The sequence below is a fragment of the Microbacterium sp. genome, assembly GCF_044508325.1.
Lineage (GTDB): Bacteria > Actinomycetota > Actinomycetes > Actinomycetales > Microbacteriaceae > Microbacterium.
Map to the genome: position 1 here is coordinate 1 of NZ_JBIQHX010000008.1, position 114288 is coordinate 114288.

Annotated in this window: 100 protein-coding genes (1 of these 100 only partly in view); 39 read left to right on the forward strand and 61 right to left on the reverse strand. The window is 72.1% G+C overall.

From position 1 onward, the window contains the following. The coding region (locus ACIWQI_RS08225) for a P-loop NTPase (protein WP_396656664.1) at nucleotides 1-812 on the reverse strand (812 nt) is incomplete at its 3' end. Continuing rightward, nucleotides 809-1438 carry an SAF domain-containing protein gene (locus ACIWQI_RS08230; protein ID WP_396656665.1) on the reverse strand — a complete coding sequence of 210 codons (630 nt, stop codon included), beginning with the start codon at nucleotides 1436-1438 and terminating at the stop codon, nucleotides 809-811. The genes ACIWQI_RS08230 and ACIWQI_RS08225, both read right to left, overlap by 4 nt. A gap of 99 nt (nucleotides 1439-1537) precedes the next feature. Between ACIWQI_RS08230 and ACIWQI_RS08235 the strand changes: the two genes are divergently transcribed. Continuing rightward, nucleotides 1538-1819 carry a helix-turn-helix domain-containing protein gene (locus ACIWQI_RS08235; protein WP_396656666.1) on the forward strand — a complete coding sequence of 94 codons (282 nt, stop codon included), beginning with the start codon at nucleotides 1538-1540 and terminating at the stop codon, nucleotides 1817-1819. Here ACIWQI_RS08235 and ACIWQI_RS08240 read toward each other — a convergent pair. Next, on the reverse strand, nucleotides 1816-2457 hold the full coding sequence (locus ACIWQI_RS08240; protein ID WP_396656667.1) for a hypothetical protein: 642 nt from the start codon (nucleotides 2455-2457) through the stop codon (nucleotides 1816-1818). The two genes, ACIWQI_RS08235 and ACIWQI_RS08240, sit on opposite strands and share 4 nt — an antisense overlap. A gap of 154 nt (nucleotides 2458-2611) precedes the next feature. Between ACIWQI_RS08240 and ACIWQI_RS08245 the strand changes: the two genes are divergently transcribed. Beyond that, complete coding sequence (locus ACIWQI_RS08245; RefSeq protein ID WP_396656668.1) at nucleotides 2612-3067, forward strand: Rv3235 family protein; 456 nt, start codon at nucleotides 2612-2614, stop codon at nucleotides 3065-3067. A 42-nt stretch (nucleotides 3068-3109) separates the two neighbouring features. Here ACIWQI_RS08245 and ACIWQI_RS08250 read toward each other — a convergent pair whose 3' ends face one another. The 6 genes from ACIWQI_RS08250 to ACIWQI_RS08275 form a co-directional block, all read right to left on the reverse strand. Beyond that, entirely contained in the window at nucleotides 3110-3460 is a 351-nt protein-coding gene (locus tag ACIWQI_RS08250; RefSeq protein WP_396656669.1) for a hypothetical protein, read from the reverse strand. Between the two features lie 62 nt (nucleotides 3461-3522). Then, nucleotides 3523-4749 carry a pyridoxal phosphate-dependent aminotransferase gene (locus tag ACIWQI_RS08255; protein ID WP_396656670.1) on the reverse strand — a complete coding sequence of 409 codons (1227 nt, stop codon included), beginning with the start codon at nucleotides 4747-4749 and terminating at the stop codon, nucleotides 3523-3525. 21 nt (nucleotides 4750-4770) lie between these two features. Next, on the reverse strand, nucleotides 4771-5625 hold the full coding sequence (locus tag ACIWQI_RS08260) for an ABC transporter permease (RefSeq protein ID WP_396656671.1): 855 nt from the start codon (nucleotides 5623-5625) through the stop codon (nucleotides 4771-4773). Next, a complete protein-coding gene (locus ACIWQI_RS08265) occupies nucleotides 5622-6539 on the reverse strand; it encodes an ABC transporter permease (protein ID WP_396656795.1) in 918 nt (305 codons plus the stop codon). The genes ACIWQI_RS08260 and ACIWQI_RS08265 overlap by 4 nt, the downstream gene beginning before the upstream one ends. Nucleotides 6540-6547: 8 nt before the next feature. Next, a complete protein-coding gene (locus tag ACIWQI_RS08270; protein WP_396656672.1) occupies nucleotides 6548-7738 on the reverse strand; it encodes an ABC transporter ATP-binding protein in 1191 nt (396 codons plus the stop codon). Between the two features lies 1 nt (nucleotide 7739). Next, the gene (locus tag ACIWQI_RS08275; protein ID WP_396656673.1) at nucleotides 7740-8978 is read right to left on the reverse strand and encodes a PotD/PotF family extracellular solute-binding protein; all 1239 of its coding nucleotides are present in this window, start codon (nucleotides 8976-8978) and stop codon (nucleotides 7740-7742) included. Between the two features lie 192 nt (nucleotides 8979-9170). Here ACIWQI_RS08275 and ACIWQI_RS08280 point away from each other — a divergent pair, with 192 nt between their 5' ends. Then, nucleotides 9171-9629, forward strand: a complete 459-nt coding sequence (locus ACIWQI_RS08280) for an Lrp/AsnC family transcriptional regulator (RefSeq protein ID WP_396656674.1) — start codon at nucleotides 9171-9173, stop codon at nucleotides 9627-9629. A gap of 15 nt (nucleotides 9630-9644) precedes the next feature. Here the strand turns inward: ACIWQI_RS08280 and secA are convergent, their stop codons facing one another. Then, nucleotides 9645-12476 carry a preprotein translocase subunit SecA gene (secA, locus tag ACIWQI_RS08285; RefSeq protein ID WP_396656675.1) on the reverse strand — a complete coding sequence of 944 codons (2832 nt, stop codon included), beginning with the start codon at nucleotides 12474-12476 and terminating at the stop codon, nucleotides 9645-9647. Between the two features lie 236 nt (nucleotides 12477-12712). On the opposite strand from secA, the gene ACIWQI_RS08290 reads away from it, so the two are divergent. Both ACIWQI_RS08290 and ACIWQI_RS08295 read left to right on the forward strand, forming a co-directional pair. Further along, nucleotides 12713-13297: a PadR family transcriptional regulator gene (locus ACIWQI_RS08290; RefSeq protein ID WP_396656676.1), complete on the forward strand. Its 585-nt coding sequence runs from the start codon at nucleotides 12713-12715 to the stop codon at nucleotides 13295-13297. Nucleotides 13298-13364: 67 nt separating this feature from the next. Next, complete coding sequence (locus tag ACIWQI_RS08295) at nucleotides 13365-14708, forward strand: hypothetical protein (protein WP_396656677.1); 1344 nt, start codon at nucleotides 13365-13367, stop codon at nucleotides 14706-14708. Here ACIWQI_RS08295 and hpf read toward each other — a convergent pair. The 5 genes from hpf to mtrA all read right to left on the reverse strand — a co-directional run bounded on the left by hpf (nucleotide 14705) and on the right by mtrA (nucleotide 20256). Next, complete coding sequence (gene hpf, locus ACIWQI_RS08300) at nucleotides 14705-15367, reverse strand: ribosome hibernation-promoting factor, HPF/YfiA family (protein WP_396656678.1); 663 nt, start codon at nucleotides 15365-15367, stop codon at nucleotides 14705-14707. The two genes, ACIWQI_RS08295 and hpf, sit on opposite strands and share 4 nt — an antisense overlap. 88 nt (nucleotides 15368-15455) lie before the next feature. After that, nucleotides 15456-16115 (reverse strand): ComF family protein, encoded by a 660-nt coding sequence (locus ACIWQI_RS08305; RefSeq protein ID WP_396656679.1) that lies wholly within the window; start codon nucleotides 16113-16115, stop codon nucleotides 15456-15458. A gap of 92 nt (nucleotides 16116-16207) precedes the next feature. Then, nucleotides 16208-17890, reverse strand: coding sequence for an LpqB family beta-propeller domain-containing protein (locus tag ACIWQI_RS08310; RefSeq protein ID WP_396656680.1), 1683 nt, complete (start codon nucleotides 17888-17890; stop codon nucleotides 16208-16210). Beyond that, the gene (gene mtrB / locus ACIWQI_RS08315) at nucleotides 17887-19572 is read right to left on the reverse strand and encodes an MtrAB system histidine kinase MtrB (RefSeq protein WP_396656681.1); all 1686 of its coding nucleotides are present in this window, start codon (nucleotides 19570-19572) and stop codon (nucleotides 17887-17889) included. Before mtrB ends, ACIWQI_RS08310 begins: the two co-directional genes overlap by 4 nt. A 3-nt stretch (nucleotides 19573-19575) precedes the next feature. After that, nucleotides 19576-20256: an MtrAB system response regulator MtrA gene (gene mtrA / locus ACIWQI_RS08320; RefSeq protein ID WP_396656682.1), complete on the reverse strand. Its 681-nt coding sequence runs from the start codon at nucleotides 20254-20256 to the stop codon at nucleotides 19576-19578. Nucleotides 20257-20373: 117 nt separating this feature from the next. Here mtrA and ACIWQI_RS08325 point away from each other — a divergent pair, with 117 nt between their 5' ends. The 6 genes from ACIWQI_RS08325 (at nucleotide 20374) to aqpZ (ending at nucleotide 26671) form a co-directional block, all read left to right on the forward strand. Then, the gene (locus ACIWQI_RS08325; RefSeq protein ID WP_396656683.1) at nucleotides 20374-21651 is read left to right on the forward strand and encodes a hypothetical protein; all 1278 of its coding nucleotides are present in this window, start codon (nucleotides 20374-20376) and stop codon (nucleotides 21649-21651) included. Further along, nucleotides 21648-22304 carry a DUF4129 domain-containing protein gene (locus ACIWQI_RS08330; RefSeq protein WP_396656684.1) on the forward strand — a complete coding sequence of 219 codons (657 nt, stop codon included), beginning with the start codon at nucleotides 21648-21650 and terminating at the stop codon, nucleotides 22302-22304. Before ACIWQI_RS08325 ends, ACIWQI_RS08330 begins: the two co-directional genes overlap by 4 nt. Continuing rightward, complete coding sequence (locus ACIWQI_RS08335; protein ID WP_396656685.1) at nucleotides 22301-23452, forward strand: DUF4350 domain-containing protein; 1152 nt, start codon at nucleotides 22301-22303, stop codon at nucleotides 23450-23452. Before ACIWQI_RS08330 ends, ACIWQI_RS08335 begins: the two co-directional genes overlap by 4 nt. Further along, nucleotides 23449-24474 carry an AAA family ATPase gene (locus tag ACIWQI_RS08340; protein ID WP_396656686.1) on the forward strand — a complete coding sequence of 342 codons (1026 nt, stop codon included), beginning with the start codon at nucleotides 23449-23451 and terminating at the stop codon, nucleotides 24472-24474. The genes ACIWQI_RS08335 and ACIWQI_RS08340 overlap by 4 nt, the downstream gene beginning before the upstream one ends. A gap of 5 nt (nucleotides 24475-24479) precedes the next feature. After that, a complete protein-coding gene (locus ACIWQI_RS08345; protein ID WP_396656687.1) occupies nucleotides 24480-25793 on the forward strand; it encodes a DUF58 domain-containing protein in 1314 nt (437 codons plus the stop codon). A gap of 71 nt (nucleotides 25794-25864) precedes the next feature. After that, nucleotides 25865-26671: an aquaporin Z gene (gene aqpZ / locus ACIWQI_RS08350; RefSeq protein ID WP_396656688.1), complete on the forward strand. Its 807-nt coding sequence runs from the start codon at nucleotides 25865-25867 to the stop codon at nucleotides 26669-26671. A 76-nt stretch (nucleotides 26672-26747) separates the two neighbouring features. Here aqpZ and katG read toward each other — a convergent pair whose 3' ends face one another. The 3 genes from katG to ACIWQI_RS08365 all read right to left on the reverse strand — a co-directional run bounded on the left by katG (nucleotide 26748) and on the right by ACIWQI_RS08365 (nucleotide 30527). Beyond that, nucleotides 26748-29030, reverse strand: a complete 2283-nt coding sequence (katG, locus tag ACIWQI_RS08355; protein ID WP_396656689.1) for a catalase/peroxidase HPI — start codon at nucleotides 29028-29030, stop codon at nucleotides 26748-26750. Further along, a complete protein-coding gene (locus ACIWQI_RS08360) occupies nucleotides 29027-29470 on the reverse strand; it encodes a Fur family transcriptional regulator (protein ID WP_396656796.1) in 444 nt (147 codons plus the stop codon). Before ACIWQI_RS08360 ends, katG begins: the two co-directional genes overlap by 4 nt. A 61-nt stretch (nucleotides 29471-29531) precedes the next feature. Beyond that, nucleotides 29532-30527 carry a stage II sporulation protein M gene (locus ACIWQI_RS08365; RefSeq protein ID WP_396656690.1) on the reverse strand — a complete coding sequence of 332 codons (996 nt, stop codon included), beginning with the start codon at nucleotides 30525-30527 and terminating at the stop codon, nucleotides 29532-29534. 16 nt (nucleotides 30528-30543) lie between these two features. On the opposite strand from ACIWQI_RS08365, the gene ACIWQI_RS08370 reads away from it, so the two are divergent. Further along, on the forward strand, nucleotides 30544-31377 hold the full coding sequence (locus tag ACIWQI_RS08370) for an RDD family protein (RefSeq protein WP_396656691.1): 834 nt from the start codon (nucleotides 30544-30546) through the stop codon (nucleotides 31375-31377). Nucleotides 31378-31390: 13 nt separating this feature from the next. Here ACIWQI_RS08370 and ahcY read toward each other — a convergent pair whose 3' ends face one another. Further along, entirely contained in the window at nucleotides 31391-32857 is a 1467-nt protein-coding gene (ahcY, locus tag ACIWQI_RS08375; RefSeq protein WP_396656692.1) for an adenosylhomocysteinase, read from the reverse strand. Between the two features lie 48 nt (nucleotides 32858-32905). Continuing rightward, the gene (locus ACIWQI_RS08380; RefSeq protein ID WP_396656693.1) at nucleotides 32906-33112 is read right to left on the reverse strand and encodes a DUF3499 family protein; all 207 of its coding nucleotides are present in this window, start codon (nucleotides 33110-33112) and stop codon (nucleotides 32906-32908) included. A 67-nt stretch (nucleotides 33113-33179) separates the two neighbouring features. Between ACIWQI_RS08380 and ACIWQI_RS08385 the strand changes: the two genes are divergently transcribed. Continuing rightward, nucleotides 33180-33617 (forward strand): metallopeptidase family protein, encoded by a 438-nt coding sequence (locus ACIWQI_RS08385; protein ID WP_396656694.1) that lies wholly within the window; start codon nucleotides 33180-33182, stop codon nucleotides 33615-33617. Between the two features lie 21 nt (nucleotides 33618-33638). Here ACIWQI_RS08385 and ACIWQI_RS08390 read toward each other — a convergent pair whose 3' ends face one another. From ACIWQI_RS08390 to manA, 4 genes are all read right to left on the reverse strand, one after another. Next, nucleotides 33639-35054 carry a DUF5719 family protein gene (locus ACIWQI_RS08390; RefSeq protein ID WP_396656695.1) on the reverse strand — a complete coding sequence of 472 codons (1416 nt, stop codon included), beginning with the start codon at nucleotides 35052-35054 and terminating at the stop codon, nucleotides 33639-33641. Continuing rightward, nucleotides 35051-37942 carry a glycosyltransferase gene (locus tag ACIWQI_RS08395; RefSeq protein ID WP_396656696.1) on the reverse strand — a complete coding sequence of 964 codons (2892 nt, stop codon included), beginning with the start codon at nucleotides 37940-37942 and terminating at the stop codon, nucleotides 35051-35053. Before ACIWQI_RS08395 ends, ACIWQI_RS08390 begins: the two co-directional genes overlap by 4 nt. A 68-nt stretch (nucleotides 37943-38010) precedes the next feature. After that, nucleotides 38011-38334: a WhiB family transcriptional regulator gene (locus ACIWQI_RS08400; RefSeq protein WP_396656697.1), complete on the reverse strand. Its 324-nt coding sequence runs from the start codon at nucleotides 38332-38334 to the stop codon at nucleotides 38011-38013. Nucleotides 38335-38508: 174 nt separating this feature from the next. After that, a complete protein-coding gene (gene manA, locus ACIWQI_RS08405; protein WP_396656698.1) occupies nucleotides 38509-39684 on the reverse strand; it encodes a mannose-6-phosphate isomerase, class I in 1176 nt (391 codons plus the stop codon). Between the two features lie 43 nt (nucleotides 39685-39727). Here manA and ACIWQI_RS08410 point away from each other — a divergent pair, with 43 nt between their 5' ends. Genes ACIWQI_RS08410 through ACIWQI_RS08420 form a run of 3 tightly spaced genes read left to right on the forward strand, consistent with a single transcriptional unit; the run spans nucleotide 39728 to nucleotide 44885 of the window. Further along, entirely contained in the window at nucleotides 39728-41158 is a 1431-nt protein-coding gene (locus ACIWQI_RS08410) for an O-antigen ligase family protein (protein ID WP_396656699.1), read from the forward strand. Next, nucleotides 41155-42459: an O-antigen ligase family protein gene (locus ACIWQI_RS08415; RefSeq protein WP_396656700.1), complete on the forward strand. Its 1305-nt coding sequence runs from the start codon at nucleotides 41155-41157 to the stop codon at nucleotides 42457-42459. The genes ACIWQI_RS08410 and ACIWQI_RS08415 overlap by 4 nt, the downstream gene beginning before the upstream one ends. A 32-nt stretch (nucleotides 42460-42491) precedes the next feature. Next, complete coding sequence (locus ACIWQI_RS08420) at nucleotides 42492-44885, forward strand: CDP-glycerol glycerophosphotransferase family protein (protein ID WP_396656701.1); 2394 nt, start codon at nucleotides 42492-42494, stop codon at nucleotides 44883-44885. A 1-nt stretch (nucleotide 44886) separates the two neighbouring features. Here ACIWQI_RS08420 and galE read toward each other — a convergent pair whose 3' ends face one another. Continuing rightward, on the reverse strand, nucleotides 44887-45903 hold the full coding sequence (gene galE, locus ACIWQI_RS08425) for a UDP-glucose 4-epimerase GalE (protein WP_396656702.1): 1017 nt from the start codon (nucleotides 45901-45903) through the stop codon (nucleotides 44887-44889). A 68-nt stretch (nucleotides 45904-45971) separates the two neighbouring features. On the opposite strand from galE, the gene ACIWQI_RS08430 reads away from it, so the two are divergent. Then, a complete protein-coding gene (locus ACIWQI_RS08430; protein WP_396656703.1) occupies nucleotides 45972-47369 on the forward strand; it encodes an SDR family NAD(P)-dependent oxidoreductase in 1398 nt (465 codons plus the stop codon). 10 nt (nucleotides 47370-47379) lie between these two features. Here the strand turns inward: ACIWQI_RS08430 and ACIWQI_RS08435 are convergent, their stop codons facing one another. The 3 genes from ACIWQI_RS08435 to ACIWQI_RS08445 form a co-directional block, all read right to left on the reverse strand. After that, the gene (locus ACIWQI_RS08435) at nucleotides 47380-47634 is read right to left on the reverse strand and encodes a hypothetical protein (protein WP_396656704.1); all 255 of its coding nucleotides are present in this window, start codon (nucleotides 47632-47634) and stop codon (nucleotides 47380-47382) included. Further along, nucleotides 47631-49205 (reverse strand): class I SAM-dependent methyltransferase, encoded by a 1575-nt coding sequence (locus ACIWQI_RS08440; protein WP_396656705.1) that lies wholly within the window; start codon nucleotides 49203-49205, stop codon nucleotides 47631-47633. The genes ACIWQI_RS08435 and ACIWQI_RS08440 overlap by 4 nt, the downstream gene beginning before the upstream one ends. A gap of 61 nt (nucleotides 49206-49266) precedes the next feature. Next, a complete protein-coding gene (locus ACIWQI_RS08445) occupies nucleotides 49267-51231 on the reverse strand; it encodes a glycosyltransferase family 2 protein (protein WP_396656706.1) in 1965 nt (654 codons plus the stop codon). Nucleotides 51232-51282: 51 nt separating this feature from the next. Here ACIWQI_RS08445 and rfbA point away from each other — a divergent pair, with 51 nt between their 5' ends. The 3 genes from rfbA to rfbD all read left to right on the forward strand — a co-directional run bounded on the left by rfbA (nucleotide 51283) and on the right by rfbD (nucleotide 54669). Then, nucleotides 51283-52155, forward strand: a complete 873-nt coding sequence (gene rfbA / locus ACIWQI_RS08450; protein WP_396656707.1) for a glucose-1-phosphate thymidylyltransferase RfbA — start codon at nucleotides 51283-51285, stop codon at nucleotides 52153-52155. Continuing rightward, the gene (rfbB, locus tag ACIWQI_RS08455) at nucleotides 52152-53150 is read left to right on the forward strand and encodes a dTDP-glucose 4,6-dehydratase (RefSeq protein WP_396656708.1); all 999 of its coding nucleotides are present in this window, start codon (nucleotides 52152-52154) and stop codon (nucleotides 53148-53150) included. The genes rfbA and rfbB overlap by 4 nt, the downstream gene beginning before the upstream one ends. Nucleotides 53151-53259: 109 nt before the next feature. Beyond that, complete coding sequence (rfbD, locus tag ACIWQI_RS08460; RefSeq protein WP_396656709.1) at nucleotides 53260-54669, forward strand: dTDP-4-dehydrorhamnose reductase; 1410 nt, start codon at nucleotides 53260-53262, stop codon at nucleotides 54667-54669. A 4-nt stretch (nucleotides 54670-54673) separates the two neighbouring features. Here the strand turns inward: rfbD and ACIWQI_RS08465 are convergent, their stop codons facing one another. Genes ACIWQI_RS08465 through wecB form a run of 3 tightly spaced genes read right to left on the reverse strand, consistent with a single transcriptional unit; the run spans nucleotide 54674 to nucleotide 58140 of the window. Next, nucleotides 54674-55966: a nucleotide sugar dehydrogenase gene (locus ACIWQI_RS08465; protein ID WP_396656710.1), complete on the reverse strand. Its 1293-nt coding sequence runs from the start codon at nucleotides 55964-55966 to the stop codon at nucleotides 54674-54676. A gap of 45 nt (nucleotides 55967-56011) precedes the next feature. Next, complete coding sequence (locus ACIWQI_RS08470; protein ID WP_396656711.1) at nucleotides 56012-57076, reverse strand: acyltransferase family protein; 1065 nt, start codon at nucleotides 57074-57076, stop codon at nucleotides 56012-56014. Beyond that, complete coding sequence (gene wecB / locus ACIWQI_RS08475; RefSeq protein WP_396656712.1) at nucleotides 57073-58140, reverse strand: non-hydrolyzing UDP-N-acetylglucosamine 2-epimerase; 1068 nt, start codon at nucleotides 58138-58140, stop codon at nucleotides 57073-57075. The genes ACIWQI_RS08470 and wecB overlap by 4 nt, the downstream gene beginning before the upstream one ends. Before the next feature lie 61 nt (nucleotides 58141-58201). On the opposite strand from wecB, the gene ACIWQI_RS08480 reads away from it, so the two are divergent. Then, nucleotides 58202-59431, forward strand: a complete 1230-nt coding sequence (locus ACIWQI_RS08480; RefSeq protein WP_396656713.1) for a hypothetical protein — start codon at nucleotides 58202-58204, stop codon at nucleotides 59429-59431. Next, a complete protein-coding gene (locus tag ACIWQI_RS08485; RefSeq protein ID WP_396656714.1) occupies nucleotides 59428-60615 on the forward strand; it encodes a glycosyltransferase in 1188 nt (395 codons plus the stop codon). The genes ACIWQI_RS08480 and ACIWQI_RS08485 overlap by 4 nt, the downstream gene beginning before the upstream one ends. On the opposite strand, the gene ACIWQI_RS08490 is transcribed toward ACIWQI_RS08485, so the two are convergent. After that, entirely contained in the window at nucleotides 60601-61710 is a 1110-nt protein-coding gene (locus ACIWQI_RS08490; RefSeq protein WP_396656715.1) for a glycosyltransferase family 2 protein, read from the reverse strand. The two genes, ACIWQI_RS08485 and ACIWQI_RS08490, sit on opposite strands and share 15 nt — an antisense overlap. Then, nucleotides 61707-62846 carry a glycosyltransferase gene (locus tag ACIWQI_RS08495; RefSeq protein ID WP_396656716.1) on the reverse strand — a complete coding sequence of 380 codons (1140 nt, stop codon included), beginning with the start codon at nucleotides 62844-62846 and terminating at the stop codon, nucleotides 61707-61709. Before ACIWQI_RS08495 ends, ACIWQI_RS08490 begins: the two co-directional genes overlap by 4 nt. A gap of 118 nt (nucleotides 62847-62964) precedes the next feature. On the opposite strand from ACIWQI_RS08495, the gene ACIWQI_RS08500 reads away from it, so the two are divergent. Beyond that, on the forward strand, nucleotides 62965-65004 hold the full coding sequence (locus ACIWQI_RS08500; protein WP_396656717.1) for an acyltransferase family protein: 2040 nt from the start codon (nucleotides 62965-62967) through the stop codon (nucleotides 65002-65004). Here the strand turns inward: ACIWQI_RS08500 and ACIWQI_RS08505 are convergent. The 7 genes from ACIWQI_RS08505 to ACIWQI_RS08535 form a co-directional block, all read right to left on the reverse strand. Next, nucleotides 64990-66807, reverse strand: coding sequence for an ABC transporter ATP-binding protein (locus tag ACIWQI_RS08505; protein WP_396656718.1), 1818 nt, complete (start codon nucleotides 66805-66807; stop codon nucleotides 64990-64992). The genes ACIWQI_RS08500 and ACIWQI_RS08505 overlap by 15 nt on opposite strands. Further along, nucleotides 66804-67925: a hypothetical protein gene (locus ACIWQI_RS08510; RefSeq protein WP_396656719.1), complete on the reverse strand. Its 1122-nt coding sequence runs from the start codon at nucleotides 67923-67925 to the stop codon at nucleotides 66804-66806. The genes ACIWQI_RS08505 and ACIWQI_RS08510 overlap by 4 nt, the downstream gene beginning before the upstream one ends. A gap of 102 nt (nucleotides 67926-68027) precedes the next feature. Beyond that, complete coding sequence (locus ACIWQI_RS08515; RefSeq protein WP_396656720.1) at nucleotides 68028-69194, reverse strand: glycosyltransferase; 1167 nt, start codon at nucleotides 69192-69194, stop codon at nucleotides 68028-68030. Between the two features lie 9 nt (nucleotides 69195-69203). Further along, a complete protein-coding gene (locus tag ACIWQI_RS08520; protein WP_396656721.1) occupies nucleotides 69204-70421 on the reverse strand; it encodes a glycosyltransferase in 1218 nt (405 codons plus the stop codon). Then, complete coding sequence (locus ACIWQI_RS08525) at nucleotides 70418-71425, reverse strand: Gfo/Idh/MocA family oxidoreductase (RefSeq protein WP_396656722.1); 1008 nt, start codon at nucleotides 71423-71425, stop codon at nucleotides 70418-70420. The genes ACIWQI_RS08520 and ACIWQI_RS08525 overlap by 4 nt, the downstream gene beginning before the upstream one ends. Then, nucleotides 71425-72522, reverse strand: coding sequence for a DegT/DnrJ/EryC1/StrS family aminotransferase (locus ACIWQI_RS08530; protein WP_396656723.1), 1098 nt, complete (start codon nucleotides 72520-72522; stop codon nucleotides 71425-71427). The genes ACIWQI_RS08525 and ACIWQI_RS08530 overlap by 1 nt, the downstream gene beginning before the upstream one ends. After that, entirely contained in the window at nucleotides 72519-73130 is a 612-nt protein-coding gene (locus ACIWQI_RS08535) for a DapH/DapD/GlmU-related protein (protein ID WP_396656724.1), read from the reverse strand. The genes ACIWQI_RS08530 and ACIWQI_RS08535 overlap by 4 nt, the downstream gene beginning before the upstream one ends. 215 nt (nucleotides 73131-73345) lie before the next feature. Between ACIWQI_RS08535 and ACIWQI_RS08540 the strand changes: the two genes are divergently transcribed. Continuing rightward, nucleotides 73346-75670: an FG-GAP repeat domain-containing protein gene (locus tag ACIWQI_RS08540; RefSeq protein ID WP_396656725.1), complete on the forward strand. Its 2325-nt coding sequence runs from the start codon at nucleotides 73346-73348 to the stop codon at nucleotides 75668-75670. A gap of 18 nt (nucleotides 75671-75688) precedes the next feature. Here ACIWQI_RS08540 and ACIWQI_RS08545 read toward each other — a convergent pair whose 3' ends face one another. From ACIWQI_RS08545 to ACIWQI_RS08560, 4 genes are read right to left on the reverse strand one after another with little or no spacing between them, the layout of a single operon-like run. Next, nucleotides 75689-76852, reverse strand: coding sequence for a glycosyltransferase family 4 protein (locus ACIWQI_RS08545; protein ID WP_396656726.1), 1164 nt, complete (start codon nucleotides 76850-76852; stop codon nucleotides 75689-75691). After that, complete coding sequence (locus ACIWQI_RS08550) at nucleotides 76849-77229, reverse strand: DUF2304 domain-containing protein (protein WP_396656727.1); 381 nt, start codon at nucleotides 77227-77229, stop codon at nucleotides 76849-76851. The genes ACIWQI_RS08545 and ACIWQI_RS08550 overlap by 4 nt, the downstream gene beginning before the upstream one ends. Further along, a complete protein-coding gene (locus ACIWQI_RS08555) occupies nucleotides 77226-77960 on the reverse strand; it encodes a glycosyltransferase family 2 protein (RefSeq protein WP_396656728.1) in 735 nt (244 codons plus the stop codon). The genes ACIWQI_RS08550 and ACIWQI_RS08555 overlap by 4 nt, the downstream gene beginning before the upstream one ends. A gap of 23 nt (nucleotides 77961-77983) precedes the next feature. Next, a complete protein-coding gene (locus tag ACIWQI_RS08560) occupies nucleotides 77984-79954 on the reverse strand; it encodes a DUF6541 family protein (protein ID WP_396656729.1) in 1971 nt (656 codons plus the stop codon). Nucleotides 79955-80107: 153 nt separating this feature from the next. On the opposite strand from ACIWQI_RS08560, the gene ACIWQI_RS08565 reads away from it, so the two are divergent. Next, complete coding sequence (locus tag ACIWQI_RS08565; RefSeq protein ID WP_396656730.1) at nucleotides 80108-80887, forward strand: NAD-dependent epimerase/dehydratase family protein; 780 nt, start codon at nucleotides 80108-80110, stop codon at nucleotides 80885-80887. A gap of 10 nt (nucleotides 80888-80897) precedes the next feature. Then, nucleotides 80898-81596 carry a 2-C-methyl-D-erythritol 4-phosphate cytidylyltransferase gene (locus tag ACIWQI_RS08570; RefSeq protein WP_396656731.1) on the forward strand — a complete coding sequence of 233 codons (699 nt, stop codon included), beginning with the start codon at nucleotides 80898-80900 and terminating at the stop codon, nucleotides 81594-81596. Between the two features lie 4 nt (nucleotides 81597-81600). On the opposite strand, the gene ACIWQI_RS08575 is transcribed toward ACIWQI_RS08570, so the two are convergent. The 3 genes from ACIWQI_RS08575 to ACIWQI_RS08585 all read right to left on the reverse strand — a co-directional run bounded on the left by ACIWQI_RS08575 (nucleotide 81601) and on the right by ACIWQI_RS08585 (nucleotide 84443). Further along, complete coding sequence (locus ACIWQI_RS08575) at nucleotides 81601-82338, reverse strand: ABC transporter ATP-binding protein (protein WP_396656732.1); 738 nt, start codon at nucleotides 82336-82338, stop codon at nucleotides 81601-81603. Next, nucleotides 82338-83210 (reverse strand): ABC transporter permease, encoded by an 873-nt coding sequence (locus ACIWQI_RS08580; RefSeq protein ID WP_396656733.1) that lies wholly within the window; start codon nucleotides 83208-83210, stop codon nucleotides 82338-82340. The genes ACIWQI_RS08575 and ACIWQI_RS08580 overlap by 1 nt, the downstream gene beginning before the upstream one ends. 99 nt (nucleotides 83211-83309) lie before the next feature. Then, nucleotides 83310-84443 carry a glycosyltransferase gene (locus ACIWQI_RS08585; RefSeq protein WP_396656734.1) on the reverse strand — a complete coding sequence of 378 codons (1134 nt, stop codon included), beginning with the start codon at nucleotides 84441-84443 and terminating at the stop codon, nucleotides 83310-83312. Between the two features lie 63 nt (nucleotides 84444-84506). Here ACIWQI_RS08585 and ACIWQI_RS08590 point away from each other — a divergent pair, with 63 nt between their 5' ends. Then, on the forward strand, nucleotides 84507-85580 hold the full coding sequence (locus ACIWQI_RS08590; protein ID WP_396656735.1) for a hypothetical protein: 1074 nt from the start codon (nucleotides 84507-84509) through the stop codon (nucleotides 85578-85580). Between the two features lies 1 nt (nucleotide 85581). Here the strand turns inward: ACIWQI_RS08590 and ACIWQI_RS08595 are convergent, their stop codons facing one another. The 5 genes from ACIWQI_RS08595 to ACIWQI_RS08615 all read right to left on the reverse strand — a co-directional run bounded on the left by ACIWQI_RS08595 (nucleotide 85582) and on the right by ACIWQI_RS08615 (nucleotide 90219). Further along, nucleotides 85582-87018, reverse strand: coding sequence for an LCP family protein (locus ACIWQI_RS08595; RefSeq protein ID WP_396656736.1), 1437 nt, complete (start codon nucleotides 87016-87018; stop codon nucleotides 85582-85584). Continuing rightward, a complete protein-coding gene (purE, locus tag ACIWQI_RS08600) occupies nucleotides 87015-87482 on the reverse strand; it encodes a 5-(carboxyamino)imidazole ribonucleotide mutase (protein WP_396656797.1) in 468 nt (155 codons plus the stop codon). The genes ACIWQI_RS08595 and purE overlap by 4 nt, the downstream gene beginning before the upstream one ends. Before the next feature lie 119 nt (nucleotides 87483-87601). Next, entirely contained in the window at nucleotides 87602-88738 is a 1137-nt protein-coding gene (locus ACIWQI_RS08605) for a 5-(carboxyamino)imidazole ribonucleotide synthase (protein ID WP_396656737.1), read from the reverse strand. 59 nt (nucleotides 88739-88797) lie between these two features. Beyond that, the gene (locus ACIWQI_RS08610) at nucleotides 88798-89370 is read right to left on the reverse strand and encodes a PH domain-containing protein (protein WP_396656738.1); all 573 of its coding nucleotides are present in this window, start codon (nucleotides 89368-89370) and stop codon (nucleotides 88798-88800) included. Nucleotides 89371-89430: 60 nt separating this feature from the next. Beyond that, complete coding sequence (locus ACIWQI_RS08615; RefSeq protein WP_396656739.1) at nucleotides 89431-90219, reverse strand: biotin--[acetyl-CoA-carboxylase] ligase; 789 nt, start codon at nucleotides 90217-90219, stop codon at nucleotides 89431-89433. A gap of 91 nt (nucleotides 90220-90310) precedes the next feature. On the opposite strand from ACIWQI_RS08615, the gene ACIWQI_RS08620 reads away from it, so the two are divergent. Both ACIWQI_RS08620 and ACIWQI_RS08625 read left to right on the forward strand, forming a co-directional pair. After that, a complete protein-coding gene (locus ACIWQI_RS08620) occupies nucleotides 90311-91900 on the forward strand; it encodes an acyl-CoA carboxylase subunit beta (RefSeq protein ID WP_396656740.1) in 1590 nt (529 codons plus the stop codon). After that, on the forward strand, nucleotides 91897-92139 hold the full coding sequence (locus tag ACIWQI_RS08625; RefSeq protein ID WP_396656741.1) for an acyl-CoA carboxylase subunit epsilon: 243 nt from the start codon (nucleotides 91897-91899) through the stop codon (nucleotides 92137-92139). The genes ACIWQI_RS08620 and ACIWQI_RS08625 overlap by 4 nt, the downstream gene beginning before the upstream one ends. 236 nt (nucleotides 92140-92375) lie before the next feature. Here the strand turns inward: ACIWQI_RS08625 and ACIWQI_RS08630 are convergent, their stop codons facing one another. Genes ACIWQI_RS08630 through ACIWQI_RS08645 form a run of 4 tightly spaced genes read right to left on the reverse strand, consistent with a single transcriptional unit; the run spans nucleotide 92376 to nucleotide 96732 of the window. Next, nucleotides 92376-93452, reverse strand: a complete 1077-nt coding sequence (locus ACIWQI_RS08630; RefSeq protein ID WP_396656742.1) for a hypothetical protein — start codon at nucleotides 93450-93452, stop codon at nucleotides 92376-92378. Then, nucleotides 93452-94702, reverse strand: coding sequence for an ATP-binding protein (locus tag ACIWQI_RS08635; protein WP_396656743.1), 1251 nt, complete (start codon nucleotides 94700-94702; stop codon nucleotides 93452-93454). Before ACIWQI_RS08635 ends, ACIWQI_RS08630 begins: the two co-directional genes overlap by 1 nt. Further along, on the reverse strand, nucleotides 94692-95360 hold the full coding sequence (locus ACIWQI_RS08640) for a response regulator (protein WP_396656744.1): 669 nt from the start codon (nucleotides 95358-95360) through the stop codon (nucleotides 94692-94694). The genes ACIWQI_RS08635 and ACIWQI_RS08640 overlap by 11 nt, the downstream gene beginning before the upstream one ends. 43 nt (nucleotides 95361-95403) lie before the next feature. Next, nucleotides 95404-96732, reverse strand: coding sequence for a class I SAM-dependent RNA methyltransferase (locus ACIWQI_RS08645; RefSeq protein WP_396656745.1), 1329 nt, complete (start codon nucleotides 96730-96732; stop codon nucleotides 95404-95406). 36 nt (nucleotides 96733-96768) lie between these two features. Here ACIWQI_RS08645 and ACIWQI_RS08650 point away from each other — a divergent pair, with 36 nt between their 5' ends. Both ACIWQI_RS08650 and ACIWQI_RS08655 read left to right on the forward strand, forming a co-directional pair. Continuing rightward, complete coding sequence (locus ACIWQI_RS08650) at nucleotides 96769-97416, forward strand: Maf family protein (RefSeq protein WP_396656746.1); 648 nt, start codon at nucleotides 96769-96771, stop codon at nucleotides 97414-97416. A 75-nt stretch (nucleotides 97417-97491) separates the two neighbouring features. Beyond that, the gene (locus ACIWQI_RS08655; protein ID WP_396656747.1) at nucleotides 97492-99273 is read left to right on the forward strand and encodes an acetyl/propionyl/methylcrotonyl-CoA carboxylase subunit alpha; all 1782 of its coding nucleotides are present in this window, start codon (nucleotides 97492-97494) and stop codon (nucleotides 99271-99273) included. 1 nt (nucleotide 99274) lies between these two features. On the opposite strand, the gene ACIWQI_RS08660 is transcribed toward ACIWQI_RS08655, so the two are convergent. Then, nucleotides 99275-100720, reverse strand: a complete 1446-nt coding sequence (locus ACIWQI_RS08660) for an NAD(P)H-quinone dehydrogenase (RefSeq protein ID WP_396656748.1) — start codon at nucleotides 100718-100720, stop codon at nucleotides 99275-99277. Nucleotides 100721-100772: 52 nt separating this feature from the next. Between ACIWQI_RS08660 and ACIWQI_RS08665 the strand changes: the two genes are divergently transcribed. Genes ACIWQI_RS08665 through ACIWQI_RS08675 form a run of 3 tightly spaced genes read left to right on the forward strand, consistent with a single transcriptional unit; the run spans nucleotide 100773 to nucleotide 103890 of the window. Continuing rightward, nucleotides 100773-101600 (forward strand): purine-nucleoside phosphorylase, encoded by an 828-nt coding sequence (locus ACIWQI_RS08665; protein WP_396656749.1) that lies wholly within the window; start codon nucleotides 100773-100775, stop codon nucleotides 101598-101600. Beyond that, nucleotides 101597-103264 (forward strand): phospho-sugar mutase, encoded by a 1668-nt coding sequence (locus tag ACIWQI_RS08670; RefSeq protein ID WP_396656750.1) that lies wholly within the window; start codon nucleotides 101597-101599, stop codon nucleotides 103262-103264. Before ACIWQI_RS08665 ends, ACIWQI_RS08670 begins: the two co-directional genes overlap by 4 nt. 44 nt (nucleotides 103265-103308) lie before the next feature. Beyond that, nucleotides 103309-103890 carry a GNAT family N-acetyltransferase gene (locus ACIWQI_RS08675; protein ID WP_396656751.1) on the forward strand — a complete coding sequence of 194 codons (582 nt, stop codon included), beginning with the start codon at nucleotides 103309-103311 and terminating at the stop codon, nucleotides 103888-103890. A gap of 10 nt (nucleotides 103891-103900) precedes the next feature. Here ACIWQI_RS08675 and ACIWQI_RS08680 read toward each other — a convergent pair whose 3' ends face one another. Next, a complete protein-coding gene (locus ACIWQI_RS08680; protein WP_396656752.1) occupies nucleotides 103901-104407 on the reverse strand; it encodes a hypothetical protein in 507 nt (168 codons plus the stop codon). A gap of 93 nt (nucleotides 104408-104500) precedes the next feature. Continuing rightward, nucleotides 104501-106444, reverse strand: a complete 1944-nt coding sequence (locus ACIWQI_RS08685; RefSeq protein ID WP_396656753.1) for a BglG family transcription antiterminator — start codon at nucleotides 106442-106444, stop codon at nucleotides 104501-104503. Nucleotides 106445-106570: 126 nt separating this feature from the next. Between ACIWQI_RS08685 and ACIWQI_RS08690 the strand changes: the two genes are divergently transcribed. The 5 genes from ACIWQI_RS08690 to ACIWQI_RS08710 all read left to right on the forward strand — a co-directional run bounded on the left by ACIWQI_RS08690 (nucleotide 106571) and on the right by ACIWQI_RS08710 (nucleotide 111974). Continuing rightward, complete coding sequence (locus ACIWQI_RS08690; protein WP_396656754.1) at nucleotides 106571-106945, forward strand: PTS sugar transporter; 375 nt, start codon at nucleotides 106571-106573, stop codon at nucleotides 106943-106945. Further along, nucleotides 106942-108615 carry a phosphoenolpyruvate--protein phosphotransferase gene (gene ptsP, locus ACIWQI_RS08695; protein WP_396656755.1) on the forward strand — a complete coding sequence of 558 codons (1674 nt, stop codon included), beginning with the start codon at nucleotides 106942-106944 and terminating at the stop codon, nucleotides 108613-108615. The genes ACIWQI_RS08690 and ptsP overlap by 4 nt, the downstream gene beginning before the upstream one ends. After that, entirely contained in the window at nucleotides 108612-110288 is a 1677-nt protein-coding gene (locus tag ACIWQI_RS08700; protein WP_396656756.1) for a PTS mannitol transporter subunit IICB, read from the forward strand. The genes ptsP and ACIWQI_RS08700 overlap by 4 nt, the downstream gene beginning before the upstream one ends. 100 nt (nucleotides 110289-110388) lie before the next feature. Next, complete coding sequence (locus tag ACIWQI_RS08705; RefSeq protein ID WP_396656757.1) at nucleotides 110389-110829, forward strand: PTS sugar transporter subunit IIA; 441 nt, start codon at nucleotides 110389-110391, stop codon at nucleotides 110827-110829. Next, entirely contained in the window at nucleotides 110826-111974 is a 1149-nt protein-coding gene (locus ACIWQI_RS08710) for a mannitol-1-phosphate 5-dehydrogenase (RefSeq protein ID WP_396656758.1), read from the forward strand. The genes ACIWQI_RS08705 and ACIWQI_RS08710 overlap by 4 nt, the downstream gene beginning before the upstream one ends. A 33-nt stretch (nucleotides 111975-112007) precedes the next feature. On the opposite strand, the gene ACIWQI_RS08715 is transcribed toward ACIWQI_RS08710, so the two are convergent. Beyond that, nucleotides 112008-113123 carry an adenosine deaminase gene (locus ACIWQI_RS08715; protein ID WP_396656759.1) on the reverse strand — a complete coding sequence of 372 codons (1116 nt, stop codon included), beginning with the start codon at nucleotides 113121-113123 and terminating at the stop codon, nucleotides 112008-112010. A gap of 21 nt (nucleotides 113124-113144) precedes the next feature. Then, nucleotides 113145-114288: the 3' portion of a thymidine phosphorylase gene (locus tag ACIWQI_RS08720; RefSeq protein WP_396656760.1), read on the reverse strand. 152 nt of this gene lie beyond the right edge of the window; only the last 1144 of its 1296 coding nucleotides appear in the window; its start codon lies off the right edge, out of view; the stop codon is at nucleotides 113145-113147.

Genomic DNA, 114288 nt, shown 5'->3' on the forward strand with positions numbered 1-114288 from the left:
TCGCTCACGATCTCCTCATCGCGCTCCAGTGATGCCGCGACATCCACCACGACGTAGTCCGCCCACTCGCGGCAGGCCGTCAGCGCTCCGGCCACCCGCGCCTCGCTCAGCTCCGGCCACCGGGACGGCCGGTTGATGCCGGTGAGCACGTGGACCTCGCCGTCGGCGAGGTCCAGCGGCGTGCTGATGCGCGCGAGCTCGGCGCCGTCGAGCGCTGCGCGCTCGGCCTGACGGCACGCTGCGGCGAAGCCCGGCCCCTCGTCGGCGAGCCCGAGTGCCAGCGCGAGCGAAGGCGCGTGCGAGTCCGCGTCGACGAGGGCGACGCGGCGACCGCCGCGAGCGAGCTCCACCGCGAGCGCGGCGGCGACCGTGGAGCGCCCGGGTGCGCCGTCCGGCCCCCACACCGTCAGCACGATTCCGGTGGAGTCCGCGGGTGCGGGTGCGGCGACGGCGGGGGATGCGCCGATCGCCTCGGCGAGGCGCCACCCGGGCACATCGAGCGGAAGCGGCGCGGCAAGGCCCGCCGCGGCGGCCGCGGCGGCGCCGTCCGGGTCGGCGCCCACCGGCACGATGCGCACCCCGCGCCGATCGCACGCGGCCAGCACAGACGACGTGAGGGTCGTGCGCGCGACGGCGAGCACCAGCACCTCGGCGCCCGCCAGCACCGGGCCGGCGTCGGTCCGGCCGAACAGCGTCGCCTCGGTCGCCTCGGCAGGCGCCGCTGCCGGCACCGCCACCGCGTCCAGGCCCTCGGCGACGAGCTCGGCGGCCAGCCGCGCGCCGTGCGGGTCGTCGACGGCGACGACGATCACGGTGCCGCCGCCGAGACCGGGACCACCGACAGCGCCGACTCCGACGCGATCGCCGCCAGGGTGGCGGCCACCTCCGAGCGCGCGATGACCAGCTCGAGCGAGGCGCCGGTGCGGCCGATCATGGAGTCGTCCTCCGCGACCGAGACGACCGTCGCGTCGGTGAGGAGGATCGAGGGGATGCCGTGGCGCCCCTGCTCCTCCGGCGGAGCCGACCAGACCTCGACCACCGTGCCGGCGGCGACGGAGGCGGGCACGTCGGTGGCGCTGCGGATGACGACCGTGGTGGTCCGCGCGGTCTCGGCGGCGCCGACGGCGGCAGCCGGCACGAGCTCGCCCGCGCCGATCGTGCGCGTCGCGATGAGCCCCTCCCCCAGGGCCTCCGGAGCGAGGTAGGTCGTCTCGCTCGGCCCGAGCACGACATCGACGATCCGCAGCGCATCGTCGGCCACCACCTCCCCCGGCACGATGGTGCGCGTGGCCGCGAGCACCGGCACGCTCTGACGGGACGCGGTCACCAGCAGCCAGACGCCCGCCACCGAGGCGACGACCAGCACCAGACCGAGGAAGAACCGGGCGTCCGCCCAGAAGGCCCGCCGGCGCGGACGTGCGGATTCGACGGAGGACATGCCTCCCATCGTGACCGACCCGCCGCGCCCGCCCCTCCGGTTATCCACAGCACCGCGTCGCGGAGGCGGGCCGCACCGCCGTCGCGCGATAATCAGAGCATGCCCGAGAACCCGGCCGCCGGTGCGCGGTACCTCGACCCCGCCCAGGTGGCGGAGCTGCTCGGCCTGAGCGTCGACGAGGTCGTCGCCCTGGCCATGGAGCGGCGCCTGCGCGGCGTGCGCATCGGATCGCCGTCCCGCTGGCGCATCGAGGAGTCGAGCGTCTCGGACTACCTCGACGACGAGACCGAGAACACCCGCCGGAAGGCGCTGTGGGAGCAGTCCCAGGCCGCCAGCTTCCCGGAGCTGTGGGGCAACGGGACCGTGCGCCACGGCGACTAGAGCGACGCCTCCCGGCTCCAGCTCGCTCCGTCGCCGCCGGCGTCGAGACGCACCCACGAGACCGCGGCGAAGGGCACCATCCGGTGGCCGCTGACCTCGCTCGCCCGGCGGGGCGTGCCCGGCGCGTGCAGCGCCAGGTCGAGGTGATCCGCGCCGGCGCGGTCGATCGTCCCGCTGAGCCTCCGGCCGCCGAGCAGACGGATCTCCACGGGCACGCGGCGCCGCGCGGCATCCCGCATCACGAACCCGAGGCTCATCCGGTCGGCCAGCGACCGGCGCGCGGCGGCCGGCCCAGGGCGCGCGCTGCGCAGGAGATCGGCGTGGGCTGCGGCGATCGACCGGATCGCCGTCAGCGGGACGACGAGCGCACCCGGGCGCGCGGCCTCCGCCTCCAGAGCGATCCAGTCGGCACCCACGGCCGCGACGCGCCCGCGCAGCACCTCCTCGTCGCCCACGTCGATCATGTGGTCGCCGTCGCCGGTGAGCGTCATCAGGCGCTCCCGCAGCGTGACCCGCGCCAGACGCAGCCGCTCCGCCTCGGTGTCCAGCGCCGCGCGCTCCGCCTCCCACTCGGAGGAGAGCTGGTCCTCCAGATCCTCGAAGAAGCGGTCCCAGCGCACGGCGCCTCCCTTCGTCACGCCGAGAGTAGACGGCACGTAACGACCTCATCACGAGTTATCCACAGGTTGCGATCGCTCTTCCACGCCGCCGCCGGGTGTGTTCTACTTTCTGGCAGCAACCGAAGACCGCACACATCGATCCCCCCGCATCGATTGACGAGATAGGCCGCCGATGGCAACGCACGTCGAGGGCAGTGCTGCCCGTGTTCTCTACCCCCGCGCCCGTCGCGCCGACGCGCAGGAGGAGGTGGCGCAGTTCTTCGCTCCGCAGCACGCGTCGACGATCGACCTGCCCGACCCGGTGCCGCTGCTGCGGAACCTGACTCTCGGAGTGCTGGAGACCTTCACCGGCGAGCGCCGCGTGGACCAGCTGGCCCGCTGGGTCACCGAAGACGTCTTCCGCAGCGTGTCCACTCACGCGAACCTGCAGGCGCGGGCCCGCAGCGCGCGCGGGCTCCCCGCCGTCCGCCGCGTGCACGACATCGTGTCGATCCACGTCACGCACCCCGCCGACGGCATCGTCGAGGCGGTCGTCATCACTACCGGCCCCGCACGCGTCCGCGCGATCGCCCTGCGTCTGGAGGGCATCGACAGACGCTGGCGGTGCACCTCGTTCACCCAGCTGTGAAGCCCGGCCGGGCACAACGGCGTGCCCGGTCGCTCTGTCCGGTCACCGCTCGGCGTCGATGAGCTCGAGCAGCTTCTTCAGAGCGTCGGCGATCTCCGTGTGGTCGTACTGGCCCGCGCGACTCTCGGCCGAGATCACTCCGGCACGATGAACCCTGCGGAAGTCCCCATAGGGGAACGAGTACGCCTGCTTGGTCTGCGGATTCTCATCCCGGTCGACGCCGAGATGCCAGCGCGCGAACTCCTTCCAGCCGTGCTCCTCGATGAACGCGTTCTCCTCATCGGCGGTGGGTGCCGCCTCCGACCAGTCGTCGCGCTCGTCGCGCACCACCTTGCCGTCCCGCACCAGGGCACGCGCGTGCCGCAGGGCGGCTTCGTTCAACTCTGTCGTCATGCCCCCGACGGTAGGCGCATCTCCTCCCGCGGCAGAGGGGCTTGACGGACCGGCATCCGCCTCTACTGGCGGTACGAGGCGAGGAAGTTGCCGAGCCGCTCGATCGCCTCGCCGAGCACCCGCGCCTCCGGCAGCGTGACGATGCGGAGATGATCGGGATCCGGCCAGCTGAATCCGGTCCCCTGGACGAGCAGGACGTGCTCGGCGACGAGGAAGTCGTACACGAGCCTGGCATCGTCGCGGATCTCGTGCACCTCGGGGTCGAGCCGCGGGAAGGCGTACAGCGCTCCGCGCGGCTTGACGCACGTGACCCCGGGGATCGACTCGAGCGTCTGCCAGGCGACGTCCCGCTGCTCGTGCAGGCGGCCCGTCGGGGCGATCAGCGCGTCGATCGACTGCACGCCCGAAAGCGCCGCCTGCACGGCGTGCTGGGCGGGCACGTTCGGGCACAGCCGCGTCGAGGCGAGCAGCTGGATGCCCTCCAGGAAGCCCCTGGCGTGGTGCTTGGGTCCGGTGATCACGAGCCAGCCGGAGCGATAGCCGGCCACGCGGTAGGTCTTCGAGAGCCCGTTGAAGGTGAGACACAGCAGGTCCGGTGCGACCGTCGCAGTCGGGATGTGCTGCGCGTCGTCGAAGAGGATCCGATCGTAGATCTCGTCCGACAGCAGCAGCAGCGAGTGCTCGCGTGCGATGCCGGCGAGCCCTTCGAGAACCTCACGCGAATACACGGCGCCGGTCGGATTGTTCGGGTTGATGATGACGATCGCCTTGGTGCGGGCGGTCACCTTGGCCCGGATGTCGTCCAGATCCGGCTCCCAGCCGGATGCCTCGTCGCACCGGTAGTGCACCGGGGTGCCGCCGCCCAGGCTCGTCATGGCCGTCCACAGCGGGTAGTCGGGCGCGGGGATCAGGACTTCGTCGCCTTCATCGAGCAGCGCCTGCATCGTCATCGTGATCAGCTCGGAGACGCCGTTGCCGAGGTAGACGTCGTCGGGTCCGAACGGCGGGTAGCCGGCGACCTCCTCGTAGCGGTAGACGACCGCCTGGCGCGCAGGCAGGATGCCGCGGCTGTCGCTGTAGCCGTGCGCGGCCGGCATCGAGGCGATCATGTCGCGCACGATCTGGAAGGGCGCCTCGAACCCGAACACCGCGGGGTTGCCGGTGTTGAGCTTGAGGATCGTGTGCCCCTCGGCCTCGAGCCGGTCGGCCTCGACCAGGGCCTGCCCGCGGATCTCGTAGAGGACGTCCTTCAGCTTGGAGGACTGGTCGAGCGTGCGCAGGCTGGTCACCCGGTCAAGGATATCCGCGACTCAGCGCTGCCTCAGGCGCTTGGCCCGCTGGGCGGAGATCACCTGGTAGATCAGCGTCGCGGCGATCGCGATGATGAAGACCGCCGAGGCGATCACGTTCGCCTGCGGTGGGATGCCGCGCTGGGCCGCCACGTAGATGAACACCGGGAAGGTCTGCACGTTGCCCGAGGTGAAGTACGTGATGATGAAGTCGTCGAAGCTGAGGCTGAACGACAGCAGCGCGGCCGCGACGATGCCCGGCAGCAGCAGCGGGAAGGTGATGCGCCAGAAGACCTCGCGCGGCGAGGCGTACAGGTCGCGGCCCGCCTCCTCCAGCGCAGGGTCGAGCGAAAGCACGCGCGCGCGCACGGTGACGACCACGAAGCTGAGGCAGAACATCGTGTGCGCGATGATGATCGTGCCCAGGCCCTTGGCGACGCCCATCGTGAGGAACTGGGCGGCAAGGCCCGCGCCCATGACCACCTCGGGCGTGGCCATCGGCATGAACAGCAGCAGGCTCGTCCCGGTGCGCCCGCGGAAGCGGTAGCGCACCAGCGCGATCGCGATCGCCGTCCCGAGGGCGGTGGCGGCAACGGTGGAGACGGCGCCGACGATGAGGCTGTTGCCGAACGCGGTGCACACATCGGGGTGGGCGCAGATGTTCTGCCAGTTCTCCAGCGTGAACCCGTTCCACGAGATGTTCGACCGGTTCGCGTCGTTGAACGAGAACACGAACGTGTAGACGATCGGGATGAGAAGCAGCGTGAAGGCGATGATCACGTACGCCGGCAGCAGCCAGCGGCCGAGGCCGATGCGGCTCGCGGGCTTGTACACGCGATAGGGGACGGTGGCGGGGGCCGAGGCGGGCGCGGTCACAGCAGGTCCTCCGTCCCGGCGCGACGGATGTAGAGACTCACGACGACGAGGATCACGGCCATGAGCAGGATCGACAGGGCGGCGGCCTGCGGGTAGTTCACGGTGATGAGGAACTTCGACTGGATGACGTTTCCGATCATCGTCGTGGACGGACCGCCCAGGAACGACTGGCTCGCATTGACGTAGTCGCCTGCCGCCGGGATGAAGGTCAGCAGGGTCCCCGAGACCACCCCGGGCAGCGAGAGCGGGAAGGTGACCTTGAAGAACGTCGTCGCCGGCCCCGCGTACAGGTCGCCGCCGGCCTCGATGAGGCGCTTGTCGAGGCGGTCGAGCGAGGTGAACAGCGGCAGGGTCATGAACGGGATGAAGTTGTAGGTGAGACCGAACACGACCGCGAAGCCGGTGCCGGTGATGTGGTCCTGGGGGCCCATCAGCCCGATGAACTGCAGGGCGCCGACGACCGGGCCCTCGTCCGAGAGGATCTGCTTCCAGGCGAGGGTGCGCAGCAGGAAGGAGATGAAGAACGGGGCGATGACCAGCACCAGCAGGAGGTTGCGCAGCATCTTGCGCTCGCGCACCCGCACGCCGATGAAGTAGGCGATCGGGTAGCCGATGAGCAGGGCGAACACGGTCGCCAGGAGCGCGTACCAGAACGAGCGCAGGAACTGCGGCCAGTACTCGGTGATGACGTCGACGTAGTTCTGCCACTGGAACCCGTAGTAGAACGATCCGTACTCGGTCGGATCATTGACGCCGAACGACGTGATCAGCAGCGAGACGAACGGCACCAGGAAGAACAGCGCGAGGTACAGCAGCCCGGGCAGCAGCAGCACGGCCGCGATCCAGCCCCCCCGCCGCTTCGGAGCGGGTCCGGCGGGTGCCGTCTGCCCCGTCGGCGGGGCGAGGGCGGTCAGCGCCACCGCTACGCCGCCTCGCCGTCGGCCGGTGCCGCCGGTGCGTCCGGCTCGATGCCGGCGTCCTCGTCGGCGGATGCGGCGGACTCGCGCGCGGAGGCATCCAGTCCGAAGCCGTGCTCGGCGCGCCACGAGACCCATGCCTCGTCGCCGGGTGCGGGAATCCGCTCGAAGGTGACGTTCTGCTCGAACACCGAGATCTGCCCGATGCCGGGGACATCCACGATGTACTGCGTGCTGGCGCCGGTGAACGACGTGTCGACGATGCGACCGGGACCGAGCACGTTGCGCGCGGCGTCGTCGGCCGGCTGCTCGAGCGAGAGCGTCAGCTTCTCGGGGCGCACGCCGACGGTGATCTCGCCGGACCTCGACACCGCACGCTCGCTGGGCAGCGCGACCACGCCCCCGGCCGTGCGGGCGGTCAGGACGCCGCCCGCGTCGGAGACCACCGAGGCGGGGAAGAGGTTGGACTGGCCGAGGAACGCGGCGACGAACCCGGTCCGGGGCAGCTCGTAGAGCTCCTGCGGCGAGCCCAGCTGCTCGATGCGCCCGTGGTTCATGACCGCCACGGTGTCGGCCATGGTCATGGCCTCCTCCTGATCGTGCGTGACGTGCAGGAAGGTGAGGCCGACCTCGCTCTGGATCGACTTCAGCTCGAACTGCATCTGGCGGCGCAGCTTGAGATCCAGGGCCCCGAGCGGCTCGTCCAGCAGCAGCAGCGCCGGACGGTTCACGAGGGCGCGCGCAAGCGCGACGCGCTGCTGCTGGCCGCCGGACAGCTGAGCGGGCCGGCGGGCCGCAAGGTGGTCGAGTTCGACCAGGCGCAGCGCCTCATGCGCCTTGCCCACGGCATCCGCGACCCGCCGCCGCTTCAGGCCGAACGCGACGTTGTCGAGCACCGACATGTGCGGGAAGAGCGCATAGCTCTGGAAGACCGTGTTGACCGGCCGCTTGTGGGGCTTGACCGCGGTCACGTCCGTCCCGCCGATGAGGATGCGGCCCTGGGTGGGCTCTTCCAGTCCCGCCACCAGCCGCAGCGTCGTCGTCTTCCCGCACCCGGACGGGCCGAGCAGCGCGAAGAACGATCCCGCCGGGATCGTCAGGTCGAGCTCTTCGATCGCCGTGAACCCCGGGAAGGTCTTGCGGATCCCCTCCAGCTGCAGATCCGCGCCGGACTCGCCGAAGCCGGTGCCGGCCATCTCAGGCGCCCAGCCCCACGGCCTCGAACTGGGCACTGTACTTCTGCTGCTCCTCGTTGGTCAGCGTGCGGAAGATGTGCGCCTGGGCGAGCGTCTCCTCGTTCGGGAAGATCAGCTGGTTGTCGACCTGGCTGGGGTCGAGCTGCTCCATGGCCTCGCGGGCACCGACGACGGGCGTGATGTAGTTCACCCACGCGGCGACCTCGGCGGCGACCTCGGGCTCGTAGTAGTAGTCGATCAGCTTCTGCGCGTTCGACTTCTGGGTCGACCCGATCGGGATGAGGAAGTTGTCGCTCCACAGGGTGCCGCCCGAGTCGGGCAGCGCGAATCCGAACTTGTCGCCCACCTCCGCGTTGATGGCGGTGATGTCGCCGGACCACACGATCGCGGCGAGGGTGTCCTCGTTCTTCAGATCATCGGCGTACGAGTTGCCCTTGATGTTGCGGATCTGACCGTCGCTGACCTGCTTGCCGAACAGGTCGATCGCGCGGTCGAACTCGGCGTCGCCCCAGTCGGAGCCGGAGATGTCCACGCCCTGGCTGAGCATGATCACGCCCATCGTGTCGCGCATCTCGCTGAGCACGCCGACCCGGCCCTTCAGCGACGGGTCCCACAGGTCGTCCACGCTCTTGAGGCCGTTGGGGATCTTCTCCTTGTTCCACGCCAGACCCGCGAAGCCCGACTGCCACGGCAGCGTGTGGTCGCGCGACGGGTCGAAGTCGGGGCTCTGCAGACTCGGCGTGAGGTTCGCGAAGGCGTTCGGCATCGCCGACTTGTCGAACTGCTGCGTGAAGCCGGACTGGATCCAGATGCTCGCCATCCAGTCGGTGAGGCAGACCGTGTCAGCGCCGATGGGCTGGCCCAGCTCGAGCTGGTCGCGCACCTTCGCGAAGTACGTGTTGTTGTCGTCGACCGCGACGTCGTACTTGACCGAGATCCCGGTGCGCTCGATGAACGCGTCGAGGGTGGGGTGGTTGCCGTCGTCGTCCTCATCGAGGTAGAGGGCCCAGTTCGCCCACACCATGTTCTTGACGGTGTCGGACATGTCGGTGCCGGGCGTCAGGGAGGCGGCCGGCTGGCCCTCGCCCCCGCCCCCCACCTTGCCGGCGCACGCGGCGAGGAACAGGGCCATCGACGCGGTGCCGGCGGTGATGAATCCGCGGCGGGTGAGCTGGGCCATGCGCGCCTGCTGGATGAGGGCGCGGACGGCAGGGTCTTGGGGCAGGGGCCCTCGGGACATGGACGCTCCTCCAGGGTGGGTGCACAACGATGCGGGTAAGAGATACTTGCACATCCGGGGCCCGCAGTTCGACGGATTCCGCAGTGTGGACCGGATGAATTCTTCGTATCGTTGTGAAATCGTGTCCGAAAGCGACGATTCCGCGGAACACGGTGTTTGGCGTCTGTGCTGTTCGATGCGATCATCTGATCCATGCCTCAACAGGGTGCCCTCGACGACGTCTCCAAACGGATCATCGAACAGCTGCAGGAGAACGGCCGGCGCAGCTACGCGGAGATCGGCAAGGCGGTCGCGCTCAGCGAGACCGCCGTGCGGCAGCGCGTGCAGCGGCTGACCGAGAGCGGAGTCGTGCAGATCGTGGCGGTCACCGACCCCGTGCAGGTGGGGTTCCACCGGCAGGCGATGGTGGGGCTGCGCATCACGGGCGACTCCCGTCAGGTCGCCGCCGCGCTCGAGGCGGACCCGCTCATCGACTACGTCGTCCTCACCGCGGGGGGCTTCGACATCCTCATCGAGGTGGTGTGCGAATCCGACGCCGACCTCATCGACCTGCTCGACAACCGGGTGCGCGTGCTCCCGGGCGTCGCCTCCTGCGAGACGTTCGTCTATCTCGAGCTGCGCAAGCAGACGTACGACTGGGGCACGCGCTAGCGGCCCGACGCGCGGCTACTTCCGGCGCTCGGCTGCGCGCCGCTGCGCCCGGTTCATCGCAGCGGCGCCGGATCCCGGGGCCGCCTGTGCGGCCTCGGTCGGCTGGCCGAAGGCTCCGCGGGCGGCGGGCTGCTCGGCCTTCCCGGCCTGTGCCGCGGCGGGGGCTGCGGCAGCGGCCGCTGCGGCCTGCCGCAGGCGGTTGGTCGCGGCCTGCTGCACCTGGCCGCGGTCGTTGCGCACCTCGACTTCGCCGGCGTCGTTCGCCGCCGAGTACTCGAGGCCCTGGGGAGCCGCGGGGGCCGCGGTGAGACCCTTCGCCTCGACCTCGGGCTCGCCCTCGCCCTGGCGGCGCACCTCGACCTCGAGGTTGAACAGGTAGCCGACCGACTCCTCCTTGATCTGCCCCATCATCGCCTGGAACATCTGGTAGCCCTCGCGCTGGTACTCGATGAGCGGGTCGCGCTGGGCCATGGCGCGCAGGCCGATGCCGTCCTTGAGGTAGTCCATCTCGTACAGGTGGTCGCGCCAGCGGCGGTCGAGCACCTGCAGCACGACGCGGCGCTCGAGCTCGCGCATGGCAGCCTCGCCGAGCGCGGCCTCGCGGTTCTGGTAGGCGATCCGCGCATCCGACAGCAGCTCGCGCTTGAGGCCCTCGGTCGTGATCCGCCCCTTGGTGCCGGCCTCGGCGACGACCTCGTCGATCGTGACTCCGACCGGATAGAGCGTCTTGAGCTCGGTCCACAGCGCGTCGAAGTCCCAGCTCTCGTTGTGGCCGGTGCCGGTGTGGTCGTCGATGATGCCGTTGATCGCGTCCTCGACGAAGTGCTGCACCCGGTCGGCGATGTCGTCGCCCTCCAGGATGTGGCGCCGATCCGAGTAGATCGCCTCGCGCTGGCGGTTGAGCACGTCGTCGTACTTGAGCACGTTCTTGCGGATCTCCGCGTTGCGCGCCTCGACCTGCGCCTGCGCGCTCTTGATCGCCCGCGAGACCATGCCGGATTCGATCGCAACGTCGTCGGGGAAGTTCGTGCGGGCCAGGATCGCCTCGGCGGCGCCGGACTGGAACAGACGCATCAGATCGTCGGTCAGCGACAGGTAGAAGCGGCTCTCCCCCGGGTCTCCCTGCCGGCCCGAGCGTCCGCGCAGCTGGTTGTCGATGCGGCGGGACTCGTGTCGCTCCGTGCCCAGCACATAGAGACCGCCGGCTTCCACCACCTTGGTGCTCTCCTCGGCGACGCGGCTGCGCATCGCCTCGTAGACGCCATCCCACTCCGCCTCGTACTCTTCGGGCGTCTCGACCGGATCCAGGCCCTTGGCCTTCATCTCCTGCACGGCGAGGAACTCGGCGTTGCCGCCGAGCATGATGTCGGTGCCGCGGCCGGCCATGTTCGTGGCCACCGTGACCGCGCCCAGGCGCCCGGCCCTCGCGACGATCTCGGCCTCGCGGGCATGGTTCTTCGCGTTGAGGACCTCGTGCTTGATGCCCTTCTTCGCCAGCAGGCGCGAGAGATACTCGCTCTTCTCGACGCTCACCGTGCCCACGAGCACCGGCTGCCCCTGGGCGTGCCGTTCGGCGATGTCCTCGACGACCTGGGCGAACTTCGCCTGCTCGTTCTTGTAGACGAGGTCGGGCTGATCCTTGCGGATCATCGGCTTGTTGGTCGGGATCGGCACCACGCCGAGCTTGTAGGTGGACATGAACTCGGCCGCCTCGGTCTCGGCGGTGCCCGTCATGCCGGCGAGCTTCTCGTACAGGCGGAAGTAGTTCTGCAGGGTCACGGTGGCCAGGGTCTGGTTCTCGGCCTTGACCGGCACGCCCTCCTTGGCCTCGATGGCCTGGTGGATCCCCTCGTTGTAGCGGCGGCCGACGAGGATCCGGCCGGTGTGCTCGTCGACGATCATGACCTCGTCGTTCATCACGACGTAGTCGGTGTCGCGCTTGAACAGCGCGAGCGCCTTGATCGAGTTGTTCAGGAACGAGATGAGCGGTGTGTTCGCCGACTCGTAGAGGTTGTCGATGCCGAGGTAGTCCTCGACCTTCTCGATGCCGGGCTCGAGCACGCCGACGGTGCGCTTCTTCTCGTCGACCTCGTAGTCCTCGCCCGGGGTCAGGGTCTTGGCGATCTTGGCGAACTCGACGAACCAGCGGTTCGCCTCGCCCGACGACGGGCCGGAGATGATCAGCGGGGTGCGCGCCTCGTCGATGAGGATCGAGTCCACCTCGTCGACGATCGCGTAGTGGTGCCCGCGCTGGACGAGGTCCTCCTTGCGCCAGGCCATGTTGTCGCGCAGATAGTCGAAGCCGAACTCGTTGTTGGTGCCGTACGTGATGTCGGCGTTGTACTGCTCGCGGCGGACCTCGGGGGTCTGGCCGGCGACGATCGTGCCCGTGGTCATCCCCAGCGCGCGGAAGATGCGGCCCATGAGCTCGGACTGGTAGCTGGCGAGGTAGTCGTTCACGGTGATGACGTGCACGCCCTTGCCGGCGATGGCGTTGAGGTAGGCGGGCAGGGTCGCGACGAGCGTCTTTCCCTCACCGGTCTTCATCTCGGCGATGTTGCCGAGGTGGAGGGCGGCGCCGCCCATGACCTGCACGTCGTAGGGACGCTGGCCGATCGTGCGCTTGGCCGCCTCGCGGACGGCGGCGAACGCCTCGGGCATGAGCTTGTCGAGGCTCTCGCCTGCCTCGTGGCGGGTGCGCAGCTCGGCGGTCTCGCCGCGCAGCTCCTCGTCGGTCAGCTGCGCGTAGTCCTCTTCGAGGGCGTTCACGGCCTTGACGACCTGCTGCAGCCGGCGCAGCACGCGTCCTTCGCCGGCACGGAGCAGTTTCTCGAGCGGGTTGGCCACGGAGTGTCTCCATCTGTCGGGCTGTTCGGCGGAGCATCCGCCTCGTCCCGCGCACGCCATCGGACGGCGGCACGACGTTCCATGTTATCCGCCCGTGACCTGCGAGGGTGCTGGGATGGGGCCGGCCCCGGGACCCGACAGACGACGCCGTCTCGGCGCGACGGGATGCGGCATCCGTGCATTCCGGGTATCCATATACTCGGAAACTGCTCACCCGGTATGCAGAGGAGCCACACATGTCGGTGCGTCAGAGCCTGCTGGCGATCCTCGACCAGGGACCGTGCTACGGCTACCAGCTGCGCAGCGAGTTCGACCGGCGCACCGGATCGACCTGGCCGCTGAACGTCGGCCAGATCTACAACACGCTCGACCGGCTCGAGCGGGACGGGCTGGTCTCCCGCGGCGCGGCGGACGAGCACGGGCACGTCTACTTCGAGATCACCGACGCCGGGCGCGCCGAGGCCCGGTCGTGGCTGAGCTCGCCGATCGATCGGGGGCAGACGGTCCGCGACGAGCTCGCGATCAAGCTGGCCCTGGCGGCGACGCTGCCGGGCGTGGATGCGGCCGCGGTCATCCAGGCGCAGCGGCAGGCCTCGGTGGCCCGGCTCCAGACGCTGCAGGGCGCCGGGCAGCCCGACGACGCAGGCACGCCCGAGGAGCTCGCCCGGGCGCTCGTGGTCGACGCGATGATCTGCGCGGCAGAGGCCGAGGTGCGCTGGCTCGACGGCGCCGCGCAGCGGCTGGCCGCCCGGCCGCGTCGCGCCTACGAGCTCGCGCTGTCGTCGGAGCGACCCAGGCGGGGGCGCCCCGCTGCTTCGTGACGAGCGGGTGGATGCAGGTCCGTCTGCGAACGGATCGCGGGTGGGCGGGCCACCGTAGGATCGATCCATGGCCGGTTTCTGGGGCAGACGCAAGCGCGAGCAGCAGGAGGCGCAGGCGCTGGCGGATGCCGAGCTCGCCCAGCGCGCCCGTACGGCGCTCGTCGCCGTCGACGAGCGGGTGCGGCTGACCACCGACGAGCTCGCGTTCGCCGAGGCCGAGCTCGGCGCCGGCCCCACCGGACCGCTCAGGGAGGCGCTGGCGTCGGTGCGCACCCACCTGGGCGAGGCATTCCACCTGCACCAGCTCAACCACGACGACATCCCCGACACCCCCGAAGAGCTGCGCACCCGCAATGCGCGCATCGTGCAGCTGTGCGACTGGGCCGAGAACCTGCTCGAGGACCGCACCGCCGCCCTCGAGAAGCCCATCGCGCTGGCCCGCCGCGCACCCGAGATCCTCGCCGGCGTCCGCCGCGATGCGCAGCGGCTGCGCGGACGGCTGTCCGTGGCCGCCGACACCGTGCGCCGGCTGGGCGAGCGCTACACGGACGACGCGCTGCGACAGGTGGCGCACAACCCCGCCGAAGCGGAGCAGCTCCTCGGGTTCGCCGAGCACAGCGCCGACATCTCCGACCGACGGCGTGAGGCGGGGCAGCGCGAGCAGGCCAACCTGGCGCTCGAGGCGGCTACTGAGTCGGTGCGACGTGCCGCCGTCCTGCTCGACGCCGTCGAGACGTACGAGATCGAGGCGCTGCGGGCCGAGTCCACGCTCAGCGCCGTGGTCGAGGACTCCCGCGGCGACCTCGTCGCGGCGCGGCAGGGGCCCCAGACGCCGGGGGTCACGGCGGCGACCGCCGCACTGCAGGAGGCCCTGGCATCCCTTCCGCCCGCGGGCGCGAAGACCGACCCGTTCGCCGAGCTCACGCTCCTGCGCGAGGCGAACACGGGACTGGATGCCGCGATCGCCGCGGCACGTGAGCGCGCCGCCCGGCCGATCCCCTCGCTCGAGCAGGTGCGGCACAGCATCGACGACGCCGACCGGCAGCTCGCGGTCGCCCGCGACGTCATCGCCGGCCACCGCGGCTGGATCGGCGCAGATGCACGCACTCGCCTGGCCGAGGCCGAGCGCGTCCGCGCCGACCTGCAGCAGCTCGTCGGCGCCGCCGCGGCGAGCGGCGCCGCCCCGGTCGGCGAAGACCATCGTGAGCAGGCGCTCGCCCTCGCCCGGCGCGCCGCCTATCTCGCCGGCGAGGCGCTCACGCTCGCGCAGCGCGACATCGACAGCTCCCGCCCGCAGGGGCCCGGCGGCTGGGGCGACGGCGGACGGGGCGGCCGCGGCGGCGGCGACCTCATGGGCGGGATCCTCGGGGGGCTCGTGATCGGCAGCATCCTCGACGGGATCTTCGACTAGGAGGCGAGCTCCTCGGTCGGCGGCGCCGCCGTCGTGAGCGAGATCACGCCGTAGTCCCAGCCCTTGCGGCGGTACACGACGCTCGGGTGATCGGTGCGCGCGTCGATGAACAGGAAGAAGTCGTGGCCGACCAGCTCCATGCGGTCGACGGCCTCCTCCACCGTCATCCACTCGGGATCGAACTGCTTCGTGCGGATGACGACGGGCGTGTACTCCTGCTCCTCCTCTGCGCTCTCCACGACCGAGATCGTGCCGGTCGCCACGCGCTGGATGGTGTCCACCGACGCGGGCTGCACGTCCAGGCCGGAGATGGCGCCCCCGCCCTTGTCGAAGCGCGCGCCGCGCGGGTGGTTGCGGGCATCCACCCGCTTGCCCTTGGCACGGCGCAGCTGCTCGGCCAGCTTGTCGACCGCGATGTCGAGCGCGGCGAACTTGTCGGGGTCGGACGCCTCGGCGCGCACGACCGGCCCCTTGCCGATGAGGGTGAGCTCCACGGTCTCGTCCTCGACGCGACCGTTGCGGTAGACCCGATGGGTGACCTTCACATCGAGCCGCTGCGCGCGCGGCGCGAGGTTCTCGATGCGGGCGGCCTTCTCCTCGACGACAGAACGGAAGCGGTCGGAGATCCCGACCCCCACGCCGATGATGTTGGTGTCCATCCATGCCCTCCTTGTTCCGGTCCTCCCGGTCAAGGGCGGACCATCGGTCGCCTTGTCCCACCCACGCTAGCCCGGCTCCGCCCCACTGTCACGCACGAATCCCGCCCGGCGAGGTCAGCCGCGGCGTCGAGGCCACGGTGACGGCTCCGACCACGTGGGCACCCGCCTCGGTGAGCGCCCTGGCCGCCTCCTGCAGGGTCGCTCCGGTGGTGACGACGTCGTCCGCGACGACCACCCTCAGCCCGGCCGCCGAGCGGGCGCGGAGACTGCCCTCGACGTTGGCGGCGCGCGCCCGGCGGCCCAGCCTGCGCTGATCGGCGGTGCGCCGCGCCGGGCGCAGCAGCGGGAGGGGCTGGGCCCCGGCGCGGCGCACCAGCAGGTCGACGACGCGGTAGCCGCGCCGGCGCATCGCGGCCCGGCTGGTGGGCACGGGCACGACCTGCAGATCGCGACGGCCGGATCCGGCTGCGACCAGCGCCGCACGCAGCGCGGGGGCGAGGTCGCGGGCGATGCCGGTGCGCCCCTCCTCCTTGAGCGCGCGCAGCGCCCGCGCCGCCGCGCCGCGGTACTCGAGACCGCTCCACACGAGGAGGCCGCCGTCCAGCGTGCGGCACCGCGGGTGCGGCTCGAGCTCCGCCCCGCACGAGCGGCACAGGGGCCCGCCCGGCTCGCCGCAGCCGGCGCACGCGATCGGGAAGGCGAGCGAGAGGGCGTCGGCGAGCGCGTCGCGCACGATCGGAGGCAGCATGCGGGAAGGATGCCGTGGTCCGCCGGCATCCCGCTCCGCCGCCGCTGCTCCTGTGCACGAGCGCACGGATGGCTGCGCCTGTGCAGGAGCGGCTACTGCGGGACGCCCTGCTGCGTGGCGAGAACGAGGACCCCGGACGTGTACTGCTGCCAGCGGGAGCCTGTCCGCGAGTACAGCACGCCGTCGTCGCCGAGCAGGCGCACCGAGCCGAGCTGGTTGCCCCCGGCGATCGCGGTGACCGTGGCCTGGACCGCCGTGGCCGCAGCGAGGCCGCCCACCTCCTGGGTGAAGATCATCGACTCGCCGTCCACGACGCGCACGATGCCGAGGGTGACGTCATCCAGCCACGCGACGGCCACTCCCGGGGAGGGCTGCACGGCGAGACGCATCCACTGGCCGAGCCTGACCGGCACGCCCTGGTCGCGCACCACCCCGGCGATCCACACCTCGGCCTGGCCGCCGAGGTCGGTCAGCGCCGCGATCCGGGTGCCGTCGCGCGAGAGCTGCATGGCGTTGATGCGCGAGGCGCCGTTCCACGCGTCGGCCACCTCGACCACCGTGCCGTCGGCCGCCGTGGCGTGCACGCTCGCGGGCCGGGTGGCCGGCACCGTCCAGATGTAGCCGTAGCGGTCGACGGTGGGCATCACCAGTCCGTCGCGGGCGTCGACGGAGACGTAGCTCTCGTCGCTGTTCAGCCGCATGACCTCGCCCGAGTCCAGCTGCAGGGCGGCGTAGTCCAGATCGGGGCTCAGCTCGATCGCCGTCGGCTGCAGGCCGGATGCGACCAGCCCGTCGCTGATCCCGGGCACGGGCTGCAGCTCGTCGCCGGCGAGATAGCCGAAGCCCTCCTCGGTGAGCACGGCGAACCGCGCATCGACGAGCGTCGTCCGCGTCGGCGCGGGCTCGACCTCGATCTCCACGCTTCCCACGGTCATCACGACGTCGGTGATCCCGGCCGAGATGAGCGATCGCTCCAGCTGCGCCTGCATGCGCGCCAGCTGCTCGGGGTTCAGGCCCAGCGCCGCATCGGGGACCTCGACCTGGGCGACGCCGTCCGCCGACACGGTCACCGCTCCCGGCGCGCCGATGTCGCCGGGGAACGCGGTGACGACCGCTCCGCTGAGCCAGGGGCTGGGCTCGCCGTCGACGAGCGCCCGGACGATGCGCGCCGGCGTCGTCCGGTTGCGCGCGGGGAACCACCGCACGTCGGGCACCAGGTACTCCCAGGCCGGATCGAAGTACATGAGCGAGAACGCTCCGAACACGCGCGGGAACAGTCCGCGGTCGAGGACCACTCCATCGTCGAGCTTGCTGATCCGCCACTCGCCGTCCACCCGCGCCACCTCGAACGGCAGACGTGAGGAGCCCGAGTCGGTCTCGATGTAGGCGCCCGCCTCGTCGACGTCCGCGACCGGCTCCACCGAGAGCAGGAAGGCGGTGGGCGCGGTCTGGGTGAGCTCGCGCGCCGCCTGGTCGTCGACGGTGACGCCGGCCTCGGGATGCCACTGGGCGGCGGCCTGCTCGGTCAGGAACTGGCGGGCGACCTGCCATCCGTCGGTGGGGCTGGTGGCCGCCGCGACGAAGCCCTCGATGATCTGCTCGGGGCTCGCGCCGGGCTGCGGGCTCGAGGGGCGGAAGGCGACCGCGAAGCCGTCGTCCGACGTGTCGGGGGCGAGCCCCTGCTGCACGCTGCCGGAGGTGGGCATGCCGGCGCACGCCGCCAGCAGCACGGCCGCGACCGCGGCGACCACCGGAGCGAGGATGCCCCGCCTCATGCGGCACCCCCCTCCCCGGGCCGGACGCCGAGGACCTCGATCGGCTGGGTGCGGCCCAGATCGTCCAGGGCGGCGCCCGCGTCCGGCTCGAGCGGCACCGGCGAGGTGCCGCCCAGCTGCCGCCCTCGGCGAGGCAGGGTGAGCACGACGTTCGTGCCGCGCCCCAGCTCGGACCAGACCGCGAGCGTGCCGCCGTGCAGCCGCGCATCGCCGAGGGCGATGGACATGCCCAGGCCCGTCCCCCCGATCGTGCGCTTGCGTGAGGGGTCGGCGCGCCAGAACCGGTCGAAGACGCGCTCGACGTCCTCCGGGTTCATGCCGAGCCCGAAGTCGCGCACGCCCAGCGCGACCGCCTGCTGGTCGCTGTCCACGGTGACGACGATGGGCCGGCCCTCGCCGTGCTCGATCGCGTTCCCGAGCAGGTTGCGCACGATGCGGCGCACGCGACGCGGATCCATCTCGACGGGACTGTAGCCCCCGGGGGCGAGCAGACGCACGTCGCTGCCGTGCTGCTCGGCGAGCTGGGCCATCGAGGCGATCACGTCCTCGGCGAGATGGGTCAGGCTCGTGGGCTCGAGCTCCAGCTGCACCGACCCGGCGTCGTAGCGGCTGATCTCGAGCAGGTCGCCCAGCAGCGTCTCGAACCGCTGCACCTGCGCCAGCAGCAGCTCGGCGGCACGGGCGGTGGCCGGATCGAACTCCTGGCGCTGATCGTTGATCATGTCCGCTGCCAGGCGGATGGTGGTCAGGGGCGTGCGCAGCTCGTGGGAGACATCCGAGACGAACCGCTGCTGCACGAGCGAGAGGTCGGCCAGCTCCCGGATCTTGGACTCGATGCTGTCGGCCATCGCGTTGAACGAGCTGCCCAGCACCGCCAGCTCGTCCTCACCGCGCACCTGGAGGCGCACCTTGAGGTCGCCGGCGGCCAGTCGTGCGCTGGTGTCGGCCGCCTGCGCCACCGGCCGGGCCACCGAGCGCACCACGAACCACGCGATCGCGCCGGTGAGCAGCAGCAGCGCGATTCCCGCGATCCACAGCGTCCGCTGCACGAACTGGAGGGTCTGGTCGGTCGCGCTGAGGTCGTAGGCGAAGTACACCGCGAACGCTCCCACCCCGGGCATCGCCAGCTGCTGGCCGACGACGATGCCGGGCACCGTCGTGTCGTCCAGGGGCAGCGCGACCGACTGCCACCACTGGGTGTCTGCGGATTCGGCCACGTGCGCGCGAAGGTCCGCCGAGACGATCGACTGATCGAACCCGCCGGAGTACATGTCCGGAAGGATCAGCGACAGGGGCGAGGAGTCCAGGCGCACGATGGCGAACATGTCGCTGGTGGACTGTCGCACCACCTCGTCGGCGGCCGTCGTCAGCAGCTGCTGGGCGGTGAGCGCGTCGCCTTGCACATCGGCGGCGTCGAAGATGGCCTGGACCGACTGCGCGGCCCGCAGCGACGAGTCGAGCACCTGCTCCTTGCGCGAGTCGAACAGGTCGCGCTGGATGACGATCGACATGACGATGCCGGCCACGAGGATCGCGAGCATGGTCAGCGCCAGGGCGACGACGATGGTGCGGAACCGCAGCGAGCGGCGCCAGAGCCCGGCGAGGTTCTCCGGCCAGGAGCGCCAGTCGCGCCAGTCCACGACCGGGGTGCCCCCGGTCGACGGGGCCCAGCGCCCGGACATGGCTCAGACCGCGGCGCCGGCGCGGTAGCCGACGCCGCGCACCGTCGTCACGATCCGGGGATTCTCGGGGTCGGGCTCGACCTTGGCGCGCAGCCGCTGCACGTGCACGTTCACCAGCCGGGTGTCCGCCTTGTAGTGATAGCCCCACACCTGCTCGAGCAGCATCTCGCGCGAGAAGACCTGCTGCGGCTTGGCCGCCAGCGCCACCAGCAGCTCGAACTCCAGCGGCGTCAGGGCGATGGGAGTGTCGCCGCGGCGCACCTCGTGCGCGGCGACGTCGACGGTGAGATCGCCGATGCGCAGCACCTCGGACTGCGCCTGCGGCACCGGCCGCAGCCGCGTGCGGATGCGGGCGACCAGCTCCTTGGGGTTGAAGGGCTTGACGATGTAGTCGTCCGCACCGGACTCGAGACCCTTCACCACGTCGGCGGTGTCGGTGCGCGCGGTCAGCATGATGATCGGCACGCCGGACTCGGCCCGGATGCGCGTGCAGATCTCGATCCCGTCCATGCCGGGCAGCATCAGGTCGAGCAGGATCAGATCGGGGCGCTCCTCGCGCCACACCTCCACGGCACGGGCGCCGTCCGCGCAGAAGACGGTCTCGAACCCTTCGGTGCGCAGCACGATGCCGATCATCTCGGCGAGCGCGGTGTCGTCGTCGACCACCAGGATGCGGGATGCCATCGGGTCAGTGTGCCCCTTCACGTCGGTATCCACAGAGTAGTGGACGCGGCTGGAGAAGACGCGGAAGAAGGCCCGGAGGATGCCGTGGCCCCGGGCGCCGCGTGTGACACTGGAGGCGTGACCGCCTACCCCGCCTGGACGCCCGCCGCCCGCCCCGGGATCATCCCGCTGCACCCGCTGGGGTTCGGCACGATCCTCGGCCGGTCGTTCACCGCGCTGCGCCAGAACCCGAAGGTGCTGCTCGGGTTCGCCCTGTGCACGCAGGTGGCCGCCTATCTGATCATGATCGTCGCCCTGGGCGGCGTGGCGCTGTGGTCGTTCTCACGACTGGACACCCTGCGGCCCGGCAGCGACGACTGGGACGCCGTCCTCGCGGGCTCGATCGCCCTGACCGTCGTCGCCGGCGTCGTGCTCGGCATCGCGGTCACCGCGCTGAGCGTCATCGTGCAGGGCGTGGTCGTCGCCGAGGTGTCGCGCGAGGTCGTCGCCGAGAAGCAGACGCTCGGGCAGCTGTGGACACGGGTCAGGCCGGTGTTCTGGCGGCTGCTCGGATACACCCTGCTGCTGGCGGTGGCCGTGACGATCGGGGTGGGCCTGGCCGCCCTCGCCCTGTTCGCGATCGGCTCGACCGGCCCGGGGGGCGTGGTCGGGGCGGTGCTGCTCGGCATCCTGTTCCTGCTGGGCGCGATCCCGCTGGGCCTGTGGCTCACCACGAAGCTGTCGCTGGTCACGGCGGCGATCGTGCTGGAGCAGACGACGATCCGCGGCGCGATCGCCCGCTCGTGGGTGCTCATCCGGGGACGGTTCTGGGTGGCGCTGGGCGTCATCGTCATCATCTCGGTGTCGATCTCGGTGCTGGCCCAGGTCGTGAGCATCCCGTTCAGCCTGGCGAGCACCCTCATCTCGACGATCGTCACCCCGACCGGGGAGGCGACCGGCGCCGCCATCGTGAGCCTCATCGTCGCGACGCTGCTGACCGAGGCGGTCATCCTGCTCGTGCAGGCGATCGGCATCGTCGTCCAGGCGACGGCCACCACGCTCATCTACATCGACTGCCGCATGCGGCGTGAGGGACTGGACATCGACCTGCTGGCCTACGTCGAGAGGCGGGATGCCGGCGAGCGCGATCTGCCCGACCCGTACACGCCCCACCCGGAGCGCCCGCACCCTGCGCGGCCCGCGTACTCGCCGACTCCGGCATACCCGTACCCGCCGTACGGAAACGCGGCGCCGGGCGTCTATGCGCCCCCGGCGGGCTGGGCGCCCCCGGCCGGACCGCCGCCCGCGCCCGTCCCGCCCGTCGCTGCTCCGACTCCCCCGGCTCCGACTCCCCCGGCTCCGACTCAGTGGGCCGCGCCCGGGGCTTCCCCCGACGAGGGGCGCGAGCGCCCGTGAGCACCTGGCCTGCCGCGCCGCCGCTCGTCCCCGACCCGGACGAGGCCCGGCGCTGGGCGGAGCAGGAGCTGTCCCGCCCGGAGTACGCGATCACCGAGCCGACTGCGTGGGACCGCGTCGCCCGGGCGGTCGGCGATTTCATCGCAGACCTGTTCAGCAGCCGGCTTCCCGTCGGCTGGGACGGACTGCTGGCGGTCGTGCTGGTCGTCGTAGCCGTCGCGCTGGTGGTCGCCGCGTTCCTCATCTGGGGACGCCCGCGAGCCCTGCGCCGCTCCCGCCCGCAGGATGCCGGCCTGTTCTCCGCCGCCGAGACCTCGGCGGCCGAGCTGCGCGCCGAGGCCGCCGCCCGGGCGGCGGACCAGGACTGGGTCGCGGCCATCGTGCTCCGATTCCGGGGGCTGGCCCGCGGCCTCGCCGAGCGGGGCGTGATCGATCCGCTCCCCGGCGCCACGGTGCACGCCTTCGCGCGCCAGGCGAGGCGGGCGTTCCCCGGGCACAGCGCCCGCCTCGAGGAGGCGGCGGCGGCGTTCGACGACGTGCGCTATCTGCGCAGGCCGGGCACGCCCGAGCTCTACCGGCTGGTCGCCGAGGTGGATGACGCGCTGATCCACGACCGCCCGCTGCAGCTCGCCGACATCCCGGAGTTCGTGTGACCGGCGTCGCCGCGCCGCCGGCGCGCACCCGCCGGGTGTGGGCGTGGGTGGCGATCGCCGTCGTCCTGCTCGTCGTCGGAGGCGCCGGCGCCGCGGTCACCGCATCGCTGCAGTGGTCTCAGCGGGGCGCCCTCGATCCCGACAGCCCCGGCCCGGCGGGAACGCGGGCGCTCGCCCAGGTCCTGCGGTCCCAGGGGGTCGAGGTCACGGTCGTGCGCGACCGCCCGGCCGCCGAGGCCGCCCTCGCTCCCGGCGACACCCTCGTGCTCGGTTCGACGGCCTTCCTCTCCGACGACGCGCTGCGCGCGGTGACCGCGGACGCGGGCCGGGTGGTGCTGCTGGATCCGGGCAGCCGCGACCTGCGCGTGCTGCTGGGCGGCGCAGAGCCGGCCGGTGTCGCCGCCGAGGGTGCGGTGGCACCGGACTGCGCCGACCCCGATGCGGCGCGCGCAGGGCCGGTGAGCCCCGGCGCGCTCTTCACGGCGCCGGCCGGGGTCGTCGGCTGCTACCCGGCGGACGATGGCTACGCACTGGTGGTGCACGACCGGTTCGCCGCCGTCGACGGGGCGGAGCTGTTCAGCAACGACCACCTCGCCGACGAGGGTGCCGCCGCCCTCGCACTGGGGCTCATGGGCGCGAGCGCGCACCTGGTCTGGTATCTGCCCTCGCCCGCGGACGCGGACGCCGGCACCGCCGTGCCCACGCTCGGCGAGCTCACTCCGCCGTGGGTGACTCCCGCCATCGTGCTGCTGCTGTGCGCGGCGACGGTCGCGGCGATCTGGCGCGGACGCCGGTTCGGGCCGCTCGTGGCCGAGCGTCTGCCCGTCACCGTGCGCGCTGCGGAGACGATGGCCGGTCGGGCCCACCTCTACGCGCGCTCGCGCGATGCCGCGCACACGCTCGACGCGCTGCGCGACGGAGCGCTCCGCCGCATCGCGCGCCTGGTGGGCCTGGGCCCCGCCGCGGCGCCGGCCGAGATCTCCGACGCCGCCGCCGACCGCCTCGGGGCGCCGCGCGAGGTCGTGCGCGGCATCCTCATCGAAGACATCCCCGCCACCGACGCCCAGCTGCTGGCCGCCAGCGACCGCCTGCGCGACCTCGAAGCGGCGGTGCGAGCCTCCGTCCACCTCGAAAGGACCGATCCATGACCGATCCCACCGTGCCCGACGCGACCGTGCCCGACGCCCCGGTCGACCCGGTCGACCCGCACCCGGCCTCCCGCGACGCCCTGCGCGAGGGGATGAACCGGGTGCGCCTGGAGGTCGGCAAGGCCGTCGTGGGGCAGGACGGCGTGGTCACGGGCCTGCTCATCGCCCTGCTCGCGCGCGGTCACGTGCTCCTGGAGGGGGTGCCGGGAGTGGCCAAGACCCTGCTCGTGCGGGCCTTCAGCCGTGCGCTGGGACTGGACACCAAGCGCATCCAGTTCACACCGGACCTCATGCCCGGGGACGTGTCGGGGTCGCTCGTCTACGACGCGCGCACCGGCGAGTTCGAGTTCCGCGAGGGTCCGGTGTTCACCAACGTCGTGCTCGCCGACGAGATCAACCGCACTCCCCCGAAGACGCAGGCGGCGCTGCTGGAGGCGATGGAGGAGCGGCAGGTCTCCACGGACGGTGTGACCCGCCCGCTTCCGGACCCGTTCCTGGTGGCCGCGACGCAGAACCCCATCGAGCACGAGGGGACGTACACGCTGCCCGAGGCGCAGCTGGACCGGTTCCTGCTCAAGCTCATCGTCGACATCCCGGTGCGCGACGCCGAGATCGACGTGCTGCGCCGCCACGCGGCAGGGTTCTCCCCCGGCGACCTCTCCGGGGCGGGGATCGAAGCCGTCATCACGGCCGACGACATCCACGCCGCCCAGCGGGCCGCGGCATCGGTCACCGTCACCGACGACGTCCTCGCGTACGTGGTCGACCTGGCCAGGGCGACGCGGCAGAGCCCGTCGGTGCAGCTGGGCGTGAGCCCGCGCGCCTCGACCGCGCTGCTGGCCGCCGCGAAGGCATGGGCGTGGCTGGGCGGATACCCCGCGATCACGCCGGACCACGTGCAGACGATGCTCGTGCCGGTGTGGCGCCACCGCATCCGGCTGCGGCCCGAGGCTGAGATAGAGGGCGTCTCGGTCGACGCGATCCTGCGGTCGGTGCTGCAGCAGACGCGCGTGCCGATCTGAGCACGATGAGCGTCTTCGTCACCGGTCGACTCGCCCTGCTCACGGGCCTGGGCGTCGTGCCCGTTGTGCTGCTGTCGGCGGCGGGAGTCGACGCCTGGCTCGTCGCCGGCTGCTGGCTGCTGCTGTGCGCGGCGCCGGCGGTGGCCGATGTCGCGGCTGCGGGCGACCCCGAACGGCTCCGCGTGGACCGCCGGCTGCCGTCCCGCGCCCGGCTGGGCGAACGGGTCGAGACGCACCTGTGGCTCACCAACGAGGGCTCCCGGCGCGTACGGGGCCTCGTCCGCGACGCCTGGCAGCCCACAGCCGGGGCGCCGGAGCAGCGGATGCCGGTGGATGTGCCGCCCGGCGAGCGCCGCCGCGTCGACGTGCCCCTGCGCCCTCGGCGTCGCGGCGAGCGCACCTCCGGGTTCATCGTCGTGCGCGCCACGGGACCGCTGGGGCTCGCCGGCCGGCAGGCCCGGATCGACGCGCACGGCGCGGTGCGCGTGCTGCCCCCGTTCACCGCGCGCCGGCACCTGCCCTCGCGCGTGGCCCGGCTGCGCGAGCTCGACGGGAGCACGAGCGTGCAGGTGCGCGGCCAGGGCACCGAGTTCGACTCGCTGCGCGAGTACGTGCGCGGCGACGACGTGCGGTCGATCGACTGGCGGGCCACCGCCCGCGCCGGCAGCACGATGCTGCGCACCTGGCGGCCCGAGCGCGACCGCCACGTCGTGATCCTCGTCGACACCGGCCGCACAGCGGCCGCGCGGGTCGGCGACGGGGTGCGGCTGGATGCGGCGATGGAGGCCGCGCTGCTGCTGGCGGCCCTCGCCGGCCGGGCGGGCGACCACGTGCACCTGGTGATGTACGACCGCGTGGTCCGGGCGCGGGTGACCGGGGTCGACGGACCGGCACTGCTTCCCGCCCTCGTCGACGCCATGGCGCCCGTCGAGGCCCAGCTCATCGACACCGACTGGGACGGCGCCTTCGCGCAGGTGCGCGGCCTCACCTCCCGTCCGTCTCTGGTCGTGGTGCTCACCGCGCAGGATTCGGTGGAGTCGGCGCGCGGATTCCTCGGGTCGCTGGGGCTGGTCGCACGCGGGGCGCGCCTGGTCGTCGGCACCGTCACCGACACCGCCCTCGACGACCTGATCGCGGCGCGGTCCACCGCCGAGGAGGTGCACCGCGCCGCTGCCGCCGAGCGCACCCTGCGCGATGCGGAGGAGGTCGCCGGGGCCGTCGCGCGCGCCGGCGGCGACGCCATCGCCGCCGGACCGGACGGGCTTGCGCCGCGCATCGCCGACCGCTATCTCGAGCTCAAGGCCGCCGGCCGGCTCTGACCCGACACGCCGCCTGCCGTCGCCGCCCCCGGGTGCGCGCCGATAGTGTGAGCGCCGGAAAGGAGTCCGTCATGACAAACGACCCCCGTCCTGAATCCTCCGCCACACCGACCCCGATCGATCACACCCCCGCTCCCGCCGGGCCTTCGCTGGCCGCCCGGCTGACCGCGGAGGCGCTGGGCACGTTCCTCCTCGTGTTCGGCTCGCTCGGCGCCGCGCTGTTCGCGGCGACGTTCGGCATCGGCACCGACGACTCGATCAAGGCGATCGGCTTCCTCGGCGTCGCGCTCGCGTTCGGCCTGACGGTCATGGCCGGCATCTACGCGTGGGGCCCGATCTCGGGCGGCCACTTCAACCCCGCCGTCACCGTCGGACTGGCCGCGGCGGGCCGCTTCCCGTGGCGGGATGTGGGCGGCTACATCGTCGCGCAGATCATCGGCGGCGCGGTGGGCACGACCCTGCTGGTGCTCATCGGGCTGTTCGGCCCCGGCAACTGGCTGCAGCAGGCGCAGGCCGGCGGGTTCGCCAGCAACGGGTTCGGCGAGCACTCCCCCGGCGGGTTCGGGCTGGGTGCCGCGATCATCGGCGAGATCCTGTTCACGGCGATCTTCGTGCTCGTGATCCTCGGCGTGACCCACGCCAAGCGCGGCACGCCGATCATGGCGGGCCTCGCGATCGGTCTCACCCTGACGCTCATCCACCTGGTGATGATCCCGATCGACAACACGTCGGTGAACCCGGCCCGCTCGATCGCCGCGGCGATCTACGGCGGCCCGGACGCCCTCATCCAACTGTGGGTGTTCATCGTGTTCCCCCTCGTCGGCGGACTCCTCGCCGGCTGGATCAACAACGCGCTGTTCGACCGCCGAGGCTCGTAGCACGGGGTGCCTGCGGCATCCCCGCACGCGGAAGCGGCCCGCCCCCTGCCTGGGGACGGGCCGCTTCGTCGCTGTGTCAGCGGTGCAGGTCGAACCGGTCGAGCTCGGTGACCTTCACCCACGCGTCGACGAAGTCCTGGACGAACTTGTCGCCGGCGTCGTCGGCCCCGTACACCTCGGCGACCGCGCGCAGCTCAGAGTTCGAGCCGAACACGAGGTCGGCGCGGGTGGCGACCCACTTCTTCTCGCCGGTGACGCAGTCGCTGCCCTGGAACGCGTGCGAGCCCGGGTCCAGCGCCTTCCACTCGGTGCCCATGTCGAGCAGGTTGACGAAGAAGTCGTTCGTCAGCACGCCCGGCCGGTCGGTCAGCACGCCGTAGCGAGATCCGTCCCAGTTGGTGTCGAGCACGCGCAGTCCGCCCACGAGCACCGTCATCTCGGGCGCCGTGAGGTTGAGCAGGTTCGCCTTGTCGACGAGCAGGTGCTCGGCGGGGAGCCCAGAGGCCGCAGCCAGCGGACCGGTGTAGTTGCGGAACCCGTCGGCGGCCGGCTCGAGATAGCCGAACGAGTGCACGTCCGTCTTCTCCTGCGTGGCGTCGGTGCGGCCGGGGCGGAACGGCACGACGATGTCGTGGCCGGCCTCCTTCGCGGCCTGCTCGACCCCCGCGTTGCCGGCGAGGACGATGAGGTCGGCCAGCGACACCTTCTTGTCGCCGTTCGCGCCGTCGAAGCGCTCCTTGATGCCGCGCAGCACGTCGAGCACCTTCGCGGTGCGCTCGGGGTTGTTCGCCTCCCAGTCCTTCTGCGGGGCGAGCGCGATGCGGGCGCCGTTGACGCCGCCGCGCTTGTCGGAGTGACGGTACGAGGCCGCCGCCGCCCAGGTCGTGGCGACCAGCTCGGAGACCGTGAGCCCCGACGCGAGGATCTCGGCCTTCAGGGCCGCGGCGTCCGCGTCGTCGATGAGCTCGTGGTCGACGGCCGGCACCGGGTCCTGCCAGATGAGCTCCTCCGTCGGCGCGAGCTTTCCGACGTAGCGGCTCGACGGGCCCAGGTCACGGTGGGTCAGCTTGAACCAGGCACGGGCGTACGCGTCGGCGAACGCCTCGGGGTCGTCGCGGAAGCGCTGGGAGATCGGCCCGTAGATCGGGTCGAAGCGCAGCGACAGGTCGCTGGTCAGCATGCGGGGCTCGCGACGCTTGGACGGGTCGTGCGCCATCGGCACCATGTCGGCGCCGGCGCCGTTCTTCGGCCGCCACTGCTTGGCACCCGCGGGGCTCTCCATGAGCTCCCACTCGTACGCGAACAGGATGTGGAAGAACTCGTTGTCCCAGCGCGTCGGGTGGTAGGTCCACGTGACCTCCAGGCCGCTCGCCGTCTGGTCGTCGCCCTTGCCGGTGCCGTACGCGTTCTTCCAGCCGAGGCCCATCTGCTCGATCGGAGCGTCCTCGGGCGCGGGACCGACCAGGTCGGCGGGCCCGGCGCCGTGGGTCTTACCGAAGGTGTGGCCGCCGGCGATCAGTGCGACGGTCTCTTCGTCGTCCATCGCCATGCGGGCGAACGTCTCACGGATGTCGTGCGCCAGCTCCAGCGGGTCGGGGTTGCCGCCGACGCCCTCCGGGTTCACGTAGATAAGGCCCATCTGGGTCGCGGCGAGCGGGTTCTCCAGGTCTCGCTTCTCGCCCGGGGTGTAGCGACCCTCGTCTGCCAGCCAGCTGGTCTCCGAGCCCCAGTACACGTCGTCGTCCGGCTCCCACGCGTCCACGCGGCCGCCGCTGAAGCCGAAGGTCTTGAAGCCCATGTGCTCCATGGCGACGTTGCCGGCGTAGATCATGAGGTCGGCCCAGGAGACGGACTTGCCCCACTTCTTCTTGACCGGCCAGAGGATCCGGCGCGCCTTGTCGAGACCGACGTTGTCGGGCCAGCTGTTCAGCGGCGCGAAGCGCTGCTGGCCGGAGTTGCCGCCGCCGCGGCCGTCGGTCACGCGGTAGGTTCCGGCGCTGTGCCAGGCCATGCGGATCATGGCGGGGCCGTAGTGGCCGAAGTCGGCCGGCCACCAGTCCTGCGGGGTGGTGAGCACCTCGATGATGTCGGCCTTCAGCTCGTCGAGGTCGACCTGCTCGAACGCCTTCGCGTAGTCGAACTCCTCGCCCAGCGGGTTGGTCGCGGGCGGGTTCTTGGCGAGGATGCGCAGGTTGAGGCGCTGGGGCCACCACACCTGGTTCGCGTCGCCGGCGGTCGGGTGAGGCTGGGCGTGGATGACGGGGCAGGCGTCGGCAGCCTGCTCCTGTGCCACCTCCTGCTCCTCGTCGGTGGGCGTCGGGACGACGCCTTCGGACCGGTCGATGAGGTTGTCGGTCATGATGTCCCTTCTTCATGAGTGGTGGATTCAGCAGGGGCGCACGCCGGACACGTGCCCCAGAAAGTCACTTCCGCCTCATGCACGCGGAAGCCCTGCGCATCGGAGGGGTCCAGGCACGGCGCGGCGCCGACGACGCAGGCGACGTCGCTGACGGCGCCGCAGTGCGTGCACACCAGGTGGTGGTGGTTGTCGCCGTGATGCAGTTCGAACAGCATCGGGTGGCGGGCCGGCTCGATCCGGCGCACGAGACCCGCTTCGGCGAAGTCGCCGAGGGCGTTGTACACCGACTGCACGCTCGTGCCCGGCAGGTGCGGCTGCACGCGCGCGAAGATCTCCTCCGCGCTGGCGTGCGCACCGGCACTCAGCGCGTCGTACACGGCGCGACGCGGCTCGGTGACGCGCAGCCCGGCGCCGCGGATCGCGGCGGTCGCGTCGAGCATGGCGGGCGGTGTGGTCACGGCATCCATTCTACCGCTTGTTTTGAGAAAGACAAAAGAAGCGTCAGCCTGCGACGAGCTGCGGCGTGCCCGCCTCGTCCTCGGTGAGATCGCCCGTCTCACCGTCGCGCGCGGCGCGGCGGCCCAGGATCAGCATGTACGCGAGGAACAGGCCCAGGGCGGCGGCGCCGATGCCGATCTTCACCCAGGCCGGCCATGGCTGGCGGGTGATGTAGCCCTCGATGACGCCCGAGAGCGCGAGCGAGAGCACGAGTCCGACGACGATGGTCGCCATGGACCTCCCGGCCGCCGCGAGCGCCGCGCCGCGGGTGCGCCGCCCGGGAGCCACCCACGCCCAGAACACGTGCAGACCGGCCGCTGCGGCGACGAAGACGCTCGTGAGCTCGAGCAGCCCGTGCGGCAGGATCGACGCGAAGAACACGTCGCCGTGGTCGAAAGCGAACAGCACCGCCGCGGCGGCGCCGACGCCCACGGCGTTCTGCACGATGACGTAGACCGGCCACAGGCCCGTGATCCCGAACATGACGCACTGCGCGGCGATCCACGCGTTGTTGGTCCAGACCTGGCCCGCGAACACGGCCGCCGGATTCTCGGAGTAGTAGCCGGTGAAGTCCTCTTCGGCGTACTGCTCCAGCTCGGCCTCCGAGCCGAGGGCCGCCAGCACGGCCGGGTCCCCCGCGATCCATGTCGCCACCAGGGCGCCGACGGCCACGAAGCCCAGCGCGACGCCGAGCGTCGTCCACCGCACGCGGTACAGCGCCGCGGGAAGCTGGCGCGCGAAGAACCGAGGCAGCCGCCGCAGCGGATTCTCGGTGCCGGCCGTCAGCCGGAGCCGGGCCCGCCCGAGCAGGGTCGACACGTGGTCGCCGGTCGCGGTGCGCCCCGCCGAGGTCTTCAGGTCGGCCAGATCGGCGGATGCCGAGCGGTACCGGGCGACGAGCTCGTCGACCTCCGGCCCGCTCAGCGCGCGGGTGCGCGACAGCTCGTCCAGCCGTGCCCACTCCCCGCGCCGCGCAGCGGTGAGCGCGTCGAGGTCCATGTGGTTCACTGTACCCATGGCCGCCGGACCCCCCGTGCTCGTGGAGATCCGCCAGGACGAGGTGCTCACCGGCGAGGCCGTCGCCCTGGATGTGCAGCCGCTCGGCTACTTCCTGCGCGTGGTCGGCGCGCTGATCGACGTGCTGATCGCCGTCGCCCTGATGCTCGGCGCCGCACTCCTGCTCGGCACGCTGGCGGGGCAGGGCGCGCTGTCGTCCGCGACGCTGCAGATCGCCCTCATCGTGACGCTCGTGCTCGTCACGGTCGTCCTCCCGACCACGGTCGAGACCGCCTCGGGCGGACGCAGCCTCGGCAAGCTGGCCGTCGGCGGGCGCATCGTGCGCGCCGACGGCGGCGCCTCCGGCTTCCGGCAGGCGCTGATCCGCGCCCTGGTCGGCGTGCTCGAGATCTACCTGACGGTGGGTGCGGTGGCCCTGCTGGTGGGGGCGTTCACACCCCGCTCGCAGCGACTGGGCGACCTCATGGCCGGCACCTACAGCGAGCGCACCCGCGCGCCGCGGCTGCCCGACCCCGCACCGGGGCTGCCCGCGGGCCTGGAGGGGTGGGCGGCGGTGGCGGATGTCGCGCGCCTGCCCGACCGCCTCGCCCGCCGCATCTCGCAGTTCGCACGCGAGGCGTCGGCCATGGATCCGAGCGCGCGGGCGCGCCTGGCCCAGTCGCTGGCCGCGGAGGCTGCGCCCTTCGTCGCTCCCGTTCCCGCCGTGCCGCCCGAGGTGCTCGTGCGCGCGGTCGCGGCGGTGCGCCGCGACCGCGAGTACGACGCGCTGCGGCTGCAGGATCAGCGTGTCGCCGCGCTCACCGCCGGCCTCGGCGGCGTGCGCGGCGGGTGAGTCCGCGAGCGGCTCAGTACCGGTAGTGGTCGAGCTTGTACGGCCCCTCCACCGGCACGCCGATGTAGTCGGCCTGCTCGGGTGTGAGCTCGGTGAGCTGCACGCCGAGGGCGTCCAGGTGCAGGCGCGCGACCTTCTCGTCGAGCGCCTTGGGCAGCACGTGCACGCCGACCGGGTACTGCGCGGTGCGCGTGTACAGCTCGAGCTGGGCGAGCACCTGGTTGGTGAACGAGGCGCTCATGACGAAGGACGGATGCCCTGTCGCGTTGCCGAGGTTCATCAGCCGTCCCTCGCTCAGCACCAGCACGCTACGGCCGTTGGGAAGCCGCCACTCGTGCACCTGGGGCTTGATCTCCACCCGCTCGGCACCCGGAAGCGCCTCGAGGCCCGCCATGTCGATCTCGTTGTCGAAGTGGCCCACGTTGCCGACAATGGCCAGGTGCTTCATTCCCAGGATGTGGTCGACGGTCACGACATCCTTGTTGCCGGTGCCGGTGATCACGAGGTCGACCTCGCCGATCACGTCGTCCAGCCGCGCGACCTGGTAGCCGTCCATCGCCGCCTGCAGCGCGCAGATCGGGTCGATCTCGCTCACGATGACCCGCGCGCCCTGACCGCGCAGCGCCTCCGCGGCGCCCTTGCCCACGTCGCCGTAGCCGACGACGAACGCCGTCTTGCCCCCGATGAGCACGTCGGTGGCGCGGTTGATGCCGTCGGGCAGCGAATGGCGGATGCCGTACTTGTTGTCGAACTTCGACTTGGTCACCGAGTCGTTGACGTTGATCGCCGGGAACAGCAGCCCGTTCGCCGCCGCGAGCTCGTAGAGCCGGTGCACCCCGGTGGTGGTCTCCTCGGTGACGCCGAGGATGCCGGCGGCCGTCCGCGTCCAGCGCGCCGGATCGGCGGCGAGGCTCGCGCGCAGCAGATCCAGGATCACGCGCAGCTCGTGCGGGTCGGCTGCGGTCGCCTCGGGCACGGCACCGGCCTTCTCGAACTCGGCGCCCTTGTGCACGAGCAGCGTCGCGTCGCCGCCGTCGTCGAGGATCATGTTGGGCCCGTCGAAGCCCTCGGCCGACCAGTCGAAGATGCGGGCCGCGAAGTCCCAGTACTCCTCGAGGGTCTCGCCCTTGTGCGCGAACACCGGCACCCCCGCGGGCGCGTCCACCGTGCCGTGCGGACCCACGACGACCGCGGCGGCGGCCTCGTCCTGCGTCGAGAAGATGTTGCAGCTGGCCCAGCGCACCTGCGCGCCCAGCGCGACGAGGGTCTCGATGAGCACCGCGGTCTGGACGGTCATGTGCAGCGATCCGGCGATGCGGGCGCCGGCCAGGGGCTGCGCGGCGCCGTGCTCCGCGCGCAGGGCCATCAGGCCCGGCATCTCGTTCTCGGCCAGGCGGATCTGATGGCGGCCCGCCTCGGCGAGGGAGAGATCGGCGACGGCGAAGTCGGTGACGGTGCGCGCGGGTGCGGTGGTCGACATCCGCCCATTCTCCCACGCGGGCGGTGGATGCCGCCCGGACGCCGCCCGCTACGCGCGCAGGGTCTCGTGCCGCACGACCACCCAGCCGCGCGGCACGGAGAGTCGCTCGGTATGGATCGCGCACAGGTCGTGCGCGTGCGGGTCTTCGAGCCCGCCGAGCGGGCCGATCACCGCCATCTGATCGTCGTAGTCGAACGTCAGCGTGGACACGGCCTCGCGGGCGCAGGCCACCTTGGAGCAGAGTCTGTCGCGCATCGCCGACCACGCTAGCGGCAGGCGCGGCCACGGCACCCGCGCCTCGCCGGGCTCTTAGGATGAGATCATGCGCCGGCGCCGCGAGAGCACAGCCCGCCGCGGCCGGCCGCCGCGGCACGGCAGGCACGGCCGCACCGGCCGCAGCGCGGTGGTGCGACCGCCGCTGCCGCCGCTGGACACCCGCATCGACCGGTTCGACTTCACCGTCGGCAGCGTGTCGGAGTTCCTGCGGTCGGCATGGCCGGAGCTGCGCGAGGTGCGCTTCGAACTGGCCGACATGCCGCCCGGCGCCGACCCCGAGCACGGGATCCCGCGATGGCAGGTGCTGCCCGACGAGAAGCGCATCGTGCTGTACCGGCTGCCGCTGCAGCGTCTGGGTCACCTCCACCGCAACGACGACTTCCACCGTCGCATGCACATCGAGGGCGCGGTCTTCCGGGCGGCCGCCGAGTATCTCGATCGCGACCCGTGGGATCTCGGGCCGGAGCGCTTCCGCTACTTCTGAGCGGGGTCGCGCCGCTTCCGCCTACGGGTACACGGTGACGGGATCCGCTGCCGCGTCCGACGGCCAGATCGCATAGCCGGCGAGCGTGCGGGTCCCGGACATCGTCACCTGGCCGTAGACGCCCTCCGCGGCGCCCGGATCGATCTCCCAGACGGTGTCGCGCGCGATCGGGACGGCCGCCGCTCCCCCGCCGGGGACCGAGACGGTGGCGTCAGCGCCCGCCCCCTCGATAAGCCGCACCTGGACGGAGACGTCGCTGTCGCCGCGATTGACCAGGTGCAGACGCGGCAGCGGGCCGGAGGGCACGACGATGAGCGTGGGCCGGACCAGTTCGGGCGCGGCGGTCATCCAGGCGAAGTCGTCGCCCTGGCCGAAGCCGGTCGTCTGCCACACGGCGGATACGACGGGGACGGTCGCCTCGACGGTCACCGCGTACGAGCCGATCGCCAGTCCCGGCAGCTCCAGTGCGACCGGAACCCCCTCTGTGAGCGGAACCTGGATCGGACCGAGCACCGGCTCGGCACGGCCGATGGCGGTCACGGTGACCTGCGCCTGGCCGTCCCCCGCCGGTGCGAGCAGCCGTGCGACGGTCGTGCTCTCCATCGTCCCGCCCCTGGGCTGATTCCGGGTGACGACGACACCGGGGATCACCTGGATCCGGGCGGGCACGGCGACGACGCTCTGCTGGTCGACGCCTCCGGGTGCGAGGGTGCGGACGATGCTCGACTGCAGACTGGCCCGCACCGGGGCTCCCGACGCCGTCACGCGCAGGACCGGACTGTCCTGTCCGCGCGCCAGCCCGGACAGCGGAATGACGATCTGCGAGCGCGCCGGCACAGCCACTCCGCTGCCGCCCGGGGGCACATCGGGCCCGTTCACCCCGAAGACGGTGAGCTCCACCGTCGCGGCCACGTCGCCCGGGTTCGCCAGCACGACCAGATCGGTCTCGCCGGTGCGGGTCGACCCGCCCACCAGCCACGAGTCGAAAAGCGGCGTGCGGCACGCGTCCACGGCGAAACCGGCGATGTCGTCGGCGCCGACGCGGCCGGCCGCGGCCGCCGAGAGCGGCACCGCCGCGTCGCCGACCGGCGCAGCGGTGAACGCCGGAACGCCCGGGAGCCCGGCCACGCCGTCGGCGGTCAGCGCCCGCTCCTCGAACGCGCCCTCTGCGCCCACCAGCGGCGTCTGGACGGCGGCGACGGCGATCTCATCCGCCCGGTCTGCCGCCCGCCCCGCCACGAGGATCCCGCCGTCGCAGACGGCGATCGTGTCCGAGGGGGTGGGCACGGCGCTCACCGCCACCGGCTCGTGCGCCACGATGGGCCAGGGCCCCGCGACGGCCACGGCGACGGCCACCACTGCGCCCGCCGACAGCACGGCGCCGGTGGCCGCCCGGGCTCCCGTGGCGAACCAGCGCACTCGCCGGGCCTCGTTCATCGTTCCTCCCGGTGGACCTGCCCGACGGTGCGCGGTGTGAGCCGCGCCGCGCGGCGGGATGCGGCGGTGGGCACGGCCAGCAGCACCGCCACGGCGAACACCGCCAGCTGCCCCCCGGCGATCCAGCGCGCCGTGGCGCGCTGCTCGTCGTCCATCCCCGGCCGCGCCGCGGCGGGGTCGACGGCGCGCCACAGCAGACCGCGCGAGGTCGAGCCGACGGCATCCAGCTGCTCGCGCTGGTCGATCGCGGTCACCGCGCGCAGGCGGGTCGTGCGCGCCGGGATCGACTCGGGCTCTGCGGAGGGGGCCAGCAGCACGAAGGCCACCCCGGTGGCGGTGAGCTCCTCGACCACACCGGGTGCGCTCGATGCGACGAGGTCGGCGGTCAGGGCGGCGATCTGCTCGTCGGCCGCGCTCGGCGCGGTCCGCGTCGTGCTCAGGGTCGACTGCCCATCGAGCGTCTCGCTCTGCCCCCACACGACCTGCGCCGCGACGGCTCCGTCGGCCTGCGGGGTGATCACGAGCGTCCCGATGTCGGGATCGGTGCGGCCCTCGGCGGCGACGTACGCCGGCAGGGTCGTGCGCGGGCCGTCCGCCAGCAGCGCGTCGCCGCGGTGCAGAGCGCCCAGCGCCGGTGCGGCGACGGTGGCGAGCACCACGAGCACGACGGCGACGACCGCCGGCCGCACGAAGCGCATCCGGCGGTCGGCGTCTACCAGGCCCGCGTCCAACGTCGTCACCGCCGCGCCGGTCACCCCGAGCCAGGCGAGGCTGAGGCCGGCGCCGGGCCACAGTGCGACCTCCTGCGACTGCGCCGCGGCGACCGAGATCCCGACGGCGGCGAACGCGGTCCCGGTGCCCAGCACGGCGACGGCGAGAAGGACCCACGCCGTCGCCCACCGGCGCGTGAGCGGGGCGAGCAGGGCGAGCACCGCGACCGGGGTGAGCAGCAGCGGCACCCACCACAACGGCGCGCCCCCGCCGAGCACCTGGGCCCACCCGCCGAGGTCGGCGGTGGGGAACCCGGTTGCCAGCACCGCGCGACCGGACGCGTCGGCCGCGACCTGGGGGCCTGCCCAGGTCAGCCCGGGGTCGGCCAGGAGGGCGAGCGGGCTGCCGGCGGTCAGCTGGCGCCACACCAGCGGCGCCGCCAGCGCGAGCGCGGGCACGACGATCCAGACGATGCGCATCATGCCGCGCCCTGAGCGCGTGGTCGCAGCGACCACGATCGCGAGCACCCAGAGCACCAGGAGAGCCGGCACCAGCGACGGTGCGGCCGCGACGACGCCGGCGAGGATGAGAGATGCCGCGGCGGCAGCCACCCACGAGCGCTGCGCCACGGCGCCGGCGTACACGAGCCAGGGCAGCAGCAGGTGGGCGATGACAGCGCCCGGGCGCCCCTGGTTCAGCGCGGCCAGGAACGTCGGCGCCAGCGCCCACGCGACACCGCCCACGATCCGCAGCGACGAGCGGTCGGTGAGGCGGGTGGCCGCGAACCACCCGCCCAGCACGGCCAGCGGAAGGGCGAGCACCCACAGCAGCACCAGCGCGGCTGACGGGTTCGCCGGCCACAGGCTGCCCACGGCCGCGAGCACGGCCGCGAACGGGTCTGCCGGGCCGATGTCCCCGAGCCCCGTGGCACGCAGACCCCATCCCGCACTGCGCCACAGCTGCGCCACGGAGTCGGACAGCGGCAGCAGTCCGCCGCCGCCGAGCACGGGCCACGCGAGCAGCGGGGTGAAGGCGGCGACCGAGGCGACGAGCGCGCCGAGCACCGTCCACGCGCCCCCGCCGGAGAAGAACCGCAGTTCGCCGCGGCGGCGCTCCCCGGCGTCCGGGTCGACGGTGTCCAGGCGCCGGCGCAGGTCGGAGCGCCGGATGCGCAGCTCGTCCAGCTGCCCCCAGGACGCCGCGCGGTGCGCGCCGATACGTCGCCGGGCGGCGGCCACGGCGTCCAGCCGTGCGAACGCGACGATCGCGGCGGCCCACTCGGGGCTGATGAGCCCGGGCGCCTTGGTGACCAGGTGCCCGATCGTGCGCACGACCGCGAGGGGCAGGATCGCCAGCCAGACGAACGGGAGGGCAGCCGGATGCGCGTAGGCGAGCCGGCGGTGCAGCTGGGCCCGGCGCCGCGCGTAGCCGCCGCGGCGGATGCGGCGCGGCGTCGTCGGGTCGGGCAGCCCCTCCGCCCCGTCGCCGGCGACCGCGACGCGCGCCGCCGGGACCAGGGCCACGCGACCTCCGGCAAGACGCGCCCGCACTCCGAGGTCGAGGCCCTCGTCGGCCCCTGCCAGTGCCGGGTCGATGCCGCCCAGCTGCCGCCACGCGCTCGCGCGCACGAGGATCCCGCGCACGTCGGCGCCCAGGGCGTCCTCGTCGCCGTCGTGCTGGCCCTGGTCGTATTCGCCGTCGGCGAGGGTGATGCGACGGCCGAGCGGAGTCATCGTCACGCCGAGCGACACGATGTGGTCCCGGTCGTCCCACCGCACGAGCTTGGGCGCCGCCACCGCCGCCGTCGCGGACAGCTCGAGGGTGCCCGCCAGCAGCGCCAGCGCCTCGGGCTCCGGCGCCGTGTCCTGCGCGAGCAGCCAGACGTGCGCCGCCTCGTCCACGCGCAGGGTCGCGAGACGCGCCGCCTGAGCATAGGAGGTGCCCGCCGGTGCGCGCACGACGGACTCCGCCGGAGAGGATGCCGCGACCTCGGCGACCAGGTCGTTCTCGCCGCAGACCACGATCGTCAGCGCATCGACCGGCCGGGTCCCGGCCTCCAGCGCGGCCAGGGTGCGTTTGAGATGGGCTGACGCCGGCGTGCGACCATCGGGACGCACGACCAGGATGGCGTGGACTCTGTCGCGCCCGGGGGCGCTGCGTCCGAGAGGGACCGGCATGACGTCGACAGCCTAGGCGGGGCCGCGCGGCCCGCCGCGGCCCACACGCCGCGAAGCGGCCAAGCCGCTCAGCTCGCGCGCCGCTTGAGGCGACGGCGCTCCCGCTCGCTCAGCCCGCCCCAGATGCCGAACCGCTCGTCGTTCTGGAGTGCGTACTCCAGGCACTCGGAGCGGACCTCGCACGACGCGCAGATGCGCTTGGCGTCGCGCGTGGATCCGCCCTTCTCCGGGAAGAACGCCTCGGGGTCGGTCTGGGCGCACAGGGCGTCGGTCTGCCAGGCGAGCGCGTCGTCCTCGGCGACAGCCGGTCGGCGGACACCGGGAACGCCGATCTGGACAGGATCGACGAACCAATCGCCGGGTACGCCTGATCTGTACTGAGAACCCGTCATATCGTCCTCACCCCCTGGTCCTGCTGTCCTGCTGGTCCTGCATGCCCCACGCTTGCGCGTGCTCATAATTACACCGGTGTGATTCGCTCAGGTCAAGCGGCGGATGGTAAAGCCTCAACCCTGCATTGAACGTTCACGACGCGCCGGGACCTGCGCGCAGCAGAGCGGACACTCTCAGCCACCGGGCTGCGCCACGAAGACCTCGCCGGCGCCGGACACGCGCAGCGGCCGATCGTCGGAGGTGACCAGCAGCGCGCGGCCGGGCCGCAGCCGCTCCGCGCTCGCCCCCTGGGCGAGCGTCACCTCGCCGGCCACCGCCAGGGCGATCGCCGTGCCCCTCGGGTGCAGCTGGGCGGGGGCGCCGAACTCGGCCCGCACACGCGCGAGGGCGAAGTCGGCGACCGGAACCGGGTAGTCCGCGACGTCGCCCACAGCCCCCGCCCGCCGCACCGGCCGCACGATCTCGACGGGCCCGGCCGCGGGGTCGAGCACCGCCCCGAGCTCGGCGACGTCGACGTGCTTGCCGGTGAATCCGCCCCGCAGGACGTTGTCGCTGGCAGCCATCACCTCCACCCCCAGTCCGTCGACGTACGCGTGGAGCATGCCGGCCGGCACGAACAGGCCCTCGCCGCGCTCCAGCACGACGAGGTTCATCAGCAGCGCGACGACGATCCCCGGGTCTGCGGGCAGCTCCTCGACCAGCCTTCGCGCGAGCTCCAGCTCGCGGTGGAACTCGTCCGATCGGGCATCGCGCAGGGCGCGTCGCACGTCTGCGACGGCCTCGGCGGCGGCGGCGGACAGCAGCCACGGCACCAGCGAGCGGGGCAGGGCGCCGGGCGCGGCACCGCCCTCGGCGAGCCGATCCCGCACCGCCCGCACGCCGGGCGCATCCCCGAGCGCGTCCAGCAGCCGCCGTGTCGCGGCGACCTCGCGCAGCCCTACGAGGGCGCGGAAGGTCTCGCTGACGGCGACGATGAGCTCAGGCTTGTGGTTGTCGTCGCGGTAGCTGCGCTCGGGCGCGTCCCGCGGGATCCCAGCAGCCTCCTCGCGGGCGAAGCCTGCTGCGGCCTGCTCCTTGGACGGGTGCGCCTGGATCGACAGCGGGTGCGCGATCGCCAGCAGCTTGAGCAGGTACGGGAGGGGGACGCTCTCACCCCGCGACTGGTCGGCGAGCCAGCGGTCGAGCGTGCGCCCCGTCCCGTCGGCGACCGTCGAGGGCGCACCGGGGTGTGCGCCGAACCACAGCTCCGCCTCCGGCCGGCCGGTGGGCTCGCGCCCCTGCAGGCGCGCGAGCAGCGTCGTCGAGCCCCACGCGTAGGGGCGCGGGGTGTTGGTCAGGGGCAGGAGCACCCTCCCAGCGTACGGGTGGTGGCGACGGTAGCCTGAGGGGGAAATGGCCGTCCACGCCACGCACGCCGTCAGCCGCCCGCCCACCGCCCCGATGCGGGAGACGACCGGCCACCTCCTCCTGCGCGCGTACTGCACGTTCCTCGTCTTCACCGCGTTCGCCGGCAGCGCCTGGAACAACCTGCTCGGTCCCGCCGGTCTGATCGTGCTCGTGGGGGCACTCGCAGTGGTGACCATCCTCCTGTGGGCGCGGCCCAGCCGGACGCGCCGAGCCGATGCCGCGGCCCGCCGCTTCGACTGGCGGCGCCTGCCCTGGTTCGCGCTGCTCTATGTCGCGTGGGCCCTGGCATCGGTGCTGTGGACCCACTGGCTCGACGCCACCCTGATCACCTGGGGGATCCTCGCGGCAACCACGCTGCAGGGCCTGTTCGTGGCGAGCATGCTCACCTGGCGCGAGATCGTCCGGTCGATCGCCTCGGCGCTGAAGTGGGTGCTCGGCCTCTCGCTCGCCTTCGAGCTGTGGGCGGCGCTGGTGAGCGGTCCGATCCTGCCCGTCTTCGCCGACCCGGTCGAGCCCTTCCCGAAGGAGCTGTACTGGACGCGTGCGCTGCTGTTCGAGGGGGGCAGAATCCAGGGCATCCTGGGCAACGCGAACCTGCTGGGGATGGCGGCGCTGATGGCGATCATCGTCTTCGGCATCCGCATGGCCGTCGTGCCGCGCCGCGGGTGGCTCATCGCGTGGACGGCCGTGGCCCTGTTCCTGCTGGTGCGCGCCCAGTCGGCGACCTCGCTGCTGTGCGGGGCCGCCGTGGCGCTGGTGCTGGGCACCGCACTGCTCATGCGCACGGCCCGGCGGCCGGGCGAGCGCACCCGCTGGTACCTGCTGTACGCGGTCGTCGGCGTCGCCGGCGGCACCGCGCTGTGGTTCTTCCGCACCGAGATCCTCGGCTTCCTCGGCCGGGAGGGCGACCTCACCGGACGCGAAGGCATCTGGGCGGCCGTGCTCGAGCGCGCCGGGGAGCACCCCGTGGTCGGCTGGGGCTACAGCACGCCGTGGCTGCCCTGGGAGCCGGCGTTCGACGGCTGGATCGTCGACCATGACCTCACGGTGTTCATGGCGCACAGCGTCTGGGTCGACGTCTTCTTCCAGCTCGGGTCCATCGGGGTGGCGCTGCTGGTCCTCGTGTACCTGGCGTTCACGTGGCGGTCCTGGTTCTTCGCCGTCGACCGGCCGCGGTGGGACCTGAAGGCCGACCGCCCGTACTCGGCGCTCACGCTGCTGCCGACCCTCACCGCCACGGTGCTGCTCGTGCAGGGCATCTCGGAGTCCCGTCCGCTGATGGAGTGGGGCTGGCTCATGATCGCGCTGCTCGCCTTCAAGATGAAGCAGTCGCCGCACATCGGGGTGGGGCCTGCCGAGCAGAGCCTTGCGATCGAGCGCGGCGAGCGACCCCGACAGGCCGAGCGGGCACCGTGAGCGGCACGCCCCGACGGCTCGCGCCCGCCGAGGAGCTGCTCGCCTCGTCGACGATGGCGTGGGCCTTCGCGCTGGCCACGATCGGAGCGCTGTTCGGGTCGCACGTCCTGGTCAGCCTGACCGGGGTTCCGGGGTACTCGGCGATCATCATCGGTCTGTGCGTCATCGGCGTCGCGATGATGATCGCGCGCCGCCGCGAGATCCGGCTGGTCCGCCTGGCGCCGACGACGCTGCTGCTGCTGATGGTGTGGCTGCTCATCACGATCGCCTGGTCGAACGCGCCAGGGCACTCGGTGGCGGGATGGCTCGCGCTGGCCGCGACCGCGCTGCTGGCCATCGTCGTGGCCCACACCCGCGACACCCTGCAGACGGTGCGGGCCACCGGCGACGTGCTGCGGGTGATGCTGGTCGGATCGCTGCTGATCGAGGTGCTCAGCGGCATCCTCATCGATCTGCCGATCCCCTTCCTCGCCGTCGGCGGCAACCTCGCCGACGGCGGCCCGATCCAGGGCCTGTTCGGCACCCGCACCCGCCTGGGACTGGTGACCGTGCTCGCGGTCATCACCTTCCTCGTCGAGTGGCGGACGCGATCGGTGCGGCCGGGGGTGACCGTCTTCTCGGTCGTCCTGGCCGGTGTCCTCGCCGTGTTCACCAGGTCGCCGATCGTGCTCGTCCTCGCCCTGATCGCAGGGGTCGCCACAGCACTGCTGGCGATCATCCGCCATACGCCGCCCCAGGCGCGGCGGACGCTGCAGCTGTCGATCGCCGCCGTCCTGTCGGTGTGCGCGGTGCTCGTCTACGTCTTCCGGCGTCCGCTCGTGTACTGGCTCAACGCGGCACCGGACTTCTTCCGGCGCTCGCAGCTGTGGAACGCGGTGCTCGACATGGTGGAGCTGAGACCGGTGCAGGGCTGGGGCTGGTTCGGCACCTGGCCCGACCGCTATCTGCCGTTCATCCGCATCGAGGTGGTCACCGGCCGCGAGAACACCTCGGCGCTCAACGCCTTCATCGACATGCTGCTGCAGGCCGGCTGGGTGGGCGGGTTCCTGTTCACGGTGTTCTGCGTGGTCGCCGTCGCCCGCGCCTGGCTGACCGCGTCAGAGCGGCGTTCGACGGTCTACACCTGGCCGGCGCTCATCCTCATCGCGCTGCTGGCCGACTCGGTGGTCGAAAGCGCCGTGCTCAACGGGTTCAGCTGGTTCCTGCTCGTCGTCTGCGCGACGCGGTCGTCGCTCGTACGCGGGTGGAGAGCGGGCGCCGACGACCCCGACCCGGCGCTTCCGCACGAGCCCGGCCGGTAGAATCGCGGGTCGGCCCACTCTCGGAAAGAAGCATGCACCGCCTTCGCAGCATCCTCCGCCGCAGCCCCTTCCTGCAGAAGTGGCGATTCGCCGGCTACATCGTCCAGTACGCGATTGCACGCAGGCTCGTCCGCGTGCGCCCGGGGCGCGTGGTGTTCCTGTCCGATTCCCGCGAGGACTTCTCGGGGAACTTCGCCTTCCTGCGCGACGAGCTGCGTCGGCAGGATGCCTCGGCCGAGGCGATCGGCATCTTCAAGCCCCGCCTGCGCGCCCGCAGGCCCCTCGGCGACCTCGTGCGGCTGCCGTGGCTGCTGGCGAGCGCGCAGACGATCGTGCTCGACGACTTCTACCCGCTCGTGTACCCCCTCAAGATCCGACCCGAGACGCGTCTGGTGCAGGTGTGGCACGCCGCCGGAGCCTTCAAGCGCGTCGGCTGGAGCCGGGTGGGCCTGACCGGCGGCCCGATCCCCGGCTCGCTCGTCCACCGCAACTACACCGACGCGACGGTCAGCGCCGACGGCGTGCGCGCCGACTACGCCGAGGCGTTCGGCATCGACATCGCGCGCGTGCACGCGCTCGGCGTGCCGCGCACCGACGCCTTCTTCGACGCGGACCGGGTCGCCGCCGCCCGGGCAGCCGTCCGTGCCCGCCACGGCATCCCCGACGGCGTGCGCATCGCGCTGTACGCGCCCACGTTCCGCGGCGACGGGCAGCTCAGCGCCCGGTTCGACTACGACAGCGTCGACTGGGACGGGCTCGCCGCCGAACTCGGCGACGACTGGACCCTGCTCGTGAAGATGCACCCGTTCGTCGCCCCGCTCGACCGGGCGCGCCCCGGCATCCGCTCCGTGATCGACGTCACCCGCGATCGCGAGATCACCGAGCTGCTGATGGCCGCGGACGTCCTCATCACCGACTACTCGTCGACGATCTTCGAGTACGCGCTGCTGCACCGCCCGATCGTGTTCTTCTGCCCCGATCTGGAGGAGTACACCGCAGAGCGCGACTTCTACCACCCGTTCGGCGAGTACGTGTGCGGGCCGCTGGTCCGCGACCGCGCGCAGCTGGCGGATGCCGTCCGCGCAGCCCGGGTCGGGCCCGAGTACGAGGCGTTCCGGCACCGGTTCATGGGCGCCTGCGACGGCGCCTCCAGCGAGCGGATCGTCCGGGAGGTGCTGCGCACCCCGCGCACGGCCGACCCCACCGTCGCCGACGTCGCGCACAGTGCCGTCGCACCCGGTGGCAGCGCGCCCGCGCCCACCCGCGCATCGGGGGCGATGCGGCTCCGGCTGCTCGTGGCGGCGGTCGCCCGCGTCTGCCTGACCGTCGTGTACGCCCCGATGAAGCTGCTGCCGGTGCGACGCAAGGTGGTCATGATCAGCCGCGAGCACCCGGAGGTGCCCGAGGACTTCGCCGCCCTGCGCGACGCGATCGCCCGGCGGGATCCGACGGTGCGCGTGGTCATGCTGGTGCGCATGGTCCCGCCGGGCTACGTCGCGAAGCTCGGCTACATGCTGCACATGTTCGCGCAGCTCTACCACGTCGCCACCGCGCGGGTGCTGGTCGTCGACACGTATGCGATCGTCGCCAGCGTGCTGAGGCACCGCGACGCGCTCACGGTGATCCAGATCTGGCACGCGCTGGGTGCGTTCAAGAAGTTCGGCCTGTCGATCCTGGATCAGGCCGAGGGGCGCGACGCGCGGCTGGCGAAGGCGATGCGCATGCACGAGGGCTACGACATCGTGCTCGCCAGCGGCGAGGACTGCCGGCCCGCCTTCGCCGAAGCGTTCGGCACGCCGGTCGACAACATCGTGGTCGCGCCGCTGCCCCGTGTCGACCGTCTGCGCGATCCCGCGGTCGCCGCGGCGACCCGCGCGCGTGTGCTGGCCGCGCACCCGCACCTGCGCGAGGCGCGCACCGTCGTGTTCGCGCCGACCTTCCGCCTCGACGGCGGCGTCACCGTGGACGTGCCGGCGCTGCAGACCGCGCTCGCCGCGGCGGGACTGCATCTGGTGGTCAAGCTGCACCCGCTCATGTCGGGGCGGTTCGGGCCCGAGATCGACACGGCGCCGGGCTTTTCCACCCAGGACCTGCTGCACGTGGCCGACGCGTTCGTCACCGACTACTCGTCGGCCCTCTACGAGGCGGCGGTGGTCGGCATCCCCTCGTACTTCCTCGCGCCGGACCTCGACGAGTATCTCGCCTCGCGCGACTTCTATCTCGACTACCGGCGCGATCTGCCGGGGCCGATCGTCGCCGACATCCCGGCCCTGGTCGCCGCCGTGACCGCGGGCGAGGCGACCCGGGAGGACGCCGCGGCCTTCGCGCGCCGGTTCGTCCAGGTTCCCTCCGGCGCCGCGCCCGAGGCCGGGGCGACGCCGTGCGCCGACGCCATCGCCGGGATCGTGCTCGACGCCGTCGGCTGACTCACCGCCGGTAGCCGCGCGGATTGGCCTGCTGCCACCGCCAGTAGTCGGCGCAGGCCTCCTCGATCGACCGCGACGCCTGCCAGCCGAGCTCCCGCCGCGCCTTGCCGGGATCGGCGTACGAGACCGCGAGGTCGCCGGGCCGCCGCTCGGCGAACCTGCGCGGCACCGGGCGGGCGCTGGCCGAGGCGAAGGCGTCGGCCAGCTCGATCACGCTGACCGGCGTGCCGGTGCCGAGATTGAAGACGCTCATCCCTCCCGGCGCCCGCTCCAGCGCCGCGATATGGCCCGCCGCCAGGTCGAGGACGTGGATGTAGTCGCGCTGCGCGGTGCCGTCGGGGGTCGGGTAGTCGTGCCCGTACACCGACAGGCCGTCTCGCAGCCCCGCGGCGACCCGGGCGACCACGGGCATGAGGTTCTGCGGCTCGCCGAGGGGGTCCTCCCCGATGAGGCCGCTGGGATGGGCCCCGACCGGGTTGAAATAGCGCAGCGCGACCACCCGCAGGCCGGGATCGGCGACGACCGCATCGGACAGCAGCGCCTCGATCACGCGCTTGGACGTGCCATACGGGCTCGCCTGGTCGAGCCCGGTGCGAGACTGCTCGGTCACCGGCATCTCGTTGCCGGGAGAGTAGACCGCCGCCGAGCTCGAGAAAAGGACGGTGCGGATGCCTGCGGCCGCTGCCGCACGCAGCATCGACACCGCGCAGCCGACGTTGACGTCGAAGTAGCGGACGGGATCGCGCACGGACTCGGCGACCGACTTCAGCCCGGCCAGATGGGCGATCGCATCCGCACCGCCGATGCGGTCGATGAACGCGGCGACCGCCCGCTCGTCGCGGATGTCGGCGCGCAGGAAGGGCACCTCCTGGTCGGCGAGCGCTCGGATGCGTTCGACGGCGATGTCGCTGGCCGCCGAGAGGTCGTCGACGATCGCCACGTCGTGGCCGGCGGCGGCCAGCGCGACGGCGGTGTGCGCGCCGATGTACCCGGCGCCGCCTGTCAGCAGAACCCGCATCCCTCCAGCCTAGGATTGTCTGCGGCATCCGATGGCATCCGTCATCCGCATCGCACCCGAGGAGCACAATGACCGAACCGTCGCGCACCGTCGCCGTCGTCCTGGCCGGTGGCATCGGCGTCCGCGTCGGGCTCGGCATCCCGAAGCAGCTCATCCGCATCGCCGGCAAGGCGATCGTCGAGCACACCCTCGAGGCTCTGGACGCCAGTCCCCTCGTGGACGAGGTCGTGATCATGATGAACGCCGGGTCGATCCACGAGCTCGACCACCTGCTGGGCAGCGAGCGCTTCCGCAAGCTCACCCGGATCCTCCCCGGCGGCGAGACCCGCAACGACACCACGCAGCTCGCCCTGGCCGCTCTGGAGGGCGACGACACGAAGGTGCTGTTCCACGACGCCGTGCGGCCCTTCATCGACGAGCGCATCATCCGCGACTGCGTGGAGGCGCTCGACCGCTTCGACGCGGTCGACACCGCGATCCCCTCCGCCGACACCATCATCCAGGTGGACGAGCAGCGGCACATCACCGACATCCCCGCCCGCGCGCGGCTGCGGCGCGGTCAGACGCCGCAGGCGTTCCGGCTCGGGACCATCCGCCGCGCGTACGAGCTGGCCAGGCTCGATCCCGGCTTCACCGCGACGGACGACTGCGGCGTGGTCTTCCAGTACCTGCCCGACGTGCCGATCTTCGTCGTCGACGGCACCGCCGAGAACATGAAGGTCACCGAGCCGATCGATGTGCACATCGCCGACAAGCTGTTCCAGCTGCAGTCCGCAAGCCTCGCGCTGGACACCCGGCCCGACACCCTGCCCGATCTGGGGGGGAAGGTCGTGGTCGTGTTCGGCGGCAGCCACGGCATCGGCGAGAGCATCGTCGCCCTCGCGGGCGACGCGGGGGCCCGGGTGCACGAGTTCAGCCGCTCGACGACCGGCACCGACGTGCGGCGCGCCGACGACCTGCGCGCGGCGCTGGACAGCGTGGCGTCCGCCGAGGGCCGCATCGACGTGGTGATCCTCACCGCGGGCGTCCTGCACATCTCGAGCCTCGTGGACGCCCCCGCGGACGACGTCGAGAGCACCATCGACACCAACCTCCTGGCACCGGTGCTCGTGGCCCGCGAGGCCTATCGGCATCTGGAGCGCACCAGCGGCCAGCTGCTGCTGTTCACGTCGAGCTCGTACACGCGCGGGCGCGCCGGCTACAGCGTGTACTCGGCGACCAAGGCGGGCGTGGTCAACCTCACGCAGGCGCTCTCCGAAGAGTGGTCCGCGCAGGGCGTGCGGATCAACTGCATCAATCCGCAGCGCACGAAGACGCCGATGCGCACCAGTGCCTTCGGGGAGGAGCCTGAGGACACCCTCCTGGACCCGCACGATGTCGCTCGGGTGACGCTCAACGTCGCGGCATCCGACCTCACCGGTCAGATCGTCACGGTGCAGGTCGCCGCGATGCGCAACGGCGGCTGAGCCGCGCGGCTCAGCGCTGCACCGGCTCGCGCAGGGGGTTCTCGCGCTGCAGGCGCTCGAACACGAGGTCGTACAGCTCCTCGACGCGGCGGTGCTCGCGGCGCACCTCGTCGAGCTGTCGGCGCAGGTCGCGGACCTCGTCCTCGTAGCGCAGCAGGATGTCGGAGACGTCCCCGCCGCTCGTGTCGAGCGACTCGAGGCGACGCAGGCGCTCGTACGCGGTCGGCGCCACCTTCTCGGCCAGCTTGCGCAGATACTTTCTCATGCGACGTTCTCGTCTCTCTCGTGGATCCAGGCACGCCGCTCGCTCGGAGCGCGCGTGCTGCGGCGGATGACGACCCGCGCGTAGCGGCGCCATCCCAGCTCGGTGCGGCGGACGCCGCGATGCACTTCCTCGACCTCCAGTCCGTCTTCGGTCAGCTCTTCGCGCAGCTGACGGAGGCTGTAGTGCCAGGTGCGGGGATCGGACCGGACGTACTGGACGGTCGGGTGGGTGTCGAAGGTCACCACCGCCCGGGCCGGGCCGCGCAGCACCATGCGGAGCATGAGGTACACGTTCTCGCGATTGGCCAGAGTCAGCCCGTGCAGCACGTCGCTGCACAGCACGTACCACGGGCGCCCCGTGTCCAGGAGGTTCGCGCCGAGCTCCAGCAGGGCCGTGCGGTCGTTCGCGTTGATGCGCCACAGGGTGGTGTCGCGGTCGTCGTTCAGGCGCGCCACCCGCAGCGCCTCGAAGCTGTAGTCGGCGCAGACGACGTGGTGACCCGCGTCCTGCAGCTCCTGCGCCCAGCGTCCGTCGCCGCAGCCGAGGTCGAGCACGTCCGAATCCGGAGGCATGATCTCCAGGAGCCGGCGGACCGCGCCCGCCCCGCCGGGCGAGCCGGTCGCGAGGTCCTTGCCCTGCCAGTGCTTCTCCCAGAAGAAGCGACCCCGATTGAACACCCCGAACCAGCTCTCGAAGCGATGCTTGGTGCCCGAGGCGACATCGAACACGAACGTGGGGTCGGGCACGCGCCATCCCGGACCGTAGGCGTAGGCGAGCCATGCCTCGGGGTTCGCGGGCGCCGGGAGCAGCACCCCGTTCACCTCGATCTCGCTGGTGGGCACCAGGTCTTCGCGCGTCACCGCGTCGCTGCGCAGAGCGAAGGGCTGGCAGTACTGGCCCTCGTGGAAGAATCCCGTGAACACGTCGATGTAGTGGTCCAGCTGCTGGTGCTCGTCGAAGAACGCGAGCTCCAGATGGGCGTGGCTGTGCCGCGCCACGGCGTACCCGGCGTCGGTGAGGCGGCGCTCCAGCTCGAAGCTCTCGCGGACGATCTCGGCGGGGTCGGACTGATCGGAGAGATACGCGAAGTCGAGGTCGTCGTCATGCGGCAGCAGCGCTCCGCCGCGCACCATCCCCAGCAGCGTCCCGCCGACGAGATAGATCGGGTAGCCCCACTCCTGCATGAGGCCGGCGAGCCGGGCGGCGCTGGCGATCAGGCGCGCCGCGACATCGTCGTCGTTGCCTTCCAGCACAGGCCCCAGGCGGTCCCATTTCGTCATCGCCAGCCACGTGCCGCGCTTGTCGGTGATCTGGAGCCGCTTGGACGACGTGCCGAACCGCACGATGCGCACGGCCAGCGGCTCGCCGCCGACGGTGTCGTGGACGCTCAGCTCGCTCACCCCCCACAGGCGCGCACGCAGGGCGTCAGGCCACGGGATGCTGATGACGCCGTCGATCGGATCGGGAGTCACCGTCGACCAGACGCGATGGCCGTCGAAGCGGATGTCGATCGGCTGTGACCCGCCCACCTCCGTCGCGGTGAGCAGGAGTCGTCGACGGTTGGCTTTCACTCGCGACATCCTATGTCGGCCAACCCTCCGATTCCCCTGAGCGCCCGGCGCCGCCCCTCCCTCACCGCCGGATGCCGAGCCGGCGCAGGACGCGTCCGGCGCGCCGGCGCAGGCGACGCGGCCACGACGCCCGCTCGGCGCGACGCGGGGCGGTGTGCGGCCGCAGCGTCGCGGTGCCGGCAGAACCCGGCAGCAGCGTCCACCAGGCCGGCGCGCCGGGCTCCAGATCGCCCAGGCGCAGTCGCACAGGGTCGGCACCGGAGGGGAGGTCGAACTCGAGCCGGACGCCCTCTGCGTCGCCGACGAGCTGCGCGGGCACGGGGTGGAAGGCATCCCGCCCGCGCAGGCGCTCGGCGAGCCGCCGCCGTCCCGGCGCGAGCTCCACGATCGTGCGCGCCGAACCGGCGCCGACGACGGTGACCCCCCGCACCGGCACCCGCGCCCGGCGCGCGGCGCCGTCGGCATCCACCGCGCTCGTGCCGACCGGCAGGAGATGCCGAAGCGCAGCGCCGTCGCCGTCGCCGCCGAGGACGAGCGTCAGCAGCCCCGCCGGGTCGACGTACGCGATGCGCAGCTCGCCCGCGACGAGGGTCGCGGTCGCCGCCATCGCCGCGTGCACGCGCTCCTGCTGGATCGCGCCGTCCAGGGTGCAGCGTCCGTTCACCTCCCACACGCCCCGCTCGAGCGGTCGGCCGAAGACCGCGCCGTCCGGATCGAGCACCGCCGACACCGGCGCCGAGAAGCGCACGGCGTCGCCGTCGCCGGAGACCTCGACGCGGCTGGTGCCGGGCAGCATCCAGGTCACCCGGGTCTCCTGCGAGCGCACACCGAACTCGGCGACCGCTCCGGCGATCTGCGCGGTGACGTCGCGCATCGACGGCGGCCAGCACTCGTCGTACGGCGCGGGCAGCACCGTGACAACACGGGCGCCGTCACGGCGCAGCCGGTGACGGACGCCGCCCGCACCCTCCCATTCGGCGACGCCGGCCAGCTCCAGGCGCCCGTCCGTCCACCGCGCGTCCGTCACCTGCACCCGGCCCGGGACCCGCGGGTCGTGGCGTCCCAGCTCCTCCAGGAGCTCTCGTTCGCCGGCGTGCAGGAGCCGGGCCCGCAGCGCCGCGGAACGGCTGAGCTCGTCGTCGAAACGCGTCAAATCGAAGTCTGCCTGCAGGCTGCGGCAGGCGTCGTAGATGAGGTCGCGCTCCGTCTCGGGCCGCCGCGCGAACCTTCCGTCGAACGAGGCCAGGATCCGCGAGCGGTACTGGTGCAGCAGCAGCTGCCGCCGCTGGAGCTCGAACTCCTCCCCCGCCAGCACCGTGCTGGTGGCGACGAGGACCTCGCGCAGCCACTCCCAGAACTGCGGGGTGGAGCGCAGGAACCCGTGCGAGCCGCTTCCGGGCGTCGTGTACCAGTGGTAGAACGGCACGCTGGCAAGGGTCGAGATCACGCGCGCGCTGCGGGCGACGAGCAGATTGAAGAAGATGTCCTCCCAGAGCACCCGCCCGCCCTCGCGGAACCGGATGCCGTGCTCGTCCAGGAACGCGCGCCGATAGAGCTTGTGCGGATTCATCGGGATGAGGGGATGCTGATCGGTCCGGCCCACCGACTGCGGCTCGTCGCGACGGTACGTGTCGATCGCCCAGGTCGCATCGTCCGTGCGCGACTCCTTGCCGTTGACGACATCGGCGTCGTTGGCCACCGCATAGTCGTAGGCGGACCGCAGCGCGTCGGGGTACAGCAGGTCGTCATGGTCCATGAACACCACGTACTCGCCCTGCGCGAGATCGGCGCCGACGTTGCGCGGCCGGCACGGCCAGCCCGAGTTCTCGATGCGCTCCACCCGCACATGGGGCCGCGTCGCGGCGACCTCGAGCAGGCGCTGATGGGTGTCATCGGGCGAGCCGTCATCGACGAAGACCACCTCGAACTCCGAGGGCGGCAGCGTCTGGGCGTCCAGCGACGCGACCAGCCGGTCCAATCCTCCGCCGGACCGATACGTCGGCACGACGACGGAGACCTTGATCACGCTTGCGAACTATACCGGCGCCGGTGGCGCGCTGTGGGACGATGGATGGCGATGAAAGGCATCATTCTGGCCGGCGGCTCCGGCACGCGGCTGCACCCGATCACCCTCGGGATCTCGAAGCAGCTGATCCCGGTGTACGACAAGCCGATGGTGTACTACCCGCTGTCGACGCTGATGCTCGCGGGCATCCGCGACATCCTCGTGATCACGACCCCGCACGATGCGGCGCAGTTCGAGCGGCTGCTGGGCGACGGGTCGCGGTTCGGCATCTCGCTCACCTTCGCGCAGCAGTCCTCTCCGGACGGGCTCGCGCAGGCGTTCACGATCGGCGCCGACTTCATCGGCGACGACACGGTCGCGCTGGTCCTCGGCGACAACCTGCTGTACGGGCCCGGACTGGGCACGCAGCTCAAGCGCTACGCCCAGGTCGACGGCGGCGCGGTGTTCGCCTACTGGGTGGCCCAGCCGCAGGAGTACGGGGTCGTCGAGTTCGATGCGGGCGGCAGGGCGGTCTCCCTGGAGGAGAAGCCCGCCGAGCCCCGCAGCAACTATGCGGTTCCCGGGCTGTACTTCTACGACAACGACGTGGTCGACATCGCGCGCGGACTGCGGCCGAGCGCGCGCGGCGAGTACGAGATCACCGATGTGAACCGCGCCTACCTCGAGCGCGGCAAGCTCGCCGTCGAGGTGCTTCCCCGCGGCACCGCGTGGCTCGACACCGGCACGTTCGACCAGATGACCGACGCCGCCGAGTATGTGCGCACGATGCAGCGACGCACCGGACTGTCGATCGGGGTCCCCGAGGAGGTCGCCTGGCGGCAGGGGTACCTCACCGACGACGAGCTGCGCGCCCGCGCCGAACCGCTGGTCAAATCCGGGTACGGCCGCTACCTGCTGGACGTGCTGGCGCGGGGGCGGGCATGAGCCGTCTGCTCGTGACCGGCGGGGCCGGGTTCATCGGCTCGAACTTCGTGCACCACGTGATCGCGCACACCGACCATCACGTCACGGTGCTCGACAAGCTCACCTACGCCGGAAACCTGGCCTCGCTGGCCGGCCTGCCCGACGACCGGTTCTCGTTCGTGAAGGGCGACATCGCGGACGCGCCGCTGGTCGACGAGCTCTTCGGCGGTGTCGACGCCGTCATCCACTACGCCGCCGAATCGCACAACGACAACTCGCTGCACGACCCGCGCCCGTTCCTGGACACGAACATCGTGGGCACCTACACACTGCTGGAGGCGGCGCGGCGGCATGGCACCCGCCTCCACCACATCTCCACCGACGAGGTCTACGGCGACCTCGAGCTGGACGACCCGCAGCGGTTCACCGAGACCACCCCGTACAACCCGTCGTCGCCGTACTCGTCGACCAAGGCCGGCAGCGACCTGCTGGTGCGCGCCTGGGTGCGCTCGTTCGGCGTGCAGGCGACGATCTCGAACTGCTCGAACAACTACGGGCCGTACCAGCATGTCGAGAAGTTCATCCCGCGCCAGATCACGAACGTGCTGCGCGGCATCCGACCCAAGCTCTACGGCGCAGGGCGCAACGTGCGCGACTGGATCCACGCCGACGACCACTCCTCCGCCGTGCTCACGATCCTCGACCGCGGCCGCATCGGGGACACCTACCTCATCGGTGCCGACGGCGAGCAGAACAACAAGGACGTGATCGATCTGATCCTCGAGCTGATGGGGCAGCCGCCGGGGGCATACGACCATGTCGCCGACCGCGCCGGCCACGACCTGCGCTACGCGATCGACTCCACGAAGCTGCGTGCAGAGCTCGGCTGGACGCCGCGCTACTCGGACTTCCGCGCGGGGCTCGCCGCCACCATCGACTGGTACCGCGCGCACGAGGACTGGTGGGGGCCCGCCAAGGACGCGACCGAGGCCTTCTACGCGTCGAAGGGGCAGTGATGGCCACGGTCGCCGAGCCGGCGAAGCTCCCCATCGTCGCGCGAGCGAAGCCCCCGGTCGTCGAGCGAGCGAAGCGCCCGGTCGTTGAGCGAGCGAAGCGAGACGAAACGTGGTGACCGAATTCGACAAGGCCCTGGCGTCCCACGAGACGGGCATCCCCGGCCTGGTCCTGTGGGACCTGCCCGTCCACGGCGACAACCGCGGCTGGTTCAAGGAGAACTGGCAGCGCGAGAAGATGGTCGCCGCGGGCCTGCCCGATTTCGGGCCCGTGCAGAACAACGTCTCGTTCAACGATGCGGTCGGCACCACGCGCGGCATCCACGCCGAACCGTGGGACAAGTGGGTCTCGATCGCGGCGGGCCGCATCTTCGGCGCCTGGGTGGATCTGCGCGAGGGTCCCACCTTCGGCGTCGTGTTCACCGCCGAGCTCGACCCCTCGCGGGCGATCTTCGTGCCTCGCGGCGTCGGCAACGCCTACCAGACGCTCGCACCGGACACCGTGTACGCGTACCTCGTGAACGACCACTGGTCGCCGGACGCGTCGTACACGTTCCTGAACCTCGCCGACGAAGCCGTGGCGATCCCCTGGCCCATCCCGCTCGCCGACGCCGAGCTGTCGGCCAAGGACCGCACCCACCCGCGCCTCGCGGAGGTGACGGCGGTGCCGCCGCGAAGGACACTCGTCCTGGGTGCGAACGGCCAGCTCGGCCGGGCGCTGCGCGCCGAGCTCGGCGACGCCTCGCACGTCGAGTACACGACTCGCGCCGATCTCGACCTGACCTCCCCTGACCTGGTGACAGCCCGGCACTGGCGCGACTACGACACAATCGTCAACGCCGCCGCGTACACGGCGGTCGACCTCGCCGAGACGCCGCAGGGACGAGCGGATGCCTGGGCGGCCAACGTCACCGCCGTCGCCGCGCTCGCCCGCGTCGCGACGGAGCACGGCATCACCCTGGTGCACGTGTCCAGCGACTACGTCTTCGACGGCTCGCTCGAGCGCCCCCGCCGCGAGGCCGACCCGGTCTCGCCCCTGGGCGTGTACGGGCAGACCAAGGCCGCCGGCGACGCCCTCGTGGCGACCGTGCCGCGGCACTACATCGTGCGCACCTCCTGGGTCATCGGCGACGGCGGCAACTTCGTGAGCACCATGCGCGGCCTCGCCGAGCGCGGCGTGGACCCGCGGGTCGTGGACGATCAGGTCGGCCGCCTGACGTTCGCCGGCGAGCTGGCCCGCGGCATCCTGCATCTGCTGCGGACCCGTCCCGCCTACGGCGTCTACAACCTGACCGGCGCCGGTCAGGCGATGTCATGGGCGCGGATCGCGCGCGAGGTGTTCACCCTGACGGGCCACGATCCGTCCCGGGTGACGCCGGTGACCACCGAGGAGTACACCGCCGGCGCGGCGGGTCCGATCGCCCCCCGGCCGCGCCGCAGCATCCTCGATCTGACCAAGATCGAAGCCACCGGGTTCACGCCTCGCGACGCCCTCGCGTCGCTGCGCGAGCGGCTGGGCTGACCTCTCAGGCAGTCCCCACGACGATCCGCGGGGTGCCGGTCCAGACGTCCGCGTCGGTCGCGTTGCGTCCGTCGACCAGGAGCCGCACCCCCGGCAGATCCGCGGGCGCGAGCGCGCGATAGCCGGCGTGGTCGGTCTGCAGCACCGCGAGGTCGGCCGCGCCGCCGAGCGCGTAGGGCTCGAAACCCAGCTCGCGCAGCTCGTCGTCGCTGTAGAGCGGGTCGTGCACGCGCACGGACGCACCGCGGCTCTCGAGCGCCGCGACGGTGGGGAACACACCCGAGAACGCCGTCTCCTTCACGCCGCCCCGGTACGCGGCGCCCAGGACGACGGCACGCAGGCCGGCCAGCGATCCGAGCACGGACTCGGCCTGTCCGACCAGGCGCTCGGGCATCGACGCGTTCAGCAGCCGGGCGGTGCGGACGATGTCGGCGTCCGGATCGGTCGACAGGTACAGGCGCGGATACACCGGGATGCAGTGGCCGCCGACCGCGATGCCCGGCCGGTGGATGTGGCTGTACGGCTGCGAGTTGCACGCCTCGATCACCTGGTACACGTCGATGCCGTGGTCGGCGGCGAACAGGGCGAACTGGTTGGCGAGGCCGATGTTCACGTCCCGGTAGGTGGTCTCGGCGAGCTTGGCCATCTCGGCCGCCTCGGCGGTGCCGAGGTCCCACACGCCGTTGGGGCGGGGCAGGTCGTCGCGGTCGTCGAACTGCAGCACCGCCTCGTAGAACTCCCGCGCGCGCCGCGCGCCCTCCGGCGTCAGCCCGCCGATGAGCTTGGGGTACTTGCGCAGGTCGGCGAAGACCCGCCCGGTGAGCACCCGCTCGGGCGAGAACACGACGTGGAAGTCGGTGCCCTCGGTCAGTCCCGAGCCCTCTTCGAGCATCGGCTTCCACCGGCCGCGGGTGGTGCCCACCGGCAGGGTCGTCTCGTACGACACCAGGGTGCCGGGTGTGAGGTGCTTCGCGAGCGAGCGCGTCGCGGCATCCATCCACGCGAAGTCCGGCTCCCAGGTGGCGTCGTCCACGAACAGCGGCACGACGAGCACGACGGCGTCGGCGCCGGGGATGGCCTCGGCGTAGTCGGTCGTCGCGCGAAGGCGTCCAGCCGGCACCAGGACCGACAGCTTCTCCTGCAGCTGGGCCTCGCCGGGGAACGGCTCACGCGCCGCGTTGACGGCGTCGACGGTGCGCGCGTTCACGTCGACGCCGACGACCTCGTGGCCTGAATCGGCGAACTGGACAGCAAGGGGGAGGCCGATCTTTCCGAGGGCCACGACGGCGACGCGCATGGATTCCAGTCTAGGTCTGCGCAGGAGGGGCGCCGGCGGCGGTCGTCAGACCGGAACCGCTTTGCGCGCACGCCAGGGCGGCTGGTAGAGCCACGCCAGCGGTCCCGGCACGCATCGGTCGTACAGCCAGGTCGTCGCGAACACGAGGGCAGCGGTCACGATCGGGACGAACAGGATCATCGCGACGCCGGAGGCGGGATCCCACCCGGGGATCAGCTGTCGCAGTGCCAGGAGCGCGAGCGCGAGCACCTCGAGCAGGAAGGCGTGCCCGACGTAGATCGCCAGGGTGCGCCGCGCCAGGTATCCCGCCAGCCGGGCGGTCCTCCGGCCGCGGGACATGAGCGAGCTCCAGGCGATCAGCGCGCTGATCCCGAACGCGGCGAGGACGGGGACCCGGATCGAGGAGGGGATGCCGGAGCCGGTGAGCGCCACGATCCCGACGACAGCCGTGCCGACCACGGCGAACGGCCACGGCGTCGCCGCGATCCGCATCAGCAGCGGCCGCGCGAAGCACCCCAGCAGGAACCAGAACAGGAAGATGCACCACCGCGTGACGTTGTCGGCGAGCGCGGCCGGCAGCACGGTGTGCAGCCAGGCGCCGATCGGCCCCGCCAGCCAGTATGCGAGAGCCGCCGCCACGATGAGCGTCGGGATGGGGAAGCGCCGCGTGATCTTCCCGATGACGAGGAAGACGGCAAGCGCCGTGAGGAACCACAGGTGCGTCCCGCCGAACAGGAGGCCTCCGATCACCGGCGCGAGGCCGTCCTGGCCCCCGGCTTCCAGCCGCACGAACCACAGCGGGGCGATCAGCACGCTCCACACGGCGAACGGCCAGAGCAGGTCGCTCAGCCGGGTGGCGGCCAGGGCCGACCAGGAGCGCCGCACCGCGCCGTGCGCGAGGATCCCCGCGACGAGGAAGAAGAGCGGGATCCGCATCGGCATGAGGAGGATGCTCAGCTCCCGCCAGACCGCCGCCGCCGGATGACTGGAGCCCGTGAAGACGAAGGTGAAGAACCATCCGGAGACGTGATAGATCACGACCAGGACGATCGCGAGCGCCTTGGCGACATCGATCCAGACGACGCGCCCCTGGGCGCCGGCGGTGCTCATCCGGTCGCTCCGGAGAGGGTGGCGACGACGCGCTCGGCGGCGCGCCCGTCGCCGTAGGGCGCCGCGTCGGTGTCGGCCGGCCGCGGCCGCGAGACGGCCGCGGCGATGGCCGCGGCGGTGTCCGCCAGGACGTTCCAGCCGAGCTGGACCGTCTCGACCCACTCGGTCTCGGTGCGCACCGTGGTGCACGGCACCCGCAGCAGGAAGGCCTCCTTCTGCAGGCCGCCCGAGTCGGTGACGACCCCTGCGCTGTGCAGCACCGAGGCGATCAGCTGGGGGTAGGCCAGCGGCGCGTGCGCGATCAGCGATCCCTGCGTGAGCGGGATGTCGTGCTGGGCGGCCTTGGCCACCACTCGCGGATGCGCCAGCAGGACCACCGGGCGGTCGAGCCCGCCCAGGGCGGCGGCGATCTCCGCGAGCCTGCCGGGGTCATCGGTGTTCTCGGCGCGGTGGATGGTGGCCACATAGTGTGCCCCGGGCTCCACGCCGAGCTCGTCGACGAGGGGTGAGCCGGCTCCTGCGACCTGATCGCGCACCTGGTGGAGCACATCCGTCATGACGTCGCCCACGATCACGGTGCGGCCGGCCAGACCCTCGCGCGCGAGATGGTCGGCGGCGACCTGGGTCGGCGCCAGCAGCAGGTCGGCGGCGTGATCGGTGAGCACCCGGTTGTGCTCCTCCGGCATCCGTCGGTTGAAGCTGCGCAGCCCCGCCTCCAGGTGCGCCACGGGCAGGTGCATCTTCACCGCGCTCAGCGTCGCGGCGAGGGTCGAGTTCGTGTCGCCGTAGACGAGCACCCAATCCGGCTGCTGCGCATCGAACACGGCATCGAGCGCGGCCAGCATCGCTCCGGTCTGCACGCCGTGCGATCCGCTTCCGACGCCGAGGTGCACATCCGGTGCCGGAATGCCCAGGTCCGCGAAGAACACGTCCGACAGCATCGGGTCGTAGTGCTGCCCGGTGTGCACGATCACGTGCTCGACGCCCGCGGACGCCGCCGCCTTCGCGATCGGCGCGAGCTTCACGAACTGCGGGCGCGCGCCCACCACACTGACGATCCTCACGGGCTACGAGTCTACGAGCCGCAGCACGGTGCGTCCGCACGCCGTGCGGCAGAATCGAGTCATGCCCTCGCCCGCCCAGTCGCTCACCGCGTGGGTGGTGCGCAATCGGTCGCGGCTGCCGGGCTTCATCCGCAGGATCCCCGACACGGTCGAAGCGAACCCCGATGGGCTGCTCTCCCGGCTCGCCTACGGTCTGCTCGGGGGCGATGCCGCCGCCCCCGCTGCGACGGCGGCGCCCGAGGGCTCCCCCCGGGTGATCGTCGGGCCCGCCAATCACGCCGGCCAGGGTACCCAGTGGGCCCGCGCGATGGAGAGATGCCTCACCGGGGCCGGGGCCCGCTCGCTGGCCGTGCAGGTGCCCGGCGGACACTCCTTCCCCGCCGACAGCACCGTGCCCTTTCCGGTCTACTGGCACTCGGCACGATGGCAGCGCGCGCAGCGCGACGCGGTCATCGGCGGGTTCGACCACGCGCTCATCGAGTCGATGCGGCCGCTGTTCGGCGGCCTCTGCTCCGGCGTCGACGAAGAGATCGACATGCTGCGGGAGCACGGGATCTCGATCGCGCTGATGGCCCACGGCACCGACATCCGATCCCCCCGCCGGCACCTCTCGAGCAGCCGGTGGTCGCCGTTCCGCGACGATGCGCGCGTCGAGCGGCTGCAGCGGACGGCGGACGAGAACGCGGCCTTCGCCCGTGCGTCCGGGGCGCCCCTGTTCGTCAGCACCCCCGACCTGCTGGACGATCTCCCCGAAGCCACCTGGTGCCCCGTCGTCGTCGACGCCTCGCTGTGGCAGGGCGGTCCGGCGCCGTTCAGCCGGGATCGGACGCCGGTGGTCCTGCACATTCCCAGCTCGGCGGCGGTGAAGGGCACCGCGCTCATCGAACCGGCGCTGCGCCGGCTCCATGATCGCGGAGCCGTCCACTACCGGCGTCTCGAGGGCGTTCCCGCGGAGGCGGTGCCCGACGCGGTGCGCGACGCCGACATCGTGCTGGACCAGTTCCGCATCGGAAGCTACGGCGTCGCGGCGTGCGAAGCGCTCGCGGCGGGTCGCGTCGTCGTGTCGCATGTCGCCCCCGCTGTCCGCGAGCGCGTCCGCGAGGCGACCGGTCTGGAGCTGCCGATCTTCGAGGCGGACCCCGACTCCCTCGGCGCCGTCCTGAGCGGGATCGCCGCGGATCCGGCCGCGGCCGTGTCCACCGCCGCCGCAGGTCCCGGCTTCGTCGACGTCGTGCACTCGGGGCGGCTCAGCGCCGCCGCGCTCGCCGCGGAATGGCTGGACCGGCCGTGACCTCCGCCGGCACCCTCCTCGCGGCGGCATCCGATTGGATCGCCGACCACCCGACGAGCCTTCCCGGCCGGATCGCAGCGCTGCGCCAGGGGGTCCCCCGCGGCGCGATGCCCCCGATCGTGCAGGCGCCGGCGTCGCCGGCGACGGTGCTGGCGGCGCCGGCGAACTACGCCGGCCAGGCACACGCGTGGTGTCGCGCCCTCGAGCGGGCCGACAGCGAGGTGGCCGCCCGCAACTACGCGCTGCCTTCGCCCTTCGGCTTCGACGCCGACGCCGTCGTGCCTCCCGCGTTCTTCCACAACTCGCGCCGCTGGCAGCGCGCACAGCTGACCGCCGCTCGCGGCTTCACCCACTTCCTCTCGGAATCCTTCATCCCGCCCTTCGGCCGCCTCGACGGCCGCGACCTGGAGCGACAGCTCGACGCGCTCGACGGCGTCGACGTCGCCCACCTGTGTCACGGCACCGATGTGCGACGGCCGAGCCTGAGCCGGCAGCGCACACCCTGGGCGCCGTTCGAGGAGGATCACACGACCCGACGGCTCGAGACGGTCGCGATGCGCAACCTCGCTGTGCTCGAACGCTCGGGCCGACCGGTCTTCGTCTCCACTCCGGACCTGCTCTCCGACGTTCCCCGGGCGCATTGGTGTCCGGTCGTCGTCGACCCGGCGCAGTGGGCGCTGCCGCGCGAGCGGCGCGGCAGTCCGCTGCGGGTCGTGCATGCTCCGAGCAAGTCGGCGATGAAGGGAACGCGCCACATCGATCCCGTGCTCACCCGGCTGCGTGATGCCGGCGCCATCGAGTACCGGGCGCTCAGCGGCGTCGCGCACGACCGGATGCCCGGACTGCTCGCCGAGGCGGACGTCGTCATCGACCAGATCGGCCTGGGCAGCTACGGCGTCGCCGCCTGCGAGGCCATGGCCGCCGGCTGCGCCGTGCTTGGCCACATCACCGCCGAGGTGCGCGAGACGGTGCGGCAGGAGACCGGTCGGGAGCTGCCGATCGTGGAGGTCGACCCCGAGACGCTGGAGGGGACGCTCGTCGCGCTCGCGGAGGATCCGCAGCTGGTCGAGGCGGCGGCGCGGAACGGAGCGACCTTCGTACGCGAGGTCCACGACGGCAGGCGCAGCGCGGATGTCCTGCTCCGCACGTGGATCCGAGCCGGGGAAGGGTCACGGCGCGCCTGACGCCTCGCGCTGCGCGCGCACGACGCGGCGGTGCGCCAGCAGCGAGCGCAGCGGCGCGTGCCGGTGCAGGATCAGCCACGGCGCAGCGGGGATGATCGCCGCGGCCGAACGCGTCCGACCACGCCGGCGAGCGAGCCGCCGCAGCCGATCGACGCTCTCCGCTCCGGCGAGCGCCGCCTCCAGGATCGCGCGATCCCGACGCGACAGCAGCCGGGTGGGATGCTTCGCCCAGCTCCGGATCCGCGGCAGCACCACGGCCAGGGCCGCCCGGGTGGCCTCGTCGAGACCGCGCTCGCACAGTCGCGCGACGATCGCGTCGAGGACGAACACGCGCAGGGTCTTCGCGGCGAACGCGCGGCGCGACACCGCGGACATCCGCTGGAAGACGGGATCCGCCTCGACCGCATCGAGGAAGGCCAGGTCTTCCGCCAGCGGCGCGGCCGCACGCGTGACCCGATCGCCCTGATCGTCGTGCTCGATGTAGGGCGGCGTGCGGGGATCGAATGCGACGCGCGCGCCCGAGAACCAGAGATGAAGGCTGTACGCCTGGTCCTCGCCACGCGGCAGACCGGGCGTCAGCCGCAGCCCCTCGAAGCGCGCGCGGCGCACCAGCCCCAGGGGCGCGGACCGCTCGAAGAGCCGGTCGCGGTCGCCGTCGAGGTCGCGCGTGCGGCGGGGACGCGGACGGGGTGTCGTCCCGATGCCGCCGCTGGAGCGCACGACCGGGGCGATGACCACATCGGCATCCGCGTCGCGGGCCAAGGCAAGCCACGCGTCGAGGGCCCCCGGTGCGAACTCGTCGTCCGAGCCGACGATGCTCACGTACTCGGCGCGGGCGGCATCCAGCCCGCGGTTGTAGGCGTTCGCAGGCGACCTCACGCCGTCCGCCAGCGGCACGATCCGCACCCGCGGATCATCGGCCAGGAGACCGAGCCGGGCGCGGATGCCCGCCGGATCGGTGTTGTGCGCGACGACGAGGACCGAGGCGGTCGCCGCGGCCGCGAGTGCCGATGCGGTGACCCGCTCAATCGGCCGCGTGTCGCTGTGGACGCCGACGATGACGTCGACGGAGCCGGATGCGGGTCGTCCCGTCACAGTCTCGCCTCGTTCCGCGTCGCGGCCCGGGTCACTGCGCGGGCGACCCGCAGTCCCGCGGCCATCGACCTCAGGGGTGCATGCCGGTGCAGCACCTTCAGGGGGTTCACCGTCAGAACCGCGCTCCAGGTGGCATGGCGAGAGCGATCGCCGACGGCATGGTGCAGCTGCGCGGCGGACGTCCCCGCAGCGGATGCCGCGCGCAGCGCCCGCCGATCGCGCACCGCGAGCAGACCGTCCAGCCCGCGACCCCACCCGCGAAGGCGCGCGAGCACCTCCACGACGGCAGCGCGATCGGCGTCCGTGAAGGCTTCGGACTCCGCGCGAGACGCGATCGCGCCGAGCAGGTGCACCCGGATGAGCTTCGCCGCGAGCGCACGGCGTGCGACGGGCGTCATCCCCGCGAACGCAGGGTCTGACTCCATCGCATCGAGGTAGGCGAGATCATCGGCGAGCGGGCCGCCGGCGAGCGTCACCCGGTCGGTCTGGTCGTCGTGCTCCAGGTATGCGGGCGCGGCGGGGTCGAACGCGATCGAGGCGCCCGAGAACCAGAGGTGCATCGCGTACACCTGATCCACGCCGCGGGGCAGGCCGGTGGTGAACCGCAGGTGCGGGAATCGGGCCAGACGCACCAGGCCCAGCGGTGCGGCGCGCTCGAAGAGGCGGTCGCGGTCGCCGTCGAGCCGCACCACCCGGCCGCGACGCACCCGCGGCGACGGCACCCCATCGCCGGGGACACGACGGATCGGCGCCATCACGACGTCCGCCGAGGCGCGATCAGCCAGTTCCGCCCACGCGTCGAGGGCTCCCGCGGCCAGCTCGTCATCCGAGCCGACCAGGCTGAAGAAGTCGCCCTCGGCCGCATCCAGTCCGAAGTTGAACGCATTGGCCGGAGAGCGCACGCCGTCGCTGAGCTCCAGCACGCGAACGCGCGGATCGTCCGCCAGAGTCGCGAGCCGCCCGCGGACGGCGGCGGGGTCGGTGTTGTGGGCGACCACGGTCACGCGGAGCGAGACCTGGTTGCGCAGGACCGATGCGACAGCGCGCTCGACAGGTCGTGCGGGAGTGTGCACCCCCACGATGACCTCGACGCGGTGATCGGCCGCCCGAGGCGGCGGGGCGGTTCGCTCATCCATCGGCGTCCGATCCTATCCGGTGCCGCTCTCCTCCGACGGAGCGTACGGCGGCGCCCCGTAAGATTACGGCTGGCCTCGACGGCCATTCGACTGCCCTCGCATCTCAGGAAGCCACTCGTTGATCGCCACACCCCCTCGGGAACGCCGGTTCCGCACCGACGTGCAAGGGCTCCGAGCGATCGCCGTGGGGCTCGTCCTGCTCTACCACGCGGGTGTGGCCCCCTTCACCGGGGGATATGTCGGCGTCGACGTGTTCTTCGTGATCTCCGGCTTCCTCATCTCGAGTCATCTGCTCGAGTCGATCGACCGAACCGGAAGGGTCGGCTTCGCGCAGTTCTACGCACGGCGCGCACGCCGCATCCTGCCGGCATCGTTCACCGTCGCGATACTCACCGCGGTCGCGCTCGTTCTGTTCGCTCCTCCCCTGACACTCACGCGGATGCTCGAAGACGCCGTGGCGACGATCCTCTACGTGCCGAACGTGCGCTTCGCGATCCAGGACACCGACTATCTCGCCGACCACGCGCCGTCCGCGTACCAGCACTACTGGTCGCTCGGCGTCGAAGAGCAGTTCTATCTGATCTGGCCCCTGCTGCTGCTGGCGATCGTGCTGCTCGCGCGCCGGCGCCGCGCGGTGGTCGGCCTGCTGGTCACCCTCGTCGCTGCGGGCAGCTTCGTCGCCTGTGTCCTCGTCACCCAGGTCCAGCAGCCCATGGCGTTCTTCCTGCTTCCCATGCGGGCGTGGGAGCTGCTGGCGGGCGCTCTGGTCGGCATCGTGCTCCTGCGCGCGAACCCGCGCATGCCCGGCTGGGTCGCCGCGGCGGGGGGATGGCTCGGACTGGGCGCCGTGCTGGCTGCCGGAATCCTCTTCGACGACGCGACGGCCTTCCCCGGCGCCGCGGCGGCGCTTCCGGTCGTCGGGACGGCAGCCGTCATCTTCTTCGGCACCTCGAGCCCGCGGGGCGGGCCCGGTCGGCTCCTCTCACTGCGCCCCATGCAGTACGTCGGCCTCATCTCGTACTCGCTCTACCTCGTGCACTGGCCTCTGCTGGTCGTTCCCGCGCTCGCGGTGGGCGACGAGCTCCTCGGGTCAGTGTGGATGCGGGTGCTGCTGGGCATCGTGGTCGCCGTCCCCGTGGCGGGTGCCCTGTACCGGTTCGTCGAAGACCCCGTGCGGCGAGCCCGGATCCTCACCGCCCGCCCGCCGCGCACGACGCTGCTCGCGACGGGCGCGGCGACCCTGGTCATCGCCCTCGCAGTGGGGCTGACCGCGGCCTGGAGTGCGGTTCGCCCCATCCTCGGTCCCGGAGGCGCCGAGGTCGCGCCGGCTGAGCCTGTCGCACCACCGCCGATCAGCGCCGCGGTGCCGGAGAACCTCACGCCTTCGCTGCGCAGCGTCGCGGACGACATCCCGGATCTCTACCCGGACGGCTGTCATCACGACACCGTCCAGACCCGCGTGCAGGAGTGCGTCTACGGCGACGAGGAGGCCGATCTCGAGGTGGCGATCTTCGGGGACTCGCACAGCGCGCAATGGCTTCCCGCGCTGCAGAGTCTGTCCGCGAGCACGCTGCCCATGTCGATCCGCACCTACACGAAGAGCTCGTGCCCGGCGGTCGATGTCGCGGTGCTCGTGCGGAACGTGCCCTACACCTCGTGCGACAGCTGGCGCAGCGCCGTGCTCGAGCACCTCGTCAGCGACCCGCCGGACCTCGTGCTCATCTCCAGCTATGCGGACTACCCGCTCGCCGACACGCCCACCGCTGATCGGCTGGACGCCTGGGGCACAGGCCTGCAGGACACCGTCGGGGCGCTCGCCGCCGCCGGGATCGAGGTCGTGGTGATCGCCGACACACCACGTTTCCCGACCGCGCCGGCGGACTGCGTCTCGGTGCATCTCGCGGACGCGGACGTGTGCGCGGGTGTCCGGGCCGAGGTCCTCAGCCCCGACCAGGCGACGGTGGAGCGCGCGGCGACGGAGGCGGCCGGGGGCCGGTTCGTCGACCTCACCCCGTACCTGTGCGACGCGCAGCTGTGCCCGGTCGTCGTCTTCGACCTGCTCGTGTACCGCGACGTCAACCACCTGACCACGGCGTTCGTCCGCTACCTCGCCCCGGCTCTCGAGCCGGAGCTGATCAGCGCATCACCCGGCCGGTGACAGGGGCGGGCGCAGCTCGTCCCCATCGGTCAGACCCGCGAGCGCCGCCTGGACGGCGAACTCCGGCACCTCCCGCACCAGCTCGGCGAAGGTTCCCTGCGCCACCACGCGTCCGCCGCTCATGAAGAAGATGCGGTCGGCCTCCTTGATCGTCGCAAGCCGATGCGCGACCGTGATCGTCGTCGTCGAGCCGCGCAGCTCCGCGATCGACTGGGTGACCGCCGCCTCGGTCGCCGTGTCGAGGGCGCTCGTCGCCTCGTCCATCACGAGCACGAGCGGATCGACGTACAGGGCGCGCGCGATGCCGAGGCGCTGACGCTGACCGCCGGACAGCGTCAGTCCGCGCTCGCCGACGCGACCGTCGATGCCGCCGACGCGGGCGGTCACCGTCTCGGCCATGTGCGCGCGCTCCAGCGCGCGGCGCACGCGGTCGGGGTCGAAGTCGGAGGTCCAGGTGAGCGCCACGTTCTGGGCGACCGTGGCGTCGAACAGCGAGACCTCCTGGGGCACGTACGCCACGCGAGCGCGCCATGCGGCGGTCAGGGAGCTCAGCGGGATGTCGTCGACGAGCACCGCTCCGCTCGTCGGCTCGATCAGGCCGAGGAGCAGATCGACCATCGTCGACTTGCCGGCACCGGATGCCCCGACGAAGGCGACGTTCGATCCGAAGGGGATCTCGATGTCGACATCCTGCACCGCCGCCTCCGCGTCGTCCGCATAGCGGAACGAGACGCCCTGGAAGCGGATCGCGGCGGGGTGCTCGGGAAGCTGCCGCGAGTCCCTCGCGGCGAGCTCGGCGGACACCGCATCGTAGCGGTGCAGCTCGTCGAGCACGGCCCGCGCGTGCGGAGCGCTGACGTTGAGCTGATTGAGCACCCCTTGGAAGCGCACGACGGAGGGTGCCATGCGGAACCCGGCCAGACCGAACAGCGCCACCGCCGCGGCCGCCCCCGTGAGACCCCCCATGACGAAGCCCACGACCCCCACCAGCACGATGCCGCCGATGATGCCGGCATCGAGCACATAGCGGGGAACCTGACCCAGGAACTGCGCGTTCGCGCGCGCCTGCGTGGAGTGCCGTCGATTGGCCTTCACGACCTCGGCGACATCGGAGACCTTGTCGCGCAGCGTCACCTCCTTGAGCGCGCCGATCATCTCGGTGATCAGCCGGGACGACCGCAGCGAGTACCGCAGCGCCACCTGGCCCGCCTGGCGCGTGCGACGTGAGATCTGGAGGTTGAGGAACAGCCCGATGAGCACCAGATAGACGAGGGTGATCGCACCGATGACCGGCTGCGCGACGGCGAGGACGACGAGCAGGGTCAGGAAGTTGAGCGCATCCCCGACGAGTGACGCGCCCGGGAGGACGAAGCCCGAGATGGTGGTGGAGACGCTCGAGTCGGTGATGCGGACGAGATCCGAGGAGTTGCGCTTCAGCCGGTCCACCCAGGGGGAGCCGACGAATCCGGCGAACACCCGCGTCCCGAGGTCGAGCTCATAGGCGGCGAAGCGCCGGGTCGCGAACCACTGGAGGACCAGAGCCAGCACGCTCTTGAGCACGATGATCGCGCACACCACGATCAGCGGGCCGAGCGCAGCGGTGCCGGAGACCGTTCCGAACACCGGGAGATCGACCGGGTTCCCGCTGATCAGCGGGGAGAGCACGACGGCGAGGAGCGCGAGCGCCAGCCCGTCCATGATCGCGAGCAGACCCTGCAGGACGGCGTACATCAGAAGAAAACGCCGGGCGCTGCCCGGTAGCTGCTTCAGGACCTCGCGATACAGCCCCCAGTTCTCCTTCACCGCGCGACCGACTCCGCATCCGCACCGATCGCATCTCGGAACACACGGCCCTCGGCCTCCGCGTTGAACCGATGGGCCGCGCGATCAGCGGCGGACTTCATCGCCCGGATGTCCTCCGGCGTCAGCGCGGTGAGAGCAGCGGCCAGATCCGACGCCCGGAACGTCGGCACGACAACGCCGATCTCGCAGTCGCGGACGATCTCGGCCATCGCGGGACTCTCGCCGATGACAACACCGAGACGTCCCTGGATGGCCTCGAAGAGCTTGTTGGGAAGTGCATAGACCAAGTTGGTGGTTCTCGGTGGAAGGAATATGAGCTCGAGGTCGAAAGCGTTGATGCGCTCTGCGATCTCGAACACGGGTGCGGGCGGCAGAATCTCGATGCGGTCGCGCGCCGGATGCTCGGCGATCAGCTCCTCCAACTGACGCGTGATGACGGGATTCGGCATGAGCATGAATGCCATCGTGAAGCGCGGCGGAAGCACGCGCATGGCATCGAGGATCTCGTGAAAGCCTCTCTCCCAGCCGGCGATGCCGTGATAGACGAGCCGCACGCGATCGTCGATCGTCCCGCTCGGCCTCAGATCGGCAAACGGGGGGGTGTTGAGCAGCGGTGTGGGCTGGGGTATGGCCAACTCGTCGACGTACAGCTGTCCGATCTGCGCGTTCACCACCGTTCTGCTGTCGAACGCGGGATTGCCGATCTGCCGCCGCACCCAGCGGTAGTGGTGGCCGGTCAACCTGGCGCCGAGCGTGTGCCTGCGCACATGCGGCTTGTGGTACTCGTGGATGTCGAGGTGCAGTCGCGCACACGACGCCGCGAGAGTGAAGTCCCTGGGGTCACTCACCCATGGCGTGAACTCGTACTCATTGAACACGATCAGGTCGTACGCACCGACCCGAATGTCATCGACCAGTTCCCTGGGCACGCGGTCGGTCACCAGCTTCCGGAACCGCGCTCGCCGGGGCACGAAGGTGTGGACGAGCAGAGTCCCCCACTTGGTGAGCAGCCATGGTTTCGGCGCCGACAGTTCATAGTGACGCGAGGCCTCCGGCGCCGCCGGGCCGCTCAGTCCGAGCGTGTCCACGACCCATCCGCTCTCGACCAGCCAGTCCACCTGCCGACGAACACGGGGGTCGTTCGCGATCACGGAGTAGGAGAGCACGAGCGCGCGACGGACATCGCCCTGTGCGGGCCCACGGGAGGACACCGGACGAGTCTATCGCGGGCCGTTCGGGCGACCTGTGAGGATGCTCTCCACCGCCGTCCGCCACGGGACGCTCTCCGCCTCCGCAGAGACCTCCCGTGCGACGGCATCCGACCGCTGCTTCATCTCGTCGACCGCGGCCGGGCTCAGCGCGTCGAGCACGCCGACGATGTCCTCGACGGCGAAGCCCCGGGCGGCGACCCCCACTCCGAGCTCGGTGATGAACGGGGCCATCTCGGGCGAGGGTCCGACGATGACGCCGAGCCTCGCCTGGATGTAGTCGAAGATCTTGTTCGGCATCGCCCACTCGTTGTTGAAGTTGAGAGCAGGCAGCACGTGGATGCCGACGTCGTGGGCGCGCAGCGTCTCGGCCAGCTGCGCGTAGGGCACCGGATCGTGGACCGTCACGCGGCCGTCCGAGCGGTCCGCCGTCGCGCGCAGCTCGTCCACGTAGTCCGGGTGGTTCCGGGTGAGGTACAGATCGAGGGTGACAGGTGCCGCGGTGCGCAGGACCGCCTCGATCGTGTCCTCCAGGCGACGCGAGCGCAGACCGGCGCCCGAGTGCACGAGGCGGATGACGCTGCCCGTCGCGTGCGGAGAGGCCTGCGCGTACGGCGCGGCGTTGCGCACGACGGCGGCATCGATCCCGAACTCGCGCCGGTACTCGCGGGCCAGCCCGAGACTCACGGTCGTCACCGAAGACGCCCGGCGCACGTAGCGGCGGATCATCCACCTCACGTACGGCGCGATCAGCCGGCGCCACGCCGGCACCTCCTCGTGCAGGCGCGAGGAGTACTCATGCAGGTCTGCGTGGACGCCGTCGCGGGCGACGTCGAGGGCGATCGGCACCGTCTCGTACTCGTTCGCGAACGCGACGTCGAAGGACCGGCCGCGCAGCAGCGCCCGCGCTGTGCGCACCGCGGGCATCCGCCGGTAGACCGTCGCATACAGACGCGCGCGGATGAGGATCGGGTTGCGAGGGACCGCGCGCGTGCCGTCGGGGATCCTGAGGTGCTCCACCACTCCGTCCGGTGCCGGACCGTAACCGCAGGTTGTGACCTCGAAATCGTCCCGGAACAGCGCCACCTGCTTGAGCACGCGCGCGTCGGCTGAGATCGCCGAGAACGAGACGATGAGAAGCGTCGGCCGGCGCCCCGATCGCCGCTCGCCACTGGTCACGGCACGATCCTATGGGGCGCGGCGATCATCGTCGGGCAGCTCACCGCCGGTGAAGGCGCTCACCACGCGCGCGCTCTCGGACCCGTCGTGCACGGCCGCCACGTAGGCTTTTCCGCTCTCCGCCTGCTCGCGGTACGCCTCCGGGTCGGCTGCGACCTGCCTCAGAACGTCTTCGAGGCAGCCCGGGTCCCCCTCGAGGATCGGGAGCTCCCGCCGCGCGACGCGCTGCGCCTCGGCTCGCACCTGCTCGGAGACGTGGCCGATGACGAGTCGGCCGGCGGCCATCGCCTCGATCGCCGTGGTGGCATACGTTCCGAGCCGGAACTGCTCGAGCACGATGTCGGCGTCCTCGTAGACGGCGGGCATCGCCGAATGCGACACCTTCGGCACGGCGCGGTACTCGATGACGCCCTCGTCGTGCAGCCGCTCGAGCACCGGAGCCACCAGAGCCGTCCCTTTGATCGTGACGTTGGTCGGGGCGTGCACCACGACCGGCCTCGAGCGTCGGAGAGCGGCAGACGACATGGCCCACTGCTCGGGATCGACGACGATGGGAAGCCATGTCGCCTCGGGCACGTCCAGCAGCAGCTCCGGCGTGGGGACGAAGACCGGCCGGGCCTGATCGCGCAGAAAGGCGGCATTCTCCCGCGCCTTGCGCTCGAGAACCGGCACCAGCTCCCAGTCCGGGTCGCGGAAGGGAGACCAGCGATCAAGGGCCGCGTGTCGGCTGGGCAGCCGCAGATCGCTGCCGTGGCTCACATAGGCCCGGGCGATCCCGTGGTCGTCCAGCCAGCGGCCCTCTCGCTGCAGGTCATGACCGAGGACCGCCCCCAGGATGGGCAGCTCCGCCTCGATGAGCACATGCGTGAATCCGTCGCCGAGCGCTGACAGGTGCGCGCGGCTCCACGAGCGAGATCCCGCGTACACCCCCTGGGGGACGCGGAAGTCGGCGGGAAACGAGTAGCCGCCGGGACGCACCACGTCCAGGTTCACCGCGGCCACGCCCGGCGCCCGTGACGCCGACCGAGCCCAGGCGTGGCCCTGACCCGCGTAGTTCGCGGGAGCGACGAGCAGGCGGATGGGGGCGCGATCGATCGAGATCGGGTCGGGGATGTCGGCCGGGTCGTAGCCGAGCCGGGCCCCCGCCAGCCGATACGCGAACGACTCCGGCAGGCGGTGCAGCACCGCAGCCGCGGCCCGGCCGATCGGAGCGGGCAGGCCCCTCACGCGCGGCCGGCTCCGGAGGACCCGAGACCGGCGCGGACGTCCCGGCGGGCAGACTCGAGCGCACGCTCGACGACGGTGAGGGTGCGCTGGCCCTGCTCCATGGTGACGACGTCGCTGGCCCTGCCCAGGACGGCGTCCCGAAAGGCCTCGTGCTCGACGCGCAGCGGCTCGCGCTTGGGGAAGGCGTACCGCGTGATGTTCCCCTCGGAGACCCCGCGGAACGCGGTGACCGACTCCCACTCCAGCGGGATCGTGCCGTTCGCGTAGAAGGTCAGGTCTCCGGTGGAGGTGTCGGCGACGAACGCGCCCTTCTCCCCCGTCACGACGGTGACCCGCTCCTTCATCGGGCTCAGCCAGTTGACGAGATGGTTGACGATGACCCCGGATGTCAGGCGCCCGGTGATGGCGATCATGTCCTCGTACTCGCGGCCGGACTTGAAGGTCGTCTGGGCGAACACCGTCTCGTACTCGGATTGGGCGACCCACGCCGTCAGATCCACATCGTGGGAGGCGAGGTCCTTCGCCACGCCCACATCGGCGATCCGCGAGGGGAACGGGCCCTGCCGCCGTGTCTGGATCTGGTACACCGCGCCCAGCTCTCCCGCCTGCAGGCGGCGGCGCAGCTCCTGCAATGCCGGATTGAACCGCTCGATGTGGCCCACCGCGCCGACCAGACCGGCATCCCGGAACGCGTCGACCATCCGCTGACCCGCCTCGAGCGAATCCGCGATCGGCTTCTCCACGAGCGTGTGCACGCCCGCCGCGGCCAGGGCGAGGGCGGCTTCCTCGTGGAACCGGGTGGGCACCGCGACCACGGCCATGTCCAGGCCCGCATCGATCAGCGCCTCGACGTCGGGCAGGACCGGAAGATCGCCCGCGACGCCGTGCGGATCGCCGCCCGGATCGGCGATCGCGACGAGCTCCACCCCATCGGTCTCGCGAAGGACCCGGGCGTGGTGCCGGCCCATCATGCCGACGCCGAGGAGCCCGACCCGCAGCACCATCAGGCCCCCGCCCTCGCCACCGCGGCGACCGCGGCGACGATCCGATCCAGATCCGCCGCCCTCAGCGACGGGTGCACGGGCAGCGACACGACCTCGCGCGCCGCGCGCTCGGTCTCGGGAAGATCCAGCCCCGGCGCATACGGCGCCAGCGACGGGAGCCGATGGTTCGGGATCGGGTAGTACACGCCTGAGCCCACGGCGTGCTCCTCGCGCAGGGCGCGCACGAACCCGTCCCGATCCTCTGGCACCCGGACCGTGTACTGGTGGTACACGTGCACCGCCCCGTCCGCGACCGGCGGCACCGTGACCCCTTCCAGGTTCGCATCCAGGAACGCCGCGTTCTGGCGGCGGGTGGCCGTCCAGGCATCCACCTTCGTCAGCTGGACGCGGCCGATCGCGGCGTGGATGTCCGTCATCCGCGCATTGAACCCGATCAGCTCGTTCTCGTACTGCCGCTCCATGCCCTGGTTGCGCAGCAGCCGTGCGCGGCGCGCGATGTCCTCGTCGGCGGCGGCGATCATGCCGCCCTCTCCGCTGGTCATGTTCTTCGTCGGGTAGAGGGAGAACATCGCGAAGGTCCCGAACGTGCCCACCGGCCGGCCGTCCAGCGACGCACCATGGGCCTGGGCCGCGTCCTCGTACAGCGCCACCCCGTGCCGCTGCGCGACCTCCGCGAGCTCGCGCATCCGGGCCGGGTGCCCGTACAGGTGCACCGGCATGATGCCCTTCGTGCGCTCGGTGACCGCGGCCTCCACGGCGGCAGGGTCCAGCGTGAACGTCTCGGGCTCGATGTCCACGAACACCGGGGTCGCTCCCGTCAGGGCCACCGAGTTGCCCGTCGCGGCGAACGTGAACGACGGCACGATCACCTCGTCGCCGGGTCCGACCCCACTGGCCAGCAGCCCCAGGTGAAGGCCCGCGGTGCCCGAGTTGACCGCGACCACGGGGCGACCTTCGACGAAGTGCGCGGCGAACTCGCTCTCGAACGCAGCGACCTCCGGCCCCTGCGCCACCATGCCGGAGCGCAGCACCCGGTCGACCGCCGCGCGCTCCTGGTCGCCGATGAGCGGCTTGGCCGGGGGGATGAAGTCGGTCACGCCGTCTCCTCGCTCAGTGTTCCGTCGATCTCGATGTAACGGGTGCCGGTCTGCGGGCACACCCACCGCTGTCCGGGGGCCTCCTGCTCCAGCGGCACTCCGGCGGCACCGACCCAGCCGATGCGGCGGGCGGGCACTCCGGCCACGAGCGCGTACGCGGGCACGTCTTTGACGACCACCGATCCGGCGGCGACCGTCGCCCACGCCCCGATCGTGACCGGTGCGACGCACACGGCGCGCGCCCCGATGGAGGCGCCCTGCTCGATCGTGACGCCCACCGGCTCCCAGTCGTGCGCGCTCTTGAGCGACCCGTCGGGATTGATCGCGCGCGGGTAGGTGTCGTTGGTCAGCACGACCGCGGGGCCGATGAAGACGCCGTCGGCCAGCCGCGCCGGCTCGTACACGAGCGCATGGTTCTGCACCTTGCAGTTGTCGCCGAGCACGACGCCCGTGCCGATGTAGGCGCCCCGCCCGATGATGCAGTTCCGGCCGATGACCGCTTCCTCCCGCACCTGCGCGAGATGCCAGATCGACGAGCCCTGCCCGATGGCCGCCTCCGGCGAGACATCGGCGGAGTCGACGATGCGCACGCCGGAAGGGCTGGTCATGATCGAGACTCCTCGCACCGTCGGGACGTGGTCACGGTGCGCGACGATTCTATCCGCCCGCGGTCGCTGTTCCTGAGAGCGGGCGACACGCCCCGCCGCTGCGCCACCGGCTACCGGGGATGCGCGAGCCCTTCCGTTAGGCTCGACACCGCCGCACAGCCGGGCACCGCTGCGACTGCATGCGGACGGTGCCTCCCAACCGATCGGAGACGATGATGGGGAGACGGGCGCTCGCCCTTCTCGCCGCCCTCGCAGTCGCGATCGGCGGCGTGATCGCGACGACACCGCCTCCGGTGCACGCCGCGGAGACGTTCGACCCGGGCAACATCATCGACGACTCCCTCTTCTATGACGGGGCGGCGATGACGGCGGCGCAGATCCAGTCCTTCCTCGACGAGAAGGTCGGCACCTGCCGGAGCAGCGACTGCATCAACATCCTGCGCGCGAGCGTGTCGTCGCGGCCCGCCCGGATCTCCGACACCACGGGAAACCTCGTGTGCAACGCGTTCACCGGCGGCACGAACCTGCGGATCTCCGAGATCATCTATCGCGCCCAGGTCGCGTGCGGCATCTCCGCGAAGGTGATCCTGGTCACGCTCCAGAAGGAGCAGGGACTGGTCACCAGCAAGGACCCCAGCGACTGGAACCTCAACTACGCGATGGGTCAGGCGTGCCCCGACACGGCCCCCTGCGACCCGGCGTACATGGGCATCGGCGTGCAGATCATCTCCGGCGCGACGCAGCTGAAGACGTACAAGGCGGCCAACTTCGCCCGGCAGCCGGGGGTGCACGACATCCGCTACAGCCCGACCACGTCGTGCGGGACCAAGCGGGTGACCATCCAGAACTACGCCACCGCGGCCCTGTACAACTACACCCCGTACACGCCCAACGACGCTGCGCTGCGCAACCTGTACGGCCTCGGCGACAGCTGCTCGTCGTACGGGAACCGCAATTTCTGGCGCGACTACACCGACTGGTTCGGGTCGACCCGCAGCAGCGCCGTCACCTCGGTCGACTCCGTCGCGCACCTGCTGGCGCTCGACTCGGCGGGCGAGCTGTGGGCCTATCCGTCCAACGGCCGGTCCGGGTGGCTGCCGCGCGTGAGCCTGGGCGCCTCCTGGGGGAGCACGACCCGGATCGTCGCGCCGGGCGATCTGGACGGTGACGGGCACCGCGACCTCATCACCGTCGGGGCCGGCGGCACAGCCCTCCACCGCGGTGACGGAGCGCTGGGCTACCACGCTCCCGTCGACCTGCAGCGCGACTGGTCCGGCGCGAGGCTGATGAGCGCGGCCGGGGACGCGTCCGGCGACGGCATCCCGGACGTGTTCACGACCGACGGCTCCGGCAATCTGCTCCTGTGGCGTGGCACCGGCGGCAGCGCCTTCCGCGACGCGATTCAGGTCGGGCAGCGCTGGTCCGGCATCGACATGATCGCCGGGTCGGCGGACCTCTCCGGCGACGGCAAGCCGGATCTGCTCGCCCGCCATCGCGACGGCTCGCTGCTGCTGTACCGCGGCAACGGCCGCGGCGGGTGGGCCGGATCCGCCCGGATCGGCCAGGGATGGTCGGCGATGACGGGCATCCACACCCCCGGCGATGTCACCGGCGACGGCCGTCCCGACGTCCTGGCAGTGCACAGCAACGGCGGCCTCTGGCTCTACCCCGGGAAGGCAGGGGGCACGCTCGGCGGCGGCACCCGCATCGGAAACGGCTGGCAGAGCCTTGCCGCCGTCGTGGGCCCGGGGCCGGCGGCGACGGGGCTCCGTCCCTTCGCGCCGGGCGCCGGCGACGTGGACGGCGACGCGCACCGCGATCTGCTGGCACAGACCTCCGCCGGCGCCCTGCGTCTCTACCGCGGCAACGGCGCCGGCGGGTTCGCGGGATCGGCGTTGGTCCAGGAGTCGACGCCGGAGGGCGCCCGCTATCTGACGATGGGCGACTTCGACGGAGACGGCGTCGCCGACCTCGGGATGATCGACGCGTCCGGATTCCTCCACCTGCAGTCGGGGGACGGAGCAGGCGGGTACGCCGCGCCGACCCGGATCGGCAATGGCTGGGCGGGCATCACCGCCGTCGTCGGCGGCATCGACTTCGACGGCGACCGCAGAGTCGACCTCATCGGGCGCAACGCCTCCGGGGACCTCATGCTGTACCGCGGGAACGGGAAGGGCGGCTTCGCCGAGTCCGGTGTGCCGATCGGCCGCGGCTGGGCCGGCATGACCGCCATCCTCGCCGTCGGCGACTTCGACGGCGACCGGCTCCCCGACATCCTCGCGCGCAGCTCCGCCGGTGCGCTGCTGCTGTATCCGACGAACGGGATGGGCGGCTGGAAGTCCTCCAGCCAGATCGGCGTCAACTGGGGAGCGCTCACGGCGATCGCCGGCACCGGCGACTTCAGCGGCGACGGCAATGCGGACGTCGTGGCCCGGAGCTCCTCCGGCGCGCTGCTGCTGTATCGCGGCAATGGTCGTGGCGGCTGGTCGGGCAGCGCGACCATCGGCCAGAACTGGAACTCCATCACCTGGCTCGGCTGACCGCGGCGGGACGGCCGGTCACCGTGTCGCGTCGCACACGGCCTGCGCGGCGCGGTCGCCGACGGCTGCCAGTGAGACGGTGCGGCGCGCCCACTGCGCGCGTTCGCCGCGTCGCCGTTCGGTCCTGCCGGACTGCGCCTCGGCGAGCATCCGGCGCATGGCGGCGGCCACGGCATCCGGAGTGAACTCCACCGCCTCCCCGAGCCCGGCGTCGCGGACGAGCGCACCACCGACCTCGGCGCCGGCGAAGATCACCGGGGTGCCGCACGCGGCGGCGGCGTAGGTCTTCGTCGGGCGCGCGAAGTCGTACCCGATCCCGGGGACGATGCTCACCAGCGCCGCGACCGCGCCGCGGATCCAGCGGGCGGACTCCTCGGGCCGCACGACTCCCCCGAACCGGACGCGCCCCGGCACGAGCTGCTCGGCGAGCACTCTGAGCTCGCCCTCCACCGCGCCCTGCCCGAAGAACCGCAGCTCCAGGCCCGGGAACTCCTCGGCGAGCTGCGCGAAGCCCCGCACGAACAGGTCCGGCCGCTGCCACTCCGACATGGTCCCCGTGTACACGAAGTACCGCTCATCCGGTGCCGCGCGGTCGACATCCGGCGAGAACACGTCCGTGTCGACGCCGTTGCCGACCGTGACGATCCGGCCGGGGTCGGCACCCAGGGCCACCAGGCGCTCGCTGACCTCGTCCGAGATGGACAGCACCACGGCCGCTCGGCGCAGGACGGCGCGCTCCATCCGCCGCATGAGCGAGACCACCGCGCGCGCCGCGCCCATGGCGATGACGCCGTCGGTCCACACATCGGCCGCGTAGTAGACCAGCGGCCGGCGTCGCAGCGCGGCCACCGCCGCCGCCATCAGGGCCGTCGTCGGCGGCGACTCCGCGACGACCGCATCGAAGCGGCGGAACAGAAGGCGCAGCGGCAGCGGCAGGTCGAAGCTCGCGTACTGCAGGTAGCCCCGCACGTTCCCGCCGCGGTCGCGCAGCACCGGCCACCGCGACACCCGCACTCCGGGCGGATTCGCGATCGGCGGCGCCTGCCGGGGCGGCCTGCTCGTGACGACCGTGACCTCCGCGCCACGGCGCCCGAGCGCGGCGGCGAGCGCTCCGAGACGGAAGGCGCCTGCGCTCACCTCCGGGACGAACAGGCGAGAGGCCAGCAGGATGCGTCTGGTCACTCTGGGTCGCTCGCCTCCTGCGGGCGGGTCCGCTGCTCGAGCTCGCGGATGCGGTCGTCCTGGAACGCGGACTGCTCGGCGAGATCGCGCAGCTTCGCCTCGATGCGGGTCAGCTCCGCCCCGTACTGCAGGCTCACCAGGAACAGCAGTGCGATCGCGACGAAGAAGACCAGGTTCGTCGGGGCCACGATGCCGAACAGGCCGGCCGCCCATGTGAGCGTCTGCGGGAAGACGGCGATGACGAGGGCCAGGATCCCGCCGACGAGCCACCACACCGCGTGGCGCTCGCGCAGCGTGCGCCGCCGCATCAGCTCGATGATCGCGACGAGGGCGAGCACCGCCGCGACGATCCCCAGGATGTAGGTGGCTGTGCTCACGACTCCGCCCCCTCCGGAACGCCGACGCGCGGCTGGATCATCGCGACGAGGAAGGCGATGCCGGCCCGCGCGAGATAGACGGTCGCCTTCAGCGGACGGTGCGACGGCGATCCGGCCTGGCGCTCGCGCATCCGCGCCGGGCACTCGTCGATGCGCAGTCCGGCGCGCGCGGCGATGACCAGTGCCTCGACGGTGTCGCCGAGGTACTCGGCCGGGTAGGTGTCGGCGAACAGGCGGACCGCGCGCGGGCCGCTGGCCTTGAACCCGCTGGTCACGTCGCTCAGACGTCGACGGGCCACGGAGGAGACCGCCCAAGCCAGGACGTGCATCGCCCACCGGCGGGGGCCTTTCACCCCGTAGTCGCCGTCCCCGGTGAACCGCGAGCCGATCACGATGTCGGCAACGCCGAGCCCCGCCACCAGGGCCGGGATGTCGCGCGGATCGTGCTGACCGTCGGCGTCGACCTGCACCACGGTGTCGTAGCCGTGATCGCGGGCATAGCGGAACCCGGTGCGCATCGCGCCGCCCACGCCGAGGTTGAACGGGAGCCGCAGCACGCGGGCGCCGGCGGCCCGTGCCGTCCGGGCCGTCTCGTCGGAGGAGCCGTCGTCGATGACCAGGCACCCTGCGTCGGGCACGGCCGCCCGGATGCCGCGGACGACGGCGTCCACCGACGCGTTCTCGTTCCACGCGGGGACGACGACGAGCAGCCGGGCTGGAGAGGTGGGCACGACACGGCATCCTATCGGCGGCTTCATGCGCACCCCGTGATCCGCCACAGCGAGGCCGTTCCCTCGCGATCCGCGAGCTCGAATCCGGAGCGCCCGTCGAGGCCCGTGAATCCGGGCAGCTGGACGCGTCCGGTGCCCTTGTCGCCCGGCCCGAAGTCGAGCACGTAGTCGGCGCCGAGGGCGTCGACGGCCTCGCACACCTCCGGGTCGGTCGCGATGTCGCTCAGCCGCTCGCTCAGCAGCAGGTACGCCGAGCCCCGGGGCACCTGCCACTTCGCGGGGAAGACGTCCACGCCGCTGAGCGCGTAGCCGAAGGCGGCTCCCGTCCCCGGGTTGCCGAGCACGCGCGCGCCGGGCTCGACGGTCTCGGGGAGTCGCTGGATGAGCGCACGCTCGTCGACGGTCAGCCACGTGTCATCGGCGATGGCGAACGCCGAGCGCGACTCCGTGACCCCGTTGGCGACGTGGTGGCGCTGGACGATCGGCTGCACCGCGAACACGATCGCGTTGACGAGCAGTAGCACGGCGACCGCGGCCCACGCGGCGATGGCGGGATCCTCCGCACTCCGCCCGGTCCCGGGCCGGTTCCTCTGCCACAGGTCCACGGCGCGGTCGACGAGGTAGGCGACGCCCGCGCCCGCGATCGGCAGCGCGACGACGGGCAGCAGCGCGGCGATGCGATAGGTGTCGCTGTACCAGGGGCCGACGAGCGAGAGCCGAAGCCACGGCGAGTGGATCGCGGCGGCGACCCCGTACAGTCCTGCCAGCACCACCCACGTGAACGCCAGCCACCGCGCGCCGCCGCGCATCAGCAGCACGACGAGCCCGACCAGTCCGAGCAGCGACACCCACCAGGCGGTCTGTGTGCCCGCGTAGCCGGAGGAGGCGACATCCAGCGCCGCGCGCGGCAGGCTGCGCACCGGACCCCAGTAGTCGGCGGTCACCGATCGCCCGGCGGCCCACCACGCTGCGCACACCGCCACAGCGAGGGCCGCGGCCCCGGCGGTGAGCGCGATCCGCTGCGAACGCGTGACGGTCGGATCCTGCCGGCTGAGCACCGCCCCGCCCACCGCGTACAGGGCCGCCGCCAGCCCCCATGCGAGCAGGGCCGAGGGCTGGCTCGCGCCGACTGCGGCGATCACCATCGCAGCGGCGAGCGACACAGCGGCGATCCGCGCCGGCCATGGCTCGGTTGTGCGATGCCGCCGCCCGCGCTCCACCACGACGGCGATGGAGGCCGGCAGCAGCGCGACGGCCAGCAGATACGAGTAGAGGATGCCGTACTGGATCAGCAGGAGCGGAAAGGCCAGCAGCGCCGGGCTCAGGGCGACCGCCGCCGCAGCGGCGAGCCGTCTGCGCGTCGCCGCCTGGGTCAGCCAGGCAAGTCCCAGCGTCCACACCACGGCGCCGACGACGAGGGTCATCGCGTTCGTCGCCTCGGGGATGCCCGATCCGGTCAGCGCCGCCACCAGCGCAGTCGTCCCGTGCCACGCGCCCGGATAGAAGGAACCGGGGGCCTCGGGGTCCACGAGGCCGCCGAGGCCGAACGAGGATGCCCGCCCCTGCTCGATGATCGCGCGCACCGCGCCGAGATGGAACGGGGCGTCGTTCGACTGCGAGATGTTCGTCGGGTCGCCGATGTAGGCCGCCAGCCGCGCCCCGGTGAGGACGATCGCTCCGCCGATCGCCGCGGCGACGGGCCAGCGCCGTCCGACGGCGGGAGTGGCTGTGGAGCGGATGCGGAACAGGAAGCGGCATCCCACGAGCGCGCCCATCACCACGACGAAGCCCAGCACGGCGGTCGGCGCCGCCCACGGAATGCGGGCGAACCCGTAGACCGTCGCCACCAGCGTGCCGATCGCGACCGATCCCACCGGCGCGAACGCCCATGCGCCCAGTCGCCGCAGCCCGACCGACCACGCTGCGACCAGGCCCGGCACGAACAGGACGATCGCGGTCGCGAGGAACGTCCACCACTGCGTCAGCCAGGCCACTGCGTCTCCGGTCAGGATCTCCGGTCGGGCGCGGCACGACGCCGCTGATCCCCAACGATTCTAGAGAGGCGCCCGGCCGGTTCCCTGAGGGCCCGCCGAGCAGGGCCGCTTACACTGGAACGTCACGTGACGCCGAGCTGGACGGGAAGTGAAGTGCGCACAGCGCTCATCGGGTACACCGGGTTCGTCGGATCGAACCTGCTCGACGCGACCGGGTTCGACGACCTCTACAACACGCAGAACATCGCCGACCTCGCCGGGCGCGAGTACGACCTCGTCGTCTCGGCCGCCAACCGCGCCGACTCGCACCGCATCAACCAGGACGGCGCCGCAGACCTCGCCGAGATCGACGCCCTGGTCGACACGATCCAGAAGGCGCGCATCGGCAGGCTCGTGCTCATCTCGACGGTGTGCGTGTACCCGTGGGGCGGCGCGCCCGATGAGGACACCCCGCTTTCGCCGGAGGGGCTCACGCCCTACGGCGCCAACCGCCTGCACCAGGAGCGCAGGCTCTCGGCCGCGTTCGACACCCTCCCCGTCCGCCTCCCGCAGCTGTACGGCGCGCGCCTGCGCAAGGGCGTGGTCTACGACCTCGCCAACGACTACCGCGTCGAGCACATCGACCCCACGATGCGGTTCCAGCACTACGACGCCCGCCTGCTCTGGGACCACATCCGGACCGCACTGGATGCCGGCATCCCCTCGCTCAACGTCGCCACCCCTCCCATCGACAACGCCACCCTCGCCGCCGAGGTGTTCGGCCGCGACATCAGCGGTCAGGTCCCCCCGGGCGCTCCCTCGCCGTTCGCGCGGATGTACACGCGGAACATGACCACCCGGCACGCAGGCCTGTTCGGGTGGGACGGCCCCTACATCGGCGACGTCGCCCACGAGCTCGACGGCCTGCGCGCATTCGCGCGCGCCGCGCACTGAGAAGGAAAGCATGCACAACGGACTCCGTGTCTCGGCCATCGTCAACTGCGCCGGAAAGGGCACCCGCTTCGGCAGCAACAAGCTGCTGGTGACCCTGGGCGGGCGGACGGTGCTCGAGAAGACCGTGCGCGCGCTGTGCGTCCCGATCGTGGACGAGGTCGTCGTCACCGTCAGCGCCGACAACGCCGAGCTCTACCAGCGGATCCTGGTCGAGGAGGCCGGCCTTCCCGTCACGCTCGTGGTGGGCGGCGCCGAGCGGCACATCTCCGCGCATCGGGGCCTCGCGGCCACCTCCGGAGACATCGTCGTCGTGCACGACGGGGTGCGCCCCTTCGTCACTCCCGACCTCGTGGAGTCGGTGGTCGCGGCGGCCGAGAACGACGGCGCGGCCATGCTCGGCATGCCCAGCACCGTGCAGGTCAAGCTCGTCAGCGACGACGGGTTCATCGAGGGCTCGCTCGACCGCGCCCGCTCGTGGCTCGGCCAGACGCCGCAGGCTTTCCGGCGCGAGCATCTGGAGCGCGCCTACGAGCTCGCGCTCCGCGACGGATACTCGCGGATCAGCGACGATGCCGACCTCGTCGCCGAGTACTGCGGGGTGCCGGCCCGGATCCTGCCCGGCCACGACCACAACATCAAGATCACGACGCCCCAGGACCTCGGCACCGCGCGGCTCATCGAAGAGGGCCGCGCCGACGCCGACGAGTAGCGGCTCAGTCCTCGAGCACCTCGAGCGCGTCGTCGATCGGACCGTCGAAGACGATGCGTCCCTTGCGCAGGATGATTCCCCGCGTGCACAGCTCCTTGACCTGGGACTTGCTGTGGCTGACGACCATCATCGTCACCCCCGAGTCGGCCATCTCGCGCAGCTTCACGGCGCACTTCGCACGGAACGGCGCGTCGCCGACGGCCAGCACCTCGTCCACGAGCAGGACGTCGAGCTTGACGTGGATCGCCACTGAGAAGGCGAGCCGCATGAACATGCCCGACGAGTAGTGCTTGACCTCCTGGTCGATGAAGTCGCCGATCTCGCTGAAGGCGACGATCTCGTCGAAGCGCTCCTTGGTCTCCTTCTCGCTCATTCCGAGGATCGCGGCGTTGAGAAAGACGTTCTCGCGCCCGGTCAGGTCGGGGTGGAATCCGGCGCCCACCTCGATGAGCCCGGCGACCCGTCCCCGGGTGAGCACGGTGCCGGCGTCGGGCTCGAGCACGCCGGAGACGAGCTTGAGGGTGGTCGACTTGCCGGAGCCGTTGAGGCCCATGACGGCGACCGATTCGCCTTCGTGGATCATGAAGCTGATGTCGTCGAGCGCGCGGAACTGGGCGCCCTTGGTCTCCTTGCCCGTGACGAGGGCGATGAAGGTGTCCTTGAACGAGCGGGTCGCCCGCTTGCGGAACTCCTTCGTGACGTTCTCGACGATGATGCGCGGCTTGGTCTGCATGTCGGACATCACAGGTCCTGGGCGAACGTGCGCTCGAGACGGCGGAAGACGTACTGGCCCAGCAGCAGGCACACGGCCGTGATGCCGATCGCGATGCCGAGGAACAGGCCGTACCCGGGCGGGAACCCGATGTTGGCATCGTCGCCCACCGCGACCGCCCAGACGGCCTGGTGGAACATCTCGACGCAGACGGTCAGCGGGTTCGAGGCCCAGACCCCGAACAGCCAGTCCGGCAGCAGCTGCTCGATCATCACCCACGTGTACAGCACGGGCGCCGTCCAGGTCGCGATCATGCGGACGATCTCGACGAAGTTCTGCGCGTCGCGGAAGCGCACGTTGATCGCGGAGGCGAGCAGCCCGATTCCGGTGCTGAACAGCAGGATCAGCAGCATGCCGGCGAGCATGAGCAGCACCGACATCCAGGTGGGCAACCACCCGAAGAAGAGGGCCACCACCAGCAGCACCGCGATCTGCGGCAGCACGTTGATGAAGGACGCGAGGACCGCGGAGATCGGGAACAGCTCGCGGGGCAGGTAGATCTTGCGCACGAGGGCCTTGTTGGCCACGATCGACTTCGTCGCATTGCCGAACGCCTCATTGAAGAGGTTCACCATGACGATGCCGCTGAACAGGTACAGCGGGAACGCCTCGACCCGCTGGCTCTGCCCCAGCACATGGCCGATGACGAAGAAGTACACGAAGAACTGCACCGTGGGGCGCACGTACGACCACAGCCAGCCGAGGACGGAGTTGCGGTAGCGCAGCGACGTGCTCTTCTGCACCAGGACCTTGAGCAGATACCGGTTCCGGAACACGTCGAGCATGCCGAGGCCGCGTCCGGGCACATCGAAGTCGCTGCGATCGAAGGGAACAGTGGTCACTCGGAGCAGGGTCTTTCTCGGGTACAGGCGGCCCCGACTGCGCAGGCCACCGGCAAGTTTAGTGGACGCCCGGCTGGGAGCCCGCTGACGCGGCGGGTCTCACAGATCGGCATGCAGCTGCCACACCCGATCGGCGGCCGCCCGCCACGAGAACGCCCGCGCGCGATCGGTCGCCAGCACGCGCAGGCGCCTGACCGCCTCCTCGTCGGTCACGGTGCGCGCGAGCGCGGCGGCGAGTCCGTCGGCATCCACCTGCCCGTCCGGGTCGCCCACGACCAGTCCGCCGTCGAGGATCACCTCGGCGTGCACGGGCGAGGCCGCGGCGACGACGGGAGTCCCCAGCTGCAGCGCTTCGAGCACGCGCCAGGGGAACGCCGAGCGCCGCGACGCGGTCACGAACGCGCGGGCCGAGCCGGTCACTGCGGCGCGATCGCGCGAGGGCAGGGCCCCGCGCACGTGGATGCGGCGCTCCGGGATGCCGGCGGCCGCCGCGGCGTCGGCGATCGCCGGCTCCGCGCCTTCGGCAGCGCCGACCGCCACGGCGTGCAGGCCGGGGTCGGCCGCGAGGGCCTGCGCCGCCGTGGCGAGCGCGGCCGGAAGCCCGCCGGTCGCATCGACGAGCACGAACTCCGGCGGCAGGGCGAGGTCGCGCAGGCGCCCGGGCGCGTCGGAGGGAAGGGCGAAGCCGGCCGGCGGGGCGCCCGCGATGACGCGCACCCGATCGCCCAGGCGCGCCAGCTCGCCCAGACGCACCGCCATGGCGTGGGTGGGCACCACGACCGCGTCCGCGTGCTTCTTCGCGCGCTTGAGCATGGCGCGGTGCCAGGCGACGGCGCTGCGGGGAAGCGAATCCGGGGACTCCCAGGCGTCCAGGTCCCACAGGGTGACGACCGTCTGATCATGATCGTGCACGCGGTCGTGCTTGACCAGCGGCGCGAACAGCGTCGGCGAGTGGACCATCCCTCCTCCCACGCCCGACGACGCGCCCAGCTGCCAGGCCGCGGCGAGCTCACGACGACCGAGCATGGCCCGGTGCACGCCCGCGAGCCCGGCGATCTCGGCGTTCATCGTCTCGAGCTGGTCGGCAGAGGCCGCCGGGACGATCGCCGTCACCTCGCAGCCGTCCGGCGCCGCCGCGACGAGTCCGCGTGCGAGCCAGGTGGACGCCGCCGCCAGATCGTCATCCGTGGGGGCCACCAGCTGATCCAGCACCACCCGCAGCGCGACCGTCATGGATTCGACCTTATCGCCGCCGGTCCCCGCTCCCGCGGAACCCGCCCGTGCGAGGATGGGCCCGTGACCGACGACGCCGCGCGCCCCCGACGCCGCACCTGGATCGGCTGGGTCGTCGGCAGCGTGCTGGTGCTGCTGGTGATCGCCGCAGGCTGGGTCGCCGTCCGCGGAATCGGCGCCACGGTCGCCCTCTCCCAGGGCGCGCAGACGATCGAGCGTGCGCGGGCGCTGGTCGCCGCCGACGAGATCGAGGATCTGTCCCGCATGGCCGCGCGCGCGTCGGCGCACGCGCAGAACGCGCACTCGCTGACCTCCGACCCGGTGTGGCGCGCCGCCGAGCTCGTACCGTGGATCGGTGCCGATCTGCGGGCGATGCGCGAGACGGCCGAGATCGCCGACGAACTGGCCGGACGAGTGCGCGGACCGCTGCTGGATGCCGCGTACGAGGCGCGCCTGGGCCCCGTGGAGCTGTCCGGCATCCGCATCGACATCGACCTGCTCGACCGGGTCGCGCCCGATCTCGAGCGTGCCGCGACCGCGTTCGCGCGACTGGATGCCCGCCTGGCGGGCATCCGCACCTCGGGGGCCATCCCCCCCGCGGCCGAGGCCGCCGACCACCTGCGCGCGGAACTTACCGCCCTGGCCCGCGGCACGGCGATGCTCGCGGGCGCAGCCGAGCTGCTCCCGACGATGCTGGCCGCCGACGGGGCCCGGACCTATCTGCTCATCGTGTCCGGCGGCCCCGATGCCGCGCCGACCGCGGCCGTGATCGGCGTCGCGGACGGCGCCTTCTCCCTGCAGGCGGCGGGACGGGCCGTCGATCCGCTCGCCGACGCCCCGTTCCCGGAGGCCGCACTGACGGCGGCACAGGCCTGGGCTGCGGCGCACCGGACGACGATCGACGGGGTCGTCGCCGTCGACGCGGAGCTGCTTCCCGATCTCGCCGAGGCGGTCGGGCTCACCGAGGAGGCCGGCACAGGTCTCGGCCCGATCTTCCAGCGCATCGCCGAGGGCGGCGTCGACCCGGCTTCGCTGTGGTCTGTCGTCGTCGCCGCCGGGGACCGCGACGGCATCCGGGTGTGGAGCGCGCACGAGGACGAGCAGCGGCGCCTGGAGCAGACCACCCTCGCCGGCTGAGTCAGCCCGTCGGCGTCGGGGTCGGGGTCGGCGGGTGCAGGGCGGTGTGCACCAGCTCGCGCACGTACGCGAAGTCGGGATCGGCGGGGTCGACGCCGTCTTCGGGGGTGAGCTCGATCGTGGTGATCGGCTCCTCCTTCGACTTCAGCGCCAGCTCGGCGAAGTATCCGATCATCGACTGCGGGATGTCGGTCTGCACGACGTGGGTGCCGGCGGCGGCGACCTCCTGGAACCGGGTGAGCACGTTCGCGGGCGTGAACTGCCTCAGGATCGCCTCCTGCAGCTGCCGCTGCCGCTTCATGCGGTCCCAGTCGCTCGTGGTGTACCGCGACCGCGCGTACCACTGCGCGGTGTCGCCGTCCATCAGCTGCTCGCCGGGCTCGATCCAGCCCTTGACGCCCTTGAGCTCGCCGTCCGAGCCCTTGCTCAGCGCGCCGATCGGCAGTCGCTCGGTGACCGTGATCTCCACGCCGCCGAGCGCATCGATGAGGGCGGCGAAGCCGTGCATGTCGATGAGCACGTAGTAGGGGATCGTGATGCCGAGGTAGCCCTCCGCGGCGTCCTTGGTCGCTTCGATGCCGGGGGTCGAGCCGTTCGCCTTCGCGTCGGGGTACAGCGCCGCGCCGTCGCGGAGCACGCCGACCTCGGTGAAGATCTCGTTGAGGGCGCAGTGCGCGGTCTGGCAGCTGCGGCCGCCGTAGCCGTCCGGGAACAGCTCCTGCATGGGCCCCTCCGCGAACGGGACTCCCTGCGTGTCGCGCGGCAGACCCGTGATGGTGACGGCCCCGGTCTCGGCGTTCACCGACACCACCGAGATGCTGTCGGGACGCATCGAGTCGCGACCCTTGTCGGGGTCGGCCCCCAGCAGCAGGATGTTGTAGTACCCGTCGGTGGGCGGCACGCTCGGGCCGCTCTGGCCGAAGATCGCGCCGAGGGTGTCGCGGGTGACGTTCACGAGCTGGGCGGCGTACAGGGCCCCCCCGGTGGTGAGCACCATGAGCACGACCGCCAGCAGCGCCACGCCGATCCGCGCCAGGGGCCGCACCTTGACCAGCCGCACCAGCCGCAGCGTGTCCAGCGTCAGCACGATCCACAGCGCCGCGTACGCGATCAGCAGCGCCTGGGCCACCACGAGCACGAACCAGTTCGTCGCGAGGGTCAGCACGAAGGGGCGCCACAGCACCGCCGCGACGACGCCGAGCACGACGAGCACCCACAGCGTGAGGGTCGCCGCGAGTCCGAAGCGGCCCAGCCGGCGATTGCCGGCGAGCACCTGGGCCGAGCCGGGCACGAGCACGTTCAGCACGACCAGCCACCATGCGCGACGGGTCATCACCGCCGGTGAGGACGCGTCGGGGTTGCGCAGGGGGCGGGACTCGAGCAGGGATGCCGGGGGTCGCTGCGTCGCCGACGGCCGCGGCGGGCTCAGCACGGTCACAGCGAGTCCTTCAGCCGGGCGTTCTTCTCGTCGACCTGGCGCCCCAGCTCACGGGCGTACTGCTCGAGGCGGTCGGCGAAGCGATCGTCGGACGCCCCGAGGATGCGCACCGCGAGCAGGCCCGCGTTCTTCGCGCCGCCGATCGACACCGTCGCCACCGGGATGCCGGCCGGCATCTGCACGATGCTGAGCAGGGAGTCCATCCCGTCGAGGTGGGCCAGCGGCACGGGCACCCCGATGACCGGCACCGGGGTCATCGACGCGAGCATCCCGGGAAGGTGCGCGGCTCCCCCGGCGCCCGCGATGATCGCCTTGAGCCCGCGGGCGCGGGCATCGCGGGCGTACGCGACGAGCTTGTCGGGCGTGCGGTGGGCGGAGACGACCTCGACCTCGTGCGGCACCCCGAAGTCGCTGAGCACCTGGGAGGCATCGCTCATCACGCGCCAGTCCGAGTCGGAGCCCATCACCACCCCGACCAGGGGCGCGTCGGAGGAATGCAGCGACCGGGTCACCCGTCCAGGCTAGGGCGCGCACCTGCGAGAACCCCGCAACGGCACGCCCCGGCATCCGCGCCCCGCAGGGGTCAGTCGAGGAAGAAGGATGCCGCGGCCCGCGCCTGGTACGCCGCGTCGTCGAGGTCGTCGCCGGCCACGGTGATGTGACCCACCTTGCGGCCGGGGCGTGGCGACTTGCCGTACAGGTGAACCTTGGCGCCCGGGTGCGCGCCCAGGGCGCTCGGGAGTCGATCCTCCAGGTCCGGACCGGACGGGCCGCCGAGGATGTTGACCATGACGGCCGCCTCCACCCGCGGCGACGGATCGCCCAGCGGAAGGTCGAGCACCGCGCGCAGGTGCTGTTCGAACTGGCTCGTCACGGCGCCGTCCTGCGTCCAGTGACCGCTGTTGTGCGGGCGCATCGCGAGCTCGTTGACCAGAAGCCGGCCGTCGGTCGTCTCGAACAGCTCCACGGCGAGGACGCCGGTGACCGCCAGGCCCTCGGCGATGCCGACTCCGATGCGCGCCGCCACCTCGATCAGCTTCTCGCCGGCCGCGGGGGCCGGCGCCAGCACCTCGGCGCACACGCCGTCGCGCTGCACGGTCTCCACCACCGGCCACACCGCCGTCTGCCCGCTCGGACGGCGGGCGATCTGCTGCGCGAGCTCGCGCGAGAACTCCACCAGCTCCTCGGCGAGCAGGGCGCCGCCGTGCGCGTCCTCGGCGAGGGTCGCGAACCAGTCCTCGGCCTCGACGCCCGCCGACACCACCCGGACGCCCTTGCCGTCGTAGCCGCCCCGGGGGGTCTTCACCACGGCGCGACCGCCGTGGGCGTCGAGGAACTCCTGCAGCTGCGCCGCCGTGGACACCGCCGCCCAGTCCGGCTGCGGCATCCCGATCTCCTGCAGCTTCGCGCGCATCAGCAGCTTGTCCTGCGCGTACTGCAGCGCATCCGGACCGGGGTGCACCGTGACGCCCGCGTCGACGAGAGCGCGCAGCACCCCCTGCGGCACGTGCTCGTGGTCGAAGGTGACGACATCGACGCCCTTCGCGAAGGCGAGCACCGTCGCGGCGTCGCGATAGTCGCCGGTGGATGCCGCGGCGAGCCGCGCCGCCATGCCCTCCTCCTCGGCGAGCACCGCGAGGTCGACGCCGAGCTCGACGGCCGGTGCGATCATCATCCTCGCCAGCTGCCCGCCGCCGACGACCCCTACGCGCAGCGCCATGCCGCTCCCTTCCGCTCCGGCATCCATCTTCCCGTACACCGGTGCCGCACGTCAGCGTGTCACGCGACCGGCGGCGGAGGCGGCAGCGGCGGCATGGGCGGGATCGCCTGGCCGTCGCGGTGGGCGAGGATCTGGCTCACCTCAACCTGGTCGACCAGCACTTCGTGCACGAGGGCGGCGTTCGGCACGTTCACCAGGCGCAGGGGGGCGTCCACGCCGTTGTCGAGGGTGAGGGTGCCGCACCCCCAGAGCCGCTGCAGCGGCCCCCGCCGCTGCGCGATCTCGTAGCCGCGGGCGTGCGGCAGCTCCTGACGGTGCCGGGCGAGCACGCCCCAGCGGGCGATGACGCGCCGCGTGGTGATCGTGTAGCGGCGCGACACCCAGACCAGGTACGGGATCACCACCAGCAGCAGCACGAGCAGTCCCCCGGCGGCCAGCAGCATCCAGTTCTCGAACGGCGCGGGCAGGTTGTCGTAGAAGTACGCCGTCGCGCCCGCGACCCCGACGAGCACGAGAGCCGACCAGAACAGCCGCCTCGCATGGGCCCGGAACTTCGCCACCAGCAGCTCGGGCGCCGGCGCCCCGGGCGGGGGCGTCGGGGGGCGCCCCCCGTAGGCGGTCGGCTGCGTCACAACTCCCATTGTGCCGTCCGCCGCCGCCCGGTCGGCGCCGACACCGCCGGGCGCGCCGGTTCAGCGCACGTGCACCACGTCTCCCGCCGACACCGCGGTCTCGGCACCGGCCGAGACGACCACGAGCCGCCCTTCGCGATCGAGGCGGGCGGCATGGCCGACGAGCGTGCTCCCGTCCGGCAGCGACACCGAGACGGTGCGGCCGAGGGTGTCGCACAGCGCCTCGACCTCGCCGTGCACGCCGGATGCGGCGGCATCGCCCCGAGCGGCGGCCAGCGCGCCCAGCTGCTCGTCCAGCGCCCCGAGGTAATCCGCCAGCAGCGCATCGTCGTCCGCCTCGGCGCCCAGCGTCGCGAACGACGTCGCCGTGGTCACCGGCAGGTCGGCGACCGACATGCGCGTGTTCACCCCGGTGCCCACCACGACCGCGTCGATGTCGGCCGGGATCACCTCGGCGAGGATGCCGCAGATCTTCCGCCCGTCCACGAGGACGTCGTTGGGCCACTTGAGGCGCACGGTGTGGTCGGGCAGCTGTGCGGCGACCGCCCGCGTCATCGCCGCACCGGCGATCAGCGGGATCCAGCCGCGTGAGGCGAACGGCAGGTGCGGCACCCGCACGAGCGTCGATACGGCCAGAGCCGTGCCGGGCGCGGTGGTCCAGGTGCGGTCGAGGCGTCCGCGGCCCGCGGTCTGATCGGTGGTCAGCAGCACCGACAGGTGGGGCCAGCCCGCCGGATCGGCCGCGGCCGCGGCCACCAGGTCGGCGTTGGTCGATCCGGTGCGCTCGCGCACCTGGAGTCGCGGGCTCACCGCGGCCGCCCGCCGATATCCCTCCTCGCGGATCGCCATGTGCTCACCCTACGCCGCGGCCAATGGCCGGCGGCAAAGCCTGTGGCGACCCTCCAAAGCAGGGAAAAGGCCCGGCACTAGGGTGGAATCCGTGACCGAACAGCCCGACCTGTCCACGACCGCCGGCAAGATCGCCGACCTGCGCGCACGGTACGCCGAAGCCGTGGTCGAGGCCGAGAAGATCTCGCAGGAGAAGCAGCACGCCAAGGGCAAGCTCACCGCCCGCGAGCGGATCGAGCTCCTCGTCGACAACGGCACCTTCGACGAATTCGACGAGTATGTGCGCCACCGCACCACGGCGTTCGGGATGGACCGCTCCCGGCCCTACGGCGACTCCGTCGTCACCGGGGTCGGCACGATCCACGGCCGCCCGGTCGCCGTCTACGCACAGGACTTCACGACCTTCGGCGGGTCGCTGGGCGAGGTGGCCGGCGAGAAGATCATCAAGATCATGGAGCTGGCGATGCGCAACGGCATGCCCTGCATCGGCATGCTCGACTCGGGGGGCGCCCGCATCCAGGAGGGCGTGGTCGCACTCGGCAAGTACGGCGAGATCTTCCGCCTCAACACCGCCGCCTCCGGCGTGATCCCGCAGATCTCGATCATCATGGGCCCGGCCGCCGGCGGTGCGGTCTACTCCCCCGCGCTGACCGACTTCGTCGTGATGGTCGACAAGACCAGCCAGATGTTCGTCACCGGCCCGGATGTCATCAAGACCGTCACCGGCGAGGACGTCGGCATGGAGGAGCTCGGCGGCGCCTACACGCACAACACGCGCTCCGGCGTCGCCCATTACCTCGCCGAGGACGAGGACGACGCGCTGGACTACGTGCGCACGCTGATCGGCTTCCTGCCGGACAACAACATGGCCGACCTGCCGGTGTACGAGACCGACTTCGAGTGGGAGACGACCGATGCCGACCGCCTCCTCAACTCGATCGTCCCCGACTCCCCGAACCAGCCGTACGACATCCACACCGTCATCCGCGGCATCGTCGACAGCGAGGAGTTCCTCGAGGTCCAGCCGCTGTTCGCGCCGAACATCGTCATCGGCTTCGGCCGCGTCGAGGGCCGCAGCGTCGGCATCATCGCCAACCAGCCGTCGCAGATGGCGGGGACGCTCAACATCGAAGCCGGGGAGAAGGCGAGCCGGTTCGTGCGGTTCTGCGACGCGTTCTCGATCCCGATCATCACGCTCGTGGACGTGCCCGGCTATCTTCCGGGTACCGACCAGGAGTGGACCGGCGTCATCCGCCGCGGCGCGAAGCTGCTGTACGCATACGCCGAGGCGACGGTGCCGCTGGTCACGGTGATCCTGCGCAAGGCGTACGGCGGTGCGTACATCGTGATGGGCTCCAAGCAGCTGGGCGCCGACATCAACCTGGCCTGGCCGACGGCGGAGATCGCGGTGATGGGCGGCCAGGGCGCCGTGAACATCCTGTACCGCGGCGAGATCAAGAAGGCCGAGGAGAACGGCGAGGACATCGCCGAGGTGCGCACCCGCCTCGCGAACGAGTACCTCTACAACGTCGCCTCGCCGTTCCTCGCCGCCGAGCGGGGCGAGCTGGACGGCATCATCGAGCCCGCGCAGACGCGCGTGGCGGTCGCCAAGGCGCTGCGGGCGCTGCGCGGCAAGCGCGCCAGCCAGCCGCCGAAGAAGCACGGCAACATCCCGCTATGAACCCCGCCAGGAACGAGCAGGCGCCCGAGGGCGAGGGGCTGGCCATCGAGGTGCGCCGCGGCAGCCCGACCGCCGAGGAGCTGGCCGCGCTCATCGCCGTGGTCACCGAGGCGTACACGGAAGAGGCCGCCGGCACGCTCGCCGACGACGATCGGCACCCGACCGCGTGGAGCCGCACGCAGCGCTCGCTGCGGCAGCCGCTGCGGCGCGACATCGGCTGGGGACGGTACGCGGGATAGGCCGGATGCCGCCAACCTATGTGTTGGCTTTGTCCCCCGAAATACCTACAGACACCCCTCTTCCCGCGCCGCGATACTGAGATGGCTGGAACGCTTCTGCGTTCGGCTGTCTGCCCGGCACAGGGTGAACGGGACAGCAGCCACCCCGCGGACGGTTTTCGGGTAACCGGTCCGCCACAAGGCGAGGGGCGGGCGGCTTCGCCGCCCCTCGCCTTCTCTCTGCCCTCCGGCCGGGTTCAGATCGCTCTGCCCGCCGGGTACGCGATCTCGCGCCACAGGTCGACGCTGTCGTCGTCCGAGAGCGCACCCGTTTTGGCGTCGTCGACCACCGAGCGGCCGACGACCGTGACCGCGATGCGGTCGTGCCGCGAGGTGCGGATGTACAGCCGCTGCGATTCGGCGCCGCGGATCGTCTCGGCGAGCTCGGCCCGGATGATCGCGAGGGATGCGGCGTCCACCCCGTCCAGACCGCCCTCGTCGAGCACCGTGACCGCAGCGCCGCGGCGGCGGGCGGCATCCAGCGCGTCACGGACCTCGTCGTCCAGCAGCCGCGGACCGCGCAGCTCGTCGCGCAGCCGCCCCTCGGCCAGGCGCGCCGCGATCCGCCACTCCTCGTCGAGCTGACCGCCGCTGCGGACGACCTGTGTGAGCACGGGGCCCGCCACCGCGAGCGCGCGCTGCACCTGCACGCGACGCTCCCGCTGCCTGCCCGCCTGCACCGCCTGCCAGGCCGAGGCCGCCTGCTGCAGCTCGGCCAGGCGCGCCGTGTCGCTGACGGCGCGGTCGAACGATCCGACGAGCAGCTGCGCCGCCGCCACCCACATGAGCGAGCCGACCAGCCCCAGCTCGAGGGCCCGCAGCGGCTGCAGCCACAGCGAGCAGGCGACGGTGAGCATCGCCATCCCGGCCCACGCGTACCAGGGCCGGCGGCGCACCATCACGATCGTCATGAGCACGCCGATGCCGCCGATGTACCACGTCGCGAAAGGCTCGGCGCGGGCGGCCGCGCCCACGCCGATCGCGATGCCGGACGGCACGGTGAGGGCGACGAACAGCGCCGCGACCGCCGCCGGCCAGGGCAGGCGCTCCGGGCGGCCGGTCACGGTGGGGTCCTCGGTGCGGGTCCGGGGAAGCGCACGCTCCCCGCGGGTCTGGACGAGCAGGCACAGCCAGGTGCCCGCGACGTAGACCGCGAGGCTCGTGACAACCAGGACCGGCGACGGGATGGGCGTGGTCCACAGCAGCCCGCGGGCGGCGAGATACGCCGTGAACGCGAAGGCCAGGGCCAGCAGGACGGTGCGCACGCTGAGCATCAGGTCACCGGCTCCCAGCTGAGGGTCACGGTCGTCCCGTGCGGACCCGAGTCGATGTGCGCGTGGCCGCCGACGGCATCCAGGCGCGCGATGATCGATCCCCGGATGCCGAGCCGGTCGGGCGGGATGAGGGCGAGGTCGAAGCCGGGGCCCTCATCTCGGATCGCCACCGACAGGCCCCGCTCCCCCACCGGCGCCAGCGACACCGAGACCCCCGCGGCATCCGCGTGCTCCACGCTGTTGGCGAGCGCCTGCGCCCCCGCGAGGACCAGGGCGTGGGCGGCGCGCCCGGTCAGCGACGGGATGCCGGCGGCCCGTGCGCGGTCCACCCGCAGGTCGAGGCCGAGGTCGCGCGCGTGGCGCTCGAGCTCGTCGGCGATGCGTCCCGGCGGCACCGGCGCGTCCGATCCCTCCTCGGCGGCCGAGTCGGCGTTGGCGAGCCGGGTGAGCGCCTCCCGGGCCATCTGCACGGCCAGCTGCCGCTCGCGCGGAGTCTCGGTGCGCGCCGCGGCGATGAGGGCGGCGAGCACGCTGTCGTGCATGAGCCCGGCGACCGCGACCCGCTCCTCCTCGGCGGCCGCCGCGGCGGCGGCCGCCGAGTAGGAGGCGACGGCGACCGCGCGCGCCTCGTCGACGTTGACGGCCATCGCGCGGAACAGCCAGGCGAGGGTGATGAGCACGCCGCCCAGGATGAGCGTGAAGGACACATCGAGCGAGACGGTGATGCGCAGCGGTGCGGTGAACCCGTCCTGCACGAGCCGCACGACCCCGAACAGCAGCGGGACCGCAGCGGTCCAGATGATCTGCAGCAGCAGGGGGAAGGCGAGCACCGCGGCGACGGTGGCCACGTTGACGAGGTAGAAGATCCACGGCTCGCTCTGGTTCGACAGCTCCGACCCCGTCGTGACGAACGGCCAGATCAGAAGCAGCACGGGGAACTCGATCGCGAACACCGCCGCCAGCAGCCGCACCCCGCGGCCGATCGCACAGGCCAGGATCATGAGCGCCAGCAGCCCGAAGGTCACCGCGACCAGCACCCCCGACCACTGCGGAAGGACGCCGGAGTCGCCGGCCAGGGCCGTGACGAAGGCCTGCGTGCCCAGCGCCACGCATCCGAACCCGACCACCAGCTGGATGATGCGCTCGATGCGCGCACGCGTGAAGCTGCCCAGATCACCCGAGGCCACCCGGCCGTGCGGGATGTGCCCCCAGGCGTCGGTGAGCACCGTGCGCGAGGCGTCAGTCGCCATCGCGTCCGTCCGCGCGCGGCTCGGCGAGGATCCCGTCCTCCATCGCCCGTCGCGCCAGGTCGACCTTCGTCGGGGCCGGCCGGCCCACCTCGACGTACTTCACCCGGACGCGAGTGATGTTCTCCTTGGCGGTGGAGTAGGCCACGCCGAGCCGGTCTGCGACGACCTTCAGCGGCAGGCCCGCCGCGTACAGGCGGAGCACCTCGCGCTCGCGGGCCGACAGCTGGGCGTCGGCAAACTCGCGGTCGGCCTCCACGGCGCTGGCCCATTCGACGTTGTTGAGCTGGTCGCCGCGCGCCACCGTCCGGATCGCGGCGATCACATCGTCGATCGACGACGACTTGCTGACGACCCCGGCCGCTCCTGCGGCGAGCGCTTCGCGCACCGCGGCGGGGCGGTCGGCGACGCTGTGGATGATGACGCTCGACCCGTCGCGCACGAGCCGGCTGACGTTCTCGGTGACGGTGGTGCCGTCGCCGAGCGTGAGGTCGAGCACCACCACGTCTGCGGGCGACGCGTTGCTGAATCGTCGCCAGGAGAGGTACTCGGTGACGGTGTTGCCCGAGAAGACGACCTGCTTCCCGCCGGCGCGCTGACAGGCCGCCTCGAGCCCGAGCCGGACGGATTCGTGGTCGTCGATGAGGGCGATGCGCGTCACGATGACAGGGTAGGCCGTGCGGGCGCGATGCGGTACTCGGCCCTCAGCCGCGCCGCAGCACGGCGACCGCCTCGACGTGGTGCGAGTTGGGGAACAGGTCGATCGCCTCGATCGGCCCCGCCTCATAGCCGAGGTCGCGGAAGGTGGCGAGATCGCGAGCCAGCGCCGCGGGATCGCACGCCACATAGACGACCGTGTGCGCAGCGAGCGCGGCGATGTGCCGCACCACGGCGCGGCCGGCGCCCGAGCGCGGCGGGTCGAGCAGGATCACGCCGCGCTTCAGGCGCTCGCGCTGGGCCGCCGTGGCGTGCTGCGCCAGGTGGGTCAGCCACCGGTCGACCCGGGCCGTCTCGGCGCGGGCTCCCGGCCACTCGGCGAGGTTCGCGCGAGCATGCTCGGAGGCGCGCGCGTCGGCCTCGACCGTGGTGATGCGCGTGCCCGGTCCGCCCAGCCCCGCCAGGGCCGCGGCGAACAGGCCCACGCCGCCGTAGAGGTCGAGGTGCCAGGCGTCGGGGTCGACGGCGTGACCCTCGGAATCGGAAGCGGTGCCGCCCGCCGGTGCGCCGCCCAGGCGCCTCGTGACCAGCTCGGTGAGCGAGTGCGCGGCGAGCCGGTGCACCTGCCAGAAGCCCCCGGCATCCACCCGGAACTCGCGCCCGCCCACACGCTCGACCACGGCCTCGCGCGTGGCGCGGGGACCGCCGCGTCCCGCGGGGCGGTGCAGCACGCGCACCCGCCCGTCCGCGGGCTGGACGAGGTCGATGCGTCCCGGTGCGCCCCGGCCGATCGCCAGGGCGGCCTTCTCGACCCCGGGCGTCGCCAGCGGCAGCTCGTCGACGGCGATCACCCGGTGACTGCGCGCCGCGTACGGGCCGACGCGTCCTTCGGCGTCGGCGTGCAGGCTGACGCGCGTGCGCCACGCGGTGCCGTCGGCGGTCTCGGCGTCGAGCACGTCGCCGTCGGCGGAGCGGGCGGGGGATGCCGCCGAGATCGCCGCGGCCGCATCGGGCAGGCCGCCGATGCGGCGCAGGGCGTCCGTGAGCACCTGCAGCTTCAGCGTGCGCTGGTGCGCGAGTTCGATGTGACCGAAGTCGGCACCGCCCGGACGCAGGTGCGGCGGCACGTCGACGTCAGCCTGCCGCCAGACGTGGGGACGGCGGTGGGGCGACGGGTCGAGCACCTCCCGCAGCTCGGCGCGCCAGAACCGCTTCGCATCCGTGCGGGCATCGCCGCTGTCCGCACGGCGGACGCGGACCCGTTCTCCCGGGATGGCATCGGGCACGAACACGACCCGGCCCTCGTGGCGGCCGATGAACACGCCGCCGTGGGCGACATCGGTGATGCCGAGGTCGAAGGTCTCGTCGGCGGCCACCCTCCGACTCTCCCACGGGGAGATAGCCTCGTGCGCATGCGCGTGTGCCTCGCCTCGACCTCCCCCGCCCGACTCATGCTGCTGCGGCAGGCGGGCATCGAGCCGGAGACCCTGGCGCCGGAGGTCGACGAGGACGCCGTCGTCGCGGCGGTCGAATCCGCCGAGGGCCGCACGCTCTCCCCCGCCGAGCACGTGCTGCTGCTGGCCCGGCGCAAGGCGGCGGATGTCGCGGCGCGCCTGGTCGAGGCCGACCCGGACTTCGACGGGATCGTCGTCGGCGGCGACTCGATGTTCGAGCTCGACGGCGAGGTCCTCGGCAAGCCGTACACCGCCGAGGCGGCCGCCGGGCGCTGGCGCGCGATGCGCGGCCGCACCGGGGTGCTGCACTCGGGCCACAGCGTGTACCGCCTGGAGCGCGGCGCGGCGGTCGAGGCGCACGCTGTGGCCGAGGCATCCGTCACGTTCGCCGCCGACGTCACCGACGACGAGATCACCGCCTATGTCGCCACCGGCGAGCCGCTGCACGTGGCCGGGGCGTTCACCGTCGACAGCCTCGGCGGCCCGTTCATCACCCGTGTCGAGGGCGACCCGTCGACGGTCGTCGGGATGTCGCTGTCCACCCTGCGGCGCCTGGTCTCCGAGCTCGGCGTGCCCTGGCCACGGCTCTGGAAGAGGTTGTCGTAGGACGCCCACGTTCTTCGTCGGTTCTTGTAGGAAGCGGTCAAATGACCGGTGAATGCCGTGAGTAGGCTGGCATCCATGCCGTCTTCCGCGACCCACCCGTTCGCGAAGGTCCTCATCGCCAACCGCGGCGAGATCGCCGTCCGCATCATCCGCGCCGCGCGGGACTCCGGCCGCGGCTCGGTCGCGGTGTACGCCGATCAGGACCGCGACGCTCTCCACGCGCGACTGGCCGACGAGGCCTACGCGCTCGAGGGCACCACCAGTGCCGACACCTACCTGTCGATCGAGAAGCTCCTGTCTGTGGCGCGACGCTCCGGTGCCGACGCCGTGCACCCCGGCTACGGCTTCCTCGCCGAGAACGCCGCGTTCGCGCGGGCCGTGATCGACGCGGGCCTGGTCTGGATCGGCCCCGCGCCCGAGGCGATCGAGGCGCTGGGCGACAAGGTGACCGCCCGGCACGTGGCCGAGAAGGTCGGCGCCCCGCTCGCCCCGGGCACGCCCGGCCCGGTCTCCGGCGCCGACGAGGTCGTCGCCTTCGCCGAGCAGCACGGCCTGCCCATCGCGATCAAGGCCGCCTACGGCGGCGGTGGGCGCGGGCTGAAGGTCGCCCGCACCGTCCAGGAGATCCCCGAGCTGTTCGAGTCCGCCACCCGCGAGGCGGTCACCGCCTTCGGTCGCGGCGAGTGCTTCGTGGAGAAGTACCTCGATCGCCCGCGGCACGTGGAGACGCAGTGCCTCGCCGACGTCGCCGGCAACGTGGTCGTCATCTCCACCCGCGACTGCTCGCTGCAGCGCCGTCACCAGAAGCTCGTCGAGGAGGCGCCCGCGCCGTTCCTGACCGAGGAGCAGAACCGCACGCTGTACGACTCCTCGAAGGCGATCCTGCGTGAGGTCGGCTACGTGGGCGCGGGCACGTGCGAGTTCCTCATCGGCGCCGACGGCACGATCTCGTTCCTCGAGGTCAACACGCGCCTGCAGGTGGAGCACCCGGTCTCAGAGGAGATCACCGGCGTCGACCTCGTGCGCGAGCAGTTCCGTCTCGCCGAGGGCGGCCTGCTCGACTACGACGACCCGGCCGCCGACGGGCACTCCATCGAGTTCCGCATCAACGGCGAGGACCCCGGGCGCGGATTCCTGCCCGCGCCCGGTCCGATCAACGTGTTCAAGACGTTCGGCGGCCCCGGCATCCGGCTCGACTCCGGAGTCACCGCGGGCGACTCGGTCAGCGGGGCGTTCGACTCCCTGCTGGCGAAGATCATCGTCACCGGCCGTGACCGCACCGAGGCACTGGCCCGCGCCCGGCGCGCACTCGACGAGTTCGAGGTCGCCGGACTGCCGACCGTGCTGCCGTTCCACCGTGAGGTCGTGCGCGACCCGGCGTTCACCGCCGAAGACGGTCGCTTCGGCGTCTACACGCGCTGGATCGAGACCGAGTTCGTGAACGACATCCCGCCGTGGGACGGCGAGCTGGAGGCACCCGAGCCGCCCGAGCCGCGGCACACCGTGGTGGTCGAGGTCGGCGGCAAGCGCCTCGAGGTGAGCCTGCCCGACCGCATCGTCGCCGGTCCGACGAAGATCGGCCGTCCCGCGGCCGTCCCGCCGTCCCGCCGCTCGCACGCCATGTCGGTGGTGGCGGGCGCCTCCGGTGACGCGGTCACCGCGCCTATGCAGGCCACCATCGTCAAGGTGGCCGTCGAGGAGGGTCAGCACGTCGTCAAGGGCGACCTGGTGATCGTGCTCGAGGCGATGAAGATGGAGCAGCCCATCCAGGCGCACAAGGACGGCGTCATCGGCGCCGTCAACGCCCAGCCCGGCAGCACGGTGTCAGCCGGACACCAGCTCCTGACGATCTCCTGATTCAGTCCTCGTCCGCGCGCTCGACGTGGTGCATGGCGCGGGCGGCGTCGGTGATGCTGCCCGACAGCGACGGATAGACCGCGAACACCCGTGAGACCTGGTCGACGGTGAGGCGCCTTTCGACGGCGATCGCGATGGGGTAGATGAGCTCGGATGCCCGGGGCGCCACGATCACGCCGCCGATCACCGTGCCGCTGCCCTGGCGGGCGATCAGCTTGACGAAGCCGTCGCGCACGCCCATCATCTTGGCCCGCGGGTTCGCGGCGAGCGGCAGCTTGTGCACGATGCCGTTGATGTGCGCCTCGGCGACGTCCTTCTCCTGCCAGCCGACCGTCGCGATCTCGGGAGCGGTGAAGATGTTGGCGGTGATGCGCCGCCGGTCCAGCGGAATGACCACGTCGCCCAGCGCGTGGAAGACCGCGGTGCGCCCCTGCATGGACGCGACCGATGCCAGGGGCACGAACGTCGTGCAGTCGCCGGCCGCGTAGATGTTCGGCACCGAGGTGCGCGCGACGCGGTTGACGCGGATGTGGCCGGAGGCATCCATCTGCACCCCTGCCTCCTCGAGGCCGATGCCGCGCGTGTTGGGAGTCGATCCGACCGCCATGAGGCAGTGGCTGCCCTCGACGGTGCGACCGTCGGTGAGCGTGACCACGACGCCGTCGCCCGAGCGCTCCACCTTCTCGGCCCGCGACTTCGACAGCACCGTCATCCCGCCCCGGGTGAACACCTTCTCGAGCACCGTGGCCGCATCCGGGTCCTCGCCGGGGAGCACCCGCTCGCGGCTGGAGACGAGCGTCACCGTGGCTCCCAGGTTCATGTACGCCCCGGCGAACTCGGCGCCGGTGACTCCCGACCCGACGACGATGAGGTGTTCGGGCAGGGCGGTCATGTCGTACAGCTGCGTCCAGGTCAGGATGCGCTCGCCGTCCGGCATCGCGCTGGGCAGCTGCCGGGGCGACGCCCCCACCGAGACGACCAGGGTGTCCGCCTCGACCCGGTCGAAGTCGGTGCCGCCCGGTCCGGTCGAGACGACCACGGCGTTGTCGCTGTCGAGCCGGCCGTGCCCGGTGATGATGCGGACCCCCGCCTCCACGAGTGCCGCGCGCATGTCGTCGGACTGCTGACGCGCGAGGGTGAGGAGCCGCTTGTTCACGGCCGCGAGGTTGATGGCGATCTCGGGCTTGAGGGGCTTGCCGTGCGCGCCCTTCGCGAACAGCTGCACGCCCAGGTCGCCCGCCTCCGCGATCGCGACCGCCGCGTCCGCGGTGGCGATCAGCGACTTCGACGGCACGACGTCGGTGATCACCGCCGAGCCGCCGACGCCGGCACGCTCGACGAGGGTGACTTCCGCTCCCAGCTGTGCGGCGGCCAGCGCCGCTTCATAACCGCCGGGTCCGCCGCCGAGGATCGCGACGCTCTGAGTGAGCTCGAAGCTGAGGGTCATGCAACCATTCTTGCCCCTCGAACGCCCCGACCCTGCGCTCTAGAGTGGAGCCATGTCGAACGCCAACCCCCTCAACGCCCCTGACGCGGACGTCCTCGCCATCGCCGCCGAGGCCGCCTCCGACATCGCCCGCCTCACCGGGGTGGAGCACCACGACATCGCTGTCACGCTCGGTTCCGGATGGGGTCAGGCTGCCGACCTCATCGGGCGCACCGTCGCCGAGGTGCCCGCGACCGAGATCACCGGGTTCTCCCGGCCCGCGGCGGAGGGCCACGTCGGCACGCTGCGCAGCGTCGTCACCCCGCGCGGCAAGAACGTGCTCGTGATCGGCGCACGGACGCACTACTACGAGGGCAAGCACGTGCGCCACGTCGTGCACAGCGTGCGCGCCGCGGCCGCCACCGGCGCCAAGGTGCTCGTGCTCACCAACGGCGCGGGCTCGGTACGGCCCGCCTGGAGCCCCGGTCAGCCGGTGCTCATCAGCGACCACATCAACCTCACCGGCGCCTCGCCGGCCCAGGGCGCGAAGTTCATCGACCTCACCGACCTCTACTCCGTGCGACTGCGCGACGTGGCCCGCTCGATCGATCCGAGCCTGCCCGAGGGCGTCTACGTGCAGTTCCCCGGCCCGCACTACGAGACGCCCGCCGAGGTCCGCTACGCCAAGATCATCGGCGGCGACCTGGTCGGCATGTCCACGGCGCTGGAGGCGATCGCGGCCCGCCAGGCCGGGCTGGAGGTGCTCGGGATCTCGCTGGTGACCAATCTCGCCGCCGGCGTGAAGACGACGCCGCTGAGCCACCAGGAGGTGCTCGAGGCGGGCCGTCAGGCGGAGCCGATCATCGGCGCACTGCTGGCGCGGGTGATCGGATCGCTGTGAGCGATGCGGCGGCGGCCCGCGCCTGGCTCTCCCAGGATCCGGACCCCGAGACCCGGGCCGAGCTCGCCGCCCTCGTGGAGGCGGCCGAGCAGGGGGATGCCGCAGCGGCGGCCGACCTGCACGATCGCTTCCGCACCCGGCTCGCCTTCGGCACGGCGGGGCTGCGCGGAGAGCTCGGCGCCGGCCCGAACCGGATGAACCGCGTGCTCGTGGCGCAGGCGGCGGCCGGCATCGCCGCGCACCTGCTGGCCGAGCAGGGGCCGGACACCCCTCCGTCGGTGGTGATCGGCTACGACGGACGCCGCAACTCCCGGGTGTTCGCCGAGGACTCGGCGCGGATCTTCGCCGGCGCGGGCCTGCGGGTGTTCCTGCTCCCGCGCCTGCTGCCCACCCCGGTGCTCGCGTTCGCCGTCCGGCACCTGGGCGCCGACGCGGGCGTCATGGTCACCGCCAGCCACAACCCGCCCGACGACAACGGCTACAAGGTGTACCTCGGCGGCGCCGACGGCGGATCGCAGATCGTGCCGCCGGCGGACGCCGAGATCGCCGCGCAGATCCAGCGCATCGCCGACGAGGGCGACATCGGGCGTCTCCCGCGATCGGACGCCTACGAGATCGCCCCCGCGGAGGTCGTCGACGCGTACGTGGCCGCCACCGCCGCCGCGGGCCCCGCGCCCGCCGGCGCGGCAGGGCTCGCCTGGGTCTACACGGCCATGCACGGCGTCGGCGCCGAGACGTTCGCCGCGGTGCTCGCCCGCGCAGGCTATCCCGCACCCGTGCCGGTCGCGGCGCAGATCGCCCCCGACGGCGACTTCCCCACCGTCGCCTTCCCCAACCCCGAGGAGCCCGGCGCGATGGACCTCGCCTTCGCGACCGCGCGCGAAGCCGGCGCCGAGCTCGTCATCGCGCACGACCCGGATGCCGACCGGCTCGCCGTCGCCGTGCCCGACTCGTCGGCCGACGGCGGCTGGCGCCGCCTGAGCGGCAACCAGGTCGGGCTTCTGCTCGGGTGGCGCGCCGGCCGACTCGCGGAAGGCTCGCCGCAGGCATCCCTCGCCTGCTCGCTCGTCTCGTCGCCCGGGCTCGCCGCCGTGGCCGCCCACTACGGCCTCGCCTTCCACGCCACCCTGACCGGCTTCAAGTGGATCTCGCGCGCACCCGGCATCGTCTACGGCTTCGAGGAGGCCCTGGGCTACCTCGTCAACCCCGAGACAGTGCGCGACAAGGACGGCATCTCGGCGGCGGTCGCGATCCTGCAGCTCGCGTGCGAGGCCCGCGGGCGGGGCGCCTCCCTCGCCGACCTGCTGGACGAGTTCGCGCAGACGTTCGGGCACTTCGCCAGCGACCAGATCTCGGTGCGCGTCGACGATGTCGCCGTGATCGGCCGGATCATGGCGGCGCTGCGCGCCGACCCGCCGGCACGTGTCGGCGAGATCGGCGTGCAGCGCGTCGACGACCTCCTCGAGGGCGTCGACGGGCTCCCCCCGGGCGACGTGCTGCGCCTGTGGCTCGACGACGGCTCGCGCCTGATCGTGCGCCCCAGCGGCACCGAGCCCAAGCTCAAGCTGTACCTCGACGTGCGCGGCGAGTCCGCCGGCGACGCCGCCGCGCGGATCACCGCCCTCGCTGCGGGCGCCCGGGCGATGCTCGACGCGGTCGGCTGACCGGCCCGGTGCCGCCGGGCATCCATCGGCCGTAGGCTGAACGCGTGCTGCTGACCGAACCCGTCGTCCTGGAGAACACCCACGTGCGCCTGGAGCCGCTGGAGGCCGCGCACGCCGCCGACCTGGCCGTGGCCGCGGTCGGCCTCGAGCGCGCGTGGTACACGTCGGTGACGCGGCCGGCCGGGGTCGCGGACGACATCGCGCAGCGTCTGAGGTGGCGCGACGAGGGGCACATGAACCCGTTCGCGATCCGGGCGCTGGACACCGGATCGGTCGTCGGCGAGACGACCTTCTGCAACATCGATCAGGCCAACCGCCACGTCGAGATCGGGCACACCTGGCTCGCCCTGTCGGCGCAGGGCACGTTCGTGAACCCGGCGGCGAAGCTGCTGCTGATGACGCACGCCTTCGAGGCGTGCGACGCGATCGCGGTGGAGTTCCGCACCCACTGGCACAACCGCCAGTCGCGCGCGGCGATCGAGCGGCTCGGCGCGAAGCAGGACGGAGTGCTGCGCAACCACCGGCTCGGCCCCGACGGGAGTCTGCGCGACACGGTCGTGTACTCGGTGCTTCCCGCCGAGTGGCCGGCCGTGAAGCTCGGTCTGGAGCACCGGCTCACGACCTGACGGGCGCCGGCTACTTCGGGCTCACGCCGTAGTTGATCGTCACGCCACCCGAATCCATGTAGGTGATCGACACGATGTACGCCGCGCTGTGCGCGATCAGCTGCGCCCCGGCGCCGAGCTTCATGTCGGTGCGGATCTCCCACCCGCCGGTCGAGTAGGCGTCGCGGATCGATGCGTCGACGGCATCGATCGCATCCCCGGTGCCGATCGTCGCGTTCCACTCCGGCCGGTCGGCGGACTCGCTGAGCACAGCGAGGCTGCTGAGCACCTCGCCGTCGTACAGCGGGACGTCGGCCGGGAAGCTCGAGACGAGCCGGCCCTCCAGCTCCTCCTCGGTGAACGCACCGCCGTCGCCGTCGGCATCGTCGGCGCCACCCTGATCCTCCGGGGCGACCTGCGCCGTCTCCGGCGGCGCCGCGCCCTCGGCGGGCTCACCGGCGCAGGACGCCATGGCGAGACCGACAACGGCCACCAGCGCGGCGAGCGCAGAACGACGGACGAAGGAGAGCTGCATCACGACTCCGATTCAGTAGATGGTTCCAGGCAGAGAAAACCCCTGCTGAGAGGACCATAACGAACCGTTCGGCGGCGCCAGGGAGCCGCGCCGCGCTCAGCCGTCGATGACCGCGACCAGCTCGTCGAGGAAGCCCGGGAAGTCGATCCCCCGCCGGACGATGCGCTGCACGCTCTCGCGTTCGCTGAACACTTCGACGAACTGCTCGAACACCGTCTGGAACGCCTCGCGGTCGCCCTCGCTGAAGGCGACCAGCGCCACGACCTGCACCCGGGGCTGCCCGGCCGGGGTCGCCGGACCCCACGGGATCGAGGGATCGGCGATGCCGATCGCGATGGCGGTCCGGCTCGCCGTCATCCCCAGCGCGTGCGGCACCGCGAGCGCATCGGTGAAGGCGGTCGACGACATCCGCTCCCGCTCGATCGTGCGCTCGACGTAGTCCTCGTCGATGACCCCCTGCCCGACCAGCAGCGCACCCAGGCGGCGGATCGCCGCCTCCTCCCCGCCCTCGGCGGGAAGCCCCCGCACGAACGCCGCGGGGTCGAAGTAGCGCTCGAGTTCGGTGCGCAGCCGCGCGAGCCGCCGCCCGCGCCGGACGCGCGCGGCGGCCAGGCGGACCCGCTCCACATCGGCGTCGGTCAGGAACGGCTGGATCCGCACGACGCGCTCCGCCGGCAGCGGTGGATCGATCGTGGTCAGCACGAGGTCGGTGTCCAGCGCCGCCCAGTCCGGATCGACACGCGTCTCGACGCCGACGATCTCGATGTCCTGGCCGAGCGACCGGTCCACCGACGAGCGCAGCAGCTCGTGCAGCTCGTAGTACCCGGGGCACACGATCGTGGCGGTGAGCATCGCATCGGCCCGGCGCCGCCGCTCGAGCTGCCCGCCGACGTGCATCGCGATGTAGGCGATCTCGTCGTCCTGGATCTCGAGCCCCAGCCGCTCCTGCAGACCGCTGGCCACGAACACCGCCACCTCGAAGATCATCGGGTAGGTCGACTTCAGCGATCGGGTGAGCGGGTTGCGCGACCACGCCTGCTCGCGGGCGCGGTGCAGCAGGTTCTGCACGTGCAGCGCGAGCCGCAGCACGAAGTCCTCGTGCACGATGTCGACGAGGAACTCCTCCGCGGCCCGCTCGACGACCTCGCGCACGGCCCGCGCGACGCGCGGCTCCAGGCCCGAGCGGGCCGCATCGCCCGAGGCGCGCGCCCCCGGGGTGAGCACCCGGGTGAGCACGAGGGTCGAGAGGTGGTCGAGGTCGCCCTCGCCGAGGCGGACCCCGAGGTGCTCGGCGGTGAGCCGGCCGAGGATGTCTGCGACCGCCGCCCGCTCCCGGGTCGGCGCGCCGCGGCCCGCGTCCAGGGCCCGGCCCTGCGCGACCCTGTCGGCCGCGATGGCGATGTGCATCACGACATCCGACATCCCGTACTCGTTGACGAAGTAGCCGAGGTCGCCGAGCTCGCTCACCAGGGCCGCCTTGAAAGCGCCCAGCTCGTCGGCGTCGACCGACCCCGATCCCAGCGAGCGGCGCAGGGCCGTGATGTCGAAGGCCCCCGCGTCCATCTCGTCGTGCGCGAGCCGGCTCAGCAGCCGGCGCTGGGCGACCTCCGTGCCGCGCAGTCGCGCACGGGCCGCCGACCGCTCCAGCGTCAGGTCGGTGCCGCCCAGCAGCGCCCGCACCCGTGCGAGGTCGGCTTCCAGGGTGGCCGGGCTGACATGAAGCCGCTCGGCCGTCTCGAACACGTCGATGCCGTCGTCCGCGTCCAGGAGCGCCCGCACCACGGTGTGCAGCCGATCCCGGGGAGTCGGCCCCTCCGACTGCCCCTCGGCGCGCAGCAGCGCCGCAGCCGGCAGCGCACGGTAGCCCTGCGGCCCGGACTCGATCGCGTCGCCGCCGGGGGCGCGCGCGTTGAGAGCCGTGACATAGGAGCGGATGCTGCGGGGCGTCACCCCGAGGGAGTCGGCCAGCACCGCCGCGGTGATCCAGTCGTCCTCGCGCACGAGCATCGCCAGCAGGCGATCCTGTCGTGCTCTGGTCATGGCGTCCCTTCGCGGCACTGCCCATCCAACCACCTGCACCCCGCGCCTTTCCGCCCCTGCGGAAGAACCCCTGGTTGTGCGGTTCTCAGCATTCTCACAGAATGGCCGGAAGGAAAGGTGGGGTCGATGAAGATCCTGGTGATCTGCGGCGCGGGCGCCTCGAGCACCTTCGTCGCCCAGCGTCTGCGCCACGCAGCGCACGACGCGGGGCTGGCGTGGGGCGCCGTCGCCGGAACCCCGCAGTCGCTGCTCATCGACCTCGACGACGCCGATCTCGTCCTGGTCGGTCCGCACCTCGCGCCGGCGCTGGACTCGATCGCGCGGGATGCCGCGGCCCGCGGCGCAGCGGCGATGCTCCTGCCCGAGGACATCTTCAGCGACCTGGACGGCACGCGCACGCTCGCACTCGTGCGCGACGCCCTGCCGGCACCGCAGCCGGGCGAGGCCGCGCAGCCGGGCGAGACCGGACAGGACACGGACACGACACGGAGGATGACATGACCGAGCTGCGCGGTGTGGGGATCGGATTGGGCGTCGCCCAGGGCCCGGTCGCCCGCATGGCAGATCCGCTGCCGGCCCCGAGCGACGCCCCCAGCACCGCGAGCGCGGACGACGAGACCGCGCGCGCCCGGGAGGCGGTGGCTGCCGTGGCGCGCGAGCTCGAGGCGCGCGGCGCGCAGGCCGGCGGCGCGGCGCAGGAGGTCCTCGAGGCGCAGGCCATGATGGCGGAGGACCCCGCCCTGCAGGCCGAGATCGACGCCCGCATCGCCGCAGGGAAGACCGCGGAGTGGGCGGTCCACGATGCCTTCGCGTCGTTCCGCGAGACGCTCGCCGCCATGGGGGGGTACCTCGGTGAGCGCGCCGCGGACCTCGACGACGTCGCCCAGCGCGTCGTCGCGAGGATCCGCGGCGTTCCCGCCCCGGGGGTTCCCGACCCCGGGCACCCCTTCGTCCTGGTCGCGAAGGACCTGGCGCCCGCCGACACCGCGCTGCTCGACCTCGACAAGGTGCTGGCCCTGGTGACCACCGAGGGCGGCCCCACCTCGCACACCGCGATCCTCGCGCGCGGGAAGGGCATCGTCGCCGTGGTCGGCGCCGCCGGGGCCGCCGGCCTCGCCGACGGCGAGACGGTCATCGTCGACGCCGCCGCCGGCGTCGTCCTCTCCGCGCCCACCGCCGAAGAGCTGGAGCAGGCGCGGGCCAGAGCCGAGGCCCGCGCGGCGGCGGCGTCCGCCCCGATCACCCCGGGATCGCTCGCCGACGGCACCGCCATCCCGCTGCTGGCGAACCTCGGGAATCCGGAAGGCGCCGCGGAGGCGGTCGCCCTGGGCGCCGAGGGCGTCGGGCTGTTCCGCACCGAGTTCCTGTTCCTCAGCTCCGACCGAGCGCCGACCGTCGAGCAGCAGCGCGCCGTGTACACCGCGCTGCTGGAGGCCTTCCCCGAGCGCAAGGTGGTGGCGCGGGTGCTGGACGCCGGCGCCGACAAGCCCCTCGCGTTCCTCAACGACGCACCCGAGGACAACCCCGCGCTCGGCCTGAGAGGCATCCGCGCATTGCGGGCGAGCGAGCAGATCCTGCGCGACCAGCTCCAGGCGCTCGCGGAGGCGGATGCGGCGACCTCGGCCGACCTCTGGGTCATGGCGCCGATGATCGCCACCGTCGAGGAGACGCGGTACTTCGTCGAGCTGGCGCGGGAGTACGGCGTCAAGACGGCGGGAGTCATGGTCGAGGTTCCCTCGGCCGCGCTGCTGGCCGACCGGGTGCTCGCCGCCGCCGACTTCGCCTCGATCGGCACGAACGACCTCACCCAGTACGCCATGGCCGCCGACCGGCTGCTCGGCTCGGTCGCCTCCTTCCAGGACCCCTGGCATCCGGCCGTGCTGCGGCTGATCCAGGACGTCGGCGCCGCCGGGGCCGCGCTCGACAAGCCGGTCGGCATCTGCGGCGAGGCCGCCGCCGACCCGCTGCTGGCCGTCGTGCTCGCGGGCCTGGGCGCCACGTCCCTGTCGATGGCGCCCGCGGCGCTGGCCGACGTGCGCGCCGCCCTCCTCGAGCACACCCTCGACGATGCCCGTCGCATCGCCGAGGCCGCCCTCGCCGCTGAAGATGCGGCATCCGCCCGAGACGCGGCCCGAGCGGCCGCAACACAGAAGAAGGAGACACAGCCATGACAACGGCGTCTGCGCCCGCTACGGGCATGAGCAGAGCACGGGTCGGAGTCCAGCGCTTCGGCACGTTCCTGTCCGGCATGATCATGCCGAACATCGCGGCCTTCATCGCATGGGGCTTCATCACGATGCTCTTCATCGCGGTGGGCTGGCTGGGATGGTGGTACCCCGTCGCCGACATGCTCGGCGGCTTCGGCAACGCCGAGGAGATCGGCTGGCGCGGCGCGATGGTGGCGCTCGCAGAAGGGCCGGACGGCGCGACCTTCCCGCAGTACGTCGGCCTGGTCGGGCCGATGGTCATCTACCTGCTGCCGCTGCTGATCGCGAACACGGGCGGCCGCATGGTCTACGGCGAGCGCGGCGGCGTCGTCGCCTCGATCGCGACGATGGGCGTGATCGTGGGCACCGACATCCCGATGTTCCTCGGCGCCATGATCATGGGTCCGTTCGCGGCGCTGATGACGAAGTGGATGGACAGGATCTGGGACGGGAAGATCAAGCCCGGGTTCGAGATGCTCGTCAACAACTTCTCTGCGGGGATCCTCGGCATGCTTCTGGCCATCGTCGGCTTCTTCGTCTTCGGGCCGCTGATGCTGGGCATCAGCGCCGTGCTGGGCGGAGCGGTCGGCTGGCTCGTGTCGTTCAACCTGCTGCCGCTGGTGTCGATCATCGTGGAGCCGGCCAAGGTGCTGTTCCTGAACAACGCGATCAACCACGGCGTGTTCACCCCGCTGGGCATCGAGCAGGCGACCGAGACGGGCAAGTCGATCCTGTTCCTCATCGAGGCGAACCCCGGTCCGGGCCTGGGCCTGCTGCTGGGCTTCACCTTCTTCGGGATCGGGCTGGCGAAGGCGTCGGCACCGGGCGCGATCATCATCCAGTTCTTCGGCGGCATCCACGAGATCTACTTCCCCTATGCCCTGAGCAAGCCGATGACGGTGCTCGCGCTGATCGCGGGCGGTGCGACCGGGGTGACGACCAACATGCTGCTCAACGGCGGCCTGGCCTTCCCGGCCGCCCCGGGCAGCATCATCGCCGTCACGGCGGCCGCCTCCAGTCCCGCCGCCGGCGGCGTGGCGAACCTGCTGGTCGTCTACCTCTCCGTGCTGCTGGCGGCCGCGGTCACCTTCGTCATCACGGCGGTGATCCTGCGGGCCACGCGCAAGCGCGACCTGGAGGCGGGGCTGACCGGCGACCTCAGCGCCGCGATCGCCCAGACCGAGGCGAACAAGGGCAAGGAGTCGGCGGCGCTGGCCGGTCTGCGTGCCAGCGCGGACGCGGACGGGGTCGTCGAGCGCGACGCCGAGGCCGCCTACGACGAGGCCGAGACCGCGCGCTCCACCGACGGAATCCTCAGCGGCGGCCGGCTGGAGACCAAGCAGGTCCGCAACATCGTGTTCGCGTGCGACGCCGGCATGGGGTCGTCGGCGATGGGCGCGAGCGTCCTGCGCAACAAGATCAAGAAGGCGGGCATCGAGGACGTCACGGTCGTCAACAAGGCGATCGCGAATCTGGATGCCTCGGCCGACCTGGTCATCACGCAGAACCAGCTCACCGAGCGGGCACGGCAGAAGACGCCCGATGCGATCCACGTGTCGGTCGACAACTTCATGAACTCGCCGCGATACGACGAGGTCGTGGACCTGGTGCGCGACCAGCACCAGGATGGGCAGTAGCCGCTGAGACCGCCGTGGGGTCGGGCGGGCGCGAGGCCCCCGGCCCCACGGCCCTCGGCGGGTGAGACCGGCAATCGGCTCGAAACGAAAGGCGACAGAAATGGCACGGGACGTCCTGAGCATCGGCCAGGTCCGCATCCACTCCGGCGGCGCGACGCGGGAAGAGGCGATGAAGGAGGCCGCCGACATCCTCGAGGCCGCCGGCGCCGTCACCGGCGCGTACTTCGACGCCATGCAGCAGCGCGAGCAGACGGTGTCGACCTACATGGGCAACGAGCTCGCCATCCCGCACGGGACCAATGAGACCAAGGACGAGATCCTCTCCTCGGCCCTGTCGGTCGTGCGGTACGACGGCGGGGTGGACTGGGGCGGTGAGCCGGTCACCTTCGTCGTGGGCATCGCCGGCAAGGGCGACGAGCACCTCGAGATCCTCTCGCAGATCGCGCTGCTGTTCTCCGACGAGGACGAGGTCGCGCGGCTGAAGACGGCGCAGACGCCCGAGGAGCTGTTCGCGATCCTCAGCGCCGTCAACGAGTCATGAAGGCGGTCCACTTCGGCGCCGGCAACATCGGGCGCGGTTTCGTCGGCCTGCTGCTGCACGAGGGCGGGTACGAGCTCGTCTTCTCCGATGTCGCCGCCGACCTCGTCGACGCGATCAACGCGGTGGACTCGTACACCGTGCACGAGGTGGGCGAGGACGGCGCCGACGTCGTGGTCACGGGGTTCCGGGCCATCAACAGCGCCGAGCACGAAGCCGAGCTCATCGAGGAGATCGCCGGGGCCAACATCGTCACCACCGCGGTCGGCCCCACGATCCTGAAGTTCGTCGCCGCCCCGATCGTGGCGGCGCTGGCCCTGCGCGACCCGGCTTCGCCGCCGCTGCAGATCATGGCGTGCGAGAACGCCATCAACGCGACCCACATCCTGCGCGACGAGATCATCGAGCGCGCCGGCGACGCGTGGGACGCCCTGGCCTCGCGGGCCGTGTTCGCCAACACGGCCGTGGACCGGATCGTCCCGGCCCAGCCGCCGGGTGCGGGGGTGGATGTCACGGTCGAGCCGTTCTACGAGTGGGCCATCGAGCGCCCGCCGTTCGGAGACGATCCGCCGCACATTCCCGGAGCGCACTTCGTCGACGACCTCGCGCCGTACATCGAGCGCAAGCTCTTCACCGTCAACACCGGGCACGCGGCGACGGCGTACTTCGGTGCGGCCGCCGGCGACGAGACGATCGCCCAGGCCCTGGAAGACCCGATCAGCGCCGCGCAGGTGGCGGCGACCCTGGAGGAGACCTCGGCCCTGCTGGCGGTCAAGCACGGGCTGGATGCCGGCGAGCTCGCCGACTACCGCGCCACCATCCTGCGGCGCTTCCGCAACCCCGCCCTGCCCGACACCGTCTGGCGCGTCGGGCGTGAGCCCCTGCGCAAGCTGTCGCGGCACGAGCGCTTCGTCGGTCCCGCCGCCCAGGCCGCCGAACGCGGCCTCAAGGTCGACGCGCTGGTTGCCGCGATCGGCGCCGCCCTGGCCTTCTCGGATCCGGCCGACGAGCAGTCGGTGCGCCTGCAGCAGCTGCTGCGCGAGAAGGATGCCGCGACGCTCACCGCTGAGGTCACCGGTCTCGAGCCCGCCCATCCCCTGTTCCCCCGGGTGCAGGCGGTCGTCGAGGCCCGGCAGGCCGCGCTCTGATCCGTCGCGCGTGCGCGCTGCGCGCGGCCGCGCTCAGACGTCGAAGCCGTCGGCGATGACGTCGATGAGCTCCTCCCGCTCCTCGACGGGCAGGAATGCGCCGGCGGCCGCGTTGAGCTGGAACTGCTCGAGGTCGTCGAGATCGTAGTCGAAGGCCTCCACGAGCAGGGCCAGCTCGCGAGTCAGCGACGTGCGGCTCATCGTGCGGTTGTCGACGTTGACGGTGACGGTGAAGCCGAGCTGGTAGAGCAGGTCGAAGGGGTGGTCCTCGATCGTCTCGCCCCACGCCGCGATCGCCCCCGTCTGCAGGTTCGACGACGGCGACAGCTCGAGCGGGATCTCCCGGTCGCGCACCCAGCGCGCCAGGTCGCCCAGCCGCACCTGCACCTCGTCACCCGAGCGCGTGACCACCTCCAGGTCCTCCGCGAGGCGCACACCGTGACCCAGCCGCAGGGCGCGCCCGTCGATGAGCGCCGAGCGGATCGAGTCGAGGCCGGCGGCCTCCCCGGCATGCACCGTGACCGGGAAGAAGCTCGCCGCGAGGTGGTCGAACGCCTCCCGATGCCGGGACGGCGGGAAGCCGTCCTCGGGCCCGGCGATGTCGAAGCCGACGGCGCCGCGGTGCCGGAACGCGACGGCCAGCTTCGCGATCTCGAGCGAGCGGTCCGTGTGCCGCATCGCGCTGACCAGCTGCCCGACGCGGATGCTGCGCCCCGCCCGGTCGGCGGCCGCCTCGCCCTCCTCGATGCCCGCCTGCACCGCCTCCACGGCCTCTTCGAGCGAGAGCCCCGCGGCCAGGTGCTGCTCGGGCGCCCAGCGCGCCTCGCCGTACACGACGCCGTCCGCGGCCAGGTCTTCGACGAACTCCCGCGCGACGCGGCGCAGGCCGTCGGCGGTCTGCATCACCGCGATGGTGAGGTCGAACGTCTTCAGGTACTCCACCAGTGATCCCGAGTCCGACCTCTCGGCGAACCAGTCGGCGAGGGATGCCGCATCCGGCGCCGGCAGCTCGACCCCCGCCTCGCGCCCGAGTTCGAGCACCGTGGCCGGGCGCACCCCGCCGTCGAGATGGTCGTGCAGCGACACCTTCGGGAGGCTCCGCAGGGACACGCCCTGCACGCGCAGGTCGCCGTGCTGGTCGATGGGCATGGGACTCCTTCCGCCGGCGGATCAGGCCGTGATGCGCTCGAGCACGAGCGGCGTGCGTGCGGGGGCAGCGTCGCCGATGTCCCACGCGCCCTCGAGCGCCCCGAGCGCGCGATCGAACCGCGTGGGGTCGTCGGCGAGCAGCGTGAACACGGGCTGGCCGGCGGTGACCGCGTCACCGGGCTTGACGTGCAGATCGATGCCCGCGGCATGCACGATGCGGTCCTCGGCGCGCGCCCTCCCGGCGCCCAGCCGCCAGGCGGCCACGCCGAACGGGAGCGCCTCCATCCGGGTGACCACGCCGTCGCGGTCCGCCGTGACGGTGTGCGTCTCCCTCGGCGCCGGCAGCGCGGCACCCGGATCGCCGTCCTGGGCACGGATCATCGCGCGCCAGACATCCATCGCCCTGCCGTCGGACAGCGCCGCCGCGACGTCGGCGTCGGGCTGCCCCGCGAGGGCGAGCATCTCGCGGGCGAGGGCGACGGTGAGCTCGACCACGTCGGCCGGACCGCCGCCGGAGAGGACCTCGACGGACTCGCGCACCTCGTTGGCGTTGCCGATCGCGAGGCCCAGGGGTGTGCTCATGTCGGTCAGCAGCGCGGTCGTGGCCACGCCGGAGTCGCTGCCCAGCGCGACCATCGTGCGGGCCAGCTCCCGCGCGCGCTCCTGCTCGCGCATGAACGCCCCCGAGCCGAACTTGACGTCCAGCACCAGAGCGCTCGTCCCCTCCGCGATCTTCTTCGACATGATGCTCGACGCGATGAGCGGGATGGCCTCCACTGTGCCGGTGACATCGCGCAGGGCATACAGCTTCTTGTCGGCCGGTGCCAGCCCGCTGCCGGCCGCGCAGATGACGGCGCCGATCTCGCGCAGCTGGGCGAGCATCTCGTCGTTCGACAGGGCCGCACGCCAGCCGGGGATCGACTCCAGCTTGTCGAGCGTGCCGCCGGTGTGCCCCAGTCCGCGCCCCGACAGCTGCGGCACCGCCACCCCGAAGGACGCCACCAGGGGCGCCAGCGGGAGGGTGATCTTGTCGCCGACGCCGCCCGTCGAGTGCTTGTCGACCGTCGGCCGGCCCAGACCCTCGAAGCTCAGCCGCTCGCCGGAGTCGATCATGGCGTCGGTGAGGACGCGGATCTCGTCGCGGGACATGCCGTTCAGCAGCACC

What these genes read in the sequence shown, in the direction of transcription:
- ACIWQI_RS08230 (WP_396656665.1), bottom strand. Translation starts at nt 1,438, where the DNA reads ATGTCCTCCGTCGAATCCGCACGTCCGCGCCGGCGGGCCTTCTGGGCG.
- ACIWQI_RS08235 (WP_396656666.1), top strand. Translation starts at nt 1,538, where the DNA reads ATGCCCGAGAACCCGGCCGCCGGTGCGCGGTACCTCGACCCCGCCCAG.
- ACIWQI_RS08245 (WP_396656668.1), top strand. Translation starts at nt 2,612, where the DNA reads ATGGCAACGCACGTCGAGGGCAGTGCTGCCCGTGTTCTCTACCCCCGC.
- ACIWQI_RS08250 (WP_396656669.1), bottom strand. Translation starts at nt 3,460, where the DNA reads ATGACGACAGAGTTGAACGAAGCCGCCCTGCGGCACGCGCGTGCCCTG.
- ACIWQI_RS08270 (WP_396656672.1), bottom strand. Translation starts at nt 7,738, where the DNA reads ATGGCCGGCACCGGCTTCGGCGAGTCCGGCGCGGATCTGCAGCTGGAG.
- ACIWQI_RS08275 (WP_396656673.1), bottom strand. Translation starts at nt 8,978, where the DNA reads ATGTCCCGAGGGCCCCTGCCCCAAGACCCTGCCGTCCGCGCCCTCATC.
- ACIWQI_RS08280 (WP_396656674.1), top strand. Translation starts at nt 9,171, where the DNA reads ATGCCTCAACAGGGTGCCCTCGACGACGTCTCCAAACGGATCATCGAA.
- ACIWQI_RS08290 (WP_396656676.1), top strand. Translation starts at nt 12,713, where the DNA reads ATGTCGGTGCGTCAGAGCCTGCTGGCGATCCTCGACCAGGGACCGTGC.
- ACIWQI_RS08295 (WP_396656677.1), top strand. Translation starts at nt 13,365, where the DNA reads ATGGCCGGTTTCTGGGGCAGACGCAAGCGCGAGCAGCAGGAGGCGCAG.
- hpf (WP_396656678.1), bottom strand. Translation starts at nt 15,367, where the DNA reads ATGGACACCAACATCATCGGCGTGGGGGTCGGGATCTCCGACCGCTTC.
- ACIWQI_RS08305 (WP_396656679.1), bottom strand. Translation starts at nt 16,115, where the DNA reads ATGCTGCCTCCGATCGTGCGCGACGCGCTCGCCGACGCCCTCTCGCTC.
- ACIWQI_RS08310 (WP_396656680.1), bottom strand. Translation starts at nt 17,890, where the DNA reads ATGAGGCGGGGCATCCTCGCTCCGGTGGTCGCCGCGGTCGCGGCCGTG.
- mtrB (WP_396656681.1), bottom strand. Translation starts at nt 19,572, where the DNA reads ATGTCCGGGCGCTGGGCCCCGTCGACCGGGGGCACCCCGGTCGTGGAC.
- mtrA (WP_396656682.1), bottom strand. Translation starts at nt 20,256, where the DNA reads ATGGCATCCCGCATCCTGGTGGTCGACGACGACACCGCGCTCGCCGAG.
- ACIWQI_RS08340 (WP_396656686.1), top strand. Translation starts at nt 23,449, where the DNA reads ATGACCGATCCCACCGTGCCCGACGCGACCGTGCCCGACGCCCCGGTC.
- ACIWQI_RS08345 (WP_396656687.1), top strand. Translation starts at nt 24,480, where the DNA reads ATGAGCGTCTTCGTCACCGGTCGACTCGCCCTGCTCACGGGCCTGGGC.
- aqpZ (WP_396656688.1), top strand. Translation starts at nt 25,865, where the DNA reads ATGACAAACGACCCCCGTCCTGAATCCTCCGCCACACCGACCCCGATC.
- katG (WP_396656689.1), bottom strand. Translation starts at nt 29,030, where the DNA reads ATGACCGACAACCTCATCGACCGGTCCGAAGGCGTCGTCCCGACGCCC.
- ACIWQI_RS08360 (WP_396656796.1), bottom strand. Translation starts at nt 29,470, where the DNA reads ATGCTCGACGCGACCGCCGCGATCCGCGGCGCCGGGCTGCGCGTCACC.
- ACIWQI_RS08365 (WP_396656690.1), bottom strand. Translation starts at nt 30,527, where the DNA reads ATGGACCTCGACGCGCTCACCGCTGCGCGGCGCGGGGAGTGGGCACGG.
- ACIWQI_RS08370 (WP_396656691.1), top strand. Translation starts at nt 30,544, where the DNA reads ATGGCCGCCGGACCCCCCGTGCTCGTGGAGATCCGCCAGGACGAGGTG.
- ahcY (WP_396656692.1), bottom strand. Translation starts at nt 32,857, where the DNA reads ATGTCGACCACCGCACCCGCGCGCACCGTCACCGACTTCGCCGTCGCC.
- ACIWQI_RS08380 (WP_396656693.1), bottom strand. Translation starts at nt 33,112, where the DNA reads ATGCGCGACAGACTCTGCTCCAAGGTGGCCTGCGCCCGCGAGGCCGTG.
- ACIWQI_RS08385 (WP_396656694.1), top strand. Translation starts at nt 33,180, where the DNA reads ATGCGCCGGCGCCGCGAGAGCACAGCCCGCCGCGGCCGGCCGCCGCGG.
- ACIWQI_RS08390 (WP_396656695.1), bottom strand. Translation starts at nt 35,054, where the DNA reads ATGAACGAGGCCCGGCGAGTGCGCTGGTTCGCCACGGGAGCCCGGGCG.
- ACIWQI_RS08395 (WP_396656696.1), bottom strand. Translation starts at nt 37,942, where the DNA reads ATGCCGGTCCCTCTCGGACGCAGCGCCCCCGGGCGCGACAGAGTCCAC.
- ACIWQI_RS08400 (WP_396656697.1), bottom strand. Translation starts at nt 38,334, where the DNA reads ATGACGGGTTCTCAGTACAGATCAGGCGTACCCGGCGATTGGTTCGTC.
- ACIWQI_RS08410 (WP_396656699.1), top strand. Translation starts at nt 39,728, where the DNA reads ATGGCCGTCCACGCCACGCACGCCGTCAGCCGCCCGCCCACCGCCCCG.
- ACIWQI_RS08420 (WP_396656701.1), top strand. Translation starts at nt 42,492, where the DNA reads ATGCACCGCCTTCGCAGCATCCTCCGCCGCAGCCCCTTCCTGCAGAAG.
- galE (WP_396656702.1), bottom strand. Translation starts at nt 45,903, where the DNA reads ATGCGGGTTCTGCTGACAGGCGGCGCCGGGTACATCGGCGCGCACACC.
- ACIWQI_RS08430 (WP_396656703.1), top strand. Translation starts at nt 45,972, where the DNA reads ATGACCGAACCGTCGCGCACCGTCGCCGTCGTCCTGGCCGGTGGCATC.
- ACIWQI_RS08435 (WP_396656704.1), bottom strand. Translation starts at nt 47,634, where the DNA reads ATGAGAAAGTATCTGCGCAAGCTGGCCGAGAAGGTGGCGCCGACCGCG.
- rfbA (WP_396656707.1), top strand. Translation starts at nt 51,283, where the DNA reads ATGAAAGGCATCATTCTGGCCGGCGGCTCCGGCACGCGGCTGCACCCG.
- rfbB (WP_396656708.1), top strand. Translation starts at nt 52,152, where the DNA reads ATGAGCCGTCTGCTCGTGACCGGCGGGGCCGGGTTCATCGGCTCGAAC.
- ACIWQI_RS08465 (WP_396656710.1), bottom strand. Translation starts at nt 55,966, where the DNA reads ATGCGCGTCGCCGTCGTGGCCCTCGGAAAGATCGGCCTCCCCCTTGCT.
- ACIWQI_RS08470 (WP_396656711.1), bottom strand. Translation starts at nt 57,076, where the DNA reads ATGAGCACCGCCGGCGCCCAGGGGCGCGTCGTCTGGATCGATGTCGCC.
- ACIWQI_RS08480 (WP_396656713.1), top strand. Translation starts at nt 58,202, where the DNA reads ATGCCCTCGCCCGCCCAGTCGCTCACCGCGTGGGTGGTGCGCAATCGG.
- ACIWQI_RS08495 (WP_396656716.1), bottom strand. Translation starts at nt 62,846, where the DNA reads ATGGATGAGCGAACCGCCCCGCCGCCTCGGGCGGCCGATCACCGCGTC.
- ACIWQI_RS08525 (WP_396656722.1), bottom strand. Translation starts at nt 71,425, where the DNA reads ATGGTGCTGCGGGTCGGGCTCCTCGGCGTCGGCATGATGGGCCGGCAC.
- ACIWQI_RS08535 (WP_396656724.1), bottom strand. Translation starts at nt 73,130, where the DNA reads ATGACCAGCCCTTCCGGCGTGCGCATCGTCGACTCCGCCGATGTCTCG.
- ACIWQI_RS08540 (WP_396656725.1), top strand. Translation starts at nt 73,346, where the DNA reads ATGGGGAGACGGGCGCTCGCCCTTCTCGCCGCCCTCGCAGTCGCGATC.
- ACIWQI_RS08570 (WP_396656731.1), top strand. Translation starts at nt 80,898, where the DNA reads ATGCACAACGGACTCCGTGTCTCGGCCATCGTCAACTGCGCCGGAAAG.
- ACIWQI_RS08575 (WP_396656732.1), bottom strand. Translation starts at nt 82,338, where the DNA reads ATGTCCGACATGCAGACCAAGCCGCGCATCATCGTCGAGAACGTCACG.
- ACIWQI_RS08585 (WP_396656734.1), bottom strand. Translation starts at nt 84,443, where the DNA reads ATGACGGTCGCGCTGCGGGTGGTGCTGGATCAGCTGGTGGCCCCCACG.
- purE (WP_396656797.1), bottom strand. Translation starts at nt 87,482, where the DNA reads ATGGGCTCCGACTCGGACTGGCGCGTGATGAGCGATGCCTCCCAGGTG.
- ACIWQI_RS08605 (WP_396656737.1), bottom strand. Translation starts at nt 88,738, where the DNA reads ATGGCGCTGCGCGTAGGGGTCGTCGGCGGCGGGCAGCTGGCGAGGATG.
- ACIWQI_RS08615 (WP_396656739.1), bottom strand. Translation starts at nt 90,219, where the DNA reads ATGGCGATCCGCGAGGAGGGATATCGGCGGGCGGCCGCGGTGAGCCCG.
- ACIWQI_RS08625 (WP_396656741.1), top strand. Translation starts at nt 91,897, where the DNA reads ATGAACCCCGCCAGGAACGAGCAGGCGCCCGAGGGCGAGGGGCTGGCC.
- ACIWQI_RS08630 (WP_396656742.1), bottom strand. Translation starts at nt 93,452, where the DNA reads ATGCTCAGCGTGCGCACCGTCCTGCTGGCCCTGGCCTTCGCGTTCACG.
- ACIWQI_RS08635 (WP_396656743.1), bottom strand. Translation starts at nt 94,702, where the DNA reads ATGGCGACTGACGCCTCGCGCACGGTGCTCACCGACGCCTGGGGGCAC.
- ACIWQI_RS08650 (WP_396656746.1), top strand. Translation starts at nt 96,769, where the DNA reads ATGCGCGTGTGCCTCGCCTCGACCTCCCCCGCCCGACTCATGCTGCTG.
- ACIWQI_RS08655 (WP_396656747.1), top strand. Translation starts at nt 97,492, where the DNA reads ATGCCGTCTTCCGCGACCCACCCGTTCGCGAAGGTCCTCATCGCCAAC.
- ACIWQI_RS08660 (WP_396656748.1), bottom strand. Translation starts at nt 100,720, where the DNA reads ATGACCCTCAGCTTCGAGCTCACTCAGAGCGTCGCGATCCTCGGCGGC.
- ACIWQI_RS08665 (WP_396656749.1), top strand. Translation starts at nt 100,773, where the DNA reads ATGTCGAACGCCAACCCCCTCAACGCCCCTGACGCGGACGTCCTCGCC.
- ACIWQI_RS08685 (WP_396656753.1), bottom strand. Translation starts at nt 106,444, where the DNA reads ATGACCAGAGCACGACAGGATCGCCTGCTGGCGATGCTCGTGCGCGAG.
- ACIWQI_RS08690 (WP_396656754.1), top strand. Translation starts at nt 106,571, where the DNA reads ATGAAGATCCTGGTGATCTGCGGCGCGGGCGCCTCGAGCACCTTCGTC.
- ptsP (WP_396656755.1), top strand. Translation starts at nt 106,942, where the DNA reads ATGACCGAGCTGCGCGGTGTGGGGATCGGATTGGGCGTCGCCCAGGGC.
- ACIWQI_RS08700 (WP_396656756.1), top strand. Translation starts at nt 108,612, where the DNA reads ATGACAACGGCGTCTGCGCCCGCTACGGGCATGAGCAGAGCACGGGTC.
- ACIWQI_RS08705 (WP_396656757.1), top strand. Translation starts at nt 110,389, where the DNA reads ATGGCACGGGACGTCCTGAGCATCGGCCAGGTCCGCATCCACTCCGGC.
- ACIWQI_RS08710 (WP_396656758.1), top strand. Translation starts at nt 110,826, where the DNA reads ATGAAGGCGGTCCACTTCGGCGCCGGCAACATCGGGCGCGGTTTCGTC.
- ACIWQI_RS08715 (WP_396656759.1), bottom strand. Translation starts at nt 113,123, where the DNA reads ATGCCCATCGACCAGCACGGCGACCTGCGCGTGCAGGGCGTGTCCCTG.